This window comes from Methylobacterium sp. 10 (assembly GCF_000519085.1).
Classification (GTDB): Bacteria; Pseudomonadota; Alphaproteobacteria; order Rhizobiales; family Beijerinckiaceae; genus Methylobacterium.
In genome coordinates this window covers 7,501-121,179 of sequence record NZ_KI912577.1, presented here as the reverse complement: position 1 = coordinate 121,179, position 113,679 = coordinate 7,501, and the positions used below count along the sequence as shown (strand labels likewise).

At 68.4% G+C, this 113,679-nt stretch carries 98 protein-coding genes, 1 other RNA gene and 1 pseudogene (1 of these 100 only partly in view); 51 read left to right on the top strand and 49 right to left on the bottom strand.

Translation table 11 applies throughout. The annotated features are described in order from the left end of the window. Nucleotides 1-1,286, bottom strand: partial view of an FAD-dependent monooxygenase gene (locus K368_RS0100580; protein ID WP_027170686.1) — the 5' portion only. The gene continues 181 nt to the left of window position 1, outside the view; the window shows 1,286 of its 1,467 coding nt (coding positions 1-1,286); the start codon lies at nt 1,284-1,286; the stop codon falls past the left edge of the window. Between the two features lie 548 nt (nt 1,287-1,834). On the opposite strand from K368_RS0100580, the gene K368_RS0100575 reads away from it, so the two are divergent. Next, nucleotides 1,835-2,134 (top strand): hypothetical protein, encoded by a 300-nt coding sequence (locus tag K368_RS0100575; RefSeq protein ID WP_036265831.1) that lies wholly within the window; start codon nt 1,835-1,837, stop codon nt 2,132-2,134. 26 nt (nt 2,135-2,160) lie between these two features. On the opposite strand, the gene pdeM is transcribed toward K368_RS0100575, so the two are convergent. From pdeM to K368_RS0100560, 3 genes are read right to left on the bottom strand one after another with little or no spacing between them, the layout of a single operon-like run. Continuing rightward, nucleotides 2,161-2,874, bottom strand: a complete 714-nt coding sequence (gene pdeM, locus K368_RS0100570; RefSeq protein WP_027170684.1) for a ligase-associated DNA damage response endonuclease PdeM — start codon at nt 2,872-2,874, stop codon at nt 2,161-2,163. A 43-nt stretch (nt 2,875-2,917) separates the two neighbouring features. Next, nucleotides 2,918-5,521 (bottom strand): ligase-associated DNA damage response DEXH box helicase, encoded by a 2,604-nt coding sequence (locus tag K368_RS0100565; protein WP_027170683.1) that lies wholly within the window; start codon nt 5,519-5,521, stop codon nt 2,918-2,920. Nucleotides 5,522-5,527: 6 nt separating this feature from the next. Continuing rightward, nucleotides 5,528-6,490, bottom strand: a complete 963-nt coding sequence (locus K368_RS0100560) for an alpha/beta hydrolase (protein WP_027170682.1) — start codon at nt 6,488-6,490, stop codon at nt 5,528-5,530. Nucleotides 6,491-6,742: 252 nt separating this feature from the next. Between K368_RS0100560 and K368_RS0100555 the strand changes: the two genes are divergently transcribed. Next, nucleotides 6,743-7,090: a DUF6460 domain-containing protein gene (locus K368_RS0100555; protein WP_027170681.1), complete on the top strand. Its 348-nt coding sequence runs from the start codon at nt 6,743-6,745 to the stop codon at nt 7,088-7,090. A gap of 87 nt (nt 7,091-7,177) precedes the next feature. Here K368_RS0100555 and K368_RS0100550 read toward each other — a convergent pair whose 3' ends face one another. The 6 genes from K368_RS0100550 to K368_RS0100525 all read right to left on the bottom strand — a co-directional run bounded on the left by K368_RS0100550 (nt 7,178) and on the right by K368_RS0100525 (nt 13,439). Further along, complete coding sequence (locus tag K368_RS0100550; RefSeq protein ID WP_027170680.1) at nt 7,178-7,849, bottom strand: L,D-transpeptidase; 672 nt, start codon at nt 7,847-7,849, stop codon at nt 7,178-7,180. A 269-nt stretch (nt 7,850-8,118) separates the two neighbouring features. Next, on the bottom strand, nt 8,119-8,979 hold the full coding sequence (gene nadC, locus K368_RS0100545) for a carboxylating nicotinate-nucleotide diphosphorylase (protein ID WP_027170679.1): 861 nt from the start codon (nt 8,977-8,979) through the stop codon (nt 8,119-8,121). 55 nt (nt 8,980-9,034) lie between these two features. Then, a complete protein-coding gene (locus K368_RS0100540) occupies nt 9,035-10,576 on the bottom strand; it encodes an L-aspartate oxidase (RefSeq protein ID WP_027170678.1) in 1,542 nt (513 codons plus the stop codon). Then, nucleotides 10,573-11,583 (bottom strand): quinolinate synthase NadA, encoded by a 1,011-nt coding sequence (gene nadA / locus K368_RS0100535; protein ID WP_018042201.1) that lies wholly within the window; start codon nt 11,581-11,583, stop codon nt 10,573-10,575. The genes K368_RS0100540 and nadA overlap by 4 nt, the downstream gene beginning before the upstream one ends. Nucleotides 11,584-11,781: 198 nt before the next feature. After that, nucleotides 11,782-12,783 carry a hypothetical protein gene (locus K368_RS0100530; protein WP_051439705.1) on the bottom strand — a complete coding sequence of 334 codons (1,002 nt, stop codon included), beginning with the start codon at nt 12,781-12,783 and terminating at the stop codon, nt 11,782-11,784. 83 nt (nt 12,784-12,866) lie between these two features. Continuing rightward, nucleotides 12,867-13,439, bottom strand: coding sequence for a sugar O-acetyltransferase (locus tag K368_RS0100525; RefSeq protein ID WP_027170676.1), 573 nt, complete (start codon nt 13,437-13,439; stop codon nt 12,867-12,869). A 134-nt stretch (nt 13,440-13,573) separates the two neighbouring features. On the opposite strand from K368_RS0100525, the gene thiE reads away from it, so the two are divergent. The 3 genes from thiE to K368_RS0100510 all read left to right on the top strand — a co-directional run bounded on the left by thiE (nt 13,574) and on the right by K368_RS0100510 (nt 16,060). Continuing rightward, nucleotides 13,574-14,284 (top strand): thiamine phosphate synthase, encoded by a 711-nt coding sequence (gene thiE / locus K368_RS0100520; protein WP_027170675.1) that lies wholly within the window; start codon nt 13,574-13,576, stop codon nt 14,282-14,284. A 233-nt stretch (nt 14,285-14,517) separates the two neighbouring features. Next, on the top strand, nt 14,518-15,324 hold the full coding sequence (gene thiD, locus K368_RS0100515) for a bifunctional hydroxymethylpyrimidine kinase/phosphomethylpyrimidine kinase (protein ID WP_027170674.1): 807 nt from the start codon (nt 14,518-14,520) through the stop codon (nt 15,322-15,324). Between the two features lie 106 nt (nt 15,325-15,430). Further along, nucleotides 15,431-16,060: an XRE family transcriptional regulator gene (locus K368_RS0100510; RefSeq protein ID WP_018042207.1), complete on the top strand. Its 630-nt coding sequence runs from the start codon at nt 15,431-15,433 to the stop codon at nt 16,058-16,060. A 25-nt stretch (nt 16,061-16,085) separates the two neighbouring features. On the opposite strand, the gene K368_RS0100505 is transcribed toward K368_RS0100510, so the two are convergent. The 5 genes from K368_RS0100505 to K368_RS23645 all read right to left on the bottom strand — a co-directional run bounded on the left by K368_RS0100505 (nt 16,086) and on the right by K368_RS23645 (nt 21,560). Then, a complete protein-coding gene (locus tag K368_RS0100505) occupies nt 16,086-16,664 on the bottom strand; it encodes an ABC-type transport auxiliary lipoprotein family protein (protein WP_027170673.1) in 579 nt (192 codons plus the stop codon). 109 nt (nt 16,665-16,773) lie between these two features. Next, nucleotides 16,774-17,856, bottom strand: a complete 1,083-nt coding sequence (locus K368_RS0100500; protein ID WP_027170672.1) for an MlaD family protein — start codon at nt 17,854-17,856, stop codon at nt 16,774-16,776. Nucleotides 17,857-18,296: 440 nt separating this feature from the next. Continuing rightward, nucleotides 18,297-19,115: an ABC transporter ATP-binding protein gene (locus tag K368_RS0100495; protein WP_027170671.1), complete on the bottom strand. Its 819-nt coding sequence runs from the start codon at nt 19,113-19,115 to the stop codon at nt 18,297-18,299. A 14-nt stretch (nt 19,116-19,129) separates the two neighbouring features. Continuing rightward, a complete protein-coding gene (locus K368_RS0100490; RefSeq protein ID WP_036265828.1) occupies nt 19,130-20,299 on the bottom strand; it encodes an MlaE family lipid ABC transporter permease subunit in 1,170 nt (389 codons plus the stop codon). Between the two features lie 67 nt (nt 20,300-20,366). Next, nucleotides 20,367-21,560, bottom strand: coding sequence for an MFS transporter (locus K368_RS23645; RefSeq protein WP_036265825.1), 1,194 nt, complete (start codon nt 21,558-21,560; stop codon nt 20,367-20,369). A gap of 170 nt (nt 21,561-21,730) precedes the next feature. On the opposite strand from K368_RS23645, the gene K368_RS0100480 reads away from it, so the two are divergent. Both K368_RS0100480 and K368_RS0100475 read left to right on the top strand, forming a co-directional pair. Beyond that, on the top strand, nt 21,731-22,822 hold the full coding sequence (locus K368_RS0100480; RefSeq protein ID WP_027170669.1) for a hypothetical protein: 1,092 nt from the start codon (nt 21,731-21,733) through the stop codon (nt 22,820-22,822). A 52-nt stretch (nt 22,823-22,874) separates the two neighbouring features. After that, nucleotides 22,875-23,315, top strand: a complete 441-nt coding sequence (locus K368_RS0100475; protein ID WP_027170668.1) for a DUF1489 domain-containing protein — start codon at nt 22,875-22,877, stop codon at nt 23,313-23,315. A gap of 54 nt (nt 23,316-23,369) precedes the next feature. Here the strand turns inward: K368_RS0100475 and K368_RS0100470 are convergent, their stop codons facing one another. Then, the gene (locus K368_RS0100470) at nt 23,370-31,298 is read right to left on the bottom strand and encodes a hypothetical protein (RefSeq protein WP_027170667.1); all 7,929 of its coding nucleotides are present in this window, start codon (nt 31,296-31,298) and stop codon (nt 23,370-23,372) included. A gap of 292 nt (nt 31,299-31,590) precedes the next feature. On the opposite strand from K368_RS0100470, the gene K368_RS23640 reads away from it, so the two are divergent. Both K368_RS23640 and K368_RS0100460 read left to right on the top strand, forming a co-directional pair. Beyond that, on the top strand, nt 31,591-31,959 hold the full coding sequence (locus tag K368_RS23640) for an Hpt domain-containing protein (protein WP_051439703.1): 369 nt from the start codon (nt 31,591-31,593) through the stop codon (nt 31,957-31,959). Between the two features lie 115 nt (nt 31,960-32,074). After that, nucleotides 32,075-32,395 (top strand): 2Fe-2S iron-sulfur cluster-binding protein, encoded by a 321-nt coding sequence (locus tag K368_RS0100460; RefSeq protein ID WP_027170666.1) that lies wholly within the window; start codon nt 32,075-32,077, stop codon nt 32,393-32,395. On the opposite strand, the gene K368_RS0100455 is transcribed toward K368_RS0100460, so the two are convergent. Then, a complete protein-coding gene (locus tag K368_RS0100455) occupies nt 32,373-32,825 on the bottom strand; it encodes a VOC family protein (protein WP_081739469.1) in 453 nt (150 codons plus the stop codon). The two genes, K368_RS0100460 and K368_RS0100455, sit on opposite strands and share 23 nt — an antisense overlap. After that, nucleotides 32,822-33,997 carry a VWA domain-containing protein gene (locus tag K368_RS0100450; protein ID WP_027170664.1) on the bottom strand — a complete coding sequence of 392 codons (1,176 nt, stop codon included), beginning with the start codon at nt 33,995-33,997 and terminating at the stop codon, nt 32,822-32,824. Before K368_RS0100450 ends, K368_RS0100455 begins: the two co-directional genes overlap by 4 nt. 311 nt (nt 33,998-34,308) lie before the next feature. Here K368_RS0100450 and K368_RS0100445 point away from each other — a divergent pair, with 311 nt between their 5' ends. Further along, nucleotides 34,309-34,761: a hypothetical protein gene (locus K368_RS0100445; protein WP_027170663.1), complete on the top strand. Its 453-nt coding sequence runs from the start codon at nt 34,309-34,311 to the stop codon at nt 34,759-34,761. Between the two features lie 265 nt (nt 34,762-35,026). Here the strand turns inward: K368_RS0100445 and K368_RS23635 are convergent, their stop codons facing one another. Next, nucleotides 35,027-36,880, bottom strand: a complete 1,854-nt coding sequence (locus tag K368_RS23635; protein WP_036265823.1) for a cation:proton antiporter — start codon at nt 36,878-36,880, stop codon at nt 35,027-35,029. A 364-nt stretch (nt 36,881-37,244) separates the two neighbouring features. Between K368_RS23635 and K368_RS0100435 the strand changes: the two genes are divergently transcribed. Together K368_RS0100435 and K368_RS0100430 are read left to right on the top strand one after the other, a co-directional pair. Further along, nucleotides 37,245-38,456 (top strand): hypothetical protein, encoded by a 1,212-nt coding sequence (locus K368_RS0100435; RefSeq protein ID WP_027170662.1) that lies wholly within the window; start codon nt 37,245-37,247, stop codon nt 38,454-38,456. Then, entirely contained in the window at nt 38,453-39,097 is a 645-nt protein-coding gene (locus K368_RS0100430) for a hypothetical protein (RefSeq protein ID WP_027170661.1), read from the top strand. The genes K368_RS0100435 and K368_RS0100430 overlap by 4 nt, the downstream gene beginning before the upstream one ends. Nucleotides 39,098-39,106: 9 nt before the next feature. On the opposite strand, the gene K368_RS23630 is transcribed toward K368_RS0100430, so the two are convergent. Together K368_RS23630 and K368_RS0100415 are read right to left on the bottom strand one after the other, a co-directional pair. Continuing rightward, entirely contained in the window at nt 39,107-39,553 is a 447-nt protein-coding gene (locus K368_RS23630) for a PIN domain-containing protein (RefSeq protein ID WP_036265822.1), read from the bottom strand. Continuing rightward, nucleotides 39,550-39,852 carry a hypothetical protein gene (locus tag K368_RS0100415; protein ID WP_027170660.1) on the bottom strand — a complete coding sequence of 101 codons (303 nt, stop codon included), beginning with the start codon at nt 39,850-39,852 and terminating at the stop codon, nt 39,550-39,552. The genes K368_RS23630 and K368_RS0100415 overlap by 4 nt, the downstream gene beginning before the upstream one ends. A gap of 138 nt (nt 39,853-39,990) precedes the next feature. On the opposite strand from K368_RS0100415, the gene K368_RS0100410 reads away from it, so the two are divergent. From K368_RS0100410 to K368_RS0100385, 6 genes are all read left to right on the top strand, one after another. Continuing rightward, complete coding sequence (locus K368_RS0100410) at nt 39,991-40,842, top strand: MoxR family ATPase (protein WP_027170659.1); 852 nt, start codon at nt 39,991-39,993, stop codon at nt 40,840-40,842. A 234-nt stretch (nt 40,843-41,076) separates the two neighbouring features. Further along, a complete protein-coding gene (locus tag K368_RS0100405) occupies nt 41,077-42,057 on the top strand; it encodes an aldo/keto reductase (protein WP_027170658.1) in 981 nt (326 codons plus the stop codon). A 29-nt stretch (nt 42,058-42,086) separates the two neighbouring features. Further along, entirely contained in the window at nt 42,087-42,611 is a 525-nt protein-coding gene (locus tag K368_RS0100400; RefSeq protein WP_027170657.1) for a histidine phosphatase family protein, read from the top strand. Nucleotides 42,612-42,684: 73 nt separating this feature from the next. Continuing rightward, nucleotides 42,685-43,791: a hypothetical protein gene (locus K368_RS0100395; RefSeq protein ID WP_027170656.1), complete on the top strand. Its 1,107-nt coding sequence runs from the start codon at nt 42,685-42,687 to the stop codon at nt 43,789-43,791. A 94-nt stretch (nt 43,792-43,885) separates the two neighbouring features. Continuing rightward, entirely contained in the window at nt 43,886-45,325 is a 1,440-nt protein-coding gene (locus K368_RS0100390) for a YcjX family protein (RefSeq protein ID WP_027170655.1), read from the top strand. Between the two features lie 91 nt (nt 45,326-45,416). Continuing rightward, nucleotides 45,417-46,448 (top strand): TIGR01620 family protein, encoded by a 1,032-nt coding sequence (locus K368_RS0100385; RefSeq protein WP_027170654.1) that lies wholly within the window; start codon nt 45,417-45,419, stop codon nt 46,446-46,448. 1 nt (nt 46,449) lies between these two features. Here K368_RS0100385 and K368_RS0100380 read toward each other — a convergent pair whose 3' ends face one another. The 7 genes from K368_RS0100380 to K368_RS0100350 all read right to left on the bottom strand — a co-directional run bounded on the left by K368_RS0100380 (nt 46,450) and on the right by K368_RS0100350 (nt 51,009). Next, nucleotides 46,450-47,001 (bottom strand): alpha/beta hydrolase, encoded by a 552-nt coding sequence (locus K368_RS0100380; protein ID WP_027170653.1) that lies wholly within the window; start codon nt 46,999-47,001, stop codon nt 46,450-46,452. Between the two features lie 41 nt (nt 47,002-47,042). Continuing rightward, on the bottom strand, nt 47,043-48,068 hold the full coding sequence (locus tag K368_RS0100375) for a biotin-dependent carboxyltransferase family protein (protein ID WP_027170652.1): 1,026 nt from the start codon (nt 48,066-48,068) through the stop codon (nt 47,043-47,045). Then, nucleotides 48,065-48,793, bottom strand: a complete 729-nt coding sequence (gene pxpB / locus K368_RS0100370; RefSeq protein WP_027170651.1) for a 5-oxoprolinase subunit PxpB — start codon at nt 48,791-48,793, stop codon at nt 48,065-48,067. Before pxpB ends, K368_RS0100375 begins: the two co-directional genes overlap by 4 nt. 144 nt (nt 48,794-48,937) lie before the next feature. Beyond that, nucleotides 48,938-49,627: a hypothetical protein gene (locus K368_RS0100365; RefSeq protein ID WP_027170650.1), complete on the bottom strand. Its 690-nt coding sequence runs from the start codon at nt 49,625-49,627 to the stop codon at nt 48,938-48,940. Between the two features lie 80 nt (nt 49,628-49,707). Beyond that, nucleotides 49,708-50,097 (bottom strand): DUF3618 domain-containing protein, encoded by a 390-nt coding sequence (locus tag K368_RS0100360; protein WP_027170649.1) that lies wholly within the window; start codon nt 50,095-50,097, stop codon nt 49,708-49,710. Next, nucleotides 50,094-50,489, bottom strand: a complete 396-nt coding sequence (locus K368_RS0100355; protein ID WP_018042238.1) for a phage holin family protein — start codon at nt 50,487-50,489, stop codon at nt 50,094-50,096. Before K368_RS0100355 ends, K368_RS0100360 begins: the two co-directional genes overlap by 4 nt. Before the next feature lie 10 nt (nt 50,490-50,499). After that, the gene (locus K368_RS0100350) at nt 50,500-51,009 is read right to left on the bottom strand and encodes a hypothetical protein (protein WP_036265818.1); all 510 of its coding nucleotides are present in this window, start codon (nt 51,007-51,009) and stop codon (nt 50,500-50,502) included. Between the two features lie 406 nt (nt 51,010-51,415). Between K368_RS0100350 and K368_RS0100345 the strand changes: the two genes are divergently transcribed. Then, nucleotides 51,416-52,837 (top strand): trehalose-6-phosphate synthase, encoded by a 1,422-nt coding sequence (locus K368_RS0100345; RefSeq protein WP_026175661.1) that lies wholly within the window; start codon nt 51,416-51,418, stop codon nt 52,835-52,837. A gap of 161 nt (nt 52,838-52,998) precedes the next feature. Further along, a complete protein-coding gene (glgX, locus tag K368_RS0100340; RefSeq protein ID WP_027170647.1) occupies nt 52,999-55,098 on the top strand; it encodes a glycogen debranching protein GlgX in 2,100 nt (699 codons plus the stop codon). A gap of 28 nt (nt 55,099-55,126) precedes the next feature. Here the strand turns inward: glgX and K368_RS0100335 are convergent, their stop codons facing one another. After that, complete coding sequence (locus tag K368_RS0100335; RefSeq protein WP_027170646.1) at nt 55,127-55,408, bottom strand: hypothetical protein; 282 nt, start codon at nt 55,406-55,408, stop codon at nt 55,127-55,129. Between the two features lie 408 nt (nt 55,409-55,816). On the opposite strand from K368_RS0100335, the gene K368_RS0100330 reads away from it, so the two are divergent. Then, complete coding sequence (locus K368_RS0100330; protein ID WP_155934962.1) at nt 55,817-57,694, top strand: PAS domain-containing sensor histidine kinase; 1,878 nt, start codon at nt 55,817-55,819, stop codon at nt 57,692-57,694. A gap of 161 nt (nt 57,695-57,855) precedes the next feature. After that, nucleotides 57,856-58,605, top strand: a complete 750-nt coding sequence (locus K368_RS0100325; RefSeq protein WP_027170644.1) for a peptidoglycan-binding domain-containing protein — start codon at nt 57,856-57,858, stop codon at nt 58,603-58,605. Between the two features lie 267 nt (nt 58,606-58,872). Here the strand turns inward: K368_RS0100325 and K368_RS0100320 are convergent, their stop codons facing one another. After that, entirely contained in the window at nt 58,873-60,906 is a 2,034-nt protein-coding gene (locus K368_RS0100320; protein WP_027170643.1) for a YgiQ family radical SAM protein, read from the bottom strand. 276 nt (nt 60,907-61,182) lie between these two features. On the opposite strand from K368_RS0100320, the pseudogene K368_RS27210 reads away from it, so the two are divergent. The 3 genes and pseudogenes from K368_RS27210 to K368_RS0100300 all read left to right on the top strand — a co-directional run. Next, nucleotides 61,183-61,320 (top strand): annotated as a pseudogene (locus K368_RS27210) (IS5/IS1182 family transposase); the annotation flags it as partial. A gap of 303 nt (nt 61,321-61,623) precedes the next feature. Next, on the top strand, nt 61,624-62,763 hold the full coding sequence (locus K368_RS23625; protein ID WP_051439702.1) for a diguanylate cyclase: 1,140 nt from the start codon (nt 61,624-61,626) through the stop codon (nt 62,761-62,763). A gap of 67 nt (nt 62,764-62,830) precedes the next feature. Beyond that, nucleotides 62,831-63,172, top strand: coding sequence for a DUF1491 family protein (locus K368_RS0100300; protein WP_027170641.1), 342 nt, complete (start codon nt 62,831-62,833; stop codon nt 63,170-63,172). A 24-nt stretch (nt 63,173-63,196) separates the two neighbouring features. Here the strand turns inward: K368_RS0100300 and K368_RS0100295 are convergent, their stop codons facing one another. From K368_RS0100295 to K368_RS0100275, 4 genes are all read right to left on the bottom strand, one after another. Next, nucleotides 63,197-64,330 carry a DUF2336 domain-containing protein gene (locus K368_RS0100295; protein WP_027170640.1) on the bottom strand — a complete coding sequence of 378 codons (1,134 nt, stop codon included), beginning with the start codon at nt 64,328-64,330 and terminating at the stop codon, nt 63,197-63,199. A gap of 107 nt (nt 64,331-64,437) precedes the next feature. Next, nucleotides 64,438-66,018 carry a heme biosynthesis HemY N-terminal domain-containing protein gene (locus K368_RS0100290; protein WP_027170639.1) on the bottom strand — a complete coding sequence of 527 codons (1,581 nt, stop codon included), beginning with the start codon at nt 66,016-66,018 and terminating at the stop codon, nt 64,438-64,440. Nucleotides 66,019-66,156: 138 nt separating this feature from the next. Then, nucleotides 66,157-68,379, bottom strand: coding sequence for a hypothetical protein (locus K368_RS0100280; protein WP_051439701.1), 2,223 nt, complete (start codon nt 68,377-68,379; stop codon nt 66,157-66,159). Between the two features lie 102 nt (nt 68,380-68,481). Then, nucleotides 68,482-69,225 carry a uroporphyrinogen-III synthase gene (locus K368_RS0100275; protein ID WP_051439983.1) on the bottom strand — a complete coding sequence of 248 codons (744 nt, stop codon included), beginning with the start codon at nt 69,223-69,225 and terminating at the stop codon, nt 68,482-68,484. Between the two features lie 203 nt (nt 69,226-69,428). Between K368_RS0100275 and tsaD the strand changes: the two genes are divergently transcribed. The 5 genes from tsaD to K368_RS0100250 are packed head-to-tail and all read left to right on the top strand — an operon-like array spanning nt 69,429 to nt 73,311. Next, nucleotides 69,429-70,472 (top strand): tRNA (adenosine(37)-N6)-threonylcarbamoyltransferase complex transferase subunit TsaD, encoded by a 1,044-nt coding sequence (gene tsaD, locus K368_RS0100270; RefSeq protein WP_027170636.1) that lies wholly within the window; start codon nt 69,429-69,431, stop codon nt 70,470-70,472. A gap of 19 nt (nt 70,473-70,491) precedes the next feature. Continuing rightward, nucleotides 70,492-71,397 (top strand): GNAT family N-acetyltransferase, encoded by a 906-nt coding sequence (locus K368_RS0100265; protein ID WP_027170635.1) that lies wholly within the window; start codon nt 70,492-70,494, stop codon nt 71,395-71,397. Next, nucleotides 71,394-72,383 (top strand): NAD(P)H-dependent glycerol-3-phosphate dehydrogenase, encoded by a 990-nt coding sequence (locus tag K368_RS0100260; RefSeq protein ID WP_027170634.1) that lies wholly within the window; start codon nt 71,394-71,396, stop codon nt 72,381-72,383. The genes K368_RS0100265 and K368_RS0100260 overlap by 4 nt, the downstream gene beginning before the upstream one ends. Beyond that, nucleotides 72,380-72,844, top strand: coding sequence for an opioid growth factor receptor-related protein (locus tag K368_RS0100255; RefSeq protein ID WP_027170633.1), 465 nt, complete (start codon nt 72,380-72,382; stop codon nt 72,842-72,844). Before K368_RS0100260 ends, K368_RS0100255 begins: the two co-directional genes overlap by 4 nt. Nucleotides 72,845-72,894: 50 nt before the next feature. After that, complete coding sequence (locus K368_RS0100250; protein WP_027170632.1) at nt 72,895-73,311, top strand: EVE domain-containing protein; 417 nt, start codon at nt 72,895-72,897, stop codon at nt 73,309-73,311. A gap of 93 nt (nt 73,312-73,404) precedes the next feature. Here K368_RS0100250 and K368_RS0100245 read toward each other — a convergent pair whose 3' ends face one another. Both K368_RS0100245 and K368_RS0100240 read right to left on the bottom strand, forming a co-directional pair. Beyond that, nucleotides 73,405-74,067, bottom strand: coding sequence for a response regulator transcription factor (locus K368_RS0100245; RefSeq protein WP_027170631.1), 663 nt, complete (start codon nt 74,065-74,067; stop codon nt 73,405-73,407). Then, nucleotides 74,064-75,539 (bottom strand): ATP-binding protein, encoded by a 1,476-nt coding sequence (locus K368_RS0100240; protein ID WP_027170630.1) that lies wholly within the window; start codon nt 75,537-75,539, stop codon nt 74,064-74,066. Before K368_RS0100240 ends, K368_RS0100245 begins: the two co-directional genes overlap by 4 nt. A gap of 334 nt (nt 75,540-75,873) precedes the next feature. Between K368_RS0100240 and K368_RS0100235 the strand changes: the two genes are divergently transcribed. Continuing rightward, nucleotides 75,874-76,872, top strand: coding sequence for a hypothetical protein (locus K368_RS0100235; protein WP_027170629.1), 999 nt, complete (start codon nt 75,874-75,876; stop codon nt 76,870-76,872). Nucleotides 76,873-76,929: 57 nt separating this feature from the next. Here K368_RS0100235 and K368_RS0100230 read toward each other — a convergent pair whose 3' ends face one another. After that, on the bottom strand, nt 76,930-77,805 hold the full coding sequence (locus K368_RS0100230) for an AraC family transcriptional regulator (RefSeq protein WP_027170628.1): 876 nt from the start codon (nt 77,803-77,805) through the stop codon (nt 76,930-76,932). Between the two features lie 161 nt (nt 77,806-77,966). Between K368_RS0100230 and K368_RS0100220 the strand changes: the two genes are divergently transcribed. Then, on the top strand, nt 77,967-78,551 hold the full coding sequence (locus K368_RS0100220) for a DUF308 domain-containing protein (protein ID WP_027170627.1): 585 nt from the start codon (nt 77,967-77,969) through the stop codon (nt 78,549-78,551). Nucleotides 78,552-78,576: 25 nt separating this feature from the next. Further along, nucleotides 78,577-79,284, top strand: a complete 708-nt coding sequence (locus tag K368_RS0100215) for a hypothetical protein (protein WP_245259464.1) — start codon at nt 78,577-78,579, stop codon at nt 79,282-79,284. A 197-nt stretch (nt 79,285-79,481) separates the two neighbouring features. Here the strand turns inward: K368_RS0100215 and K368_RS0100210 are convergent, their stop codons facing one another. Both K368_RS0100210 and K368_RS25455 read right to left on the bottom strand, forming a co-directional pair. Beyond that, complete coding sequence (locus tag K368_RS0100210) at nt 79,482-81,197, bottom strand: DEAD/DEAH box helicase (RefSeq protein WP_027170625.1); 1,716 nt, start codon at nt 81,195-81,197, stop codon at nt 79,482-79,484. Nucleotides 81,198-81,545: 348 nt separating this feature from the next. Then, complete coding sequence (locus K368_RS25455) at nt 81,546-83,768, bottom strand: right-handed parallel beta-helix repeat-containing protein (RefSeq protein ID WP_051439700.1); 2,223 nt, start codon at nt 83,766-83,768, stop codon at nt 81,546-81,548. 705 nt (nt 83,769-84,473) lie between these two features. On the opposite strand from K368_RS25455, the gene K368_RS0100200 reads away from it, so the two are divergent. The 3 genes from K368_RS0100200 to K368_RS0100190 all read left to right on the top strand — a co-directional run bounded on the left by K368_RS0100200 (nt 84,474) and on the right by K368_RS0100190 (nt 87,179). Beyond that, nucleotides 84,474-85,517 carry an acyltransferase gene (locus K368_RS0100200; RefSeq protein WP_027170624.1) on the top strand — a complete coding sequence of 348 codons (1,044 nt, stop codon included), beginning with the start codon at nt 84,474-84,476 and terminating at the stop codon, nt 85,515-85,517. A gap of 219 nt (nt 85,518-85,736) precedes the next feature. Beyond that, nucleotides 85,737-86,831, top strand: a complete 1,095-nt coding sequence (locus tag K368_RS0100195; RefSeq protein ID WP_027170623.1) for an NAD(P)/FAD-dependent oxidoreductase — start codon at nt 85,737-85,739, stop codon at nt 86,829-86,831. A gap of 87 nt (nt 86,832-86,918) precedes the next feature. Next, entirely contained in the window at nt 86,919-87,179 is a 261-nt protein-coding gene (locus K368_RS0100190; RefSeq protein WP_027170622.1) for a hypothetical protein, read from the top strand. Between the two features lie 102 nt (nt 87,180-87,281). On the opposite strand, the gene K368_RS0100180 is transcribed toward K368_RS0100190, so the two are convergent. From K368_RS0100180 to K368_RS0100160, 5 genes are all read right to left on the bottom strand, one after another. Then, nucleotides 87,282-88,004, bottom strand: coding sequence for an FAD-binding oxidoreductase (locus K368_RS0100180; protein WP_027170621.1), 723 nt, complete (start codon nt 88,002-88,004; stop codon nt 87,282-87,284). Further along, entirely contained in the window at nt 87,997-88,602 is a 606-nt protein-coding gene (locus K368_RS0100175) for a sulfite oxidase-like oxidoreductase (protein ID WP_027170620.1), read from the bottom strand. The genes K368_RS0100180 and K368_RS0100175 overlap by 8 nt, the downstream gene beginning before the upstream one ends. Nucleotides 88,603-88,660: 58 nt before the next feature. Then, nucleotides 88,661-90,154: an HWE histidine kinase domain-containing protein gene (locus K368_RS0100170; RefSeq protein WP_036266632.1), complete on the bottom strand. Its 1,494-nt coding sequence runs from the start codon at nt 90,152-90,154 to the stop codon at nt 88,661-88,663. Between the two features lie 339 nt (nt 90,155-90,493). Next, nucleotides 90,494-90,793, bottom strand: coding sequence for a hypothetical protein (locus tag K368_RS23610; RefSeq protein ID WP_018042267.1), 300 nt, complete (start codon nt 90,791-90,793; stop codon nt 90,494-90,496). Between the two features lie 212 nt (nt 90,794-91,005). Beyond that, complete coding sequence (locus tag K368_RS0100160; protein WP_027170618.1) at nt 91,006-91,917, bottom strand: LysR substrate-binding domain-containing protein; 912 nt, start codon at nt 91,915-91,917, stop codon at nt 91,006-91,008. 114 nt (nt 91,918-92,031) lie between these two features. On the opposite strand from K368_RS0100160, the gene K368_RS0100155 reads away from it, so the two are divergent. The 5 genes from K368_RS0100155 (at nt 92,032) to K368_RS0100135 (ending at nt 96,818) form a co-directional block, all read left to right on the top strand. Next, nucleotides 92,032-92,418, top strand: a complete 387-nt coding sequence (locus tag K368_RS0100155; RefSeq protein ID WP_027170617.1) for a 4-oxalocrotonate tautomerase family protein — start codon at nt 92,032-92,034, stop codon at nt 92,416-92,418. Between the two features lie 209 nt (nt 92,419-92,627). Further along, a complete protein-coding gene (locus K368_RS0100150) occupies nt 92,628-93,737 on the top strand; it encodes a glycosyltransferase family 4 protein (RefSeq protein WP_027170616.1) in 1,110 nt (369 codons plus the stop codon). Next, nucleotides 93,730-94,845 (top strand): glycosyltransferase family A protein, encoded by a 1,116-nt coding sequence (locus K368_RS0100145; RefSeq protein ID WP_027170615.1) that lies wholly within the window; start codon nt 93,730-93,732, stop codon nt 94,843-94,845. Before K368_RS0100150 ends, K368_RS0100145 begins: the two co-directional genes overlap by 8 nt. Next, nucleotides 94,842-95,918, top strand: coding sequence for a glycosyl transferase (locus tag K368_RS0100140; RefSeq protein ID WP_027170614.1), 1,077 nt, complete (start codon nt 94,842-94,844; stop codon nt 95,916-95,918). Before K368_RS0100145 ends, K368_RS0100140 begins: the two co-directional genes overlap by 4 nt. A gap of 234 nt (nt 95,919-96,152) precedes the next feature. After that, complete coding sequence (locus K368_RS0100135; protein WP_027170613.1) at nt 96,153-96,818, top strand: NYN domain-containing protein; 666 nt, start codon at nt 96,153-96,155, stop codon at nt 96,816-96,818. Between the two features lie 233 nt (nt 96,819-97,051). On the opposite strand, the gene K368_RS0100130 is transcribed toward K368_RS0100135, so the two are convergent. The 3 genes from K368_RS0100130 to K368_RS0100120 all read right to left on the bottom strand — a co-directional run bounded on the left by K368_RS0100130 (nt 97,052) and on the right by K368_RS0100120 (nt 99,882). Next, nucleotides 97,052-97,900, bottom strand: coding sequence for a galactosyltransferase-related protein (locus K368_RS0100130; protein ID WP_027170612.1), 849 nt, complete (start codon nt 97,898-97,900; stop codon nt 97,052-97,054). Beyond that, nucleotides 97,897-98,643 carry a PIG-L family deacetylase gene (locus K368_RS0100125; protein ID WP_027170611.1) on the bottom strand — a complete coding sequence of 249 codons (747 nt, stop codon included), beginning with the start codon at nt 98,641-98,643 and terminating at the stop codon, nt 97,897-97,899. Before K368_RS0100125 ends, K368_RS0100130 begins: the two co-directional genes overlap by 4 nt. A gap of 336 nt (nt 98,644-98,979) precedes the next feature. Further along, nucleotides 98,980-99,882: a LysR family transcriptional regulator gene (locus tag K368_RS0100120; RefSeq protein ID WP_027170610.1), complete on the bottom strand. Its 903-nt coding sequence runs from the start codon at nt 99,880-99,882 to the stop codon at nt 98,980-98,982. Between the two features lie 347 nt (nt 99,883-100,229). Here K368_RS0100120 and K368_RS0100115 point away from each other — a divergent pair, with 347 nt between their 5' ends. From K368_RS0100115 to K368_RS0100100, 4 genes are read left to right on the top strand one after another with little or no spacing between them, the layout of a single operon-like run. Next, nucleotides 100,230-101,177: an NrtA/SsuA/CpmA family ABC transporter substrate-binding protein gene (locus K368_RS0100115; protein WP_027170609.1), complete on the top strand. Its 948-nt coding sequence runs from the start codon at nt 100,230-100,232 to the stop codon at nt 101,175-101,177. Next, nucleotides 101,174-102,034: an ABC transporter permease gene (locus K368_RS0100110; RefSeq protein WP_027170608.1), complete on the top strand. Its 861-nt coding sequence runs from the start codon at nt 101,174-101,176 to the stop codon at nt 102,032-102,034. The genes K368_RS0100115 and K368_RS0100110 overlap by 4 nt, the downstream gene beginning before the upstream one ends. After that, on the top strand, nt 102,027-102,806 hold the full coding sequence (locus K368_RS0100105; protein ID WP_027170607.1) for an ABC transporter ATP-binding protein: 780 nt from the start codon (nt 102,027-102,029) through the stop codon (nt 102,804-102,806). Before K368_RS0100110 ends, K368_RS0100105 begins: the two co-directional genes overlap by 8 nt. Then, the gene (locus K368_RS0100100) at nt 102,803-103,651 is read left to right on the top strand and encodes an alpha/beta hydrolase (RefSeq protein WP_036265814.1); all 849 of its coding nucleotides are present in this window, start codon (nt 102,803-102,805) and stop codon (nt 103,649-103,651) included. The genes K368_RS0100105 and K368_RS0100100 overlap by 4 nt, the downstream gene beginning before the upstream one ends. Here K368_RS0100100 and K368_RS0100095 read toward each other — a convergent pair. Then, the gene (locus tag K368_RS0100095) at nt 103,648-104,595 is read right to left on the bottom strand and encodes a hypothetical protein (protein WP_051439699.1); all 948 of its coding nucleotides are present in this window, start codon (nt 104,593-104,595) and stop codon (nt 103,648-103,650) included. The two genes, K368_RS0100100 and K368_RS0100095, sit on opposite strands and share 4 nt — an antisense overlap. Before the next feature lie 157 nt (nt 104,596-104,752). Between K368_RS0100095 and K368_RS0100090 the strand changes: the two genes are divergently transcribed. Together K368_RS0100090 and K368_RS0100085 are read left to right on the top strand one after the other, a co-directional pair. Beyond that, nucleotides 104,753-105,580 carry an FAD binding domain-containing protein gene (locus K368_RS0100090; protein WP_027170604.1) on the top strand — a complete coding sequence of 276 codons (828 nt, stop codon included), beginning with the start codon at nt 104,753-104,755 and terminating at the stop codon, nt 105,578-105,580. Further along, nucleotides 105,577-108,336: a molybdopterin-dependent oxidoreductase gene (locus tag K368_RS0100085; RefSeq protein WP_027170603.1), complete on the top strand. Its 2,760-nt coding sequence runs from the start codon at nt 105,577-105,579 to the stop codon at nt 108,334-108,336. The genes K368_RS0100090 and K368_RS0100085 overlap by 4 nt, the downstream gene beginning before the upstream one ends. Nucleotides 108,337-108,370: 34 nt before the next feature. On the opposite strand, the gene K368_RS0100080 is transcribed toward K368_RS0100085, so the two are convergent. After that, nucleotides 108,371-108,940 (bottom strand): peptidase S14, encoded by a 570-nt coding sequence (locus tag K368_RS0100080; protein WP_027170602.1) that lies wholly within the window; start codon nt 108,938-108,940, stop codon nt 108,371-108,373. A 138-nt stretch (nt 108,941-109,078) separates the two neighbouring features. Between K368_RS0100080 and ssrA the strand changes: the two genes are divergently transcribed. From ssrA to paoC, 4 genes are all read left to right on the top strand, one after another. Next, nucleotides 109,079-109,406, top strand: a transfer-messenger RNA (tmRNA) gene (gene ssrA / locus K368_RS25730). Nucleotides 109,407-109,777: 371 nt separating this feature from the next. Beyond that, a complete protein-coding gene (gene paoA, locus K368_RS0100075; RefSeq protein WP_027170601.1) occupies nt 109,778-110,413 on the top strand; it encodes an aldehyde dehydrogenase iron-sulfur subunit PaoA in 636 nt (211 codons plus the stop codon). Further along, nucleotides 110,410-111,360 (top strand): xanthine dehydrogenase family protein subunit M, encoded by a 951-nt coding sequence (locus K368_RS0100070; RefSeq protein WP_027170600.1) that lies wholly within the window; start codon nt 110,410-110,412, stop codon nt 111,358-111,360. The genes paoA and K368_RS0100070 overlap by 4 nt, the downstream gene beginning before the upstream one ends. A gap of 3 nt (nt 111,361-111,363) precedes the next feature. Continuing rightward, nucleotides 111,364-113,571, top strand: a complete 2,208-nt coding sequence (gene paoC / locus K368_RS0100065) for an aldehyde oxidoreductase molybdenum-binding subunit PaoC (RefSeq protein WP_027170599.1) — start codon at nt 111,364-111,366, stop codon at nt 113,569-113,571. The last annotated feature ends 108 nt before the right edge of the window (nt 113,572-113,679 follow it).

The window sequence follows — 113,679 nt, the reverse complement described above, 5'->3', positions numbered from 1 at the left end:
ACCGTATCCGCCGCGTAGAGGACGAAGAGCGGCACCGATCCTGAGCCGGGGGGCTTTCCGTCATCCTGCGCCGGTGCCCAGCGCATCCCCGCCTCGGGGCCGTCAGAGAGCGAACTCCCGGCATAGGCGATCTCGACCTCGCTCATCGTAGCCGCCATCTTGTCCTGCACGGCGTGGAAGCCGAGCATGAAGCGGATCGCGAGGTTGCGCAGTCCCTGCGCCACGGGGTTCGAGAGGGTCGCCATATCGGTGAGCCGGCCGGCATTGCGCAAAACTATGTCGCCGACGGCGTTGCGCTCGGGGCTGTAGCTGTCGAGGAGGGACGGCGCGGCCTGTCGCCTCTCCACCATCGCCAGTTTCCAGGCGAGATTGATGGCATCCTGCATGCCGGTATTCATGCCCTGGCCACCGGCCGGACTGTGGATATGCGCCGCGTCGCCGGCGAGGACGGCACGCTTCTGCGCGTAATGCGAGACCTTGCGCTCGTTGATGCGAAAATGCGTGAGCCAGACCGGATCGGCGACACGGAACCCGCCCGCCCGCCGGTCCGCCAGGGCCTGAACCTCGTCGAGGGTCGGATCCGGGCGCGGATGCGCCGGATCGGTCTTGCCGATCGCGGCGATCAGCCGTGCGCGGCCGCCGGGGATGGGGAAGACCACCAGCGGCCCGTCGCGGTGGAGATAAGTTGCGATCTCGTCGCCGGGCGGTGCGCCGTCGCCCTCCACGCGGATGTCGGCGAGGAGCCAGTCGTCCCCCTGGGCCGTGCCTTCGAAGGCGAGATCGAGCCCGTGCCGCACGGTGCTGTGCGCGCCGTCGCAGCCGATCAGCCAGGAGGCGGACACGCTCTCCTCGGCACCGTCCGCATGGCGCAGCGTCGCCTCGACGTGGCCGTCGGCTTGTCTGAAGCTCACGAGTTCCACCTCGCGCTCGACCGCGACACCGAAGGTGTCGAGATGGTCGATCAGCAGGCGCTCGGTCTCCCGCTGCGGGATCATGAGGGCGAAGTTGTAGGCGCTGTCGATCGCCTCGAACCGGGCATGGCCGAGGATGCTGCCGCCGCTGCGCAGGGTCGCCCCGTGGGCGCGCAGGCCGGTATCGAGGAAGGCCTGCTTGCAGCCCATCCGGTCCATGAGTTCGAGGGTGCGCGCCCAGACCACGAGGGCCTTCGAGGTCTGCGTCGGCCGCGGGCTCTTGTCGATCAGGCGGAGGCCGATGCCGTATCGGGCGAGTTCTGCGGCGAGGGTGAGGCCGACCGGGCCGGCTCCGACGATGAGCGCTTGAAGCATGACCGTGCCCTGTCTCCGCTGCGATTCGCATTCGCCGCGACTGTATCGGCATTCCGGGCTGGGGGCAGCGATGGAGACGACGACGACCGCGTGGTGGCTTCCGATCGCTTGCGGACTGGCTCCCCGAGCGCAGCCCCGCTGTTCTCGTTCGCCCCCGGCCGCTGCTCTCCTGACCGAAGCGCGACTTCATCCTGGGGCGCCGCGCAGTGGCCTCGAAGGAGCCCTTCCGTGCTCGCCGCGCGAGCTGGACCCCTCCTTCGAGGCCTCCGCAACGCTGCGGCGCTTCAGGATGAGGTGATGGGTGGGGACGGTCCATACTCCCCGGATCGTCGACCGATGGATCCGGTCGAGGACACCTGGAAATCAGGGCGGGCCATCCCGTACCACCGCAATCGTCGGCATTGATGGCCCGGCAGGATATGCCGCGCGGAACACCCTCGCGGTGCTGCGTTCTTCCCAAGCGCCGGATAGGGAACGAGATTCTCCGCTGCGACCGTCGGCAGCGTTCTTGCAATGCAGGCGTGTATTACTGGGAAAGGCGTGCCGCCATGTCCATCGGCCTCAACGGAGTATCCGCTCCGGGAGCGAGCTACCCCGTCCGCCCGACATCGTCCGGATCGAAGGACGCGTCGGCGAAGGACGACTTCCTGAAATATGCCAAGATGACGCCGGCCGAGAGGATCCGGGAACAGATCCTCAAGACGATGGGCCTCACGGAGGAAGCGTTGGCTGCGATGCCGCAGAAGGAACTCGAAAAGATCAACCAGGCGATCAAGGAGAAGATCGAGGAACTGGTGAAGCAAGGCCGGGAGACAATCGTCGGGGCCTTCGCCGACATCAAGGCCTGACGGGACGGCTCCCTATCGGTCGGCGCTCAATCCCGCGCCAGCATCGCCTTGCCGATGGCGAAGACCCGGCCGTCCCCCAGCAGATGCGCCGTGAAGCCGGCCGGAAACAGCGGATCGAAGGCCGGGTTGCGCACGTTGAGGCCGCCCGCATAGGCACCGAACGCCGGCATCACCAGCCGCTTCCCATCGGTGACGAAGCAGCGGCGGCGAACCGCGCGGCCGCGCATGGCGACCTTGCCGCAGGGATGCAGATGGCCGGCGATCTCCCCGTTCGGTGCATCCGGCGCCGGCTCGTGCCGCAGGGTCAGGCCGCCCAAAGCCAGCGTCTCGGCATAGCGCCCGCCGACGCCCTCCGACACGGCATGGTCGTGGTTGCCGGCGATCCAGACCCAGTCCCGGCCTTCCTGCAGGGCGGCGATCATGGCGCGGTCGCCGGGCTCCATCCGCTCGGGGCCGCGCGCATCGTGGAAAGAATCGCCGAGCGCGACGACGCAGGCCGGATCGAAGCGGGCCACCGCCTCGTGCAGGCAGGCCAGGGTCTCGCGGGTATCGTAGGGCGGCAGGAACTGGCCCGAGCGCGCGGCAAAGGCCGAGCCCTTCTCCAGATGCAGGTCGGAGACGATCAGGGTCCGGTGGGCGGCGAGCCACAATCCACCGCAGAGGTCGAGGGTGAGGGCTTCGCCGGCCAGCGTCAGGCCGGGGGTCTTGATGGTCCGTTCGAGTTTCTGGCCGAGCGCCAAGATCGCATCCTCTAATTCGGGGAAGGGGCGCGTCACCGAATTCTCACCCGAGCGCCTCTTCGAGAAGCTGCGCCTCGGCCTCCGCCAGGATTTCGTCCGCGCCCTCGCCGTAGACCTTCTCACGCCCGATTTCGAGCATGACGGAGACGGAGAGCGGCGAGACGCGATCCAGTGCCTTGTGGGTGATTCGCCCCTGGATGCGCCTCAACATCACGCCGAGGCGGGCCACGTCGAGGAGTCCGGTTGCCGCATCCTGCCGCGCGGCGCGCAGGAGGAGGTGGTCGGGCTGGTGCTTGCGCAGCACGTCGTAGACGAGGTCGGTGGACATGGTGACCTGCCGCCCGGTCTTCTTCTGGCCGGGATGGCGCCGCTCGATCAGCCCGGCGATGACCGCGCATTGGCGGAAGGTGCGCTTCATCATCGAGGATTCGTCGAGCCAGGCTTCGAGATCGTCGCCGAGCATGTCCTGGGCGAACAATTCGGCCAGGAAGCCGGGCTCGCGGGCGATGGCCTCGCTCACGTCGCGGGTCATCCAGACGGCGATACCGTAATCGTTGGCGGCAAAACCCAGCGGACGCAGGCGGGCACGTTCCATGCGCCGGGTGAGGAGCATCCCCAGGGTCTGGTGGGCGAGGCGGCCCTCGAACGGGAACGCCGTGAGGTAATGGCGGCCCCCGCGCGGAAAGGTCTCCACCAGCAAACCCTCGGGCCCGGGCAGGATCGAGCGCTGGCGCTGGAGCAGGAGATAATCCGCCACCTGTTTCGGCAGCCGGTCCCATTCGAACGGATCGGCGATGAGGGCGCGGACGCGGGCGGCGAGGAAGGTCGAGAGCGGGAACTTCGCCCCCGCATAGGAGGGAATCGCCGGGTCGGTGCCGGGGCCCGCCCGCGTCGCCAGGGCCTCATCCTCGGACAGGCCCTCGAAGCGCAGCACCTCGCCGGCAAAGAGGAAGGTGTCGCCCGGCGTCAGGGTATCGGCGAAATCCTCCTCGATCTCGCCGAGCACGCGCCCGCCCTTTGGCAGGATGGCGCCCGGCTTGCCGCGCACGCCGCGGGCGAGGCGCACCTTCACCTTGGCGGATTCGACGATGGTGCCGACATTCATGCGGTATTGCTGGGCGATCCGCGCATCGCGCACCCGCCACAGCCCGTCCGGCCCGCGCAGGATCTTGGCGAAACGCTCGTAGGCCCGCAGCGCGTAGCCCCCCGTCGCCACGTAGTCGACCACCGCCTCGAAATCCTCCCAGGACAGTGTCGCGTAGGGCGCCGCCGAGACGATCTCGTCGTAAAGCTGCAGCGGATCGAACGCATCGGCGCAGGCCATGCCGAGGACGTGCTGGGCGAGGACGTCCGGCGCGCCGAGGCGGGCATCCGGCGTGTCCTGGGCCGCCGCCTCCACCGCGTCGAGGGCCGCCTGGCATTCGAGGATCTCGAAGCGGTTGCCGGGGACGAGATAGGCTTTCGACGGCTCGTCCATGCGGTGGTTGGCGCGCCCGATCCGCTGCATGATCCGGCTCGCCCCCTTCGGCGCGCCGATGTTCACCACGAGGTCGACGTCGCCCCAGTCGATTCCGAGATCGAGGGTGGCGGTGCAGACGATGGCCCGCAATTGCCCGGCCGCCATGGCCGCCTCCACCCGCCGCCTCTGGCTGGCGTCGAGGGAGCCGTGATGGAGCGCGATGGGCAGCGACGCCTCGTTGATCCGCCAGAGTTCCTGGAAGGTGTACTCGGCCTGGAGCCGGGTGTTGACGAAGACCAGCACCGTGCGGTGCGCCTGGATCAGGTCGTAGATGGCCGGCATCGCCTGGCTCGCGGTGTGGCCGGCGAGCGGCAAGGTCAGGCCGGTATCGAGCAGGTGCAGGTCCGGGGCCGCGCCGCCTTTCACGACGACGAGATCGGCCATGGCTGGCACGGGCTCCCTCCCCCTTGTGGGAAGGGTTAGGGGTGGGGGTGGCTCCGAATATGGCGCGACCTCTTCGGCACCACCCCCACCCCCGACCCCTCCCCACAAGGGGGAGGGGGGGCGCGTCTGCGGCACCAGATACCGCCGCAGATCGTCCGGCTCGCGCACGGTGGCGGAGAGGCCGATGGCCGTGAGGTTCGGACTGAGGCGGTGCAGACGCGCCAAACCGAGCGACAGCAGGTCGCCTCGCTTCGAGGTGACGAGGGCATGCAGCTCGTCGAGGACGACGCAGGAGAGGTTTGCGAACAGGTCCGACGCCTCGCGGTGCGCGATGAGCAGGGCGAGCTGCTCCGGCGTCGTCAGCAGGATGTCGGGCGGGCGCTCGATCTGGCGCGTGCGCTTGTGCGAGGGGGTGTCGCCGGTGCGGGTCTCGACCCGGATCGGCAGGCCCATCTCGGCGATGGGCGCTTCGAGGTTGCGGGCAATGTCGACGGCGAGCGCCTTCAGGGGCGAGATGTAGAGGGTGTGGAGCCCCCTCGGCTTCCGCGAGGGCGCGCGCTCGGACAGGGCGACGAGGCTCGGCAGGAAGCCCGCCAGTGTCTTGCCGGCCCCCGTCGGCGCCACCAGCAGGGCCGAGCGCCCGTCGCCGACGATGCGAAGAAGCTCGATCTGATGCGGCCGGGGTGCCCATCCGCGCGAGGCGAACCAGGCCTCGAACCGCGCGGGGAGGGAGCCCTCAGGCAAGAGTCATCAGGCCAGAGCCATCAGGAACCGGTCGATCAGTTCGAGGGCGCGCTCGGTCATGGCGCCGGGATAACGCACGAAGACGTGGCAGCCGCCGGGATAGATCGCGGTGTGGCCGCCATTGCCGGCCGCCGCCCAGCGCGACGACATGTAAAGCGTGTCGTCCAGCAGGGGATCGTGCGTGCCCACCGAGAACAGTGCCGGGGGCAGGCCCTTCAGGTCGGCATAGAGCGGCGACACGTCGGGCCGGCGCCGGTCGATGCCGTCGCGCACGTAATCGTTGGCGAAGGTGGTGAGGTCCTGGGTGTTCACCACGAGGCGGGTCTCGCCCCAGTTGCGCACGCTGGGCGTCAGGCCGAGATCGAAGAATCCGGCGTTGAGGTTCGCGCCGCGGAAGGCGCGGGGCAGGTTGTGCCGGTCGCGCAGACGCAGGAGCGTCATTACGGCGAGATGGGCGCCCGCCGATTCCCCGCCGATGGTCAGCGCCGAGACGCCGAACTCGGCCTTGCCCGGGCCGGCGAGCCACAGGGCCGCCGCCTCGCAATCCTCCAGCGCCGCCGGATAGGGGTGCTCGGGGGCGAGGCGGTACTCGACGGAGAGACAGACGAAGCCGCAGGCATCGGCGATCCGCTCCAGCCACGGATCCTGCTCGTCGGCGGCGCCCCAGACCCAGCCGCCCCGGTGGATGTGGAGATAGGCGCCGCGCAGCTTCTTCCATTTCCGGGTGTCGGGGCGGATCAGCCTGAGGGAGAGCGGCCCGTCGGGGCCGTCGATGACCACCGTCTCGGCGCGGGCGCTGCGGGGCATCGCGGGGGAGGCCTGGGTGCCCTGGCGGCGACGCGCGCGGACTTCGGAGATGGGGATCGACCACGGATCGGCCTGCGCCGCATGGGCCGCGACGATCTCGGCGTTCAGGCGGTGGGTTTCCGGATCGATCGTCGCCGGGTCGAAGAGGGCGTGGTCGATCATGGAACGGTTCGTCTCATCCAGGGTGGGGCCGAAGCGGCATTCGGGCGGGCGCGTCGAATGTGGGCGAAGCCCGCACCGATGCCAGTCGCCGTGCCGGCACGAAACGGCCTAACGCCCCAATGGACAGACGGTTTCGTTCGGGTGTGTCGCATCGGTCACGCTTCCGCCGGGTTCGCCGGCTTCAGAGAAGCCGATGAGGCCCCATATGTCCGAGAGAGTTCAGCCGTCGGACCACGGCCAGAGGATGACAGCATGATCGTCGACAACGACCCCCGCCGACAGGGACCGTACCAGGGCCGTCCCCCCGTCGGGAGTGGCTATTCCGATGGAGAACCGCGTTCGGCCCTGCGGCGCTTCCTCGGCGGTTCGCCCATGGCGGTCCTGGTGAAGCTGCTGTTCCTGTCGGTCCTCGTCGGCGCCATCATGGCGACGTTGGGCGTCACGCCCGGCCTGCTGTTCTGGCACATCTACGATGCTGGCCGTGCGCTCATCGACCTCGGGTTCGAGACCTTCCACGATTTCGGCCGCTGGATCCTCGCCGGCGCCGTGGTGGTGGTGCCGCTCTGGCTGCTGTCGCGGTTCCTGTCGGTGTCGAAATAGGCAGGCCGGATCGTACCGTTGCAATGCGCATGAAAAAGGCCGGCGTTCCCGCCGGCCTTTTTCCAGTTCGAAGCCTGTCGACGACGATCAGCGCTGGACGATGACCTTCGCGCCGACCTTGGCGCGGGTGTAGAGGTCGGCCACGTCGTCGTTGGTCATGCGGATGCAGCCCGACGAGACGGCGGTTCCGATCGTCTCCGGCTCGTTAGAGCCGTGGATGCGGTAGATCGAGCCGCCGAGATACATGGCGCGGGCACCGAGCGGGTTCTCCATGCCGCCCTTCATGAAGCGCGGCAGGTCGGGGCGGCGGCGCAGCATCTCGGCCGGGGGACGCCAATCGGGCCATTCCCGCTTCATGGTGATCGTCTGGGTGCCGCCCCAGGTGAAGCCGGGACGACCGACGCCGACGCCGTAGCGCAGGGCCTGACCGCCGCCGAGCACGTAGTACAGCCGGCGCTCGGCCGTGGAGACGACGATGGTGCCGGGAGCGTAATTGCCGCCGAAGGCGACCTGCTCGCGCTGGATCGCCGACATCTGCGGCACGGCCGAGGCCATCGGGTCGGCCGGGTTGAGGGAGGCGTTGGCGGTGGGGACCGCCACGTCGGCAGGGGCGGGCTCCGCCTGCGGACGCACGCGCAGCACCAGCGCGTTGTCCAGGGGCTGGCGGGTGAGGGGGTCGATCTCATAGGCGGCGGCGGGCGAGGCCCAGGCACCAACCATGCAGACAAGCCCGGACAGGGCGGGGGCGATACGGCGCATCAAAGCCTCTCGAAGGCAGGCGAAACGTTGGGGAAACACGGTCGGTAACGCAACGCAGGATACCGTTTTCCGATCGCCAAGACGTAAACGCTGCCGCCCCAAAGCCAAGCTGAATTCGCGATGAAGCGATGGTTGCGGCCGGGTCGTGACTCCGTGGCCACAGTGTGGCGGCTTAGCCGTAGGAGAGGGATTAATGCCGCGCTCGGATGTCCGGCGCGGAACCTTTCACGATGGCCAGTGGCGAGGTGGCCCCGGGTGTCGCGGTAGCGCTACGCCGCGTCGAGGCCGAGATCGATGATCGGCGCGCTGTGGGTGATCCAGCCGCTGGAGATCAGGTCGACGCCGGAGGCGGCGATGGCGCCCACGGTGTCGCGGTTGATCCGGCCTGACGCCTCGGCGATGGCGCGCCCGTCGATCATCCGCACGGCCTCGCGCAGCTGGTCCGGGCTCATGTTGTCGAGGAGGACGGCATCGGCGCGGACCGACAGGGCTTCCGCCAACTGATCCAACGTATCGACCTCGATCTCGATCTTCACGAGGTGCCCGGAATAGGCCCGCGCCCGCTCGATGGCCGGAACGATCCCGCCGGCCACGACGATGTGGTTGTCCTTGATGAGCACCGCGTCGTCGAGGCCGTAGCGGTGGTTGGAGCCGCCCCCGGCCCGGACGGCATGCTTCTCCAGGGAGCGCAGGCCGGGCGTGGTCTTGCGGGTGCAGACGATCCGCGCCTTGCCGTGCGGGCGGGCCGCCTCCACGAGGCCGGCGGTGGCGGTGGCCACGCCCGACATCCGGCACAGGAGGTTCAGCGCCACCCGTTCGGCGGTGAGGATGGCGCGGGCCGGACCGTCGAGACGGATCACCACGTCACCCGGCGAGACCCGCGCCCCGTCCCCGCGTTCGACGATGACCGACACGGCCGGGTCGATCAGCCCGAACGCGATGACCGCCGCGTCGACGCCGGAGATGACTCCATCCTGTCGGGCCGCGATGACGCCGGAGAGGCGGGCATCGGCGGGCACGATCGCGTCGGTGGTGATGTCGCCGGCCCGGCCGAGGTCTTCCAGCAGCGCCGCGCGGACGATCGGCTCCACGAGGAGGCGGGGGAGGGGGACGAGACGGGCATCGCTCATGGGGGCGCTCGTAAGAGGGTCGTTGAAAAGGGGACGACTGTCCCCGTCGTCCGATCTAGACCGGCGCGGCCGCATCGGCCGAGGCGGTCTCCGCGATCCGCCAGACCTCGGTCAGAGTCACTTCGCTGTGGCGGGCGGGTGCCTGATCCGGGTGGTCGCTGCGCCAATGGGCGCCCCGGCTCTCGAGGCGGGAAAGGGCGGAGGTCGCGACCATCAACCCGGTGAGGGCCGCGTCCGAGCCCAGCTTCGCCGCCGGCGCCAGATGGCGCAGGGCGTCGGCCAGGCCATCCGCGTCGCGCACCACCCCGACCTGGGCTTCCATGACCCGGCGGATCCCGTGGAGATCGGCCTCGTCGTGCCGGCGCGGCTCGGCCATCGAGGCCGGACCGGGGGCGGGGGTGGAAGCGATACCCTCGGCGATCCAGGGGGCGAAGGCCATCGCCTCGAGGAGCGAGTTGCTGGCGAGGCGGTTCGCGCCGTGCAGGCCGGTGGAGGCGACCTCGCCGCAGGCGAAGAGGCCGGGCACGGTGCTGGCGCCGGTGCCGTCCACCTTGATGCCGCCCATGTGGTAATGCGCCGCCGGCTGCACGGGGATCGGCTGGCGCTGCGGGTCGATGCCGGAAGCGGCGCAGAGACCGGCCACGGTGGGGAACCGCGACGCCATGCGAGCGCCGAGGGCACCGCGGCAATCGAGGAACACCTCGGTGCCGCGCCGTCTCGCCTGGAAGAGTGCGCGGGCGACCACGTCGCGGGGGGCGAGATCACCCCCGGCGATGCCGGCCATCACCGGCTCGCCATCGCTGTCGATCAGTCGCGCGCCCTCGCCGCGCAGGGCTTCGGTGGCGAGCGGCATCGGGTCCAGCCCCACCGAGATGGCGGTGGGGTGGAATTGCACGAACTCCATGTCGCGCAAGGTGGCTCCCGCTCGCGCAGCGAGCGCCAGCCCCCGGCCGGTGGCGCCGCGCGGGTTGGTGGTGGAGGCGTAGAGGGAGCCGAGACCGCCGGTGGCGAGTACGACCGACCGCGCGGCGAGCCGCACCATGGCACCGTCGCGCTCGCAGACGAGTCCGGCGACGGCGCCGCTCTCGTCCTGCATCAGGCCGCGCACATTGGCCACCAGGATCTCGATGGACGGCGTCAGCGCCACGGCCTTCAGTAGCGTGTCGAGCACCATCCGCCCGGTGGAATCGCCGCCGGCCCGGACGATGCGGCGGCGCGAATGCGCCGCTTCGAGGCCGAGCGCCAGGGCGCCGGCGGCGTCCCGGTCGAACGGCGCGCCGAGGCCGACGAGCCAGTCGATCAGACCGGGGCCGGCTTGCGCCACGCGCAGGGCGACGGCCGGGTCGGTGAGCCCGGCTCCCGCAGCTTCGGTGTCCGCCGCATGAAGTGCCGCGGCATCATCCTCGGCCATGGCGGCGGCGATGCCGCCCTGCGCCCAACCGGTCGCCGTACCGCTTCCCAGGGGAGACGCGGTAACGAGGGTGACCGGGCGGGGGCTGAGCCGCAATGCCGTGGCGAGGCCGGCGACGCCGGCCCCGACGACGATCACGCGGTCCGAACCGGGAAGGGTGAAGGAGAGCGGGGAATGCGCGTTCATCGCGGCCGCACCGCCAGCATGCGCTCCACCGCCGCGCGAGCGCGCTCGGCCAGTTCCGGCTCCACCGTCACCTCATGGGTGAGGGTCTCCAGCGCATGGCGGATGTTCCGCAGCGACATCCGCTTCATATGCGGGCACAGGTTGCAGGGCTTGATGAACTCGATATCCGGATTGGCGGCGGCGATGTTGTCGCCCATGGAGCACTCGGTCACGAGCACCACCTGGCGCGGCCGCTTCTCCGTGACGAAGTTCATCATCATCGCCGTCGAACCCGAGAAGTCCGATGCCGCCACCACGTCGGGTGGGCACTCCGGATGGGCGATGACGGTGACGCCGGGATAGCTCTCGCGCACCTCGTCGATATCGGCGGGGGTGAACTGCTCGTGGACCTCGCAATGGCCGGCCCAGGTGAGGATCTCCACCTCGGGCACCAGCACCTGAACGTTCTGCGCCAGGAACTCGTCGGGAATCATCAGGACGCGCGGCGCATTGAGCGAGCGCACCACGTCCACAGCGTTGCCGGATGTGCAGCACACGTCCGATTCCGCCTTCACGGCGGCGGAGGTGTTGACGTAGGTCACGATCGGCACGCCGGGATATTTTTCGCGCAGTCCTCGCACGTCGGCGGCGGTAATCGAATCGGCGAGCGAACACCCGGCCCGCATGTCGGGGATCAGGACGGTCTTGCCCGGATTGAGGAGCTTGGCCGTCTCCGCCATGAAATGGACGCCGGCCAGCACGATCACGTCGGCATCCACGTTGATAGCTTCGCGGGCCAGCGCGAGGCTGTCGCCGACGATGTCCGACACCGTGTGGAAGATCTCCGGAGCCTGGTAGTTATGGGCGAGGATCACCGCGTTGCGGGTCTTCTTCAGCTCCAGGATCGCCGCGACATCGTCGGCCAGGGCCGGCCATTCGATGGCCGGGACGTGCCGGCTCACGCGGGCGTAGATCTCGGGCAGGGGCAGGGTCGAAACCCGGTCGATCGGAAAACTCGTGGCCGCCATGGACGCGTCCTCATATATGCTCATTCTGAGCATTGTGCCGACTAACGTAGGCGCGCGAGATACGCTTGTCTAGATATGCTGAGCCTGAGCATATTCATTTTGCAGTGCGATATCGTGCAACCGTCTCAGCCTGGCGAGCTTGGAGCTGCGGCATCCCCGGGGGGCGGTGTCGGCGCGTACCGGCGGCTGACCGGTTCCTTACGACGACCGCCGCGACGGGGTCAGCCGGAACCCCGGCGCCGGGCGCTCCAGCAGGACCTCGCGGCGGAAACGGACGAGGCGGGCGGGCCGTCCGGCGGCGCCGCTGGTGACTTCGTCGGTCTCCTCCACGAGCCCCTGCTGCGCCACGAGGCGGCGGAAATTCTGCTTGTGGAGATTGGCGCCGGACAGGGCTTCCACCGTGCGCTGCAACTGGAACAGGGTGAAGGTCGGCGGCATCAGTTCGAACACCACGGGGCGATACTTGATCTTGCCGCGCAGCCGACCGATCGCCGTGGCGAGCACCCGGCGGTGGTCGAAGGTCATGGGGCGCCCCGTTGTGGCGATATCCGTGGCGCATGCCTCGCCGGACTGCCCCTGTGCTTCAGGAATCAGCCCGGCCTCGAACAGGAGTTCGTAGCGTTCGAGCACACGCTCCTCGTTCCAGGCCCCGCCGCCGATGCCGAAGGTGAGCCCGAGCCTGTCCTCGCGCCGGCGCCTGATCTTTGCATCCACCGCCCCTGCGGCCCAGGCCAGAAGCTTGGCCTCGATGTCGTCCAGGGTCGCCGGCCGGCCCGCGCGCCAATCCTCCCAGGGCAGGAAGGCATACCAATTGTGCCACGACGCCTCGGGGAGGGCGGCCGAGCGCATCTCGCGCACGAGGGCGAGATAGGCCACGGAGAGGGAGTGGAGGCCGCCCGAATCGTCGCCCTGCCGGTCGCGGTCGCCGAAGGTGTAGAGCTGCTCCACATAGCCGAGGCGCTGCTGCGTCTGGCGTTCCACCCAGGCGCGCAGGCCGCGTTCCAGCGTCGGGTGCTCCGGCACGAGGGGGCCTGCTGGCAACCCGGTCTCGCGGCCCGTGGCCTGGCCCGGCACCCGCACCGTGAGGGCGCGTGGTTCGCCGTCCGTCGCCGCGACGATGACGGCGACGAGCCCGACCGCCGACGGATTGGGAAGCGCACCGGTCGCCTCCACCGCAAACCCGTCCTGCGCCCTCGTCACCTGTTCGACTCCCCGGTCCGCGATTGGGCCGTCATGGCAGATTGCGTGCCGGAATCAACGCGCGGCAGGATGCGCGCGTCGCCTCACGCCTTGGCGGGCACCGGCCGAGCCGGGTTGCCGACGACCGTGGCGCCCGGCGCCACGTCGCGGGTGACGACGGCGCCGGCCCCGATGATCGCATGGTCGCCCACCGTGACGCCGGGCAGGATCAGCGCGCCGCCGCCGATCCAGACGTTGCGGCCGATGGCGATGGGCCGCGCGAATTCCAGCCCGGCCTCGCGCGCCTCCGCCTCGCGGGGATGGTCCGCCGTGAGGATCTGCACGCCCGGTCCGATCTGCGTCCGGTCGCCGATCGTCACCGTCGTGCAATCGAGGATGACGCAATTGAAATTCAGGAAGACGTGGGCGCCGATGCTGATGTTGAAGCCATAATCGCAATGGAACGGCGGCCGGATCACCGCCCCGTCGCCGACCCCCGCAAAAATCTCGCGCAGCAGAATCCGGCGTTCGTCGGCGGGGCGCCCGAGCATGGCGTTGTAGCGCGCGAGCCAGACCTGGCAGGCGCGCAGGTCGGCGGCGAGTTCCGCGTCGTCGGGGTGATAGAGCTCCCCCGCGATCATCTTCTGTTTCGGCGTGCGCCCGGCCTCGGTGGTCATGCCTGTCTCCGTGCTTCGTCGATCCGGGGAGTAGGCCGACGGGCCGGTACCGGCAAGCGATGGGAGCCGATCGGCTTCCCGTGGCACCGTCGCCCGCCTAGGATGCCGCCGCTGCGGCTCATCGGAGGAACGACGTGATCGGACGTGACACCGCCCCAGGCTCGACCGTGCCGGTCGACGTGAGGCTTTACGGCATCCTCGATGTGGACGTCTGCGGCGATGACGGCGCCGACCTCGCCGAGATGGCGGCCGAAGCCGTGGCGGGCGGGTGCACCCTTCTGCAATACCGCGAAAAGTCTATCGCGAACGCGCGCGAGTCCCTGGCGCGCATCCGCGCCATCCGCGCGGCCATCACAGGCATCGGGGTGCCGCTCCTCGTCAACGACCGTTGCGATCTCGCCCTGGCGGCCGAGGCCGAGGGCGTGCATCTCGGCCAGTCGGACCTGCACCCGGCGGAGGCGCGGCGCATTCTGGGCTCGAGCGCCATCATCGGCCTGACGCTGAAATCCGCTGCACAGGCGGACGAACTCTACCGCCTGCCCGTGGATTATGCCTGCATCGGCGGCGTGTTCGCGACCACGAGCAAGGACAACCCCGACCCGCCCGTGGGGCTCGACGGCTTCTCGCGCATCGCCTTCCGGGCGCGCCTTGCCCGCGGCACCGGCTTTCCGGTGGGGGCCATCGCCGGGATCGACGGCAGCAATGCCGCCGCCGTCATCGCGGCTGGCGCAGACGGCGTCGCCCTGATCTCCGCGCTGTTTTCCACCGAGGAGGTGGAGGCGCGCGCCAGGGACCTGCGCTTCCGAGTGGATTCGGCCCTCGCGGCGAGGGTCGCGGGCAGATAGGCCTGGTGCGGAGCGGGTTACCGGTAAAATTCTCTAAGTCCCTGTTCTGAAATCATTTTCATTGGGGCCGGATTTCCTCGTTCCGGACGATGGTCTAAGCAGGTTCGCATGGGCAAGCCAACGCGTCACCTCGCTTAGGCCTTTGAAGTCTCGCGGGTTTGATGACGCAAAACCGGTGACCGCTTTTGCTGAACCCGCTTAGGGTCACCGCAACGCAAGGGACGAAACACGCCATGACACCCATCGCCGTCACCATAGCGGGCTCCGATTCCAGCGGCGGCGCCGGTATCCAGGCGGACCTGAAGACCTTCGCGGCCCTCAAGGTCTACGGCGCCAGCGTCATCACCGCGCTCACGGCTCAGAACACCCTGGGCGTCCAAGCCATCCACGACGTGCCGGCCGATTTCATCGCCGCCCAGATCGAGAGCGTGTTCTCCGATCTCGCCGTCAAGGCTGTGAAGATCGGCATGCTGTCGAAGCCCGCCGTGATCGAGGCGGTGGCCGCCGGGCTCAGCCGTCATGCCTCCGGCATCCCGATCGTCCTCGACCCCGTCATGGTGGCCACGAGCGGCGACCGTCTCATCTCGGACGAGGCGGTGGAGGCCATGCGCCGCCACCTCCTGCCCCTGGCCGATCTGGTGACGCCGAACCTCCCCGAGGCCGCCACCCTGATCGACGCCCCCGTGGCGAAGAGCGAGAACGAGGCGGTGGTGCAGGGGCGCAAGCTCCTGGCATTGGGCGCCAGGGCGGTGCTCATCAAGGGCGGCCATGCCGAGGGCAACGAGAGCGTCGATCACCTCATGAGCGCCGACGGGACCTTGCGGCGCTTCGCGGCGGCCCGCCTCGAGACCCGCAACACGCATGGCACCGGCTGCACCCTGTCCTCGGCCGTGGCGGCGGGTCTCGCACGGGGCATGTCGCTCACGGAGGCGGTTGCCCAGGCCAAGCGCTACGTCACCGCCGCCATCGCCGCATCCGGTTCCGTGAACGTGGGGCGGGGACACGGGCCGGTTCATCATTTCTACGCCCTCTGGCATTGAGATCGGGGAGAAGTTGACGCCGCTCGCCTTGCATCGGATGCCTGATTGCGTTTGAAGTATCGCACGATCGTTCGACGTACGGAACGGCGCGATAGGTTCTGATACGATGCAAGATCAGGCGACGACGCCCGAACGGGGGCGGCAGCGGGACATCCTGAACGGGGCACAGGTTCTCTCGGGCCAGCTCGGCAAGACCATCCAGCGGCTGCGCAAGGCCTACAATCTCTCGCTCTCCGAACTCGCCGAACAGTCCGGTGTCGCAAAATCGATCATCAGCCAGATCGAGCGCAACGAGACCAACCCGACCCTGGCGACGATCTGGCGTCTGAGCCAGGCCCTCGACGTCTCCATCGAGCGGGTCCTCGCCACCAGCGACGAGGAGCCCTTCATCGAGAAGACCTCTCGCGCCGACACGCCGATCCTGCTCTCGGACGACGGCAAGATCCGCCTGGCCATCGTCGGCTGGATCAAGACGGTGGAATGGCTGCAATGGTACGAGGTCACGGCCGATCCCGGGGGCGTGCTCGATTCCGATCCGCACCAGCGCGGCTCCGTGGAATCCCTCACCGTCACCGAGGGCGCCCTCGAAGTGGAAGTGGCCGGAACGTTCCAGCGGGCACGGGTGGGCGAGACGCTGCGCTACCGCTGCGACAGGCCGCACACCGTACGCTGCGTCGGCACCGAGCCGGCCAAGGCGATCATGGTGGTGATCATGAAGGCCGCCGTGATGGAGTGAGCGCGCGTCGCGCTTCTCCCCGGGTTCAGTGCCCGGAATTCACCCAGCGGACGATGTCGGCGAGCACGATGCTGAGAGCGGCATCGAGCCCGACCGCGGCACTGCCGGCTTCGATCTTGGCCACGGGCACACGCGCGGTGAAGATGCGGGCGGCGACCACCTTGCCGGTGCCGTCGGCAATGAGCTTGGCCGAGACGTCCACCACGGCTTCGCCGGAGTTCGAGGCGATGTCGAAGGCGCGGATCTCGCTGATGAGCGCGTAATCGGCCACGATCTTGTCGCCCGGCCGGCTCACTGATTTCAGGCGCCCGGAATTCTCGAGGCTCTGGATCAGCCGCGTCTGGACCAGGCGCGGCAGGCGGTCGGCCCATTGGCCGCCGCCGAGGAACGACAGGGCGCCCCCGGCCTGACGTACGATGATGCGGTCCTGCTCGAAGGGCTGGAGGCCCACCGGCTCCGCCACCGAGATCGACCGTGCCGCCACGCTCGGCCGGCCGGAGCTCGGCAGGGCGGCGAGGTCGAAGGTCATGGGCGCGCCGCCGCCGCAACCGCCGAGCAGGGCGGACAGGCAGGCGAGCGCGAGGGCATGCGAGCGAAACGTCATACGAAAGGCCTGGAAACCTGTGCGGTGCGGCAGGAAGCGCAACCATAAACTACGGCAAAGCGGTTTCCGTGCCGTGACGCCGAGCACATGTGGCCCGGCGGCGCCGGGTTCAGCGACCACCGTTGTATTCCGGCAACGATGGTTTGCCGCCGAAGATCACCTGGGAGGGGTCGCGCTCGAGGCTCTTCACCGTCCGGTTCAAAGTATTGAGGGTCCGCTGGCCATCCGACGACAGGGCTTCGACCTCGCGTCGTCCGGTCCCGCTGAGCTTGCTGAAGCTCGACGCGATGGTGGAGGTGCGCTTGTCGAGGTTCTCGGAGAGGGTGCGGAAGGCCTTGCCGGCGTCGCGCACCGAGATGGCCGCGTCGCGCACCTCGGCGAAGGTGCTGCTGCCGGTCTGGCCCGAGGCGGAGCCGAGGAAGCTTTCGGCGCCCTTCAGCACGTTGTCCACCCGATCGGCCGAGGCGTTGAGCTTGGCCGCCAGCGAGCGCGCATCCTTGACCGCGCCCTCGACATCGGGACTGGCCGTGCTGAGCGCCGCCGAGAAGCGCTCGGCATTGTCGATGACGCGGTTGAGCTTCTGCCCGTCGATGGCCTTCACCAGCGAACTCACGGCGGGGCCCGCATCGTTGAGGGTCTTGGAGAACGATTCCACGTTGGCGAGGGTGCGGGTGATGGCGCCTTCGTTGCCGGCCACCAGCTTGTCGAGGCGCTGCAGCATGTCGTCGGCGCGCTGGGCGATCTGCTTGGCCGCCGTCATCATGTCCTGGATGTCGGAACTGTCGGCGAAGATGGTCGGAGTCTGGTCGCCGGAGCCGGGCGTCAAAGCCGGGGCATCCGCGTTGCCGCCGGAGAGCGAGATCGTCGAGACGCCGGTGAGCATCGCCGAATCGAGGCGGGCGCGGGTGTCGGCGCGCAGCGGCGTCGTGCGGTCCACTTCCACCATGGCGACGACGCGGCGCGGGTCCTGCGGCAGCAGGCGCACGTCCATCACCTCACCGACCTTGATGCCGTTGAAGGCCACGGTCGAGCCCTTGGCGAGGCCGCCGACGCTGCCCGAGAAGACGATGCGCACGCCCTGCCGTTCCTGGCTGCGCGATCCGCCCTGAAGCCAGAACACGAAGCCGAAGGCGGCCACGACGACCGCGAGAGTGAAGGCGCCGACGAGGGCGTAGTTCGCACGAGTCTCCATCGGATCAGCGATACCTCGGCGTGGCGGGGCGAGTGCGGTGCGGGGACGCACGTGGTGCGCGAGCCCCGATCGATCGCTGCGCGATGTGGCGTTCGGCTCCGGTCAGGCGCCGCGCGGGTCGGATGAGAGGCATGCCGATGGATCGGCCCAAAGGCCTTTCCGAAGGCTCTGATGTATCGGCATGGAGCACAGCGAGGCTCCCTCTCCTGGAAGGAGAGGGTTGGGGTGAGGTGTGGTCCATCTCCGAAGAGATCACACACCTCACCCTGTCCCTCTCCTTCCAGGAGAGGGAACCCGCGATGCCCGCGGATCGTGTGAAGAGGGCAGCCTCGAACGAGAGGGGGGACGTGCCGTGTCCGCGACCTTCGCCGTGATGGACCCGAATTGGCAGGACGCAGAGTCCGGTCCGACCGACCGGCGCCCGCATCATCGCCACGGCATCAGGCGCTCGCATGCCGGTCTCCCTGCGGGACGATGGCCCGCGCGCGCTTGCCGTGGAAGTAGGAGCGCAGCCAGGGGTGGTCGCTTGCCAGCATGGCCTCGATGGGACCCTGCGCGATGATCTGCCCGTCGCCCAGCGCCGCGATGCGGTCGCAGGCGGTGTAGAGGCTGTCGAGGTCGTGGGTCACCATGAAGACGGTCAGGCCCAGCGTCTGCTTCAACGTGGCGACGAGTTCGTCGAACTCGCCCGCGCCGATCGGGTCGAGCCCCGAGGTCGGCTCGTCGAGGAACAGGATCTCCGGGTCGAGAGCGAGCGAGCGGGCGAGAGCCGCGCGCTTGATCATGCCGCCCGAGAGTTCCGAGGGGAGCTTGTCGGCGGCATCGGGCTTCAGGCCCACCATCTCGATCTTGAGGCGGGCGAACTCGTCGAGCAGGCGCTCGGACAGGTTCAGGTGCTCGCGCATGGGCATCTGGATGTTCTGCTTGACCGTGAGCGCCGAGAACAGGGCGCCCTGCTGGAACAGCACGCCCCAGCGCTGCTCGATCTGCCGGCGGCGGGTCATCGTCATCGCGTCGACGTCCTCGCCGAACACTTCGATCGTGCCCGAGCGCTTCGGCACCAGGCCGAGGATGGTCCGGGTGAGGACCGACTTGCCCTGCCCGGACGGACCCACGAAGCCGAGGATCTCGCCGCGATAGATGTCGAGGTTGAGCCCCTTCATCACGATCTTGTCGCCGAAGCCGACTACCAGATCGCGGACGCCGATGATGACGTCGCGGGCTGGGGCGCTATCGAACCGCGCGGGGGGCGAAGACATGTGATTCACGGGCGTCAGAAATCGATGGCCGCGAAGAACACGGCGAAAAGTCCGTCCAATACGATGACCATGAAGATAGACTTCACGACTGAGGCCGTGACGTGACGTCCGAGCGATTCCGCCGATCCTTCGACCGCGAAACCTTCGATCGTGGCGATGATCCCGATGATCAGCGCCATGAACGGCGCCTTGATCAGGCCGACCGCCACATGGTGGAAGGAGACGGCGGCCTGGAGCCGGGCCAGGAACGCGTCGATGGTCATGCCGCCGTAGAGCGAGGCGGTGAGGCCGCCCCCGGCCAGGGCCGCCAGCGAGGCGAGGAAGGCGAGGATCGGCAGGCCGATCACCAGGGCGAGGATGCGCGGGACGATGAGGATCTCGATGGGGTCGAGGCCCATCACCCGCAGGGCATCCACCTCCTCGCGCATGCGCATGGAGCCGATCTCGGCGGTGAAGGCCGAGCCCGAGCGCCCGGCCACCATGATCGAGGTGAGGAGGACGCCCAGTTCGCGCAGGATGAGCAGGCCGATCAGGTTGACGACGAAGCTCTGCGCCCCGAAGCGCTGCAACTGGAAGATGCCCTGCTGCGCGACGATGCCGCCCACCAGGAACGAGATCAGCATGATGATCGGCACGCCCCGGAAGGCGACCTGCTCGAGCTGGTTGACCAGGGCCGTGCCGCGGAAGGTGCTCGGCCGCGAAGCGACCCGGATGCAGGCGGTCACCACCTCCCCGAGGAAGGCGAGACCGCTCACCATGTCCGATTTCGCGCCGACGACCCGGATCCCGAGATCGTGCAGGAAGCCGATGAAGCGTCCGCGTTTCGCCTTGCCGGCATAGCCGTCGTCGGGCAGCTTCATCTCGCCGAGCAGGATGCGGTGTTCGGCCGAGGCGCCCGCATAGGCGAGACTCCCGCCTGACGCCTCGATCTCGCCGCGGGTCCGCTCCAGCACCCAGGCGCCGAGCGTATCGAGGCGGGCGACGTTGGAGAGATCGACGAGGATGGGAGCGCCGTTGGTGCTTTCCGCGATCTGCGCGGCGGCCTTCTCCACGGACGAGCCCTGATCCGCCGTCCAGCGGCCGCTCAGGACCACGCGCCCGCCTTCGCCGAGAATCGCGGCTTCGGCGGCGTCTGGGTTCGGCTTGGCAGCAGCGTGGCGCACGAAGCGCGACTCCCGGTTCATGCTTCAGAAAAAGCAGATCAAGGTTACGGATTGGTCAAGGTTCGCGAACCGACGGCCGAGTGCTGGCCTACAAACGAGGCCGTGTGAAGGGCGCACCGGCCGCCGTGCGTGCGGAAAGTGACACGAGGCACAGGCCGGACAGGGCCAGCGGCGCCATCAGCGCGAAGGCGAGGCTACCTCCGCCGGCCTCATAGGCGACACCGCAGAGAATCGTGGCGCTCGCCGAAGCGCAGGCATTGACCGCGCTCGACGTGCCCTGGGCCCGTCCCCGCGCCCCATCCGGCGCGAAGGCCGAGATGGCGGTCATCGCCCCGAGTTGCGTCGCGCCGAAGCTGAACGCATGCAGGGTCTGAAGGAGCAGGGCCGGGACGAGGTCGCCTCCGACCTGGGAGAGGCCGACGACGCGGATCAGGGACGCCACGGCCCCGAGCCCGATGAGGCGGAACGGCGTGCGCCAGCCCGCCGGCCAGCGGCTGACGGTGGCGAAGAAGATGATCTCGGCGGCGACGCCCGTCGCCCAGAGGACGCCGATCCATGTGGCCGAGATGCCGCTGGCCTGCCAGTGGATGCTGCCGAAGGCGTAGGTCGCCGCATGGCTCGCCTGGATCGTCGCCTGCGCGCCGATGCAGAGCCAGAGCACACGGGGCAGCTTCGGGCGTTCGCCGGGCACGATGCGCGGTTGCGGCGCATGCGCGTCCACCGGACTCGCGAAGATGGTGGCCGCGGCGACGAGGGCGAGGCCCGTGAGCAGCACCGGCACGGCGAGGCGCTCGCCCATGACGCCGAGGGCCGCCCCTCCGAGCAGGCTGGCGACGAGGAAGCCGATGGACCCGGCCATGCGGATGCGGGCGTAGTCGAGCCGCTTGCTGTGCCGGACGGCGGCGAGGGTTAGGTAGTCGATGGTCGGCACCAGCGGCGCACCGGCCGCGGCGTTCACGGCGACGAGCAATGCGAGGATCGGCCAGGCGATGGCGGCGCCGGCCGGCATCAGCGCGTAGGTCGCCGCCACCACGAGGCTGCCGACGAGGAGGAGGCGGCGCGCGGCCACGCCGCGGTCGATCAAGCCCACGAGGGGCGCCGTGGCGATGATCTTCATGGCGATGGGCAGCGCCAGGAGGGCGCCGATGATCCGCGCATCGAGGCCGAGAGCCTTCAGCCAGACCGGCATGAACGGCATGGCGATGCCGATCTCGACGAAGACGACGGCATAGAGCAGCGACAGCCGCGTCGCGTTCGGCTCCGTCGGAGAGGATTGGGACAAAGGGGGGACCGCTCGATCGAGGGGCGGAGCGGCCTGGAGGCGAAGCGTTGCCGGCCGCTGACGACGATTCGACCCGTAAAGGGGGCGTTAAAGGCATCGTGTCAATCTGTCGGAGCTGGTCCCCGCGACTTCGCGCAACGGCGCGAGGCACCATCAAGGACACGAGTTCCATGTCTGTCATGCGTTCGCTCACATCGGTCGACGAGTCGGAATACGACCGGATCGAAGCGGCGATGAGCGAGAGCGAACGCGGCCGCTGGTTTCTCGCGGAATACACGAGGCGCAACCGGAGCGCCGATACCGACATCCTCCTCGGCGCCATCGCGCGCCTGGAAAGCGCGGTCACGGCGGACCGCCCCTCCGACCGGGAGACCGAGCGGGTCGGGCGCATGCGCGGCGACCTGATGGACATGGCCCATGCCATCGCCCGCACCAAGGCCGAGATCGCGGCGATCAGCACCGTGGATCAGGACCATAGCCGGCTGGGTATCGCCTCTGTCGCCCTCGACGCCATCGTCCGGGCCACCGAGCGTGCCACATCCGATATCCTGGGTGCTGCGGAGGAGGTGCAGGAAACCGCCTGGACCATGCGCGAATCCGGCGCCGACGCCGAGATCTGCGACGTGCTCGACCGCCGGGCCACGGAAATCTACACCGCCTGCTCGTTCCAGGATCTCACGGCGCAGCGGACCGCGCGCATCATCCACACCCTGCGCTATCTCGAAGAACGCCTCGCGGCGATGATCGCGATCTGGGGCGGCGAGGTCGAGCCGATCCCACCGGCACCGGGCTCCACCGCGTCGGCCGTCGCCCAGGATCTCGACCAGAGCGACGTGGACCGGTTCATCGGCATGGATTCGGTGCGGTCGGAGGCGCAGGCGGCGTCCGAAGTGGAGGCCGAGCCGGCGATGCTGCCCCTCGCCCCTGCTGAGACCATGGAGAACGAGACCCTGTCCAGCGAGCCGTCCTCACCCGAGGCGATGGCCGAGGGCGCCTTCGACGAGTCCGGTCTCCCAGAGACCGGTCTCCAAGGGTCCGGTTTCCACGAATCCGTTCTCCCGGAGGCCGGCCTCCAAGTGTCCGATCCTCAGGCGTCCAGTGCCGAGGAGGCCGACACGACCAATTTCGATGAAACCGATTTCAATGACGTCGAACCCGCCGCGGCAAAGCCGGCGCCTGTGGCGGAGAAGACCGACATCGCCACAGCCTTCGCCGATATCGACGGCCTGAGCGAGAAAGAGAAACTCGCCTTGTTCTCCTGAGGGAGGCGAAAGCCCCGCGCGCATTCTCGCCGGCGCTGATAAGAGGGCGGGCATGGCCCTTCACCTCCTGAAGCTCTGCGTCGGACCCGCGACGATCGAGGACCTCGAACAGCGCATCGCCCGGAACCGGGACGAAGCGGTGCAGGCCGGGCGCGATCCGTCCACCTCCCACGTCACCCGCATGGTCCCGAAACGTGCCTCTGCCATCGCCGGGCAGGGCTCTATCTATTGGGTCATCAAGGGAACGCTGTGCTGCCGCCAGGCCATCACGGCGATCGAGCCGTTCACGGATACCGACGGGATCAACCGCTGCCGCCTCGTCCTCGATCCCGTCGTGGTGCCGGTCAATCCGCGCCCCTGCCGGCCCTTCCAGGGCTGGCGCTACCTCACGGCGCGGTCGGCGCCGGCCGATCTCGCCATGGGCCGTACCGACGGCCTCGCCGACATGCCCGAGTCGCTGCGCCGCGAACTGTCCGTCCTCGGCCTGATCTGACCTCGTCACGGCCCTGTGACGGAGCGGCGGATGCCGCCCCGTCGTCGAGGAATGTCACGCCCCCTCGAAGCGGCCGCTCGCATGGGCGAGCAACGTGTAGACCTTGCCCGTCTCCGAGGTGAGGTAGGCATCGGCGCGGCGCGAGTCGCGGTCGTTCTTCGAGACCTCGCCGAGCAGCCGCTCGAACTCGCCGACATACCGGTCCACCGTCCGGCGGAACTCGGCATCGGCCGCGTAGCGCCGGCGGATCTCCTCGAAGGTCTGCCGACCCTGGGCCGTGTAGAGGCGGCGGTCGAACAGGTTCGGCTCACCGCGACGGTAACGCTCCCACAGTTCCACCGCCGTCTGATGCTCGATCATCTTGGCGATATCGGTGGAGATCGTCTCCAGGGCGGTTCGGCTCCGCTCGACGGCGGCCTTGTTCGGCTCAACACCGGCCGCTCCCTTGGCCGGCTCCGCTCTCGCGGCTCCGGATTTCGCGGGCTTGGGCTCATCGGCGTTCGCGGGGGAGGCGTTCGCCGGATCGGACCCGTCCGTGTCGTCGTCGAGGGAGGCGCGGGTCAGGAGATCCGAGAGCCAGCCGCGGTTGTCGCGTCCGTCGCGGGCCGCCGGGACGGCGCCGCGCACGGCCTCACCGGGACGCAGGGCGGCCTGGTTGCCGGCCCGGCCGGCTGCCGCCGGAGCGGAGACGATGGTCATCTGCTGGGTCGGACGGGGGTCGGATCCCTTGTCCTCGCGGGCCTTCGGCTCGGAGGGCTTGTTGCCCGCCGGCGTCGCGGCCGGACTGGCCGCGGCCTGCTTCGGCTTGGACGGCGCCGCTACCGGGGCCGTCGCCTCCTGAGGTCCGGTGGCCTGGACGTCCGGCTTGCGCTGGGCGGGGGCTCCCGCCTCGGTCACATCGACGCTTCGGCGCGAGCGCGAGACGAGGGAGGACAGCTCGTTGAGCGCCTTGATCTGATCGGACACGACCCGACGCATCTCGCTGGTGGCATCCTGGGTCTCGCGGGGAATCTCCAGAACGCCGCGCTGCAGGTCAGCCCGCGTCGCCTCGAGTTCGCGACGGATCTCGGCCGCCATCTCGCGCATCCCCGCGACCGAGTCGCCGAAGCGGCCGGCGGCGCCCTCGAACACCGTCATCATCTGCTCGGAGGCGCCGGAGATCGCCGCACGAACGGCGGTGGCGGTCCGTTCGCCCTCGCTGCCGGCATCCTTGCGCAGGCCCTCGAAGGCTCCGGTCACGCTAGCCCCCGCGCTCTGCGCCGCCTCGGACAGGCTGCCGGCGATGCCGCGCGCCCGCTCCTCGGCGGAGCGAAGGGTCTCGGCCATCAGCGTGTCGAAGCGCGCGGTCTGCTCCTCCAGGGCGCCGGACCGCGCCTCGATGCGCGTCAGCACGTCCTCCACCGCCTTGTCACGGCTGGAGAGGAGATCGATCAGTCGCGTCTCGACGGTCTCGAGCGAGCCCGCCGCGCTGGTGAGCGTGCTGGAATGGGCGCGGGAGATCTCGGTGAGCGAGGTCCCGCGGGCATCGAGGGAGGCGGCGAGGTCGGCCGCATCACGCAGGGCGCCCTCGGCGACCGCCTTCAACTGATCGACCTGTTTGGCAACGCTCCGGCTGGCGCGCTCGGTCTCGCTTCCGATGGCGGAGAGCGTCGCCTGCACCTGCTCGACACGCCCCGAGAGGCCCTGCTCGATGGCGCCGAGATTCTCGCCGGCATCGGTGATGAGCTCACGCAGGGCCGAGTTCGCACCCTCGACCCGGTTCAGGACGCCGCCGAGTTCGCTGCGGAGCCGATCGTTCGCCTCGTTGAGGCTCGCCAGCGCGCGGGAGGCGCCGCCGTCGATGGCCGCGAGCAGGGCGTTCTTCGACGCGTCGGACTGTTCCGCGAGGTCGCGGACCCGCTCGCGCAGGGTTTCGGCGAGGGGCGTTCCGCTCTCGTCGAGGATGCGCGCGATCTCCTGGTTGCGCTCGCCCAGGGAGGCGACGAGCCGGGAGGCCGGGCCTTCGACGATCTCGCGAAGGCGCTCGGAATGGGTCGCCATCGCCTCGACCATTTGGTTTCCGCGACCGTCGATCGTCTCCACGACCGATCCTCCCCGCTCCTCGATGGCGCGGGTGATGGTCTCCGCGCTCTCGGCCAGGCGGCGGGCGAGCGATTGCCCGCGAGCCTCGATCAGCGAGGCCAGGGCCGTCGAGCGGCGGTCGAAGCCGGCGATCATGTCCTGGTTACGGCCGTCGATGAGGGCGGCCACCGCCTCGTTGCGCTGGTCCAGAGCCGTGGCCAGCGCGTCGGCATGGGCCTGGGCGAGGGCGGCGTGACGGTCCACGCGCTCGTCGAAGGCGGCGAGCATCGTGGCGCTGTGCTCGTCCACCAGGGCGGCATAGGCGTCCTGGCGGTCGTCGAACGCGTTGGCGAGGGCATCGCCGCGCGACGCCACGAGGGCGGCGAAGACCTTCATCCGGCTGTCGATCCGGTTCGTGAAGGCTTCGCTTCGGGCATCCACCGCCTGGGTCAGGGCGGCGCCCTGGTTGTCGATGGTCTGGGCGAACGCCGTGGTACGGCCCTCCACCAGCCGCTCCAGGGCGCGCAGGCACTCGTCGAACAAGGCGGCGATGGCCTGCGTGCGGGTATCCACCGACTGGGTCAGCGACAGACCCTGGTCGTCGACGGTGCGGGTAAATTCCGCCGTCCGGCTGTCGACGAGGGCCGCGAGGGCACGCAGGCGCTCGTCGAACACGCTGCCGATCGACTGGGCGCTGGCCTCGACGGCCTGGCCCAGCGACGCGCCGCGGTTGTCGATGGTGTTGCTGAGGTCGGCCGACCGGTTGTCCACGAGAAGGTCGAGGGCGCGCAGGCGTTCGTCGAACACGGTGCCGATCGACTGGGCGCCGGCCTCGACGGCCCGGGTCAGCGACGTGCCGTGGTCGTCGATGGTGCGAGCGAACTCGGCCGCGCGGTTGTCCACGAGGTGATCGAGGGCGCGTAGGCGCTCGTCGAAGAGCGCACCCATGGATTCCGTGCGCTCGTCGACGGACCGGTAGAGGGCGCTGCCCTGCATCTCCATGGTGCGAGCGAAGTCCGCCGTCCGGGTCTCGACGAGAGCGTTGAGCTCATGGAGGCGATCGTCGAAGAGCGCGCGGAGCGAACTGGTCCGGTCGTCGAGGGACCGGGTCAGGCTGCCGCCGCGGTCGTCCACGGTATGGGCGAACTCGGCCGTCCGGTTCTCGACGAGGGCGGCGAGCTCATGGAAGCGCTCGTCGAAGAGCGCGCGCAGGGAGACGGTGCGGTCGTCGAGGGTCCGGGTGAGGTCGCCGCCGCGCTCGTCCACCGTGTGGATGAGGTCCGCCGTCCGGCTCTCGACCAGATGGTCGAGGGCGCGCAGGCGCTCGTCGAACAGCGTGCTCATCATGGCCGTGCCCGCATCGACCGAGCGGGTCAGGACGGAGCCCTTCGTATCGAGGGTCCGGACGAAGTCCGCCGAACGGTCCGCCACGAGGGTATCGAGGGCCTGCATGCGGTCGTCGAACAGCGCGCCCATGGCCTGGGTGCGGTCGTCGACGGTCTGCGTCAGGGCGGTGCCCTTAGTGTCGATGGTGTGGACGAGTTCGGCCGCGCGATTCTCGATGAGATGGTCGATCGCCCGCAGGCGCTCGTCGAACAGGGCGCTCAAGGCATGGGTGCGTGCATCGACCCGGTCGGTGAGCGCTTCGGCGCGGCTGTCCACCAGCCCGTCGAGGGCGGTGAGGACGTCGTCGAAGAGCGTCCGCAGCCCGTGGGTGCGGGCTTCCACCGATTCCGCGATCCTGGCGCCGCGACCGTCCACGAGTTCGTCCAGGGCTCCGATGCGCTGGTCGAACAGCGCGACGAGGTCGCGGGTGCGGGCTTCCACCGCGCCGGCCGCGCCGCCGAGGCTGGCCTCGATCGTGTCGACGAAGGTCCGGCCGTGCTGGCCGAGCGAATCGTGCAGGGGCGCCAGCCGGTCGTCGAGGCTGCTGGTGAGGACCTGCGAGTGATCGTCCAGCATCGTCCGGATTTCGTTGGTCCGGTTGTCGAGGAGCTGGTGGACGGTCCGAACGCCCTCGTCGAGGAGGCTGCCGATATCGGTGGTCCGCGTCTGCAGAGTGGAGCCGAGGCGGCCCTCGCCCTCGCTGAGCAGCCGGTCCGCATCGGTGACGACGTCGCGCAGGCGGCCGATGATGGTGTCGCCGCGCTGCTCCAGAAGCTCCGCCAGGGAGGAGCCGCCCCGATCGAACAGCTGGGCCAGTTCGGTGATGCGGGTTCCGAGGGCGCCGAACACGATGCGTCCCTTCTCGTCGAGCTCCTGGCCCATGGCGGCCGTGCGCTCGTCGATGAGGGCGGCCAGGGACTCCGCGCGGTGCGAGAACGAGGAGCGGATCGCCTCCGCCTGGCCGGCCAGGGCCTCGTTGGCATGGCCCGTCCGGCTCTCGATCATCTCGACGAGCTCGCGGGTCCGGTTGGCGAGATCCTCGTCCACGGCGCGGGTGCGGCTCTCGATGAGGCGGATCGCCTCGAAGGCCTGGGAGCCGAAGGTCTCGTCGATCAGGCGGCTGCGCTCCTCCAGCGCTGCCGCGATGGCATCGAGGCGTCCGATCACGCTGGTGTCGAAGCGGCCGACGCCCTCGTCGATACGACGGGACAGGTCACCGGCCTGCTGCTCGAAGCGCGCGGCGATCTCGGTGGAACGGCTGCCGAGGGTGTCGCCCAAGGCGAGGCTGCGGGCGGCGATGTCCTGCGCCATGCCGTCGGCGCGTGCATCGAGGGTCTGCACGAGGTCGCGGCTGCCCTCGACCATGATCCGTGCCATCTCGCCGGTGCGCAGGATCAGGGCCTCGTTGAGGGCGGTGGCGCGGGAGCCGAGCTGCCCGTCGATCTGGTTCACCAGATGGGTGAAGGTCTCGCCGATCTCGGCGGAGCGCTTCACGGAACGCTCCTCCAGGGCGCCGAGCTGGCTCTCCACGGTCTCGCGGGCTTCGCGGGCGCGCTCGGCGATGGTGTCGGCCGCGGCCTTGCCCTGCACCGTGATGACCCGGTCCATCTCCTGCAGCTGGCCGGTGACGGTCTCGCTGAGGGCGGAGGTGTCGCGGGCGATGCGGTCGGCGAGGATATCGCCGCGGGCGATGGTCTCCTGCAGGGCCGCGAGACGGTCGTTGAGGACGGTGTCGATGGCCTTCGCCCGGCTTTCCGTCGTGTCGGCGAAGCTCGCGCTGCTCCGGGAGAGGGCATCGTTGACCCGCGCGCTCTGGGCGGTCACCGCCAGGACGATCTCGCGGCCGGTATTGGCGAGCTGGCCATGGGCCTCCTCGGCATGGGTGGTGATCAGGTCGGTGAGGCCACGGCTATGGGTGCCGAAGGAGGCCTCGACGTCCTTGATCCGGGCGGCGAGTTCGCCGCCGACATTCTCGGCCGCACGGGCAATGGAGACTGTCGCCTCGCTGGCGCGGTGGAGGAGGGTCTCGTCGATCTCGGCGAGGGTGCGGCGCAGGGCCTCCATCGTGTCCTGAGCGCGTCCTCCCACTTCGCCGCTGAGGCCGCTGGCGGCCTGCTGCAGGAGCTGTGCTGCTTCCTCCGTGCGGGCGGCGAGCTCGGCGGACGTGGCGGACAGGCGCTGCTCGAAGATCTGCACCGCCTCCACCGTGCGGGCTTCGAGTTCGCCGGTCGCGCTCGCCGACGAGCGCCGCAGGGCTTGGGCGGCTTCCGCCGTGCTGGCGCCGAGTGCCACGGTGGTCTCTTCCGCGCTGCGGCGGAAGATGTCGGCGGCCTCACTGGTCCGCGAGCCGATCTCGCTGCCGAGGGTGTCGAGCACCGCACGAAGGCTCTCGATCGCGCTGCCCGACTGGGAATCGAAGGTGCTGCCGAGAACGCCGAAGGCGCCGGTCAGGGTGAGGGTCGCGTCCTCGACGCGCTGGGTGACGAGACCGCCGACCTGCTCGCCGGCCTTGTTGAGGCGCCGGATGCTGGTGTTGACGACGGAGGCCGTATCCTCGGCGCTATTGCGAAGCGCGGTCGCGGCCTCGGCCGACCGGGCGTCGATCTCGCCGTTGAGACCCGCCACGGTGCCCCGGAGGTTCTCCACCGTGCCCATGGCCCGGGTCTCGAAATGGGTGCCGAGGGCGGCCAGGGCCGCATCCATGGCCCGCGCGGCTTCTTCGGCGCGCTGGGTGACGAGGTCTCCCATCCGCTCCCCGGCGGAGGCGAGGTTGCTCTCGAGCGAACCGCCCTGGACGGTGAGGGTCTCGTGCAGGCGGGTGGCCACCGTATCGATGCGCTCGGCCAGATGGCCGGCGCGCTCGTCGATGCCGCTGCCGGCGGTCTCGATCGAGCGGACGAGGTCGTCGCGCAGGGCGCCGGTCCGTGCGGCGAAGGTCTCGACGATCCCGTCGGAGGCCTGGGCCAGACCGGCCTGCGCCTCGCGGGTACGGACCTCGATCGCCTCGGACACGCCGCTGCCGGCGGCTTCGATCTCGGCTCGCAGAGCGGCGCCGCGAGCGGCGATGTCGTCGGTGAGCGTGGCGCCGGTGGCGGCGAAATGCTCGCGGAGCGCCGTGCCGGTCTCGGCGAACCGGGCGGTGATCTCGCCTCCGGTATGGGAAAAGTTCGTGGTGAGTTCGGTGCCCCGGGCGAGGAAGGTGCTCTCGAGACCGCGCGCGGACTCCTCGAAGGTCTGGCGGACTTCGCTGCCCTGGCGGTTCAGGCTCTCGATCACCTCCATGCCGGTCTGGGCGAGGGTGCGGGCGACCTGGCCGGCATTGTCCGCCAGCGTCGCGGTGAGCATGCCGCCGGTGCGTTCGAAGGCGAGGGTGACGTCCGCCGCCCGGCTCTCCAGGGATTGGGTCAGGGTGTTGCCGACTTCGGTGAGGCTGCTGCGGACGCCTTCGCTTGTGCTGGCGAGGCGCTGTACGAGGTCGTCGCCCCGGTCGGTCACGAGCCCGACCACGCGGTCCCCGGCCTCGCCCAAGGCGGCCGTGATGGCGTCGCCTCGGTTCCCGAGCGCCGAGGTGATGGCCTCGCCGCGGGCGTCGAGGGCGCCGGTCACCCGTTCGCCGGCTCCGGTGACGGCGGCGACGATGCGCTCGGCCGCCCCGTCGAGTTCCTGGGTGAGGTTCTGGTGCGATCCGGTGATCGCGCCGCGAACGCGCTCGGCATTGGCGACGATGGACTCGCGCTGGGCGACGAGTTCGTCGACGAGGGAGCGGATGCGGATCTCGTTGTCGGAATAGGCGCGTTCCAGGGTGGCGATTTCGCCGCGCACCAGGGTCTCGAGCTCGCCGGCGCGGGCCAGGGCCCGCTCGACGCCGTCGCCCACGGCCGCGACCTCGCGGCGGACCGTCTGCGACATGGTGAGGACGGCATCGGTGGAGAAGTTTTCCGGCTCGGCGAGGCGGATCGCCACTTCGCCGACGGCGCGAGCCACGAGGCGCATCTCCTGGGCGCGGACGGCAAGCATCGCCATGATGGCGAACAGGACGATGGGGCCGACGATGGCGGTGGCGCCGACGGCGGCCTGAAGCGCGGTCATCCCGGCGATGAAGCTTTTCAGCTCGCCGCCCGACTGGTTCCAGGCCAGCGCGAGGAGGGCGGCGAACCAAAGGGCGGAGACGATGGCGGCGGCGATGTAGGGCGTCCCGGACGGCCGCACGCGCAGGGTCTGCTGCAGGATGCCGATGTTCTGGCGGTCGTCGTTGGCCACCATCGAGCGGTCTGGCGGCAGCAGGCCTCCTTCGCGGCGCGGCCGGTTGCGGTCCGGCGGCGGCAGGTCGGAGGCCAGGGGCTGGTCGAGATCGAGGCGCGGGGGGGCGAGGCGGCCGCTGGGATCGCTGAGGGGATCGTTGTCGCCCACGTCCGGGAGCCGCGGCTCGACGCGCGGTTCCGTCGCCTGCGTCGAGGGGAAGTCCAGGTTGAGGGCCTGCTCGATGGCGGAAAGAGCCGCCTCGGCCGGGTCCTTGAGCTTCTTTTCCGTGGCCATACAACGCCTCGTTACGCAGGTCGTCGAAGCCGGCCGCATCCGGTGATCGACGACATTTTTACCAATTTACCAAGGAACTTTAGACCTCGGCGCGAGACCCGGATACCCGAGTGGGTCGAACCGTCCAAAAAACCTTAACGGAATGGTTACCAAGCGTGTGGCCGGTTTCATCCCGTCGGCTTTATGCATGATGCCGCAAGGCTTAAACGGAAGCGAACGATCTCGACCGCTCCTGTGGATAGACTGGTGGAGGGGCGCTCAAACGCCCGGTTCGGTTAAGGCGAGGCCACGGGTGACCAGTCTGATTGATCACGCCTACCTCGCGGAGCAGACGTTCGGCGACGTCGACCTCGCCCGCGAACTGCTCGGGCTTTTCGCCGGCCAATGCCGCCGGTTGCTGCCCGGGATCACCGATCCGGGCCTCGATGAACGCCACCGCGCCGACCTCGCCCACACGCTGAAGGGCTCCGCCCTCGGCGTCGGCGCCGCGCGGGTCGCCGAACTCAGCGCCGCCATCGAGGATGGCCTGCGTCGGGGCGGCGTCGTTCCGGCCGCGGTCTATGCCGCGTTGACCGACACGGTGCGGGCGACCCTGGCGGAAATCGACGCACCCGTCCGATCTCAGGCGAAAGGACGGAACGGGTCGGCGTCTGCAACGTAAGCGCAGGAATGTCGGGCGATGAGGCCGGTGACGCTTGCATTCACCGGGCCGCGCCTTCAAGGCAGTCGCGCCGCACAACCGGCCGCAGACGCGTTGTACGAGCCTGGAGTCTTCGATGCCCAAGATCACCTACGTCGACCATGCTGGAACGGCCAGGACCGTGGAAGCCGACGTAGGATCGACCGTGATGGAGGCGGCGATCCGCAACAACGTGCCGGGCATTGATGCCGAATGCGGCGGCGCCTGCGCCTGCGCCACCTGCCACGTCTATGTGGATTCCGAGTGGGTCGATGCCGTGGGACCGGCCGAACCGATGGAGCAGGACATGCTCGATTTCGCGTCCGACGTGCGTGCGACCTCGCGTCTGTGCTGCCAGATCCGGATCAAGCCCGAACTCGACGGCCTCAAGGTCGTCACGCCTGCCCGCCAGGGTTGAGCGGGCGTCGCCCCAGATTCTCCGCGAAGCGCAGCAGATACCCGTCGGGGTCCTGAACCAGGAATTGCCTGACGCCGACTTCCATCTCCCCGACCCGGTACCAAGCCTCGTGCGCGGGCCGGAACAGGGGCCAGGACGCGGTATCCAGGGCTGCCAGGATCGGATCGACGGCATCGATCGCGATCTGAAGGTTGATCCCGCGGCCGAGCGGCGGTTCGAGGGCCCCCGTCCGCCAGTTCCCGTTGACGACGTTGAGCATCACCTGCGCCCCGTCCCTCTCGAGATAGGCGAAGCCGTTCTCCAGTCGGGAATAGGCGACGGAGAATCCCAGCAATCCGCGCCAGAAGACGAGGCTGGCTGCTAAGTCGTGGACGTCGAGTTCCGGCACGAGGGGGCTGAACCCGCCCTCGGGCAGCCGGTCGCCCATCATCTCACCAGCGCCCGCATGGCCCCGTCGATCCCCTCGATGTTCAGGGGGAACATCCTGTCCGACACGATCCTGCGGATCATGCCGATCGACTGGGTGTAGGCCCAGTGCTCGGCGGGGACCGGGTTGAGCCAGACCGATTTCGGGAACCGTTCGAGCACCCGTTCCAGCCAGACCTGGCCCGGCTCCTCGTTCCAATGTTCCACCGAGCCGCCCTGCATGGCGATCTCGTAGGGGCTCATGGACGCGTCGCCGACGAAGACGACGCGGTAATCGGACGGATAGGTGCGCAGCACGTCGAGGAGCGGGATCGCCTCGTCGTGACGCCGGCGGTTCTCCTTCCAGACACGCTCGTAGGGGCAATTGTGGAAGTAGAAATGCTCCACATACTTGAACTCGGCGCGGGCCGCGGAGAACAGCTCCTCGGCGAGCGCAACGTGCCAGTCCATCGACCCGCCGACATCGAGGAAGAGCAAAACCTTCACGGCGTTGCGACGCTCGGGGCGCAGCTTCACGTCGAGATAGCCCTTGCTGGCGGTCTCGCGGATGGTCCCGTCGAGATCGAGTTCGTCGGCGGCGCCCATGCGCGCGAAGCGGCGCAGGCGTCGGAGGGCGACCCGCATGTTGCGGGTGCCGAGTTCGACGCCGTCGTCGAGATCCTTGAACTCGCGCTTGTCCCAGACCTTGACCGCGCGAAAGTTCCGGTTGCCGTCCTGGCCGATGCGGATGCCTTCGGGGTTGTAGCCATAGGCGCCGAACGGGGAGGTGCCGCCGGTGCCGATCCATTTGTTGCCGCCCTGGTGGCGTTCCTTCTGCTCGGCGAGCCGCTGTTTCAGCGTCTCGAAAAGCTTGTCCCATCCGAGCGCCTTCAGCTCCGCCTTCTCGGCGTCGGTGAGGTACTTCTCGGCGAGCTTGCGCAGCCATTCCTCGGGGATCGCCGTCGGCTCCGCCGCCTCGCCGATTGTCTCGATCCCCTTGAACACGGTGCCGAACACCCGGTCGAAGCGATCGAGGTGGCGCTCGTCCTTCACCAGGGCGGTACGGGCGAGGAGATAGAACTCCTCGACGCGCTTGTCCGCCAGATCGCGGTCCAGGGCTTCGAGCAGCGTGAGGTGTTCCCGCAGCGTGACGGGGATCTTGGCGTCGCGCAGGGCCGTGAAGAAGTGGAGCAGCATGGGGCAGAGAACGCGCGAACCGGGCGTCCGGGTCAAGGGCGTCCGCGCACGGGTTCGGCCCACGGGAAGCGTCGGTAAGCGACGCCGGACTTGTGAGCCGGATAACGGAAATAATCCTGAATTCAGTGAGACATGGGCGCCGCTTGCCCTCTTCGGCGCCAACGAAGCTGGGTATAAGTCCGGTTTTCTGTTGATATCACCGCCTACTGTGTTCTTGGCACCTTCAACATTGTCATTGAAATCAAACAGCTGGGAGACAGAGTGAACGCCAAGTCAGGGCCGGGGTATTTGGCAGAGTAAGGGTGGACGTTATGGCGCTCGTCTTGCGCTCCTTGAGTGATTTCAAGCGGTTTCTGGCGAAGCCGGGCGCGACGATTCAGATCGTGCGGAACACCTTCATCGAGCGCCAGCCAGCCTCGTTCCAGGAAGCCTATCGCCAGAAGGGCATGTACGAGCCGCGCACCGTCCAGGCGATCTCGAAGAAGGCGGCGGTCTTCGCCATCAAGGGCCATCCGACGACCGTCTGGCTCTATTGGGACAAGGGCACGCGGAACTGGCGCTATTCCGGCGACACCCTGGCCGTCCCGCTCAATACCGGCGTCGGGCCGCCCGACGAGATCATCTATCGTTGCAGCTTCGCGCCGGGATCGGAGCCCAAGGCCCGTGCGCCCGCCCGTGCCAAGACCGTCGATCCCGCGCCCGCATCGCCGGCGGACAAGCCGACCCCCACCATGCCCGAACGCGGTCAAGGCCGCCTGTTCTGATCCCGTCCGCCCGCCATGTGCCGCCACGCCGTCCCGCGATCGGCGGACAAGCTCCGTCCGGCCAGCATCATGTCGTCACGACCATTGCCGCTTCGAAGCAGCGCCTTCGAAGACGATCGACACCTCAAAAGTATCCCGCGCTCCGACGCCCGCAATAGCATTCGTTGGTGGATGCGCCTGAATTCAGGTGCTCTCCCGAGTTATCCACTCCTCCGACGAAGTAGCCGCGTCACTCTGTACGGAAGAAGACGCAACGGCGGATCGATCATGCACTTTTCGAGGACGACTCTTCTTTCTGCGGTGCTTCGCGGGTTTCCGTCGCCTTCCCCGCCTCGACGTTCTTGCCCACGGTGCGGCGCGCACGGAACGCCGGCCTCACCTCGGTCTCCTTGCGCTTGAGCATCGAGCGGTACTCGTCGCGCCGCTCGTGGATCGAGGCGATGACGAGGCCCATGGGGACGCCCACATCCACCAGCACGGCTTCCGAGAGCTGCAGGGAGGCCTCGATCGTCTCCGGCACGGCGTCGTCGACGCCCATCTCGTAGAGCGCCGTGGCGTGGCGGGCATCGCGGGCGCGGGCGACGATGGTGATGTCGCGGCGCTCCGCGCGCGCCGCTTCCACCACCGCCTCCACGGCGCGGGGATTGTCGAGGGTGACGACGAGGGCGCGGGCATTGGCGATGTCGCAGCGCCGCAGCAGTTCCGGGTTGGAGGAATCGCCGAAATAGACCGGATTGCCGAGGCGGCGATGCTCGGAGACGCGGGCGGCGTCGGCATCGAGGGCGAGATACGGGATCTTGTGGCGGGCGAGCATCTCGCCGACCTGGCGTCCGACGCGGCCGTAGCCGGCGATGATGACGCGATTCTGCTGCTTGTCCGGCACCGGCTCGGCGCGGGCGCGGCCGAGATTGGAGCGGGACATCCGCTTGCCCAGGCGCCGAGCCAGGCTCGCCAGTCCCGGAATCGCGATCATCGTCACCGTGGTGACGATCAGCGCCGCCTGGCCGAGGCCGTCCGGCACGAGGCCGCCGGCAAGGGCCCCGCCGATGAGGACGAAGGCGAATTCGCCGCCGGGGCCGAGGAGCAGCGCGGCTTCCAGCGCGACGCCGCGCGGGATGCGGAGGAGCCGGGCGGCCACGAGGATCACCGCACCCTTGATCAGGATCAGCCCGAGGGACAGGCCGAGGATGGTCTTCGGCGCCGCCATCAGTTGGGCCGGATCGAGGTTCATGCCCACCGACACGAAGAAGACCCCGAGCAGCAGGCCCTTGAACGGATCGATCGTGGCCTCGATCGCCCGCCGATACTCGGTCTCCGCCAGGAGCAGGCCCGCGACGAAGGCGCCGAGCGTCATCGAGAGGCCGCTCGCCGCCGCCGTCAGGGCGGTCGCGACGATGACGAGGAGGCAGGCGGCCATGAACAGTTCCGGCGAGCGGGTCCGGGCCACGAGCTGGAACAGCGGGCGCAGGGCGAGGCGGCCCGCGACGACGATAAGGACGAGGGCGATGGCCGCCTGTCCGAGCGCCAGGGCGAGGGCGCCTCCGACATTCGCCCCGTCGCTGCGGCCGAGCACGGCGATGGCGAACAGCATCGGCGCGACGGCGAGGTCCTGGAACAGCAGCACGGCGAAGCTGGCGCGGCCCGCCGGGGTGTTCAGGCGCTTCTGCTCTGCCAGGACCGGCAGGACCACGGCGGTGGAGGACAGGGCGAGGGCGAGACCCACGATGACGGAGGCGGCCAACGGTACGTCGAGGGCGAACAGGATGATGCCGATGACGAGGGAGGAGGCGAGCACCTGGGCCGATCCGAGCCCGAAGACGAGGCGGCGCAGGATGCGAAGCCTCTCCCAGGACAGCTCGACGCCGATCATGAACATCAGGAAGATCACGCCGAACTCGGCCAGATGCGCGATCTCGGACCGGTTGCCGATGGTGAAGATCGAGAGCCAGGGGATCGTGTCGGCGAGCCGCCCGAGGCCGAAGGGGCCGAGAAGCGCGCCCGCGCCGATGAAGCCCAGCACCGGACTGATCCGCAGCCGATGGAACAGCGGCACCACCACGCCCGCGGTGACGAGAAAGATGATCGCTTCCTTGTAGGATCCGGCGTGAACGTCCGTCATCGAGCTAGGCGGTCTCCCGAGAATGGTGCGTGCGAAGGCCGGCCGAGATGCAGCCGCCGAGGTTCTGCACAGGGAACTCCGGCCGCGGGACTGCAATGGGCTCGCCGGCAGCGGGAAGACCATGCAAGCCCCTATGGTGCCCGGGCAACCTGCAATTCGCCGGCCCATGCGGATTTCATCGCCGCGGCGCGCGAGCCATGCACGTCGACGGCGAAGTTTCGGGGCTCGGGTTTTGCACCGCGGTAGAGGTTGGCGCAAAAACGGCACAATGACCGCATAAGGCCGAACTTAACGATCCGTTAAGACCCGGCTTTCGTCCTGCTTCTCTTCGTTCGTCGCGTTTTTTTGAAGACACGAGTGCCTCATGCGAAAGTCGGCCCCCAACCGGGATGTTCAGCGCGAGCGCCGCGACTGGATCCGCGAATCCGAACGCTGGACCCACGAGCGTCACCTGGAGAAGGGCTACCGGATCAAGTGGGGCTATGTCGGAATCGCCTATCTCGTGGAGTTCATGGTCATCGGCGCCTCGCTCTGGGGCGCCTGGCTGTTCGCCGGGGTCTACAGCGACGGGGACGACAAGGCCTTCTACTTCATGCTGCTGGCGCCGCTGGTCTATGCGGCGGTGGAGCTCTGTCGCGTGCCGCTGGGCATCCTGGCGCGGACCCAGCGCTCCTACTTCATCCGGGCGCTGGCCATCGTCGGGATCATCTTCGCCGCCGGCGTCACGACGAAATCGGTGTCGCAGCTCGGCGAAATGATGTTCCACCCGCGCCTGATGGATGCGGCCAAGGCCAAGACCGCCCTCAAGGACGCGCAGGCCGACCGCTCGACCATCGACGGCCGCATCGCCTCCGCCGACGCGCGCGTGGCGCAATACACCGCGGAACTCGACCAGATCGAGAAGCGCGCCGCCGAGAATGCGAGCCAGCTCTCGGCCCTGCCGGCCCAGCGCTGCGAGCGCGTCTCCGGCACCAACAGCAAGGGCCAGCGCTATTCCAACCTGAAATGCGTCACCGATCCGCGCACGGCGACCCTCAACGCCAGCGTCGGCAAGGCCGGCGCCGACCGGGCGGTGGTGACCAAGTCCCTGGAGGAGGCGCGCAAGGCCCGGGCCGAACTCGACCGCGGCGCGGCCGAGCGCAAGGTGGCCGATGCCGAGCAGGCCTACCGCAACTCGGTGAACCGCTCGCAGCTCCACTCCTTCACCGCCATGGTCTACGGCGTCGACCCGATCGACGTGACCGACGCGCAGGTCCACGCCTTCCTGCGCATTTTCGTGTTCGTACCAGCCCTCTGCGCCGCCTTCGCCTCCACCATCCTGGCGCTCTGTGCCGTCTCCGTGCGCAAGACCTTCATGGACGAGGACGATCTCGGCGCGGCCGTGAATCTCGAGGCGACGCCCTACATGCTCGACTCGATCACCGAGTCCCTGCGCCAGGAGATGGGGTTGGCACCACCCAAGCCCGTGCGTGACGTGACGCCCACCGGCGAGGTGATCCCGATGGATCGCCGCACCGCGCCCAGCACCAACAATACCAACTTGCCGCCGGTGGCCAGCGCGGGAGCCGGCGCATGAGCATCCACGCATCGGGAACGCCGGAGAACGTGGTTCTCGCCCAGAGCGTCAACGGCCGGCTCCGGGCGGAGACGCGGATCACCGCCGCGCGTGCCTTCCTGTTGCGGGCGAGCGGGGCGGGAGTCTTCGCAGCACTCGCCGGCATCGGCATCGGAGCGGCGTCCTACGGCTACGCCTACATGAACCAGTTCGACTCGGCGGCCGAGAAGATCGCCGCCGCCATGCAGACCGCGCTGGCGGACGTGACCCTGAAGACCAAGGGCGAGGTGACCCTCACCGACAACGTCCTGAAGCTGGAGGGCGGCCCCGTCCGCTCCTCCCCGTCGCCCACCCAGGCCCAGCTCGGCAAGGACGCGGCGCCCGCCTCGAAGGCCACGGTGAACACAACCTTCACCGTGTTCAAGCAGGTGCCCTACATGGACGGCCAGATCGTCACCGGCTGGAACTTCCGTGCCAACGAGGAGGTGCCGTTCCAACAATATTGCTACTTCTCCCGCCGGACCAACGAGGCCAAGGGCCAGGTCGAGATGAAGATCGATCTCGCCATGGACGGCAAGGTGCTGCCGCAACCGCAGAAATCCGACGTGAACCTCGCGATCCTCGCCTCGAACTGCGTGTGGAGTGACGGGAAGTCGTTGTGAGTCGCCTGTTCAGGCCGGTCGATCCTCCGGTGCCTGCCGCGTGGGGTTGATGACCGTCAGACCGATGAAATCCCGCTCGTTCGCGGTGACCACGACGCAGTCGTTCACCTGCGCGATCGCCGCGATGATCATGTCGAGGGCGGAGCGGGGACGGCCGGCCCGCCGCCCCTCCGCCATCAGCCTCGCCCACACGAGCGCCGCGTCGCCGTCGAAGGACAGAGTTCGGCCCGCGAACAGGGCGACGGGTCCGTCCTTGCCGGAAAACCACGCTTCCAGATCGTCTCGCTTGCGGCCGCTGGGCATCTCCAGAATGCCCCTTCGGATCTCCGCCACCGTGAGGGAGGCAATGAAAAGGTTGGAATCCGGTCGATCCGCCAGCCAGGCCGTCAGCAAGGGGGAAGGCGTCGGCTTGACGATGTCGCTGATGACGTTGGTGTCGAGAAGATAGCGGGTCACAGGTCGATCCCGCGCCCCGCTCCCTTGTCGCGATTCAGCTCCAGATCCGACCCCACCAGCGGAGACCTGCGCAGGGCGGCGAGAATACCGCCCGTCTTTTCAGGCGGGCCCTGGAGCGCGTCGGTGAGGGCAGTGCGGATGCGGGCGGCGTCCGGCCCGTCCTCCGTCAGCCGACGGGCGATGGAACGGATCAGCGGGCGGTCGGTTTCCCTCGCCACCACTTCGAAGCGTGCTATGCCGCGCTGCGTCAGTCGGAGCCGATAGGCGCTGAGCGCTCGCTTCTGCGACGTGTTGTCCATGGCTCGCCTCCACCGTATAGCCGGTCATATATCCGGTCGGATCGACACCGACAAGAAACGGCTAGAACGGCGGCCGAGAACGGCGATGGTGCCGTACTGGGCCGTTGGCCCCGCAACCCCCGCACGGACGGACGCCTCATGCGCTTTACCGGCACCGCCGATTACGTCGCCACCTCGGACCTCACGACCGCCGTCAACGCGGCCATCGTGCTGGAACGGCCGCTTCTGGTGAAGGGCGAGCCCGGCACCGGCAAGACGGTGCTGGCGGAGGAGATCGCCAAGGGGCTCGGCGCGCCGCTCCTCACCTGGAACGTCAAATCCACCACCAAGGCGCAGCAGGGCCTCTACGAATACGATGCGGTCTCGCGCCTGCGCGACAGCCAGCTCGGCGATCCGCGCGTGTCGGAGATCGGCAATTACATTCGCCGCGGCAAGCTGTGGGATGCGTTCACCCATCCCGAACGCCCGGTTCTCCTGATCGACGAGATCGACAAGGCCGATATCGAGTTCCCCAACGACCTCCTGACCGAACTCGACCGGATGGAGTTCCATGTCTACGAGACCGGCGAGACGATCCGCGCCGAGCGCCGCCCCATCGTCATCATCACCTCGAACAACGAGAAGGAATTGCCGGACGCGTTCCTGCGCCGCTGCTTCTTCCACTACATCAAGTTCCCCGACGCCGAGACGCTGAAGGCCATCGTCGAGGTGCATTACCCCGGCATCAAGCACCGCCTCGTGGAGGAGGCCCTGCGGGTCTTCCTCGAGACGCGGGAGGTGCCGGGCCTGAAGAAGAAGCCCTCGACGTCGGAATTGCTGGACTGGCTCAAGCTCCTCGTCTCGGAGGACGTCTCGCCGGAGACCCTGCGCGAACGCGATGGCCGCAAGCTGATCCCGCCGCTCCACGGCGCGCTCCTGAAGAACGAGCAGGATGTCAGCCTGTTCGAGAAGCTGGCCTTCATGATGCGGCGCGAGGGAAGAGGGGGCTGAAGCGGGCGGGTATCAAGCCGCGCCGTCATCCCGGGGCGCCGGAGCCGAGCCTGGGATCCAGAGCCATGACGATGCCAGGAACGGGCCGGACCTGCGTTTCTGGATCCTGGGCTCCGCTACGCGGCCCCAGGATGACGCGAAGACGTGAAAACAGGGCGCCGCCATCGAGACCGCGCCCTGGGGGTGAGCGACGGCAGGCCCGGATAGGGCCGACACGTCATCGGAGTATTGTCCATGAAACTGAAAAAGCTCGGCCGGACCGGCCTCGACGTGTCGTCGCTCTGCCTCGGCTGCATGACCTACGGCATTCCCGAGCGCGGCCCCCATCCCTGGACCATGCCCGAGGAGGAGAGCCGCCCGCTCATCCGGCAGGCGATCGAACTCGGCATCAACTTCTTCGACACGGCGAATTACTACTCCGACGGTACCAGCGAGGAGATCGTCGGGCGCGCCCTCAAGGACTTCGCCGACCGCGACTCCATTGTGCTGGCCACCAAGTGCTATTATCCGCTCAAGGACCAGCCCAATGCCGGCGGCCTCTCCCGCAAGGCGATCTTCGCCTCCATCGATGCCAGCCTGAAGCGCCTCGGCACCGACCATGTGGATCTCTTCCAGATCCATCGCTGGGATTACGGCACGCCTATCGAGGTGACGATGGAGGCCCTCCACGACGTGGTGAAGGCCGGCAAGGCCCGCTACATCGGCGCGTCCTCCATGTACGCATGGCAATTCGCCAAGGCCCTGTTCACCGCCGATCTCCATGGCTGGACCCGGTTCTCGACGATGCAGGACCATTACAACCTTCTCCACCGCGAGGAGGAGCGCGAGATGCTGCCGCTCTGCGCCGACCAGGGCATCGGTGTCCTGCCCTGGAGTCCGCTGGCGCGCGGGCGCCTGACCCGCGACTGGGACGAGGGGAGCGCGCGCCAGGATTCCGACGAGGTCGGCAAGCGGCTCTATGCCTCTGCCGAGGAGGCGGACCGGGCCATCGTCGGCAAGGTGGCGGAGATCGCGCAAGCGCGCGGCGTTTCGCAGGCGCAGGTGGCTTTGGCCTGGGTCATCCAGAAGCCCATCGTCACCGCGCCGATCATCGGAGTGTCGAAACCCGCCCATCTGACCGATGCCGTGGCGGCTCTCGACCTGGCGCTGGATGCCGACGAAATCGCCGCCCTCGAAGCGCTCTACACTCCGCATCCCGTCGTCGGCTTCCAGTAACGTCTCCGTACCAGGAAGGTTTTCCGCCCATGCGCCGCCTGATGCTCCTGCGCCACGCCAAATCCGACCGTTCGCCGGGCGTGCGCGATATCGACCGTCCGCTCAATCCACGGGGCTTCAAGGCCGCGCCGCAGATGGGGGCCTATCTCGCGGAGCATGACCTCGTGCCGCAGAGGGTCGTGGTCTCGCCCTCGCTCAGGACGCGGTCGACCTGGGAGGGCATGTCCGCCGCCCTCGGCGACCCCGAGGCCGAGATCGTCGATGCGATCTACGAAGCGCCGGACAGCGCGCTGCTCAAGGTCATCCGCGCGACGCCCGCCGATGTCGGGACCCTGCTCATGGTCGGGCACAATCCCGGCCTCCAGGACCTCGCCCTCGATCTCGTCGGCGACGGTCCTCGGGAGGCGAGGGGTCGGCTCTCCGTGGAGTTCCCGACCGCGGCGCTTGCCGTGATCGACATCGAGGGCGAGGCCTGGACGGATTTCCGTCCCGGCAAGGGCCGGCTCGAACGGTTCGTGACGCCCAAGGGCCTCGATCGCGACGAGGCCGCCTGACCCGGCGCGGGCGGAATGAACGGATCATGGACTGGGCCGTTGCTCAGGACCATGGCCCATCACCGCTGATCCCGTGTTCGTCACCACGCTTCTCGTCCTGACATCCCTGTTGCCGCGCGCGGATATCGGCCTCGACGCCGTGAAGAGGGTCGTGGCCCGGGCGGAATCGATTCTGGAGATGGCTGCCTCTCCGTCAGAGGTTCCTCGGTTCGTTCCCGAGGACCGGGCCGTATCGACGTGGCGGGCGGAAGCCGGGACCGCCCTGCGTCCTGCTTCCCTCGCCCTGGTCGCGCGCTACGCGCCGGTGCCGCCGGCCTTCGTCGCGCGCTGCGTCAAGCTCAACAATTACTGGTGCATCAAGAGCGCCCGCTGGCGGGGCGAGATCGGCAGCGATGCGGAAGGGCATACCGGGTTTGCCACCGCCGGCGATGGCGCCGACGCGGCGGCCCTCCTGCTGCGGCGCTACTACCGCGAGTTCGGCCGCCGCAATGCCCTGTCCATCGTGCGCCGTTGGGCGCCGGCGGAATGCTCCGTTTCGAGCTCCGGGGTATCGGGCGGAAAGGTCTCCACCGGCCTCGCGCCCCTCGGGCTCGGCAAGACCCTGCGCGCCCGCTACCTCGCCCGCCATGCGCGGGGAGGGTCGCGAAAGCCCCGCATGGTGGTGCGGAGCGGACCCCTTCGGGTCCAGCCCTGGTCGCCGCTGGCGAGGATGGCGGGCGGGCCCAAACCCAGACCCATCCGCGTCGCGGGAGCCGCCGAGACGATCGGCAGGCCCGCGATCACGGCGATCATCGCGAGTCCGTCCGCGACCACGGCAACATCGCCGTCCTCCCGGCTGGCGGAAAGGTTCGCGGCGGAATCGGCCGCTTTGCCCGCCCTCGCGGCCGGAATGCCGGGCCTGCGGCTTCAGGATCTCGCCGCACCGGCTCCGCTCTGCGGCAACGACGAGGTCAGGATCCGCAATTACGCCACGCGAATCGCCGCCAGCGTCGGACTCAAGATCGAGGACGATCTCGCGCTGTTCGATGCGGAGGGCCGGCCCTCGCCCCATCTCGCCCCGGTGATGCTCGCCATGTCCGGCGTGGAACTCGGCGCCTTGCGGGCGGGGCCGGATCTGGTGGAGGCGGCTATTTCCCGACTCGTCGCCGCCCACGTCGATCCCGTCGCGATGGACCGATGACGCGTCCGGTTCTTGCGTTCGCCAGAGACGCGCGCCACCTCACCCCTGCGTCGCCCACTATCCTCCCCCTCCGGCCACACGAGACCTACGCTTCATGATCAGCTTCGCCTCGCGCGCGGGCTCCGCGATCCAGGCCTTCGCCGAGGCATCGAGCGATCTCCTGATCCAGCCGACCCTGAGGCTCGGCGTCACGGGTCTCGCGCGGTCGGGCAAGACGGTGTTCACGACGGCGCTGATCCATCATCTCGTAGAGACCCATGCGCTGCCGGCCTTCGCGCCCGCGCATGAGGGACGGCTGCGCCGGGCCCGCCTCGTGCCGCAGCCCGACGACGACGTGCCGCGCTTCCCCTACGAGGATCATTTCGCCGCCCTGACGGAGCAGCGTCTGTGGCCGCGCTCCACCGACCGGATCAGCCAGTTCCGCCTCGCCATCGAATACGAGCGCAAGGGGGGCTGGCGCTCCGGACCCGGCACACTGATGCTCGACGTGGTGGATTATCCCGGCGAATGGCTCCTCGACCTCGCCCTGATCGACCAGAGCTACGCGGACTGGTCCGCCGCCACCATCGCCGGGACGCGCCGCACGGGACGCGCCGCCATCGCGGCGCCCTGGCTGTCGGTGCTCAAGGACCTCGACCCTGCCGGTCCCCTCGACGAGGTCGTGGCCGAGCGGGCGAGCATCGCCTTCACCGCCTATCTCACCGCGTTGCGCGCCGGTCCGGAATCGGTGGCGACCACGCCACCGGGCCGTTTCCTGATGCCGGGCGACCTCGCCGGATCGCCCGCGCTGACCTTCGCTCCCCTCGACGCCCTGCCGGAGACGATCTCGTCGGACAGCCTCGCCGGGCTGATGGAGCGGCGCTTCGAGGCCTACAAGGCGAAGGTCGTGGAGCCGTTCTTCCGTAACCATTTCCAGCGGGTGGATCGCCAGATCGTCCTCGTGGACGTGCTCGCCGCCGTCGATGCCGGGCCGGCCGCCCTCGCCGAGTTGGAAGAGGCCCTCGATACCGTGCTCCTCAGCTTCCGGATCGGCCGCAATACCATCCTGTCGCGCCTGTTCGCGCCGAGGGCGGACCGCATCATGTTCGCGGCCACCAAGGCGGACCACCTCCACCAGACCAGCCACGACCGGCTGGAGGCTTTGCTGCGCCTCCTCGTCTCCCGCGCCATGCGCCGGACCGAGGCTGCCGGCGCCCGCGTCGGGACCGTGGCGCTCGCCTCCGTGCGGGCCACGCGGGAAACCACGGTGCACGATGACGGCATGACCCTGCGCGCGGTCTCGGGAACGCCCGAGGCCGGCGAGCATGTGGGCGACGAAACCTTCGACGGGCGGAGCGAGGCGGCGGTGTTCCCCGGCGAATTGCCGTCCCGGCCCGAATCCGTGCTGGAGGGGGCGGTGCCGCCCGGCTCCCTCCGCTTTCCGCGCTTTCGCCCCCCGCTGATCCGGCCCGACGCCCATGGCCGCCCCGGCCACCTGCCGCAGATCCGCCTCGACCGGGCGATGCAGTTCCTCATCGGCGACAAGCTGACGTGAGCGTCGGGCTGAGCGAGTCCGCCTCTCCCCGCGTGCGGGGAGAGGGCAGATCCACCGATCGATCCGTTGCGTCATCACCAAAGATCCGCCCATGACCTCTTCGAACCGTCCCCGCGCCTTCCGCATCCCCACCGCCGAGCCGGCCGATGGCCTGGACGGCATCGTTCCGCCGCCGGTCCCGCCGAGCGCGGTCAGGATCGTCGAGGAGCCGTTCGAGATCGTCGAGGCGGCGGACGGCACCGCCGTGCCGGTGGCGCCGAAATCGCGGGCGCCGTGGCTGTCGGTGCTGATGCTGGCGCTGGGCGGCCTCGTTTCCCTCGGGGTCGGCCTGTCGCTGGAGCGGATGATCGCCGATCTGTTCTCGGCCGCGCCCTGGCTCGGCGGCGTCGCCCTGGCCCTCCTCGTGGTGGCGGGGATCGCCTTCCTGGCCCTGGTGATGCGTGAACTCGCCGGCATCTGGCGCGAACGCCGGATCGAGACGTTGCGGGCGAAAGCGGTCGAGGCCATCGCCACGCGGGATCATACCGGCGCTCAGGCGGTGGTCGCCGAGCTCTGCACCCTCTACGCCACCCGCACCGGGCTCGCGGCCGGGCGCCAGCGCCTGAAGGCCCTGGGCGATACGATCCTCGACGTAGACGACCGGATCGGCCTCGCCGAGCACGAACTCCTCGAACCCCTCGACCGGCAGGCCCGCAACGCCATCGCCTCGGCCGCCAAGCAGGTCTCGGCGGTGACGGCGCTGAGCCCGCGCGCCATCGTCGACGTGGCCTTCGTGGTCTTCGCCGCCATGCGCCTCCTGCGCCGGATCGCGACGATCTATGGCGGGCGTCCGGGCTTTCTCGGGTTCCTGCGCCTGGCCCGCTCCGCCTTCGCGCATCTCACGGTCACCGGCGGCATGGCGGTGGGCGAGAGCATGATCCAGCAGGTCCTCGGCCTCGGCATCGCCGCGCGGGTCTCGGCCAAACTCGGCGAGGGCGTCCTCAATGGCCTGATGACCGCCCGGTTCGGCCTCGCCGCCCTGGCGGTCTGCCGTCCGCTCCCCTTCGTCAGGGAGGAGCCGCCGCGCCTGTCGGACGTGGCCGGGGAGCTCTTGAAGCCGATGGGCGGGGCCGAGAAGGCGTGAATCAGAGCCCCTTCAGAAATCCCGCCAGGCGCATCAGCCCCTCGGGCCACGGACCATGCCCGCTCGCCACGTTGATGTGGCCGGATTCGCCGGCATCGACCAGGGCGGCACCCCAGGAATAGGCGAAGTCTTCGGCCCGATCATAGGCGCAATAGGGGTCGTTGCGGCTTGCTACGAGCAACGACGGGAAGGGCAGGGGATCGCGCGGCACCGGCGCGAAATCCGTGACGCTGGAGGGTAGGTTCGGCGTCTGCTCCACATCCGGGAACGCCACGAGGAGGGCGCCCCGCACCTTGCCTTCGGGAAAGGCGGGTGCCGCCTGCACGGAGGCGACCACGCCGAGGCTGTGGGCGATGAGGATCACGGGCCGCGCCGCCGCTTCCACCGCCTCGACGATGCGTGCGCGCCATGAGCCGGCCTCCGGATGGTGCCAGTCGTCCTGCTCGACGATGCGGGCATTGGCCATGCGGGCGGCCCAGCCGGCCTGCCAATGGCCGTCTTCCGAGCCCGCATAGCCGGGGAGGATGAGGATGTCGCAATCGGCGAGCTTCATGCTGCCCGGATAGCGGCTCCCTCGCGCGGCGTCGAGACGGATCAGGGGGATTCACCGAGGGCGTCCACGGCTTGTCCGGCAAGGTTGGCACGGAAGAGCCGTTCGACATCGAGACCGGCGAGGCGACGCAGGCGGCCGGGCAGGTCGGCGATGGCACGCTGGCGTTCGAGAGCGGCCTCTCGCGCCGTTGCGAGGGTCACGGCTTCGAACCGGATCGGATCGCCCGGCCGGCTTTGGGCGAGGCGGCGCAGATCGGCCGAGATCACGGTGGCGATCTTCGGATAGCCCCCGGTGGTCTGGCGGTCCGCCATCAGCACGATGGGCAGGCCGTTGCCCGGCACCTGGATCGACCCCGCGACGGTGGCGTCGGAGACGATGTTGTAGCCGCCCTCGCCATGGGCGATGGCGGGGCCGTCGAGCTGGTATCCCATCCGGTCGGCGCGGTGCGACACGGTGAAGGGCGAGCCGAGCAGCGTGTCGATCCCGCTTTTGGTGAAGCTTTCGGCCTGGGGCCCGAGCATGACGCGGATCGACGCGTTTCGGTCGAGGGGAACGGCATCGACGGTCCGGTCGCCCGGTGCTGCGTACTCCGTCGCGGTGAAAGCGAGCCCGTCGCCGGATCGGAAGAGCCGGCCCTCGGCGCCACCGATCCCGGCGCGGAGATGGAGGGAGACGCTGCCGAGCAGGGAGTGCGCCCCGAACCCGCCGGCCACGGCGAGGTAGACGAACGTCCCTTCGCTCGGTGGGGCGACCTCCAATTCGGTGCCTTCCGCCAGGGTCATGGTCCGATGCCCCGCAATCGGCATGCCGTCGATGCGAAGGGGGCAGGGCGCACCGGCGCTGGCGAACCATCCTCGTCCCGCCTCCACGACGAAGCGGCCGCCGCCGAGCCCGAATTCGAGGACCGGCGCATCCACGGCATTCCCGACGAGGGCATTCGCCGTCGCCATGGCGAGGCGATCCATGGCGCCGGAGACCGAGAGGCCGTAGCGCTGGTAGCCCCGTCGTCCGCCATCCTGGAGGCTGAGCGCGCCGTGGCATCGCGTGATGGCGAGCCTGCCGGTCATGGCACGGTCTCGCACTCGACGATGCGCTCTCCGGCTTGCGCCGCCCGGTCGAGTTCGTCCCATTGGTCCGGGTCGATGGGGAGGAAGCGGATCGCGTCGCCGGGCTCGAACAGGAAGACCGGATCGCGGCCCGGCAGAAACGAGCGCACGGGGGTTCGCCCCAGGAGGTGCCATCCGCTCGGCGCCGCGATGCTCGCCACCAGCGCCTGTACGCCGCCGATGGAGATGGTTCCGGCCGGCGTCCCCGGCCTCGGACTTTCCCGGCGCGACAGGGCGAGGCTGGGGTCGAGACCCGAGAGATAGGCGTAGCCCGGCAGGAACCCGTTCATGGCCACACGATATTCGGGTGCCGCATGCCGGGCCACGACCTCGTCGGGGTTGAGTCCGTGATGGGCGGCGACATCGTCGAGATCGATGCCGAAGGCCCCGCCATAGACCACCGGAATACGCCAGAGCCGGCGTGGCGCCGTCCCGGCGGGGACCGTACCGACGAGGGCGAGAAGCGCGGATTCGATCTCGTCCGGCGCCACCGCGCACGGATCGACGTGAACGGTGAGCGATCGGTAGGTGGGAACGGACTCGACGACCCCCGGGATGCCGGAATCCCGCACGGCATGGTCGAGGGCTAGAACCAGGGCGTTGGCGTCGGGGTCGATCCTCTCACCGAACTCCACGGTGATCGCGGTGTCGCCGCACCAAAGCAGGCGGGGCTGAGGGGCTGACACGGGAGGCCTCGCTCGTCGGATCGTCCGAACGGCCGGGGGCACCCGCCCCTTATGGATTCGGACACGTGTCCCAGTCCCAACATAGAAGGGGCGGCGCTGTCGAGCGCCGCCCCTCTTTCATCCTGAAACTCCCTGAGGACGGTCTCAGTGCGTCCGCACCGGCGGAACGTCGGGCTTCTGGAACGGTTCGGCCCCACGCTGTGTCGCGGCGTTGATGTTCTCAGGGTCGAGGGCGCTTTCCACGAACTCGCGGCCACGGTCGGCGAAGTCACGGGCATAGCGAAGGCCCTGGTCCTTCACTTCGTCGGCCCATGGTCCCACGGCCTGATCCTCGCGGCGCGTCCGCGGCAGGAGGGCACCGAGGAGCAGACCCGCCGCGAGGCCGACGACGCCCACGAGAAGCGGGTTCTCGGTAACGAACTGCTCGACGTTGGTCTTGCCCCGGTCGAGGCGCTGGCTGCCGCGCTCGGCGAACTCGCCGATGCTGCGACGCGTGGACCGGTGGGTGTCCGACGCCCAGTCCCGTGCGTCGTCGTAGGTCTCGGACGCGCGGTCGATCAGCTTGTCCGCCTTGTCCTTCACGGTGTCCCGCGCATCGAGCGCGGCGGCCTTGGCCCGGTCGGCATAGCCCTCGGCCTTGACCTTGGCATCGTCGGCGAGGTTGCCGGCCTGATCGCGGATATCGCCCGCCGTCGCCCGCGTCTCGGTGCGGGCTCGCTCGGAGATGTCGTGGAGCGAACGACTGGTCTCGTCCCCGTGGGGGAGGCCGGCGGCGAGGGCGATGTCGTCGGGAAGGGAGCTCTTGGGCTCACCCGGTATGCTGCTGTGGCTCATGGAGGCGATTCCTGTCGGATGGGAATGGAGCGGCGAGGCCGCTGCCGGGTCAGTCAGATTTCGATCGGCCTTGTGGAGGCTCAAATCTGTGTTTCCTCCGCCAGTTCCTTCACGGGCTGACGGGTCGGCTGGTCCGGATCGTAGACTTTCGCGGCCGCCGTCTGCGTCACCGGCAACGTGGCGTCCGCGTCGACGATATTCCGCTTGGGCAGCGTCGGCTTGTCCTTGGCCGTGCGGTGCAAGAGCCAGCCGATCCCCGCCGCGATGAGAAGGACGGGCACGGGGTTGCGGCGGATCGCATCGAGTGCCCCGTCATAGGCTCCGCTCAGTGGGGTACGGCGGACATTGCCCAGCATGTCATCGACGATGCTCGGGACGGAGAGCCTGTCCTGGATGCGGTCGATGGTCTGGTCGAGGCGGGCACGGCTCGCCTCGATGTCCTTCTCGAGGTCGTTCAACGATTCACTCATCCCGATACCCTTTCGGACAATGCGCGCGCATCCTGGCGCATCTGCCGTGTCGTGCGGGTCGGCGCCAGTGTGGAGAGGGACATGGCGTTCCGTCCGATCAGGGCGAAGACGATGGCGACCACAAGAAGCACGCCGCCGACGATGAGGGCGGACAGGGCTTCCGAATGCACCACCGTGGCGAGCCACTTCACCAGGGCGTCCACCAGGACGAACAGGGCGACGACCCCGAACACGCCGGCGCCGACCATCAGCGCGAGGCCGATGAACAGCGTCCGGACGTTGCTCGTCATCTCGGTGCGGAAGAGCGCCATCTCCTTGCGCGCGAGTTCGCTCGTCTCGCGCAGGGCATCGCCGACGAGGCTTTGAATGCTGGATTGCGGGCCGTTCGACATGACGTCCGGCCTAGCTGCGGAACGCGTCGCGGGCATCGCGGTGGGGCGCGATGCTCGACGACTTGATGAAGCGCGAGACGACGAAGCCGGTCACGAAGGTCGCGACGGCAACGGCGACGGGAGCGCGGCGGGCGAAGGCTTCCGCCTCGTCGTAGAACTCGGCGAAGCTACGGTTCTCGATGGAGGTGCCGAGCTGTTCGAGACCCTCGGCGGCGCTGTCGAAGAACGCCTTGATGTTCGGCTGCTCCTCGAAGGACTTGCTGGAATCCCGCAAGCCCTGGGCGATATCGTTCACCGACTGGGCGGCGTCGCCCTTGCGGCGATCGGCATAATCGGTAGCCTGGGCCCGCGCGGCGGCGACGAAGCCCCGGCCGCGCTCGACGGCCACGTCGGCGATGCCCTCGACATCGCCCTTCAGCGCACGCCAATCGCCAGTCGGAGTAGCAGCCTCGCCGGAGCCGATCCCGGGGGCGTTCGCCGCGGATGCCGGGCCAGTTGGTTGGTTTGCGTTCACGGGCATACTCCTCGATCGCTCTTGGGCGATGTCACATGTGGCTCTTCAACAACATGGAAACAGACGCGGTTCCGCAAGGAATGCTCATCGTCGAACGATGGACGAGGGCCCGGGCGCGACATCCCCGCCGATGCGCGCCGCGCCGCGTTCCCATAAGACCGTTCGACGTCGCAAAACCGATGGTGAAGCGGCATCGTCGGGCGGGGGACGGGCCGCGTGATCCACTACGGAACCGACATTCGTCTCGCCCTGCCCTGGCCGTGGACGATGCGGTCGGTTAGGTTGGCTGACGGAATATGAACAGACGCGGCTGTATCGGACGGATCACGGTCGCGTTACGCGCGTTGAACATCGGAATGTCTTGTCCGGCGTGCCTTGGGTGCGCTGCACGCTGAGGACCGGAGCCCGCTGAGTGGCACGCCTTGTCATCGTATCGAACCGTGTGGCCATCCCCGAGGACAGCGGAAAATCCGTTGCCGCAGGGGGCTTGGCGGTCGCCGTCAAGGAGGCCTTCACGTCCTATGAAGGCTTGTGGTTCGGGTGGAGCGGCAAAGTCGTCGAGGATCCGTCCGAGGAGCCCGAGCTCATCGATCGCGGCCGTGTGCAATACGCTGTGGTCGATCTCTCACCCCAAGACCACCGCGAGTATTACAGCGGCTTTGCCAATCGCGCCCTCTGGCCGATCATGCATTACCGTCTCGGCCTCGGGGCATTCTCCCGCTCGGATTATGCCGGCTACCAGCGCGTCAACCGCATCTTCGCGCGGGCGCTCGCCAAGCTGATCGAGCCGGACGACATCATCTGGGTCCACGATTATCACCTGCTGCCCCTGGCCTCGGAGCTGCGCGGTCTGGGCATCGCCAACCCCATCGGCTATTTCCATCACATCCCCTGGCCCGCCGCGGACGTGTTCAACACGCTGCCGGCCAGCAACGACCTCCTGCGCGGCATCGCCGATTACGACCTGATCGGCCTTCAGACCGATCCGGACGTCCACAACCTCTCCCGCAACCTCATCGACGAGTTGCGGGCGATCCCCCTCGGCGGCGGCTCGCTGATGGTGGACGGCCGCCGGACCCGCATCCGCAGCTTCCCGATCGGCATCGATGTGGCCGGGTTCAAGGAGGCGGCGGAGAATGCCGGTGCGAACAAGACCGTCCGCGAGACCATGGCGGGCCTTCGCACCCGCAAGCTCCTCATCGGCGTCGACCGGCTCGATTATTCCAAGGGCGTGCCCGAGCGCATGGAGGCGGTGGACCGCTTCTTCGCCTCGAACCCCGACCAGCGCGGCAACGTCGTCTATCTGCAGATCACGCCGAAATCCCGCACCGAGGTTCCGGAATACGAGGAGCTCAGCCGCGAGGTGAACGAGACCGTCGGCGAGATTAACGGCGCGCTCGGTGAGCCCAACTGGACGCCGATCCAGTATGTGACGAAGGCCTATCCGCGCCCCGTCCTGGCGGGTCTCTATCGCGCCGCCCGCGTCGGCCTGGTGACGCCCATGCGCGACGGCATGAATCTGGTGGCGAAGGAATACATCGTCGCCCAGACGGCTGACGATCCGGGCGTTCTCGTTCTGTCGAAATTCGCAGGCGCGTCCCGGCAATTGCCCGAGGCTCTGCTGGTCAACCCCTACGACCGGTTCGAGGTGGCGGAAGCGATCCGCACGGCACTCTACATGCCGCGCGGGGAGCGGATCGAGCGCTGGAAGCCCATGGTCGATCGCATGACACGCGAAGACGTGGATTGGTGGGCGCGCAATTTCCTCACCGACCTGGAGAATTTCCGGACCATCGAGCGCGAGCCGCCCCGCGCGGCCGCCGCCGCCGAGTAGCGGCGACCTCCTCATCGGTACGACAGCGCGAGCCTTATTGTCTCCCTCGGCCGGTTGCCGGGGATAGGCGGCGGGCGGGGTACCGGGGTATCGTTCTTGCGTAACCCCGTTCCGAGACCCGGCTCGCGTTCGCCGAGCCGATGCACCTGCGAAAGACATCCATGATCGGCATCGACGATGGCGTGCCCGAGCCTCTCGGGGCGCATTTCGACGGCCGGGGTGTCAATTTCGCGCTGTTCTCGGAGAATGCCACCGGCGTGGACCTGTGCCTGTTTGAGCCGGGCGAGCGCCATGAGAGCCGTGTCGTCCCGCTGCCCTGCCGCACCGACGATGTCTGGCACGGTTACCTGCGCGGCGTGTTTCCCGGGCAGCTCTACGGCTACCGGGTCCACGGACCGTGGGAGCCCGCCAACGGGCATCGCTTCAACCCGGCCAAGCTGGTGCTCGACCCGTATGCGCGCGAGATCCAGGGCCGCATCCGCTGGCACGATTCCCTGTACGGGCACCGTCGCGGCCTCCAGCGGGAGGACCAGATCGACCGGCGCGACAGCGCGACCTTCATGCCGCGCGGGGTGGTGACGGCGCCCGACCTGCCCGAGCTCGCGCTCAATCCCATCCGCAAGCCCCTGGGCCAGACGGTGATCTACGAGGCCCACGTCAAGGCGCTGACGCAGCTTCACCCCGCCATCCCCGAAGCCGAGCGCGGCACCTACGCCGCCCTGGCCCATCCGGCGATCATCGAGCACCTGTTGAAGCTCGGCGTGACGGCGATCGAGCTCCTCCCGATCCAGGCCTTCGCCGATGACCGGTTCCTGGTGGAGAAGGGGCTCGTCAACTTCTGGGGCTACTCGCCGCTGGGCTATTTCGCGCCGGAGCCGCGCTATCTCGGAGCGGCCGGGACCGGCGGCCTCAAGGCGGCGATCCGCGAACTCGCCGCGGCCGAGATCGAGGTCATTCTCGATGTCGTCTACAACCATACCTGCGAGGCCGATCATACCGGACCGACCGTGTCGTTCCGCGGCATCGACAATGCCAGCTATTACAAGCTCAACCCGGAGAACCGGCGGCAGGAGATCGACTGCACCGGGTGCGGCAACACCCTGGACCTCGACCATCCGAGGGTCATGCAGCTTGTCCTCGATTCCCTGCGGCACTGGGTGACCGCCTACGGCGTCGCGGGGTTCCGCTTCGATCTCGCCACCAGCCTCGGCCGCACACCGCACGATTTTGCGCCCAAGGCCGCCTTCTTCCAGGCCATCGCACAGGATCCGATCCTGTCCCGCGCCAAGATGATCGCGGAACCGTGGGATATCGGCATGGGCGGCTACCAGCTCGGCGCCTATCCGCGCGGCTGGGCCGAGTGGAACGACCAGTTCCGGGACAGCGTCCGCGGCTTCTGGCGGGGCGACCACGGCGTCCTGCCGAAGCTCACGCAGGTCCTGTCGGGCTCGCGGGAGATCTTCTCCGGCTCCGGCCGCTCGCCGCTCGCCAGCATCAACTACGTGGCGAGCCACGACGGCTACACCCTGGCCGACGTCGTGGCCTACGAGGAGAAGCACAACCACGCCAACGGCGAGAACAACCGCGACGGCCACGGCCACAACCTCTCTCGCAATTACGGCGTCGAGGGCCCGACGGACGATTCCGCGATCCTGGCCGTGCGGGCACGGCAGAAACGCAACCTCCTGGCGACGACGCTGCTGGCCCAGGGCGTCCCGATGCTCCTCGCCGGGGACGAGCGGTCGCGCAGCCAGAACGGCAACAACAATGCCTATGCGCAGGACAACGCGGTCAATTGGGTCGATTGGGAGATTGATCCCGATCCCGGGCTTACGGCCTTCATCGCCAACCTGACCCGCCTGCGCCGGGAACAGCCGGCCCTGCGCCGCCTGACTTTCCTCACCGGTGCGATCATCGGCGACGGACCCCTGCGCGACGTCCATTGGCTCTCGCCCTGCGGCGCGGAAATGGACGACGAGGCTTGGAGCGACGGATACCGGCAAGCCTTCGGCATGCAGATCGGCAACGACCTGCCGAGCGCGGACCGCCTGCTGATCCTCATCAACGCCGCCGACGAGCCGATCGATTTCACCCTTGCCCCGGTCGTCGGCGGGCCATGGATGATCGTCTTCGACACCACCCGGCCGACGGGCACCGTCCAGGCCGGACAGGCGCTGTTTCCCCCCAATGCGCGCCTGCGCCTCGATCCGCGTTCTCTCTACGTCCTGCGCGCGAGACAGGCCGCGTCCTACGAGATCTGAACCCCCGTTCGTCTCACGAGGGCGGGGATCAGCGTTCGTCCACGCCGCGCCATGCCGGACGACGATCGGTCTCCGCCAGGGTATCGCGCGACGTGCCGCCGACCGACCCCGCCACCTGCCGGACCAGGGCGTCGGCACCCTGGCTCAGCGCCCTGTCGCGCGCCTCGCGGGGCAATGCTTCCCAGGCGACCGACGCGGTTTGCTCGAGGGACGGCGCCGACGGGCGCGCCGCGAGGGCCGGATCGTCGCGATGGGCGGCGAGGTAGGAGAGCACGCCGATCGCCAGGCAGGCGCGAATAAGGAACGACATGGAAGTCCCGGGTTGGTTCGGTGCCGGCCGTGAGCGGCCCATTGCGACCGAGCGTCGGCGCAGAACGTAAAGCCCTTCTCACGCGCCCTCGGATATCGAGAACCATGGTGAACGCGGCTTTGCCGCCATGCCCCTGCGAACCGGCATGTCGTGCCCGGCCCTGTGGATAGCGGGCGATGTGACCCGAAAGGAACCTTGCACCGAACAGGTCCGGTTACGGACCGGAAAGCATCCGCGAACAATCGGTCGGGTCTGCGCAACACTCGCTTAAGTCGGGTCTGCGAGGTTTGGCATCAGTCGAGTTCAAGTCGAACTCGGGTCCAAGTCCAGCAAGGGGCGACGAAGCGGCCAGTACGGCACTTCGCGCTGTGCGTGTGCGTATTGCGTATCTACAGCGGCCTGGCTTCCATGATCGATCTCCGGCTCGCCGGGCTCGTCCACGAGTCGGTGGTCGAAGACGATGCCGTGCGGTTCCGGCACGAGCGGTTCCTGGTGTCTCGCCTCGCCACCGGGATCGTGATGATGGCCGCCCTGCCGCCCTACCTGCTCTGGCGCGGCGTCCCCTCCGGCCTCGAAGTCCTCGCCATCGCCAGCCTGATGCTGCCGGTCTTCGCCGCCGTGTTCCTGTCGCGGACGGGAATCCTGTGGGTCGCCCATGCGATCTCGTCGGCGGGTCTCACCGGCCTCGTGGTCTGCCTCGCCCTGATGTCGGGCGGCGTGAACTCCGCCGCCGCGATCTGGCTGGTGGCGATCCCCCTCGAGGCCGTCGTGTCCGGCTCGCGCCGGGCGACGCTGGCCGCCGCCATCATCGCGATGATCGGCGCCCTCGTCGTTGCGTTCCTGCCGCACGGCTCCCTCTCGCTGCCTCTTCTCGACCTGTCCCGGTCCCTGGCGATGCCGGTCTTCGCCATCACCGCCATCGGTCACGTGGCCGCCCAGGCCATGGAGCATCTGCGCCACGAGGGCCGCTGGCTCGCCCGGATGCGCGACAACGAGATGCGCGACCGCATGCTGCTCTCGGCCATCGACGACCTCGTCACCTGGCACGACCGGAACGGTCGCATCATCGAAGCCAGCGCCTCCTCGGCCCGCTTCGTCGGCGTCGAGTCCGTTCGCCTGCGCGGATACGGGCTCCTCGACCGCGTCCATGTGGGAGACCGTCCCGCCCTTCTGCAGACGATCAGCGACGTGGCCGCCAGCGGTATGCCGGCGACCGTCCAGTTCCGCCTGCATCTCGACCCGGCGGCCCTGCGCGCCGAAGGCGAGCCGCGGGTGATCTTCGCCGAGATGCGGGCCCACCGCATCGCCGGCACCCTGTCCGGGGTCGAGGGGTCGAGCGTGGTCGCCGTGACCCGCGACGTCAGCGAGCATCGTCGCCACGCGGAGGAGCTGGAGCGCGCGCGCGCCGAGGCCGAACGCGCCGACGATCTGAAGAGCCGCTTCCTCGCCACGGTCAGCCATGAGCTGCGCACGCCGCTCAACGCCATCATCGGCTTCTCGGAAGTCCTCGCCGGCCAGAGCTCCATGACCCTCGGCCCCGAGCGCAGCCGCGAATATGCCGAGATCATCGGTAGCTCCGGGCGCCATCTCCTCGACGTGGTGAACGCGCTCCTCGACATGTCGCGGATCCAGAGCGGGAATTTCGATTACGTCCCCGAGACGATGAATGTCGGCTCCCTCGTGCGGACCTGCTGCGACCTGATGCAGCTGCGGGCCGATCAGGGCGGGATCACCCTCGTGCGCGGCAACGAAGCGCCGGGTATCGAGATCAATGCGGACCCGCGCGCCTGCCGCCAGGTGCTCATCAACCTCCTGTCCAACGCGGTGAAATTCACCGCGCCGGGCGGGCGGATCGAGGTCTCGTTCCGGCGGAGCGCGTCGCATCTCGACATCGTGGTGGCGGATACGGGAATCGGCATCGGCGCCGACGACCTGCCCCGGATCGGTGCGCCGTTCTTCCAGGCCGGCAGCGGATACGACCGGACGCATGAGGGAACCGGACTCGGTCTCTCGGTGGTGCAGGGGCTCGTCGGCCTCCATGGCGGCAGCATCTCCATCGAGAGCGCCGAACGCCAGGGCACCAGCGTGACCGTGACGCTGCCCATCGATTGCCGGCGCGGATCGAGCACCGCTCCCCCGGCCCTGATCCGGACCGGCATTCGTCGCTCGGCGCCCCTGCCGGTGCCGGAGGGGACGGTGGTCCCGGTGCGCCGGCCCATGGGTCTGTTCGACCCCGCGCCCGAGGCGGTGAGAGAACGCTACATTCCGATGCAGCGCGCGGGATGAGTACCTCATCCGATCACCGCACCCCGACGCGCACCTCGTCCCGGCTTCGACGGCCCGGACGCGGTGCGCGCGGCCCGTACCGGCGCGGCGTTTCGCCGGAGCCGGTCTTCCGTTGTCGGCTCGACTCGTCGGGCCGTCTTCCGCGTTCGAGAGGATAGACCATGCGCGAACCGCTGCCGAAGCGCGACCAGCGCGAGATCGTCGTTCCGACCAGGGCCGCGCCGAATGCCGCTCCGCGCCGGAAACCCGCCTCCACCCTCGCGCGCCGGCCCGCCTTCGGCTGGCTTCGCGGCGTGGCCTCGGCCATCGGCAGCTTTGGCCGGCTCTGCCTGCGCAGGCCGGGGGAGGTTCTCGGCTCGGTGGTCGCCATTGGCGCGGTGGCGGCCGTGGCCATGAATGCGCTGGGCTACCAGGGAGGCCGCCATCCGGCGCCGCTCTTCCCCACCCTCGGCAAGGGCACCGCCGCCAAGACCACGGCCGGCCCGTCACCCGAGCCGGTGAAGGTCGCGGAGGCCCCGCCGCGCAGGATCGAGGCGCCGAAGGTAGAGACCGCTCCCGAGCCCAAGGCCGCTCCCGAGCCCAAGGCCGCACCAGCGACCGAGGCGGCCAGACCGGCGGCCAAGCCCGCTTCGGCCGCCCCGTCCACCAAGCGCGACGTCATCGCCGACATCATCAAGGCCGGGGAGACCACGGCTTCGGTGACACCGAAACCCGACCAGGCCGTGGCGCAGGCGCAGCGGGCCCTGGTGAAACTCGGATACGGACCGCTCGTCGCCGACGGCGTCCTCGGCCCCGGAACACGGGCGGCCATCGAGAAGTTCGAGCGCGACCGCAAGCTGCCGGTGAAGGGCGTCGCCGCCGGCCGCACCTTGCGCGAACTCGCCTCGCGCGCCGGTTCGACCAAGGGGTAGCGCGAGGCATCCCGCGTTCGGAACCCGCTCGCGGTCTCCGCGAGGCTACTGGATTTACGCATCTGGTCGATGCTGGCTCCCCCTATCCAGAAGGGTTCGACGTGAAGCGCGACGGACTCCCTCTCCTTCCAGGAGAGGGGACCCGCGGATCCCATGAGATGTACGAATGCCGTAGCCCCGCGAAGGGTGGTGTTCCCGTTCGTCCGCCTCAGCGCGCAGAACCCCGAAAGCCTTTCAAAGCATCTGGCTATCGCACGGGCGAGCCCGTCACTTCCTCAGCGGCACGCCCTTGGTGGTGAAACGCGGCGCGCCCGGATGGCGCATGGGTCGCGGCTGGCCTCCCGCCTTGCCCGAGCCCGTTCCCGGCGGCTGCGAGAACGGAATGAGCTGGTCCGGCCTCGGCCCGATGAGATCCGCCCGGCCCATCGCCCGCAGCGCCTCGCGCAGCAGGGGCCAGTTCTCGGGGTCGTGGTAGCGCAGGAACGCCTTGTGCAGCCTTCGCTGCCGCATCCCCTTGATCGCGTCGACCGGCTCGCTGCCGCCGCGCCGCACGCCCTGCAACGGGTTGATCTCGGTGTGATACATGGTCGTGGCCGTCGCCATGGGCGAGGGCAGGAACGTCTGGACCTGATCGGCGCGATAGTCGTTCTTCTTGAGCCAGACGGCGAGGTTCATCATGTCCTCGTCGGTCGTGCCAGGATGCGCCGCGATGAAATACGGAATCAGGTAGTACTTCTTGCCGGCTTTCTTGGCGGCGGCGTCGAACATCTCCTTGAAGCGGTCGTAGGTGCCGATTCCCGGCTTCATCATCAGGTCGAGGGGGCCGCGCTCGGTGTGCTCGGGCGCGATCTTGAGACGGCCACCGACGTGATGGGTCACGAGTTCCTCGACGTATTCGGGGCTTCGGACCGCCAGATCGTAGCGCACGCCGGAGGCGACCATCACCTTCTTGACGCCCTCCACCTCGCGGACCTTGCGATAGAGCCGGATCAGGTCGTCGTGCGAGGTGTTCAGGTTCGGGCAGATGTCCGGGAAGACGCAGGACGGCAGCCGGCACGCCGCCTCGATCTTCGGGTCCTTGCAGGCCATCCGGTACATGTTCGCCGTCGGCCCGCCGACATCCGAGATCACCCCGGTGAAGCCCGGGGTCTTGTCGCGGATCAGCTCGATCTCGCGCAGGATCGAGGCCTCCGAGCGGTTCTGAATGACGCGGCCCTCGTGCTCGGTGATGGAGCAGAAGGTGCAGCCGCCAAAGCAGCCGCGCATGATCGTCACCGAGAACTTGATCATGTCCCAGGCGGGGATCTTCGCGTCGCCGTAGGACGGATGGGGGGCGCGGGCATAGGGCAGGTCGTAGACCGAATCCATCTCCTCGCTGGAGAGCGGGATCGGCGGCGGGTTCAGCCACAGGTCGCGGTCGCCGTGGCGCTGGACGAGGGGGCGGGCATTGCCGGGATTGGCCTCCCGGTGAAGCACCCGCGAGGCGCGGGCATAGGCCTCCTTGTCGTCCTTGACCTCGTCGTAGGCCGGGAGCCGGATCACGGTTTCGCCGGGGCGGCGGCTGGCGGCCTCGTCGGCCGAATCGAGATCGTCGGCGGGCAGCTCGGTGTAGTGCTCCGGCACGCGGCGGAACAGGGCCACGCCCCGGACCGAGTCGAGCTCGTGCGGCGCCGCGCCGGCCGCGAGGCGGTTCGCCACCTCGACCACGGCGCGCTCGGCATTGCCGTAGAGGAGGAGATCGGCCTTCGCGTCCGCCAGGATCGAGCGGCGCACCTTGTCGGACCAGTAATCGTAATGGGCGATGCGGCGCAGCGACGCCTCGATGCCGCCGAGGATGATCGGCACGTCCTTGTAGGCCTCGCGGCAGCGCTGCGTGTAGACGATGGTGCAGCGGTCCGGGCGGGCGCCGCCTTCCCCGCCCGCCGTGTAGGCGTCGTCGCTTCGCAGGCGACGGTCCGCCGTGTAGCGGTTCACCATCGAATCGAGATTGCCGCCGGTGACACCGAAGAACAGCCTCGGCCTGCCCAAGGCCTTGAACGGCTCCGCCGAGTGCCAGTCGGGCTGGGCGATGATGCCGACCCGGAATCCCTGCGATTCGAGCAGCCGGCCGATGATGGCCATGCCGAAGCTCGGATGATCGACATAGGCGTCGCCCGTCACCAGGACGATGTCGCAGGCATCCCACCCGAGTGCGTCCATCTCGGCGCGGCTCATGGGCAGGAACGGCGCCGCCTTCCCGTAAAGCGGCAGCTTGCAGGCGATGGGAGCCAGGGATCGACTCGCGGAAGCTTGGAGGTCCATGGGCCGTGCATAGACCGCCGAGGCTCAGAGCTCAACGAGAGCGAGGAGGCCGGGAGCCGCGACCGCATCGGAGCGGATGAGATTGGCTTTCAGTTCGCACTGGAAGCCGAAAACCGGCACGGTCCGGGATCAACCACCTCAGCCGCTGACAAGGCTTGTCACACCGATTGGCTGCGTGCTCATCTTTCGAAAATTGACACTATGAGAACGATGTTCAGCAAGCGCGATGTGAATGACGATATGAGATAAGACAAGTGCTGCCAAGGCATGTCTTGCTACCGCGAACCTCGGCGCGTCGAGGCCACCTTCTTCCGCATCAGCGACATCCGTCGGCTTGCCAGCCGGTACGACAATCTGACGGGCAACGATGCCTTCGCCCTCGCGCTCGCCGCCATCATCATCTTCTGGTGCTGATTGAATGTAGACCCGATCTACTGACGCGAACCTTGTCCTATCATTGCATATTAACCAATTTGGTGTTGACAGAGCATCGGTCACGCAGGGATCGGCATCCTCGGTATGACGCGACACGAAAAGGTGGGATCGATCGGCGGCCTTGCAAGGCCGATCCTGCCGGAACCTGAATTCTCGGAATGCTGTCGGATCGCGCGGGCGCTCTTCCATGCAGCGGCCGCCTCCGTTTGTCTTCGTGGAGAGTCCCGGACCTGGACGGATCTTGGTTCCGACGCAGGCCCCCAACTGAGGAATGCGGCTGAGATGGCCGATGGACGGCCCGATTGGGACTGGCCCGCGCTCTGGTGCGGCGACACCCGAACCGACCCGGCCTTTACCGGATGGCTGCCGGCCAGCAACGCCGACATCGGCTTTTTTGCGAGCGCCCCGTTCGGTCCAGATCAGATCGGCCGGCTGTCCGTGCTGGATACCCGTCCGCAAGCCGGCTCGGCCGAGAAAATCAGGCTCCTTACCGACCTCGCCGCCATGGCCGGGCAAATCTACGATCTGGCCCGTGCCGTGCGCGGGGCCACGGAGCGGGAGGCGGAGTTTCGTCACCTCGCGGAAATGTCCACCGATACGATCATTCGCGGCAATCTCGACGGTGTCCGCCTCTACGTCTCACCCTCCATCCGGGCGCTGCTCGGATACGAGCCGGAAGAACTCGTGGGACGCAAGGCGATCGATATTGCCCACCCGGACGATATCCCGAACTTCCGGCGGTTCATGCAGAGCGTGCGAAACGGTGACATCGAGGTCGCCGTCATCGAACTGCGTCTCCAGCACAAGAACGGCGCGTGGGTCTGGATGGAAGCATCCCTACGCTTGAGCCGCGATCCTGATACGCAGGCGCCGAACGGCTACGTCGTCTCGGTTCGCGACGTCGGGCGGCGCAAGCTGCTGGAAGAGCGGCTGGAACAGCTTGCGTCCTTCGATCCTCTGACGGGCTTGCCCAATCGGTCGCAGTTCAGCCAACGCCTTCAGGCCGCGCTCGACCGCTCGAGCCGCATCGGCGAAAGCGTTGCGCTCTTCTACATGGACCTCGACAACTTCAAGGGCATCAACGACACGATGGGGCATGCGGCCGGTGACAGCGTTCTGAAGGTTTGTGCGGCCCGTCTGCGCGCTGAGTTGAGGCAATGCGATTTCGTTGCCCGCCTCGGAGGTGACGAGTTCACGGCCATCCTGACAGCCGGTGAACCGGAACTGCCCGAGTTGGCCCAGCGCCTCGTATCCGCGGTCGGCGTGCCGATCCCTTATGGCGGCCAGGAGTTCCGCGTCGGCCTGAGCGTCGGCATCGCCCGCGCGCCGTGCGATGGCACATCTGCGGACATCCTGCTGTCTGCAGCCGACCGAGCGCTTTATCGGGCCAAAGCCGCCGGCCGGAATACCTTTCGGTTCTGAGTGCCTTCTCTGTCGGCCCTCCTTCAGGCCGGTCCCCGTGCCACGGCTTCGGTGCTATAGGCGGGCCATGCCTCGCCTGCGCTCCGATTTCTGGGTCTCGGCCCATCTCCGCCGCCTCGCCGTCGAGGGGATCGACGCCGTGCAGCGTCGGCGCGGTTCGCCCGAGGCGGGCGCGATCTTCGTGAAGGTCGATCGCCTGGACGGCCGGGCCGATCTCTATGGTCCGGCCCCGCAATCCCTCGTCGATACCGGGGATGGGGCCGATCGCAGCTTCGTCCAGGTGATGAGCGAAGCCTCGCCGCCCGATGTCGAGCTCCGCCTCGGCCGGGAACTGCGCTTCGACGACGATCTCTGGATCATCGAGATCGACGACCGTGCGGGCCGCCACCACCTCGATCTCGCCGAATAGGACGGGTCGCGACCCGGCGGATGCTCAGTTCGAAGCCGATTGCCGCACCCGGCCGGGGAGGGCAGGGCGAAGCGGGGCCCGTTCGGTAGCGGCCGGCGGCATGCGCGGGCGGGCCGCATCGGGTGCGGTGTAGGGCTGGTGGGCGCTGCCGCCGTTGAGCCGCTCGGGCAGCGGCTTGTCGAGGACCGCGCTGAGAAGGTCGCGGGCCGCGCCGCGCGGGATGGTGCGGAAGAGTTTCACCAGGTCGTAGACCCGGTCCACCGAACGCGCCACGGTCTCGTTGAGGGTGAGGAAGACATACACCGCCTCCTCCTCGTGCAGCCCGGCCGCGCGAAGGGCGAGGGTGAGGAGTTCGTAGCGCTGGCTCGGGTCCGGTGTCGCCGCGAGGAAGTTGCGCTGCAGGCCGAGCATCTCGGCGAGGGCCGCGACGAAGCCGGCGACGTCGTTTCGGCCCGAAAAGCCGGTGAGGACGGCGCCCGCCTCGCGCGGCACGGGAGGCGACGGCCGAAGGGCTGCGCGCGAGCCCGCCGCCCGGCCGATCGCCTCGCGCAGTTCTTCGTCGGCGAAGAGGAACAGCGGCGCCAGATCCCCCGGCGCGAGGTCGGGGCGGGCGAGAAGCGCCTGGGCCAGATCGGGCTTCGTCCGCGCGCGGCCGACGAGGAGGGCGACCGTGGAGCCCTGAAGGGCGAGCTGCCAGTTCTCGGCCAGGGCGAGATCGATGGCGGCCACGTCGCGCGAGGCCATTTCCTCGATGAGGCTGCGGCTCAGATCGGCCCTGCGGGCGATGGCGGCGGCGATGTCGGAGCCGTCGGAGAGGGCGGCTTCGATCACGCGGGCCGAGAGGTCCGGCGCCTGCGCGATGATGAGATCCCTGATCTCACCGCCTCGCGCGGCAAGCGCCGCGAGCACGGATTGCGGTGTCGCGGGGAAGGGCGCCAGCTTGCGTGCCACGATCTCGGCGGTCTCGTCGTCGACGGTGGGGATCAGACCGCCGGCGAGGGATTCGAACGCCTCCACCGTCTTCCGGTCCCGCACCGAGGCGGTGAGGAACAGATCGGTCTGCACCCGGAGGATGACAGGTTTCAGATCGAGGTCACCGAGACGCGACAGTTCGATCAGGCCGGAGAAGTCCGGCGCATCGTCGAGAGATGGGGACATGGCACTTCGTTTACGCAGAACTCGCTGGACACAGCTTTAGCGAGCTTGCGTGAACCGACCTTTAAAGGGCGCCGCCGCGGCGCCGCCCTTCTTGCCCCATTGCGGGATCAGCCGACGAGCCGGGCCTTGGACTCGGGCGCGGCATCGGACCCCTTCGGCGGCGGAAACACCACCGGCGTCGCAGCCCCCGTGGCCATCGGCCCGGTCACGGGAGCCGAGGGCTTCGATACCATCGTCGCCCCGTTCACGGTGACGGGTTCGGTGGGCTTTGCCGGCGCGGCTGCGGGCGTCGTCACCGGGGCCGGCATCTCCGTGCCCGGAATCGAGGTCGCGAGGGCCGGCTGGTTGCGGTCGTCCCTGTCGTCGAGGTCGCCGGTCACATCGTTGCCGGACGGGCCTTCAAGCAGCTCGGTCGGTGCCTTCCAGACGAAGGCGTCGAGATGGCCGGTGACCGGCGAGACCGGCGCCCAGCGCTCGGAGGCGACCCCGTCGGCGATCCACATCGGATCGCGCGGGGCATGGGCGGCGCGGGCCAGCCATTCGCGCGCCCGGCCGGAGCCGGCGCCGTGCTCGGCTTCCTCGACCTTCGCCATGGCGAGGCAGGCGCGCACCGTCGGGCGGTCTGCCAGGAGAGGCGCAAGGGCCTCGCGCGCCTTGCCGAATTCCTGCGCCTCCAGGGCCGCCTGCGCCAGGGCGAGACGGGCTTCGGGATGCCAGGTGGAGATCCGGGCCAGGTTTTCGGCCCTGGCCAGACGGTCGCGCACGGAATCGCCGACGCGCAGGCCGAGATAGACCTTGGCGAGATCCGGATGGGGATTGGCGCGCCAGGCCGCCTCGACGATCTTGGCGGCCTTCTTCAGGTCGCCGCGCCGAGCCAGGAGGCGCCCGGCGACGCAGGCGGCGGGGACGAGGTCCGGCGCCAGCTTGACCGCATCGAGAGCGCGCTGCGTCGCCGCCTCGGGCTCGCCCGCTTCGCGGGTCTGGGCGGCGGCGGTGAGGAGCACGGCGCGCTGGCGGCGGGCGAGCCCCTTCTCGATGAGGCCGAGGGAGGCGCGGCGCTCCACCGTCTGGACGGCACCGCTCCAATCGCCGTCTGCGCATTGCGCTTCGAGCATGGCCTCGTTGGCCCAGGTGACGCTGGGGGCGAGGCGTGCGGCCTCGGCTGCATAGGCGCGGGCCGCCACGTCGTCCTCGCGGCGGCGCGCCTCGACGAAGAGGCCACGCAGGCCCAGCACCCGCGTCTCGGGATCGTTGGCCATGCGCTGGAACGCGTCTTCGGCCGCCTCGCGGTCGCCGGAGATCTGTGCGGCCTGCGCCTTCAGCAGCAGTGCCAGGGGCTCGGCGCCGAGCAGGCGCTCGGCATCGCTGGCATGGCGCCGCGCCGCCAGGGGATCGCCCGAGCCGACCGCGACCATGCCGCGAGAGAGGGCCGAGAAGCCCTTGGCCCGTCGCCGCTCCTTGGAGCCGCGGACCAGGGTCTCGGGCAGGGTGATGATGCCCCGCACGATGGCCCAGATGAAGCCGATGACGATGGCGGCGATGAAGACGCCGATCAGGGCGATGGCGAGGCTGGTGGCGAGCTCGTAGCCGTTCCAGACGATGGTGACCGTGCCGGGGCGGTCGGCGATCCACGTCGCCCCGAAGGCGGCGATGGCGAGAAGGGCTAGGAAGGCGAGGGCGCGCCACATGGGATCACGAACTCCGGAAGGTGGCGTCGGCCCGGGAGGGGACGCGCGTATCGGGAAAGGCGGGCGCGCCGCGCCCGCAGATGATGATCGAGTTGGCCTCGTCCGGCATTCCGGACGGCGGAGCCGGAGGGGCGATCCTCATCGGGCGGTGCCGGTGGAGGGCAGCGCCTTGAACGCATCCGCCAGCAGCGCCTGCGCGGCGTCACCCGCCGCGGCGCGCGAGGCGAGCTTGGTGCCGAACTCGCCGGACTGTGCGCGTACATCCTCCGGCAGGCCGGCGAACGCCTTGGCCGCCTCGGCGATGGCGCCGCGATCCAGGGCGTCCTGTACCTTCGGTACCGCGTCCTCGGCCGCGGCCTCGCCGGGGGCGGCGGGAGCGTCGACCTTGCGGACCTGGACGATGGATTCGGCCATGCTCATCAAGCGCTGCTTGATGTCGCCGGTCTCGGCCACGGATTTAGCCTGCGCCGCCTTGCGACTCGCGGCGATCCGCTCGGCGATGGGACGGAACTCGGCCGCCAGCCCCCTCGCCGTCGGGGCACCCTTGTCGGCGAAGGCCGCGACCGCGCTGAGCCGCGCCGGATCGCCCGGCTCGGAGCTGCGCAGGGCCGCCAGCGCATCCGCATAGGGTGAGCCGGTGTTCAGCGCGCCGACGATGCGATCGGCCGCGACGACCCGCATGGCGGCCTGGACGGTGGAGGCCTCCGCGCGGGTGGCCACGGCCTTGTCGAGGCCGGCGATCTTGTCGGATTGCGCCTGGAGGAGCCGCTCCACTCCCTTCGAGGCTTCCGCCGCCTGCGTCTTGTTGGCGTCGACCGCCTGCTGGCTCGCCTGCGTGGCCGCCTGGACTGCCTCCGTCGCCGCCTTCACCCGCGCTTCGAGGGTTTGCTGCAAGCTTGCGAGCTTCTGGGTCAGGGCCTCGTCCGCCTCCGAACTCGCCTTGGTCCTTTTCTCGAGGTCACCCTTCAAAGCGGTGACCTGACTGGCCAGGGTCTCGTCCGGCGCAGGCTTGGCCGCGTTCTCCACCTTGCCCTCGACGGCCTTCAACCGGTCGTCGAGGCCGGACAGCGCCTGGGGCGAGAGGGCGGTGAGAGCGGCGTTGCCGGACTGGTCGCGGCCGGGCTCCTCCTGGAGAGCGGCCACGCGCTGGTCGAGCCCGTCGAGGCGGGCGACGAGATCCTGCGGCAGGGCTGCCGCGGGGGCGGACCCATCCGTTGACGGGCTCGCCGAGATGGCCCCCGCCTTCTGCAGGGCGTCCTTGGCGGCCGCATCTGCCGAGCGGATAGCCTCCGGCAGGGGCTTCAGAACGGCCTCGTTCGCGCCGATGCGCTTGTCGAGGGCGGCGAGGGCATCCTTTGGCGCGAGCGTCGCGATCTTCTGGTCGAGGGCCGCGATGCGCCCGTCGTCACCGATGCCCAGGGCACCGGACCGCTCGACGGCAAAGAGCAGGCCCGCGCCGATGACGCCGCCGAGGAGCCCGGCCGCAGCCACCGAGCCGAAGCCGGCGCCGCCGCGCTTGGGCTCGGTCGCGGCGACGGCCGGTCCGATCTTGGGCGTCGTCGAACCGGCGGGCTTGGTATCGAGGCCGGCGGGCTTGGCGTCGGAGCCGGCGGGCTTGGCATCCGACGGGGAGGGGGCCTTGTCAGAGCTCGTGGTGAAGGTGCCGGAGCCGGACGGCTTCGTCGCGCTCGACGCAGAGCCGGCCTTCGTGGCCTCGGTCGGATCGGGAACCCGCTTGGCCTTCAGATCGATGATCGGCCCATCGGTGAGAGCAGCCTTCGACGGCATGGACTGAGCCCCGCTGCCGGATGCACCGGTCTTCGGCGGGTCCGTCCTCATGGAAGAAGGGTTAGTCCCTGTCGGGTTCGCACTCGCAGAGCCCGAACCGGCGGCCTTGGGGGGCTCGGACTTCGACGGCTCGGTCTTGCCGGGCTCGGACTTGAGATCACCGGTCTTGCCGGCGTCGAAGGTCGATGCCGTCGGTCTGGGCGGATCGGATTTCATGGGCTCGGTCAGGGGGGTGGCCGCCTTGGCGGCATCGGGCTTCGCGTCGCCCGGTTTTCCTTCCAGGGGCTTGCCTTCGGGAGGCTTGCTTTCCGGAGGCTTGGGAGCCGTCGAAACCGGCGGAACCGCGGGCTTCGGGAGGTCGGTCTTGGCCGGCTGAGACGGCGAAGCCGAAGGCTGCGTCGACGGCTTGACCGCCCCGGTACTCGTCGCGCCGGGGGGCGTGCCACCGAGATTCGTGCTCCCGAGATTCGTGGAGCCGGGCCTGCCTGCCTCGGGCTTGCCTGCTTCAGGCTTGGGGCCGTTCGGCCCCGTCGAAGTTCCCGGACCTTTTCCGTCGCTGTTGGATGGATTCACGGGCGTCTTGCTCCCTTCCCGACTTTCGTCTGCCGCATGCCGCAATCCTGGCGCGTGTCGCGCTCCGTTTGCCGACCTGCGGTCACAGCGTATGCGTTCGTCCTAACACCGAGGCCGCGGCCTCGGCGAGACCGCTTGTCGGAAACCTGATGTCAGACCTGCGAGAAGTGACTCCTCGTTGGCCTGTTCCGCGACGAAATGAGAGGCGATCCCGGCCTGGGCCAGGGGGAAAGCCACGTCCGCCGACAAGCAGTAATGCCTGAGCGCCGCGAAAGCTCCGCCATATCCTGCCTCCCTGGCGAGTTCGCAAGCCGTCGCCGCGCTTCTTCGTGAGTAGTGCAGCACGCCTGTCAGCGTGGAAGGCGGCCCGAGCGCCGTCGCCACGACGGCGGGCAGCGAGGCCACCGGTCGCGCGCCATAGGCGATATGGGTCGTCACAGGGAAGCCCGCTCCGGTCAGGGATGCCGCCGGTTCCGCCTTACGGTCCTCACCCGCCAGATGCAGCAGCGAGGCTCCCGGCGAGACCTCCCGGCCCACGAGGCCGACGAGATCGGCGGCGTTTCCCTCCGCCGTCGTTACCGAGACGAAGCCGCATTCGCGTGCCGATGCCGCCGTCCGCGTGCCCACCGCGAAGACGGGGACGTGGTGTATCCCCCGCCAGTGCGAGGCTTGCCGAAGCGCGTTCGCGCTGGTGACGAGGATGCCGTCGAATGGGCCTGACGGCAGGGACGTGCCGGTCGCCTCGACCACGAGGACCGGCGCCACCAGAGGCTCGTGGCCCAAAGCGGCGAGCCGCCCGGCCGTGCGCGTGGCCCCCGGCTCGGGCCGCGCGATCCATATCCGCATCGCCACCATCGCCCCGGATTCGCTCCTCGACGGGCCAATGGCAAGCCTCGACGGACCAATGGCAAGCCGTTTCCGAAAGACGCCGCGTCGATGACGCGCCGTGACCGGGGCACGTCCATCGCTTCCCCCGGCCGTCGTTGCCCTCGGGCGCCATGCCCGGCTAGGGTGGGAAACCCTGTCTCCGTCAAATCCAAAGCATCGTCATGAACGTCCTCGGCATCGAAACGACCTGCGACGAGACGGCCGCCTCGATCGTCATGCCGGGCGAGGATGGGCGCGGCCGCATCCTCTCCAACGAAGTGCTGAGCCAGATCGCCGAACACGCGGCCTATGGCGGCGTCGTGCCCGAGATCGCGGCCCGCGCCCATGTGGAGGTCCTCGACCGGCTCGTGGTCCGCGCCCTCGACACCGCCGGGATGAAACTGTCGCAGGTGGACGGCATCGCGGTGGCGGCGGGGCCGGGCCTGATCGGCGGGGTGCTGATCGGCCTCGTCACCGCCAAGACCCTGTCGCTGGTGGCGCGAAAGCCCCTCATCGCGGTGAACCACCTGGAGGCGCATGCCCTGACGGCCCGGCTCACCGACGGCATCGGCTTTCCCTACCTGCTGCTCCTCGCCTCCGGCGGCCACACCCAGCTCGTGGCGGTGAAGGGCGTCGGCGATTACGTCCGCCTCGGCACCACCGTGGACGATGCCATCGGGGAGGCGTTCGACAAGGTGGCCAAGCTCCTGGGCCTCGGCTATCCGGGCGGACCCGAGGTGGAGCGCATGGCCGAGACCGGCAATCCCGAGCGCTTCGCCCTGCCGCGTCCGATGCTCGGCCGCCGTGAGCCGAACTTCTCCCTCTCCGGCCTGAAGACCGCCTTGCGGATCGAGGCCGAGCGGCTGACCCCGCTCTCCGGCGCCGACGTCGCCGATCTCTGCGCCAGTTTCCAGGCGGCGGTGGTGGATGTGGTGGTGGACCGGGTCCGCGTCGCCCTGCGTGAGTTCGGCGCCATGGCGGGCCATCCGACCGCCCTCGTCGCCGCCGGCGGGGTCGCCGCCAACGGCGCGATCCGGCGTGCGCTGACGACCCAGGCCAACGAGGCCGGGCTCGCCTTCGTGGCGCCGCCCCTGTCCCTCTGCGGCGATAACGGCGCGATGATCGCCTGGGCGGGAATCGAACGCTTGCGCCTCGGCCTCGTGGACGATCTCACCGCCCCCGCCCGCGCCCGCTGGCCCTTCGCCGAGGCGGCGGCCGTTGCCTGAGAGTCGTCTACCCGGAACCCTGCCGCTTGGGACGCTGCAACGGAACTGGCGAGACCTCGTCGACCGGCGCCTGCCCCAGGCGGCCCGTGCCCGGCCGGACTGGCCGGTGCGCCTCGATCATTGCTTCGCGCGCATCCTCCTCGACAATGCCTGCGGCGGCCCCTGGCGCGAGAGCGTGGCCCCGCCGGCCTGGGCCAACATGCCGCCCGAACGACTGGCCTTCGCCATCGACCTCGGTGAGGCGGTGCTGGCCGCCAAGGCCGATCTCGCGTTCCTCAACCGGCGCTCCCTCGCCTGGCGCGGCAAGGTCCGGCGCGCCGTGCCGATCTCCACCCCCGCCTCGCTCACCGGGCAGGGCTTCGTCCTCCGGCGCTGGCTCCGGGCCGATGACGCGCCCTTCGCCGAACTCAACGCCGATCCCGAGGTGATGCGGCATTTCCCCTCCACCAAGAACCGGGGCGAGAGCCTGATCGAGGCGCGCGCCATCGACCGGCGCTTCGAATCCGACGGGTTCGGGCCCTGGGCGGTGGAGGTGCCGGGGGAAGGCTTCGTCGGCTTCGTCGGCGCCATGCGGTTGATCCGGCCGATGCCGTTCGCGGGCGGGGAGACAGCCGGCTCGACGGTTGAGATCGGCTGGCGCCTCGCCCGCTCCGCCTGGGGGCGCGGCCTCGCCACGAAAGCCGCGCGGCTCGCCCTCGCCGACCTGTACGCGCGCTGCGGCGTGCCGGCGGTGGTGGCCTTCACGGCCGCTAGCAACATTCCGTCCAGGAAGGTCATGGAACGGCTCGGCATGGCCTTCTCCGAGGAATTCCTCCATCCCGCCCTGCCGGCGGACCACCGTCTCCAGCCGCACGTGCTCTATCGCCTGGCGGCGGACGGGTCGTTCGCCGAGGCGGGCCAGGCGCCAGAGGATCATCGATCATGACCGACCGGATTGCGGTGGTGGGCGGCGGCGCCTGGGGAACGGCGCTGGCCAACGCGGCGGCGGCCACGGGGCGGCCCGTGACCCTGTGGCTGCGCGACGGGGAGGCCGCCGCGCGGCTTCAGGCCACCCGCGAGAATGCCCGCTACCTGCCCGGCGTGACGCTGCACGACGGCATCCGCGCCACCGGCGAATCCGGGGATCTCGCCGGGGCGGGCATCGTCCTGCTGGTGACGCCGGCCCAGACCCTTCGGAGCGTTCTGGACAATCTGCGCCCGTCCCTCGATCCGGATGCGGCCATCGTGCTCTGTGCCAAGGGGATCGAGCGGGGCAGCGACGCCTTCATGAGCTCGGTCGCCGCCGAGGCGATGCCCGGCGCGCCCATCGCCGTCCTATCAGGACCGAGCTTCGCGGCGGATGTCGCCCGCAACCTGCCCACAGCCGTCACCCTGGCGGCGGAGGATGGCGCCCTCGCCGGCCGCCTCGCCGCCGCCCTGTCCGGCCCGGCCCTGCGCGTCTACCACACCGACGACGTGCGCGGCGTCGAGATCGGCGGGGCGGGCAAGAACGTCCTCGCCATCGCTTCCGGCATCGTCGCGGGACGCGGCCTCGGCGAGAGCGCCCGCGCCGCCCTCATCGCGCGGGCTTTTGCCGAGCTCATGCGCTTTGCCCGCGCCTATGGCGGGCGGCCCGAGACGCTGATGGGGTTGTCCGGCCTCGGCGACCTCGTGCTCACCGCCTCCTCGCCGCAATCGCGCAACTTCGCCTTCGGCCAGCGCCTCGGCGCCGGGGCCAGTCCGGAGGAGGCGGCCGGCGGCAAGCTCGCGGAGGGCGCCTTCACCGCCGCCGCCCTCATCGCCCTGGCGCGCCGCAACGCGGTGGAGATGCCGGTGGCCGAGGCCGTGGCCGCCATCGTCTCCGGGGAGGCCAGCGTCGACGCCGTGGTGGCGGGCCTCCTCGCCCGTCCTCTCAAGAGGGAAGCCGAATGAGCATGGGGCCGATCCACGCCTTCCTCGCCGGCACCGGCCGTGATGGCGCGCGGCGCAGCCTCGCTGACATCCTCGCCTTCGACGATGCGCGGATCGAGGGCGTGCACGACTACATCCAGTGGTGCTTTCCGCTGCCGGAGGCGAGCCGGGCGGTACCGGGCGCCCCGGTCCTCGGGCGCGGCGAGGCCGAAGCGATCCGGGCCGACGAGTCCGCGCGAGCAGGCCTGCGTTCGGCGCTTGAGCGCATGCGGCTGTTCTATACCCGCACCGACGGCTGGCTGCGCCCCTACGACCACAACCACCTGCGCATCACACGGATCCTCACCGCGATCCGCAGCCTTCTCGGTCCGGCCGAGGCGCAAGCGTTCCACGCCTTCGTGACCGCGCGCAACGCGCAAGCCGGCTCGCCCATCAACCAGGACAGCCTGCGCTACTGGGGATCGGCCCTCCGCGACGCCTGACGGCCACGCTTTCCCGCGCTAAGAAGTCGCGACGATCGAAAAGGCGACCGATGGCGTACTGGCTCTACAAATCCGAACCCAAGACCTGGTCCTGGGACCAGCAGGTCGAGGCGGGGGAGCACGGCACGCCCTGGAACGGGGTGCGCAACCACGTGGCCAAGCTCAACCTCATGGCGATGCAGGTGGGCGAGCGCGGGTTCTTCTACCATTCCAACGAGGGCAAGGCGGTGGTGGGGATCGTCGAGGTGATCCGCCCCTACTACCCGGACGACACCGACCCCACCGGCCGGTTCGGCATGGTCGATCTGCGGGCCGTCGAGCCGCTGGCGCGCCCCGTGACCCTGGAGGCGATCAAGGCCGAGCCCCGCCTGAACGCGATGGTGCTCGCCAACAATTCCCGCCTGTCGGTGCAGCCGGTGACGGAGGAGGAATGGGGGGTCGTGCGGGAGATGGGTGGGCTGGCGTAAGTCGCGCTCCGCTTCCCCGGACGGGTTCAGCGGACCGGAACCCGATCCGGGGGGCAGCATGGCCCCCCGCGCAGCGTCAGGACCGGCGGCGGTTCAGCCCTGCCGCTGCGCCTGTGTCACCGCCACGTGGATGAGTTCGGCCAGCGTCCGCACGCCGAGCTTCTGGCGCATCTGCGAGCAGGCGTTGGTGACGGTCTTGTAGCTCACCGACAGGTCGCTGGCGATCGCGCCGTAGGACTTGCCCTGGGCCAGTCGGGTGAGGATCTGCTGCTCGCGCGGGGTCAGCTGGCCTTCGGGCGTGCGGCGCGGATCGGTGCGCAGCATGGCGACCTCGGTGGCCAGACGTCGGTCGAGATAGACTTGGCCGGCGCGGACCTTCTCGAACGCCTCGAACAACTCGACCGAGGCGTGGTCCTTCAGCACGTAGCCCAGCGCCCCGGCTTCCAGGGCGCGCGAGACGATCACCGGGTCGTTGTGCATGCTGAAGACCAGGATGCGGATGCCGGGCGAGGCGCTGCGCATCCGGCGGATGAGATCGAGACCGGCGAGCCCGCTCCCCTGGAAGGTGAGGTCGCAGATTACCATCGAGGGGCGCAGGCGGAAGAACAGGCGATAGCCGGCCACCGTGCTGGTGGCCTCGGCGATCCGTTCGATTCCGGCGTCTTCGAGGACGCGGCGGCAGCCCTGGAGGACGATCGGATGATCGTCGATCACGAGGACGGGCGCGTGGGTCGATGTCGGCGTTAACGCATTCATACGGAAACGATCGGGCTCGTGTCCTCGGCCCGCTCGGGATCGAGCGGTATCGCTATCCGGACAACCGTCCCCGGCGCCGCGTTGTCAAGCCGAAATGTGCCGCTGAGGGCCTCCACGCGCTCCCGCATCCCCGATAAACCCATTCCGCCGCGAAAGCCGCCATCGAGGTTGGCGGATTGGGTGCCGTGGTCGGCGGGCAGGCCGGTGCCGTCGTCGCGGATGACGAGGCGCAGTTCGTCGGCGGCCGCGCGCTCGCTCGCCTCCACCGTCACGGCGCGTGCCGCGCCATGGCGCACGGCGTTGGTCATGCTTTCCTGGATGCAGCGGAACACCGTGAGATCGATGAGGTCGCCGTAGCCGCGGGCGAGGTCGGTGAAGGTCCCCGAGAACGTCGTCCCCGGATGGCGGCTGCGGAAGTTGCGCAGCAGCAGTTGCAGGCACTCGGCGAGCGGCACTTGCCCGAGGGCGTGCGGGCGCAGGCGGTTGAGGAGGTCGCGGTTGAGACCCTGGACTTGACCGACGATGGTGCTGATTTCGTCGGCGCGCGCGGCGAGCTTGCTCCGGTCGGGTTCGGACGAGCCCTGCGCCATCCGCGTCACCGAGGCGGCGTTCGCCTCGAGGGCGAACAGGCAGGGGCCGAACTCGTCGTGGAGTTCCAGGGCCGTGCGACGCCGTTCGTCGTCCTGGGCGGTGAGGAGTTGCCGGTTGAGGCGACCGTTCGCGGCGCGCGCCTCGGCGAGCGCCCCGGCCACGCTGTTGAAGCGCTCGGCGATGACGGCCAGTTCCCGCGAGGCCGGCGGATCGAGCCGCGCGGTGTAATCGTGCCGTTCGAGTTGGGTCAGACCGTCGGCGAGCTGGGTCAGGGGGGCGAGAACCCGGCCGAAGGCGATGTAGAGGGCGCCGAGCAGGCCGAGATTGAGGCACAGGCTCGCGAGGGAAAGGGTGACGGTATAGCCCCAGACCTCGTCGATCTCGTCGAGGGGTTCCGTGGTGATGAGGGCGGTGCCGATCCGCTGCTCCTGCGCCACGATGGGAAGGTCGTCCCGCTTCGGAATCGGCGCGATCAGGTCGGCGAACCAGCGCGGCGCCAGATGGGTCTCTTGGCGGGGGCGAGGCTTCGCGACGTCCACCTTCCGCCCCTCCGCATCGAAGACCGCGACCCGGACGTGGCGAAGCCCCTGCACCCGCAGTTCCAGCGTCTGGAGCAGGCGCGCCGGCGAGTCGGACTGGGCCAGACCGATCGTATCGGAGACGATCAATTCGATGTTGGCCAGCGCCGCCTCCATCTCCACCTCCACCGCCGAGCGGGCATTCACCACGATGAGGCTGAACGAGACGAGGGCGGCCAGAAGGTCGATGGCGAGGACGAGGACGACGAGCCGCGCGCGCGTCGGCAGGGCGGCCCAGCCCAGGCGTCGCAACGTGCCGCTGGCCGGGTCCACGGGTAGGCGGCCGGGGGGAGAGATGGTCATCGTCGATCGTACCGGGATGGATCGGGTGCGGCGTTGCCCTTGTAGCGATATCCCATCCGCTTGGAATGTGCGCATGCGGTAGGGAGCGACTTGGGCCGGTTCCGCCCCGTCTCATGGCCATCTGAACATGGCCTTTGGCCCCCAAGTCCTCGCTGGATACCGAGCGTTAAGCGGCGATGCTTTATTGGGATGCGTGTGGGCAACGACACGGGCGTGACTGGCAAGGTGTCCGAGGACATCTTTGTGCCCGAATGTCGGCATCACGTCTGCGCAACGCCGTCGCGATTCCGTGACGGTCAAACGTTTTTTCGAGCATTGTTAGAGATCTCGCCCGATGATGCAGGTTGCCATCGACCCGAGCGAAAGGCGTGACGCCGGCTCCCGCAAGCCCGCTCCGGCCAACCCTGCATTGGCGCGGCCGGCGAAGCCCGCCGCGCGCGGTCGCATGATCGTCCTCGGGGCGCTGGGCTGCGTGGCCGTGGCCGGCCTGTCCGTCGCAGCCTATTCGGCGATGGGCAGCCTCGCCGGCCCGCAGGTTGTGCGCCCGAACCTCTACCAGATGCAGAAGGCGCAAGGCCCCCAGGCCAGCGCCGCCGACTGGCCCGACCTGCGCGACGGTGTGCCGGCCCTGGCCTCGGCCGCCGGAACGCCCGCGCCGGTTCGTGATCGCGGCGTCCAGCTCGTGGAGAGGCGTGCCCTCATCGAGGAGCCGGCGCAGATCGAGCCGTCTTCGAAGGTCGAGCCGTCTTCGAAGGTCCAGATTCCGGCATCGATCAAAGCCACTGCCAAGGTTGAGGCGCCTTTGAAGGTCGAAGCGCCGGTGACGCTGGCGGCGGCGACGCCCGCTCCTCCCGTGGTCAAGGCCGAAGCGCCCCGTTCGAAGGCGCTGCCGCCGATCGAGCCGGTGAGTCTGGCCCTCCCGCCCAACGCGCTCTCGCCCATCGCGCCGAACCGCGTCGCGGCCGTGATCGCTCCGAGCGCGTCCCAGACGATCCGGGCGCGCGCGGCCGAGACCAGTTTCGCGTCTCTTCCCGCCGAGCCCGCCCGGGCTACGGCCGAGCCGGTCAAGCCCGCCGCCAGCGTCGTGGCGAAACCCGCCGCCAGCGTCGCCAAACCGAGCGTGGCTGTGGCCAAGCCCAAGCCGGTCAAGCCCGCAAAGCCCGTGCAGGAGGCCAGCGCCGAGCCCGCAGCGGCCCCCACCGCCGCGCCGGAACCCGAACAGAGCGAAATCTTCGGCCTGAAGGTGCCCTCCCTCGCCCCGGCCGGCCGCAAGATCGCCGAGAGCGTGGAAGCCCTCGGCAATGCGGTGAAGAACCTGCCCAACCAGTTCTGATCGCCGATCACGACGTATGCCGCGTGGGTTGCGGATCCGAATGGCCGATCCGAAGACCTAAATCTCGTCCCGTGGCGGATGTCCGAACAGGGCCTTGTAGGCGCGACTGAAAGCGGCCTCCGACGTATAGCCGATCCGCAGTGCGATCTCGCCGACCCGCGCTTCGCGCCTCGCGAGCATGTCCCGCGCGAGATTGAGCCGCCACTCGTTCTGGTATCGCAGGGGCGAGCGTCCCACGAGTTCGGTGAACCGCTCGGCGAAGCCCGAGCGGGACATGCCGGCCACGCCGGCCAACTCGTCGAGACGCCACGGCTGCATCGGCCTCTCGTGCATGACCTTCAGCGCGCGTGCGATGCGGGCATCGGAGAGGCCGCTCAGCCACCCGGACGAATGCCCGAGATGGACCCAGGTGCGCAGGGTGCGGATGACCAGCAGGTCGATGATGCGCGAAATCATCAGGGCCGCGCCGGGCTGCGCATCGGTCGTCTCGCGCATCATGAAAGGCACCATGCCGTCCAGCCATTCCGCCCCCTCGGCATGGCGGATGTGGATGTGGTCGGGCAGGGCCGAGATCATGCCGCGAAGGCTGTAGGGATCGAACCAGAACCGGCAGAGGATGATCGTGGTGGGCTCCGATGACCCCAGGAGCCGTGCCTCTCCGGGACCCCGGGGCAAGAGCATGAGGTCGCCCGTGTCGATCACGAGGGGTTTCTCGGCGCCACCGCCCACGTGAAGCGCGCCCGCGGCGGCGACGAGAACATGCGCCGCGTCCGTATCCAGCTCCAACGGCTCCGTATGCGTGACGGTACGGGATTGAACCCGATCGCCGGTCAGCCGGATCTGCGCCAGCACCTGTGACAGGAGATCGGCATTCGCAGCGTCTGGCGGACCCGTCTCCGGACGATCGGTCAAGTCTTTCCGCGTATCCGTCATGGCTGATGCCGGGCCCGAAATCTACACATGCCGTCAGTGACAACGCCTCGCCGTGACGCGAACCGGCGACGTTTCACGAAGACCCAAGGATCTCGCGGCTCACGTCGCAGGCGATGATTTGCCGATCCTCGAAATGGTCTACACACGAGAAGGACACCGACATGGCAAACCCTACCGCATCACGTGGGCTGATATCCTATTACTTCGTCCGCGCCGGTGTTTCCGCCGCCTGGGTCGCCGCCGCCGTGACCGTCGGACCGACCATGACGCCGGTCGCGGCGGCACTCCTCATCGCCTATCCCGCCTGGGATGCCGTGGCCAATCTCGCGGATGCGCAGCGCAGCGGTGGATGGAAAGCCAATACCAGCCAGGTCGTCAACGCCGCGATCAGCGTCGTCACGGCCCTCGCGGTCGCCGTCTCCCTCGGCATGAGCCTCCATGCGGTGCTCGCGGTGTTCGGCATCTGGGCCATCCTGTCCGGCCTGCTGCAACTCGCCACCGGAATCCGGCGCTGGAACACCGGTGCTCAGTGGGCGATGGTTCTGAGCGGAGCGCAGTCGGCGCTTGCGGGTCTCTTCTTCCTCACGAAAGCGAATGGCGCCGCCGTGCCCGGCCTCGTGGATCTCGCGCCCTATGCGGCCTTCGGCGCGTTCTATTTCCTCCTGTCGGCCGTGTGGCTGACACTGTCTCGGCACCGGCGCGGCGTTGCAGACGCGCGGGCTGCACGATCGAAGGTGGCGGCGTGATGGGCGCAGAGGAGGCGATCCGAGCATGATGCGAATCCTGCCATGGCGCCTGGCCTTCTGGGCGTGTCTCCTGGCGGCCGCCTCCGCGCTCGCCCATCCGATGGCGGGGGACGGAGCGATCATGAATCCCGACTGGCGGGCGGTGCCACATACCGGGATCGGTCGTCTCGTCTTCGGCCTCACGCCGGCGGAGGTCGCCGCTGCGGCAGACCCGGTCTACGGCGTGCCGACGCCGATCATCCGAGGCGCGGAGGCCGCCGCCGATACCGACGCCATGATCGCCGGGTATGGCGCCTCGCTGTCGGCGGCCGATATCGCGGCCATGAGGCAAGCCGCGAGGGAGCTTGCGGCCATGGACCGGCAGAACCTCGAGAAGGACCGCATTCCGATCCTTCTCGAATACCGCGACGGCCGGCTGGACGGCGTGACGGTCGAAGCGCGGCATGCCGGGACGCATTTTCGCAACGAGCGCGTCTTCTCGCGCGATGCGCGGGAGGTGCTGCGGCTGTTCGAGCGGGCGAACGGCGCCCCGGGCCGGTTCCGGTCCACCGAAGCCGCGTTCGACACCCTCGCGGTCTCGCTCTTCGCCTTCAGCCGGGTCTCACCGGACGGCAAGGTTCAGGTGGTGCGGGACGACGACCCGGATTTCGCCGAGCGCTCCGTCACCCTGCGTCGTGCGCCCTACCGGCCCGCGAACGAGATGGACCAGTTCGTCACGGCGTCGTTTGACTGACGGAACGGCCTTGCCGGCACCCATCTCCCCGGCAAGCGGCTATTGAGGCAATCACTTTGCCGGATGCGCGGCTCTCCTCCCCCTTGTGGGGAGGAGTTGGAGGTGGGGGTGGTTGGGCGACCCTCAGCCGGCGGAGGCTGGCGGAGCCACCCCCACTCCTAACCTCTCCCCACAAGGGGGAGAGGGACGCGATGCGCTTAGCGCGGCTTGCGCTGCGGCGGCTTCTTGCCGGCTTCGCGTTCGTGGCGGGCGGCGCGGGGGCTCTTGAAGCCCTTCGGGCCCTCGGCCTCGCGGTCGGGCTCGCCACCGAGAAGCGCCTCGACCTGGATTTCCGGCGAGCCGTTCTTGGCGAAGGTGGCGGCGAAGCGGGAGGCGGCGCCGCCACGGATCTCGAATTTGGTCTCCCGGTCGAAGATGCGGATGGCGCCGATTTCCTGGCGGCCGATATTGCCGCGACGGGTCAGCATCGGCAGGAGGCGGCGCGGGTCGGCATTGTCGCGCCGGCCGAGATTGAGCCGGAACCAGACCGAGGGACCTTCCGCATCGATCCGCGCCGAATCGGCGGGGTCGTAGACCTTGCGCTCCTTGCGCTCGGGGCCGGCACCGGGGTCGGTGACGTCCTCGGGCTCGGGCAGGCGGGCGCGGTAGATCTTGGCGAGGGCGGCGGCAAGTTCCTGCGGCGTGCGCTGGGCGAGCAGCGCCTCGCCCATGGCGAGGTCTTCCTCGGCCGGCGTCTCGGTGAAGAGCGGGTCCTGCCACATGCGCTCGCCGTCGAGGCGGCGGATCTCGTCCGCCGTGGGCGGTGCGGCCCATTCGGCATTGACCTTGGCGATGGCGAACATCTGCTCGGCGCGGCGGCGCTTGGAGGCCGGGATCAGCAGGACGCTGGTGCCCTTGCGGCCCGCGCGCCCCGTCCGGCCGGAGCGGTGCTGCAGCACCTCGGCATCGTGGGGCAGGTCGGCATGGATCACGAGGCTCACGGTGGGCAGATCGATGCCGCGGGCGGCGACGTCGGTGGCGACGCAGACCTTGGCGCGGCCGTCGCGCAGGGCCTGGAGCGCGGCGTTGCGCTCGCCCTGGCCGAGTTCGCCCGACAGGGCGACCGCCGAGAAGCCGCGTTCGGTGAGCACGGCCTGGAGATGGCGGACGGCGTTGCGGGTGTTGCAGAAGACGATGGCGGTGGGCGCATCGGTGTAGCGCAGGGTGTTGACCACCACATGCTCGATCTCGCGCGGCACCACGCGCACGGCGCGGTAGGTGATGTCGGTATGGCCGCGCTCCTGGCCCTTCACGGCGATGCGCAGGGCATCGTTCTGGTAGCGCTCGGCGAGACTGGCGATCGCCTTCGGCAGGGTCGCGGAGAAGAGCAGCGTGCGCCGCTCCTTAGGTGTCACCGAGAGGATGAACTCGAGGTCGTCCCGGAAACCGAGATCGAGCATCTCGTCGGCCTCGTCGAGGACGGCGACGCGCAGGTTCTGGGTGGCGAGGTTACGCCGCTCAAGATGGTCGCGCAGGCGGCCCGGCGTACCGACGACGATATGCGCGCCTTCGGCCAGGGCCCGGCTCTCGCGGCGCGGGTCCATGCCGCCGACGCAGGCGATGACGCGGGCACCGGTCTCGGCATAGAGCCATTCGAGCTCGCGCTGGACCTGAAGCGCGAGTTCGCGCGTCGGGGCGATGACCAGCGCCAGGGGCGGGCCGGCCGGCGCCAGCCGCTCGGCATCGCCGAGGAGCGTCTCGGCGAAGGCGAGGCCATAGGCCACGGTCTTGCCGGAGCCGGTCTGGGCCGAGACGAGGAGGTCGCGGCCCTGGGCCGCCGCCTCGATCACGGCACTCTGGACGGGGGTCGGGTCTTCGTAGTTGCGGGCCTCGAGCGCTCGGACGAGCGGGGCCGGCAGGGTAGGAAAGGGCACGGGGCAGAGGCCTTGCAGGCAGACAAGGCAAACCCTGCGGATTCGACTCGCCCTGAGTGGCGACGTCGCTGCATCCGGTCGTGGGTCCGGCCTCGTTCGGTTACGGAGAGGTTGCTTCTAACTGCAATGGCGCCGTGACGCCACGCCCCATGGTGCAATGCTTCCAAGCGTCGTCCGCGTGCATCTCGCGTCGAGCGCTCCGGGCAGGGGGGGCCGCCCAAGTCCGTCACGAGGCCCGACGCGGCAGGATCGGCGACGTCGGATCGCCCGACAGGCCGTCTCGCACGAAAGGGGTCCCGGCCGTTGCCGGTCGGGACCCCTCATCATGTTTCACGTTCGGCTGTCGGATCAGCTCCAGGTGAACTCGTTCGTCCAATGCGCCACGGGCGCCTGGCCGGTCACTTCGGTCACATCGATGCCGGCGCCGATATTGCCCTCGCCCCAGACGATGTTGCCCGGATTTCCCGCGTTCTGATACGAGGAATCAGTCACCACCGTACTCTCGTTGACACCCCAGAGTAGGGCGTTCGAGAGCGGATTTCCGCGCCCCTGGTCCTCCGCGATGTTGTCGAAGGAGCGCGTGAACGCGAAGGTGTTGTTCTGGCCGTAATCCGCGAAGGCGCCGTTGCCCATATGGATCGCGTCGACGTTGCGGACGGTGCCGTTGTTCGATCCCTCGAAGATGACACCCTGGCCGCTCGGCGAATTGTTGCCGTCGATGACGCCGTTCGAGACGGTGACGTTGTCGCTGTAGTAGATCGAGATGTTGTCCTCGGTCCAAGCGACGTTCGGATCGTTGTGAACGTAGAAGTTGTTCAGGGTGCTGTCCGGCGACTGGCCCATCTGCACGAGCTGCCCGCGGGGGAAGGGTCCGCGCATATCGTAGCCTTCGATACCCTCCAGTTCCGCGCCCGGCGAGTATTGCAGCAGGACGCCCGTCGACGTGTCGTGGAACGTCGCGTTCGTCACGCTCAGGTCTTCGGCCTCGAAGGCCGAAATCCCGTAATGGTCCGGGGTCCGCTCGGCGCCCGTTTCGGGTGCGCCGTCATTGAAGACCTCCACGTTCTGAATATCGACGTCGTCGGCCTCCATGACTCGGATGCCGGCGCCTTCCTCGGTGCCACCGTTTCCATTGATATGGATGCGGACGTTCTCGATCGTCACATTGTCCACGTGATCGACGTCGATGCCGGGACCGCTATCGACATAGATGTCCATGTCGCGAATGACATCGCCTTCCCGGGCGACGATCGTCCCATCATGGCGTGTGAGCGGAGCCGTGTCGTCCCCGGGCACCGGATCGGATGGCAGCGCGACGACCGGAGGTTCCTCGGGCGAGGGCGTCGGTCCGATGTCCGGAACCACCGGATCCGGTCCCTCGGAGACGGGATCCGGTGTGCCGACGTCCGGCACCGGCTCCGAGACGCCTTGGCTGAAGTCGTTGGTCCAATGCGCCATGGGCGCCTGGCCGGTCACTTCGGTCACGTCGATGCCGGCGCCGATATTGCCCTCGCCCCAGACGATGTTGCCCGGATTTCCCGCGTTCTGATACGAGGAATCGGTCACCACCGTGCTCTCGTTCACGCCCCAGAGCAGGGCGTTCGAGAGCGGATTCCCACGCCCCTGGTCCTCCGCGATGTTGTCGAAGGAGCGCGTGGAGTCGAAGGTGTTGTTCTGGCCGTAATCCGCGAACGCGCCGTTGCCCATATGGATCGCGTCGATGTTGCGGGCGGTACCGTTGTTCGACCCTTCGAAGATGACCCCCTGACCGCTCGGCGAATTGTTGCCGTCGATGACGCCGTTCGAGACGGTGACATTGTCGCTGTAGTAGATCGAGATGTTGTCCTCGGTCCAAGCGACGTTCGGATCGTTGTGGACGTAGAAGTTGTTGAGGCTGCTGTCCGGCGACTCGCCGAACTGTACGAGCTGGCCGCGGGGGAAGGGCCCGCGCATATCGTAGCCTTCGATGCCCTCGAGTGTGGTGCCCGGCGAGTATTGCACGAGGATGCCCGTCGACGTGTCGTGGAACGTCGCGTTCGTCACGCTCAGGTCATTGGCCTCGAAGGCCGAAATCCCGTAATGGTCCGGGGTCCGTTCGGCGCCCGTCTCAGGTGCGCCCTCGTTGAAGACCTCGACGTTTTGGACGGTGACGTTGTCACCCCGCATGATACGGATGCCGGCACCTTCCTCGGTCCCGCCGTTTCCATTGATATGGATGCGGACGTTCTCGATGGTCACATTTTTTACGTGGTCGACGTCGATGCCGGGCCCACTATCGACATAGATGTCGAGGTTCCGAATGACATCGCCTTCCTGGGCGACGATCGTCCCATCGTGGCGTGTGAGCGGAACCGTGCCGGCGCCGAGCAGGGATGTCGTTCGGGTGTCGGATTCCACCGGATCCGGAACGTCGGAGAGGGGCTCCCAGCTGCCCATGTCCGGAACCGGGCTCGAAACACCGTTCTCGGTGAAGCTTGAAACGAAGTCGTATGTCGGGCTCGACCAGAGACCCGTATCGGTGGTGGAACGCTCCTCGTCGTGCGACGTGACGTCATGATGCGAATGCTGCATTCGTCTTCCAGTTGTGTCTGCGATCGGTCCTGACGCCGATCCTCTCAATCCGCGCCAATTCTGGTCACGGATCCCCGTCAGCGTCGGCGTTGTCCGCCGACACTATTCCCAAGATTATTATCGCAATGATGAGCGAATAATCGGATTTGATGATTTATCGGTCAGTACTAAGAAGAACTTCCTCTGTGCTTTCCGACAAATGTACAGATAGGTACACTTCGATTATCTAGTACTTTATTGATACAACAAATCTTAGTGATCAGATCTTGTTTAAAATGTGTCAGGGATGATTTTCGATGCTGTCGAACGGCTCGCCGATTTCGCCTGGAGAGAGGGCGATATGCCGGTGTGTGCAAAGGGCCGGATCGTTTCTACCGGACGCAAACAGGGCCCTGGCACGGCGATGAAACGTCGGATCGGGGTCGGTGGAGCGGCGCGGCGGGAATGGGGAAGAGGCCGTCTTCACCCGAAGGTCTGAGGCGGCCCCGGATGCTGCCGGCCGCTTCGAGCGGGTGGGTGCAGGGGCGAATGTCCGACCTGGCGGGTCCGCCGTCGCTCAAGACGGACGTAGTCCCGATGCGCACTTCCGCGAAGAGCCCGCGGCAGCGATGGTACGGGTGGTGCGCTCGCGATCAGAACAGTCGAGCGCAACAATCTGGATAGCGTCGAACGCTCGCCCATATCATCTTATGTGGAAACAATCTGATGATATATAATATCCAGTCACTGAGAGCGATCGCAGCTTATCTCGTTGTCTGTTTTCACTGCCAGGTCTTGCTGTTCGGCCATCTGAAGTATTCAATGGGGTCCTGGGGCGTCGATATCTTCTTCGTGATCAGCGGGTTCGTCATGGCCTACACCACCGACGGCCGGATCGCGCCCCCACATCAATTCATCATCAAGCGGCTGGTTCGCGTCGTTCCGCTCTACTGGTTCATGACGATGGCCGTCTTTCTCGCAGCCCTCTCAATGCCCTTTCTCTTTCGCAGCATCGATGACGGGCTGGGGCATTTGCTCATGTCGCTGGCGTTCATCCCGTTCGAGAAATCGAACGGCCTGATACAGCCTATCCTGTTCCTCGGATGGACACTCAACTACGAGCTATTCTTCTACTGCCTCTTTTTTCTGAGCCTCTACATCTATCCGGAAGTGACCAGATATTTTTATCTGAGCCTGGCCATGATCGCCCTCGTGATTTTCGGACTATTGTTTCGGCCAGAAAATGTAGTTGGCCGATTCTATACGGACCCTATCATTCTCGAGTTCGTTGCGGGCATATGGATCTGTTACCTCGTGCGGCATGTCACGATCCCTCCGAGGCTCTTCACCTTCTCGATGACCAGCGCCCTGGGCGTCGCCAGTTTCGGTTTTCTGGTGGCGGCGGAATTCCTCTGGCCGACAACTCCCCGCTTCGTCGGACTCGGCTTGCCGGCAGCGTCGCTCGTGCTGGCTGCGGTGTTGCTGGAAACCAGAGGTATCGTCTCGAAAACCGACTTTGCCGTCGAGCAGGGCAACAGCAGCTATGCGCTGTACCTCACGCATTTCCTGTCCTACCAACTCTGCGAGAAGATCGTTTTCAAAGTCTTCGATCCGCAGAGCTTCTCCTTGAAGCTGGTCGCATTCGTCGGCGCAGTTGCGGTCGCCGGAATCCTTGCCTGGATCGTGCATCGTCAGATCGAGGTCCCATTGACCCAAAGCGTCAGAGACCTGTTGAGTGGCTTCGGGCGTCGATCTCCCGCCAGGCCATAGCATCCGGTCGGCACCTTCTCGCGTGACCGGAATGGTCGGTGATTCAAGGGGAGCCGGATCGAGCCTTTGCCGATGGGGACGACGGGAGCGGATTTCACTGGGCGAGCGACCGGAGGGCGCGGAAAAAGGAGGCGCGCGATCGATCCGCCCGTTACGATGTGGGCCAAGACGATCGAAGGCGAGACGCGCCACCTCCTCGTCCCTACCCAGGGCCCGCCGATGGACGTGCTTGTCATAGGAGCTGGAATCGTCGGGCTGGCGGTGGCGCGGACCTTGGGCGCGCGCGGGCATTCGGTCGTTGTCGCCGAAGCCGAAGGCGCGATCGGGACCGGGGTGTCCTCGCGCAGTTCGGAGGTGATCCATGGCGGGATGTACTACCCCGCCGGCTCCCTGCGCGCCCGCCACTGCACGCAAGGGCGGCGGATGCTCTACGCTTTCTGCCGCAGCCACGGCGTGCCCCATGCCCGGCCGGGCAAGCTCATCGTCGCCACGTCCGAGAACGAGCGGGCCGGCCTGGAGGGGATCGCCGAACGCGGCCAAGCCAACGGCGTCGAGGGCCTCGCTGTCCTGGAGGGCCGGGAGGCCCGCGCCCTGGAGCCGAACCTGTCCTGCGTCGCAGCGCTTCATTCCCCTGAGACCGGCATCGTCGACAGCCACGCCCTGATGCTGGCCCTGCAGGGCGACATCGAGGATGCCGGCGGGGCCATCGCCTTTCACGCTCCGGTCGGGGCGATCCGGCGCGATGAAGGGGGCTGGCGGGTCGAGGTCTGCGGGGAAGAACTCGCCTTCGATGCCGTCGTCAACGCCGCCGGCCTCGGCGCGCAGGCCGTGGCGCTGACGGTCGAGCCCTATCCAAGCGAGCGGATCCCGCGGCAGGTCCTCGCCAAGGGCAGCTATTTCGGCTGCCTCGGCCGTCCGGCCTTCTCGCGCCTGATCTATCCCGCGCCGATGGAGGGCGGGCTCGGCATCCATCTCACCCTGGACCTCGCCGGCCGTATGCGCTTCGGGCCGGACGTGGAATGGGTGGACGCGCCGGATTACGTCGTCGACGCCGGCCGCGCCGAGGTCTTCGCCCATGCCATCCGCCGCTATTGGCCGGGACTGCCCGATGATGTCCTGACGCCGGATTACGCCGGCATCCGGCCCAAGCTCACCGGACGGGGGGAGCCGGCGGCGGATTTCCTCATCGACGGGCCGGCCGAGCATGGCCTGCCGCACCTCGTCCATCTCTTCGGCATCGAGAGCCCCGGCCTCACATCGAGCCTGTCTCTGGCGGAGGAGGTGGCGGACCGGCTGGTGGGGGCCGAGGCCTGAGGGCGGGGCGGGCGCATCGGTGCGCACGCACGTGACTTCTCAAAATTCCGGTTTGCGGAATCGCGCTGGGTCGGCGAGCGAGGGCCGATGAGCGATATCGACGATTCAGGCGAGAGGCTGGTCCGCACCGAGCGGGTGAAGCTGACTGCGACCTACCTGAACACGGCGGCTGGCGGGCTGTTCACGGCCGGTGTGGTGGCGCCGACCGCTGCCGCCGTGTTCGGCGTCACCGCCTCCGGATCGCATATCGGCCCGTTGACACTCCTGCTGGGCGTCGCGATCTTCCTGGGATGCAGCGTCGGGCTTCACGCCATGGCGCGCATGGTCCTGAAAGGCCTCAAGCCATGACCGAGATCCAATTCGTCGCTTTCGTGGTGACCCCGCTTCTGGCCCTCGCCGTCGGTGGGGGCGTGGCACTGTGGGCGCGGCACTGGGCGTAGGGCGCGCCGTTCAGCCGCCGAAACGCTCGGTCCTGATACGGCCCGGTTCCAGCCCGGCATCGAGGAGGAGGTCCGCCGCATTCCCCACGAAGGCGTTGCCGCCGCAGATGTAGACGTGGCGCGGAGGCCCGAGCCGGTCCAGCGCTTCGCCGATCATCGCCCCGTCGACCCGGCGGCCACCGGCCCGCGTCAGGGTGAGCATCAGGTCGAAACACGGCTCGTCGCGCGCGCGGACGGCCAGTTCCTCCGCCGCGATGGTCTCGTCGGCGTCGCGCACCGAGTACAGCAGCAGGGCGGGCACCTCGGGTGCGGCCGCCGCGCGATGGCGCAGCATCGCGAGGAGCGGCACCACGCCGGAGCCGCCACCCACGAGGAGGAGGGGACCGCCATCCTCCGGACGCCAGACGAAGGAGCCGCCGATGGGGCCGCGCAACTCGATCGTGTCGCCGATCTCGGCCACGGAATCGAAGAAGCCGGAGACCTCGCCATCGGGCAGGCCCTCGATCATCAGCTCGATCGTGCCGTCCGCGCCCGGCGCCGAGGCGATGGAATAGCTGCGCTGGGCCTGATAGCCGTCCGGGGCCGTCAGGCGCACATCGACGTGCTGCCCGGCCAGCATCGGCCGGTCGAAATCGACCCGGAAACGGTAGCTCTTCACCCGCCGCGTGACTGGCCTGATGGCCAGGAGGGTGGCTTGTCGCCAGGGGAGGGGCCGTGCAGCCGGATCAATCACCGGTGAAGCGCTGCTCGCGCCAGGGGTCGCCGTACATGTGGTAGCCGCGCAGCTCCCAGAACCCGCCCTCGTCCTTCCTGGTGAAGCGCAGGCCCTTCACCCATTTGGCGCTCTTCCAGAAGTACAGGTGCGGCACGAGGAGCCGGGCCGGGCCGCCATGATCGGGCTCGATCGGCTTGCCCTCGTAATGTGTTGCCACCATCGCCTTGGGGCCGGCGAGATCGGCCACGGGCACGTTGGTGGTGTAGTCGTCATAGCCTTCCGCGAGCAGGAACTCGGTGGGGGCCGAGATCCCGGCGGCAGCGAGGATGTCGTCGATGCTGACCCCTTCCCAGCCCGTGTCGAACTTCGACCATTTCGTCACGCAATGGATGTCGCCGCGCCATGCGGTGCGGGGGAGGGCGGAGAATTCCTCCCAGTTCCAGCTCTTCAGGGGCCGCGAGCCTTCGCGCAGGGTGAAGCTCCAGCTCTCCATGTCGATGCGCGGGTTCGGGCCGATCTGAAGGACGGGGAAGTCCTGTTCGAGATACTGGCCCGGAGGAAGCCGTTCGCGCGTCGCTTCCGGCGGCCGTCGTCCCGTGAAACCGCGTGTCGCCATGCCCGTCTCCGTCCGCGAACCTATCTAGTGCTCTCCTTCGAGCTTCGGCCCGAGCGGGTCAAGCCGCGCCCGGACGCTCGCCCTCGTCCTGGAGACGCCCCGGCAGAATCCCCTCGGCGACGAACAGGATCCCCTCCGGCCGGTACGAAATCTTCGCCGTGCCATCGATTTCCTGGGCGAAGGCACGCTCGATCAGCCGCGAGCCGAATCCCGTCCGTGTCGGCACCGCCACCGGCGGCCCGCCCGATTCCTGCCAGGTGACGCGGAAGCGGCGCGGCGCAGTGCCGTCGACGAGGCTCCAGGACAGCCGGACCCGCCCGGTATCGTTCGACAGCGCGCCGTATTTCACCGCGTTGGTGGCGAGTTCGTGCAGGGCCATGGCCAAGGCCAGGGCACCGCGCGGCGGCAGCCTGATCTCGCCGCCGTCGAGATCGACGCGCTCCCGTTTCTTGCCCTGGAACGGGGCCAGGGCGCGGTCGGCGATATCGGCGATGGAGGCGCTGTCCCAGGCTTCCTCGGTAAGGACGTCGTTCGCCGCGGCCAGGGACACCACCCGCGCTTCGAGGGATTGGCCGGCCTCTTCGAGGGAGGGCGCGGCGCGCAGGGTTTGCCGGATGATCGACTGGACGAGCGTCAGGGTGTTCTTGACCCGATGGGTCAACTCGCCCGCGAGCAGGGTGCGATACTCCTCGGCGTGTTTGCGCTCGGTGATGTCGAGGGAGATGCCGGCCATGCTGACGGGCGTTCCATCGGCGCGGTAGAAGGTCTGGCCGCGGATATGGACCCAGCGCAGGTCGCCGGACGGCGCAATCACCCGATACTCGATATCGTAATCGACGTTCTGCTCGATGCAGCGGCGCACCTGTGCCTGCATCCGCTCGCGGTCGCCGGAATGGATCATGGCGAGCAACTCGCCGTAGCTGAGCGGCTCATCGGGATCCCGCCCGAAATTCATCCGGAAATGGTCCGAGGTCTCCAGCGTCATGTCGACGAGATCGAGGGTCCAGGAGCCGAGCCGGCCGGCGGCGAGGGCGAAACGCAGGCTGGTCTCGCTGCGGCGCAGTGCCAGGCTGCGGCGCTCGACCTCGGTCTCCAGGGCATCGCGGTCGTTCTGCAGCCGGACCATGCGATCCTTCTCCAGGGTCACGTCGAGCTGCGAGGCGAAGAAGTAGGCGACCTTGCGGTTGGAATCGAAGACCGGCGCGATCAGAAGCCGGTTCCAGAAGACGTCGCCGTTCTTGCGGTGGTTGAGAAGGTCGATCTCGATGGGGACGGCTTTGGCGATGGCCTCGCGAATGCGGACGACATCCGCCGGATCGGTCTGCGGACCCTGGAGGAACCGGCAGTTCCGGCCGAGAATTTCCTCACGCGAATAGCCGGTGGCCCGCTCGAACGCGGCATTGACGAACACGATCGGAGTGTCCGGAAGGTTGGGGTCGGCGATGACCATCGGCATCCGCGTCGCGCGCAAGGCCGCGGCGAAGGGATCGGGCCCGTCGACGGTTCGCGCGATCTCCGAGGCGATCCGCTCCTGTTCGGAAACGTGGATCACCGGACGTCGCCCGGGATGATCGAATGCCTCACGCGTCGCCTCGACATACAATCAGATCCGTTCGCCAAGCAGCGATTCGGACGTCATTCGTTGTACGCGCGCGTCAAGCCCAAGCAAGGCTTCATCCCGCCTTATCGGTCTTTGCGACCGAGATGATTTGCCGGACCGTTATTTTGCCTCAATTAATGTATGTTTACATACTTAAGATAAGGTCTTGGTCGTCACCTGTTGCGCCGCGTCAGGATCGACGCGTTCGACGAATCTCTCGTCCTCCGAAACGCGGAACGCCCGCCGCGGTGGAACCGGGCGGGCGTCCTTGAAACTGTCGGAATGCGTGGTTCAGCAGCCCTTGGCGGCATCCGCGGCGGTGGGCTTGCCGTCCTGCTGCTTGGCGACGTCCGATGCCGAGGTCGCCGTGTTGGCGCCGACATTGTTCATGGCGCCGACGGTGCCGGGCGACTCGGCTTTCGCGCCAGGGCTCACGTTACCGGTCGCGCCGGGGTCGACCTTCGAACTCTTGTCGTTCATCGCCGCCTTCCCGTCTGCCGTGGAGCCGGTGGCACAGGGAGCAGCGATGGCCATCGCCGAGCTGAGCATCACGATCGCGCCGGCGCCGACGAGCTTGGAAATCTGTCGCATCAATTCCTCCAGGAAGTAGTTATGCCCTCACAACGGGAGCGGGGCTTCATTCGTTCCCGCATCTTTCTGAATTGTCCCGCTTATGGAAAGACAAAATTGCAAGGGCCGCTAAGGGCAAGCTTACCGACGAGCTGGTATGGCGCACCGTTGTTTGCGCTTCTCATTTTGCGTTGCACAAGATCATCGGCGGCGACGATCTAAAGCTCGGATTGTCAATGCGGGGATGCCTTCTGCAGATGATCCATTCCGTCGAGGGCGAGGCTCATCACCTCCGTCAGGAGCGAGGCGAGACGCTCGACGGCCGGATCGGACTCCGCTGCATCCTTGAGCAGGCGCAGTGACAGCGACGGCAGGCGGGGCAGACCCGAATCCGCCGGGTCGAGCGCCATGAGAGAGGCGGGCAGGCCATGGGCCGTGCGGACGGTCAGGCCGAGTCCGGCCGAGACGGCGGCCCAGAGGCCCGCGAGCCCCTGACTGCTGAACGAGATCCGCCAGGGGATCGCCGCCGCGTCGAGGGCGCTCAGGGCGGCGTGCCGGAAGATGCAGGGCGAACCGAACAGGACCAGGGGAACGGGGCGGTCGGCGCCCGGCGTCACGCCGCGACGCGGTCCGATCCAGGCCATCGGCAAGGTTCCGATGACGGCGCCGCCCCGCTCACCTCCTTCCTCGTCCCAGAGAAGCGCGAGGTCGAGGTCGCCCTCGTCCAGGCGCGCGCGCAGGGTCGCATTCCGATCCACATGCGCATCGATCCTGACGCCGGGATGCAGGCGCGCGAAGCGTCCGAGGGTCTCCGGAAGCCAGGTCTCGGCGAAATCCTGCGGCAGGCCGATTCGGACCCGGCCGGACAAGGCCGGTGAACCGAGCGCGCCGAGGGCGGCATCGTTCAGTTCGAGCAGCCTGCGCGCATAGCCGAGCATCATCTCTCCCGCTTCGGTGAGAACGAGACCGCGTCCCTGTTTCTGCACCAGAATCTGTCCGACCTGATCCTCGAGCTTGCGCAATTGCAGACTGATCGCGGACGGCGAGCGGCCGAGCCGTGACGCCGCCTTGGCGAAGCTGCCGAGTTCGATCCCGGCTACGAAGGACCGCAACACGTCCATGTCGAGGTTGACCGGCTGCGGCATTGAGTTTTTCCAAACGATCGATTCAGAATTACGAGATTTTCCAAACCATCCTGTCGGGGCACACTCTTCTCGTCAATCGCGGAGCGTCCGCGGTGCGTCGAGGAGAAGAGCGCCATGCCGTTCGTGAATGTGAGAATCGCAGGTCCTGGCATCGGGGCGGATCAGGTCGGTCACCTGCAGAGCGGAGTGACGACGCTGATGGCCGACATTCTCGGCAAGAACCGAGACCTCACTTCCGTCCTCATCGAGGAGGTGCCCGCGTCCGGTTGGCAGGTGGGAGGGCGGCCGGTCGAAGTCGCGGCGCATGTCCAGGCGGCGATTACGGCCGGTACCAACGATGCGGAGGAGAAGGCCCGCTTCATCGCCGAGGCCAATGCCCTGCTGCATCGGGTGCTCGGGGACGCGTTGCCGCTCGCCACCTACGTGGTGGTCCAGGAGATCGCGGCCGATGCCTGGGGCTATGACGGCCGGACGCAGGAGCACCGGCGGCTCACGCGCTGAGGCTCGTCTGCCTGAACGGTACGGGTTCGGACAATCGCGATATCGGTGAGGTCGTTCGGTCGGCGTTCACCTGTGGTGCCCTAAATGGACACAGTAGAGGTCTGCGTCGGCCTCACTGTCGCGTCGAACGAGACCGTGGGGGCACTCCAGTGTCCGTCGGCCGCGTCACTCGCGGCGTAGGACACTCGAGAAGTGATGTCTGCAGCCCCGTGAAGATCGCCCTCCTCGCTCACCTGAAATACCCCATCGCCCAGCCCTTCTCCGGGGGGCTCGAGATGCACACGCATCTGCTCGCGAGCACCCTGCGTGCCCGCGGCCACAGCGTGACGCTCTACGCGTCCGAAGGGTCCGACGCGCGTGGTTGCCTCAAGGCGGTCTGTCCGCCCACGGGCAGTGCCGTCGACGACGAGTCCGGCCTGCGGATCGACCGCGCCGAACTCGCCGCCTACGAGACGATGGTGGCCGATGTGGCGCGCGGCGACTTCGACATCATCCACAACAACAGCCTGCATTACTTGCCGTTGCTGCGCGCCCGCGACCTCGGCGCGCCGATGGTGACGGCGCTCCATACGCCGCCGTTCGAGCCGTTCGTGCGCGGCGTCAAGGCGCGCGCGAACGACATGACCTTCGCCGCCGTGTCCGAATCCCTCGCCCGCGAATGGCTGCCCTTCCTCGACGATCCGCTGGTGATCGGCAACGGCATCGATCTCGACGCCTTCGCCTATTCCTCGGAGCCCAAGGGCGAGCCCCATGCGATCTGGATGGGGCGCATCGTCCCCGAGAAGGGCCCGCATCTCGCCATCGACGCCGCCCGCGTCGCGGGCATCCCCCTGAAATTCGCCGGCCCGCAGAGCAACCGCGCCTATTGGGACGCGGAGATCGCCCCCCGCCTCGGTCCCGACGTCACCTATCTCGGCCATCTCGGCCATGCCGAACTCGCCCGTCGCGTCGGCGAGGCGCATGTGGCCCTGTGCACGCCGCGCTGGGAGGAGCCCTTCGGCCTCGTGCTCGCCGAGTTCCTGGCCTGCGGCACGCCGGTGGCCGCCTTCGCGCGCGGCGCCATTCCCGACATTCTCGACGAGACGTCGGGCGTTCTCGCCCAGGCCGACGATCCGGTGGATCTCGGACGTGCGCTGTCCCGCGCGATCCGCCTCGAGCGGCACGATTGCCGCCGCCGGGCCGAGCACCTGTTCGACGCCGATACGATGACCGACCGCTACGAGGCGATGTACCGTGCCGAAATCCGCCGCTGGTCGACTCCCGTCTCCGTCCGTCCGGTCCCGGCCGGCGCTCGCGCACCCCTGCTCGACAATGCGTAGCGGCCCGCTCTCCCTCGGCCGGGCCGTCGTCTGCGTTCCCGCCCGCAACGAGGCCGAGGTGCTGCCGCGCCTCGTGCGCTCCCTCGACCGGCAGATCGGCTCGGGAGACGGCGCGCTGCTGCGGGTCGTGATCCTCGCCAATAATTGCACCGACGAGACGGTATCGCTGATCCGCGAGATGGAGCGCAACGGCGAGACCCGCCATCTCGATCTCCGGGTGATCGAGGCCTCGGTGCCGCGGGAGGTCGCCCATGTGGGCACCGCGCGCCGGATGGCGCTCGATGCCGGGGCCGACTGGCTGGCCGCCGACGGCGTCGAGGATGCCGTCCTTCTCAGCACCGATGCCGACGCCGTCGCCGCCCCCGGCTGGGCCCGCGCCAATCTGTCGGCCCTGGAGCATTCCGAACTCGTGGGCGGCCGCCTCGTGATCGAGACGCAGGAGAGCGAGAACCGGGACCCGGAGATCCACGCGCTCCATCGCCGGATCGAACAGTACTGGGTCGCGGTGCGGGCCCTGGAAGAGGCCATCGATCCCCCCGCCCACGATCCGGCGCCCCGCCACGGCGACCACGTGGCGGCGAGCCTCGCGCTCCGCGCCGCGCTCTATCGCGAGGTCGGAGGATTGCCCGCGATTCCCTGCGGCGAGGACAACGCCCTCGTTGCCAAGGTGCGCCTGGCGGGCGGTCGCGTGCGCCATTGCCCCCATGTCTCGATCTCGGTGTCCGATCGCGGCACCGGCCGGGTCACCGGCGGGATGGCCACCGAGATGGCCCGGCGCGCACGGGTCGTCGCGGGCGAGGAGGATTACCTCCTGCCGCCGGCGAGCCATTGGATCGCGGTGATCGAGCGCCAGCGCGCGTTCCGCCTCGCCTGGAGCGCCCAGGGCGGTCCGGAAGCCGGGTTGCGGGCGCTGGGCGTCTCTGCGGAGGACATCGCCGCCATCGATCCGGCAACGTGCGTCAATGCCATCGCCTTCGCCGAGCGTGTGGGAGAACGAGCCGGCGAGATCGGGCCCGAGCCGGCGCATGTTCCCCTCGACGAGGCCATCGCGGGGCTCGATGCGCTGCTCGCCCGGTTGATCGACCGGCCCAGGGCGCGCGTCGCGTGAGCGAGGCGGCGGCGCACCGGCGCCCCGTCGGCTACTACGTCCATCACCAGGGCGCCGGTCACTGGCAGCGCGCGAACCTCATCGCCGCTCGCCTGGACCGGCCCGTGACCCTCATCGGCACCCTGGCCGACATCGACACCTCGACCGCCAACGGCGCGATCCTCGACCTGCCCGACGACCGGCTCACCGGCTTCGACGGCCAGGACGGCGAGGCGATCCGGCCGGATTGCTTTCACTACGTCCCCGTCGGCATCGATCGTATCCGCGCCAGGATGGGGATGCTCGCCGCCTGGATGGTCGAGAACGATCCGGCCCTGCTGATCGTCGACGTATCGGTGGAGGTGGCGCTCCTCGCGCGGCTCCTGTCGGTGCCGACCCTGGTGGTGCGCCTCGCCGGTCACCGGACCGATATTCCACATCTCGAAGGCTTCCGCTCAGCCGAGCGCCTCCTCGCCTTCAACCCGCCCGAGATCGAGACGGCCGGAACGCCCGATTGGGTGAGGGCGAAGACCCTCTATGCCGGCTTCCTGGCGGATGCCCCCAAGGCAAGCGCGCCCGATGACGGCTCCATCGCGGTGATCTATGGGCGGGGTGGGACCGGCGGCTCGGCCTCCGACCTCGCGGCCGCGGCCCGCGCCGTCCCCGACCGGCACTGGCACGTGCTCGGTCCGGTGGAGCCTCTCACGACCGACGCCCCGCCGAACCTGCATCTCCACGGCTGGGTCGCCGAGACCGGCCCGTTTCTCGACCGCGCCGCCCTCGTGGTCGGCGGCGGCGGCGACGGCGTCGTCGCGGCGGTGGCGACACGGGCCAAGCGCTTCCTCTGCCTGCCGGAACCCCGCGCCTTCGACGAGCAGACGGCGAAGGCGGACGCCCTGGCGGCGCTGGGCGCGGCGATCTTCCGCCCGGCATGGCCGGATGCGTCGGACTGGCCGGCCCTGGTCCGCGCGGGCCTCGCCCTCGATCCGTCGGTGATCGGCAGATTGGTCCAGGCTGACGCCATCGGACGCACGGTTGCGATCATTGAGGATGTCATCCAAGGGATCGAGCAGCGCCGCGCGCCGCGACCCTAGTGGTAGAGATCTGATATTTCGTATCTACCTCTCGACGTCCGAGAAGGATAGAAAGCGGCTGCCGGCAGGTGCCACCTAACCACTCGTTTTGGAGAAATGTGCCGCTAGGTGCCTCTTGTAACGGAGGGCCATTGGCCCTATCATGGATCTATACCCGCTGACAGCGTGCTGTCGGCTCGAAAGCCGCCGAGAGGAAACTCGAGGCGGCTTTCGCTTTTTCTACTATGGCTTTCGATGCGAACGATTATCTATATCGATGGCTTCAACCTGTATTTCCGGATGCTGCAAAAGCGTCCTGACCTGAAATGGGTCAATCCCAAAATTCTGGCTGAGCAGGCTCTACGTCCCGAAAATCAGGTTACTCAGGTCCGTTATTATACGGCTCGTGTCTCCGCGCGTGTCGATCCGACCGCGCCGGGCCGACAGCAAGTGTATTTCAACGCTTTGGAAACGGTGCCGGAAGTGCTGATCCACCAGGGCACCTTCCTGGCCACCAAGAAATTTGCGGGGCTGGTGCATCCCCCGCAATTCCGGCCGCAACTAGCGGCCCAGCTGCCGCAACCGTGGCCGGCCGTGGTGAAGGTCCATAAGACCGAGGAGAAAGGCAGCGACGTCAACCTGGCGAGCCATCTGCTGCTTGACGCCTTCCGGGACAATTTCGACGTCGCGGCGGTGCTATCAGCGGACAGCGATCTGATTGAGCCGATCCGCATCGCCACACAGGAGTTAGGCAAGGTGGTGGGGCTACTGTCGCCCGTAGCGGTGCCTAATCCTGATCTTGCCGCGGCATCGAGTTTCGTTCGCCGTCTGAGCATCGGGCATTTGACGGCCGCACAATTCCCAAACCCTCTGATGCTGGCTGACGGGACGCAGATCCGCAAACCGGCGAGCTGGGTCTGATCCTGGTCCCAGGACCCACACGGTCTGCAATGGATCGTTAGCCTCCCCACAGATGCGGGCACCATCCGTCCAATTTAGACCACTCAAACGCCCTCCGTCGAAGCGGATGACGATTCGGCGAAACAGCGCGCGACGCAACAAAGGGCTTGAGACTCGTCCCGACCCCCGAACGGGGTCGGGCGCAGCTCCGGAACCGAGGGGCGGGACGGGGCGTCGCTCGCCACACGCCGCGTTCAGAACGGCCGGTCCAGCGGCACCCGCGCGGCTTCCATCTCGTCCGCCGTCGGCATGCGCAGGATCGTCGGCGCCTCGCGCCAGGTCGGCGACAGCAATCCCAGCCGCGCGAAGGCGTCGAGCCAGCCGTCCATGGGCCAGAGACCGTGCCGGGCGTGGAAGCGCGTCGCGTTGGCGATGATGTCGGAAAAATGCTGGAGCGGCGGGTCGAAGGCCCCGTGATACTGGTGGAAGGCATGGCCGCCCGCGCTGAACAGGATCGGGATGCCGGCGGCATCGGCCCGGAACGCGAGGTCGGTATCCTCGGCGCCGTAGCCGTCGAAGGCTTCGTCGAACCCGCCGATCCGGTCGAAGGTCGTGGCCCGGACGCCGAAGGCCAGGGACCAGAACAGGCCGGGATTGTCGGTGCGGGACAAGCCCGTCGCCGGGAAGTGTCGCACCGGGTGGGTATGCCCCACGGCGCGCAAGCCCGCCTCGGTCCAGTCGTCGTCCACGGCTCTCGCCGGCAGGTAGCTCACCTCGCAGCAGATCAACCCGTCGGCTTGGCCGAGATCCGCATCGAGACTGGCGACGAGATCGCCCGAGGGGATGCAATCCACGTCGAGGAAGATCAGCTGATCGCCCGAGGCGGCGCGGCGCCCGGCATTGCGGGCACTGGCGAGCGGCAGGCCACGGCTCGGAAGATCGATCCGGCGGATGGGAAAGCCGTGATCGGGGAGGGGGGCGGGGTCGGCCCCCATCTCCACCACGATGCATTCAGCCGGCGGCGTTCCCCGGCCGAGCCCTTCGAGGAGGCGCGCCAGATGCGCGTCGCGTCCCTTGTTCAGGGTGATGATCGTGGCGCTCATGCGGCCTCCGCCGGCATCGCGACGAAGATCTCGTAGGGGCCGAGGAAGCGGGCGATCATCTCCGGCGCGAGGCGGAACCCCGTCGGGTCGTCGGCAATGAGGTCGGTGGTCTGCGAGCGATGCGCCGCCACGGCCCGCGCCTTCGCCGCCACATGCGCGCCGACATCGACGCGGTAGCCCGCGGGAGGCGCGCCGACCTCCGTGCCCTCCGGCAGGGTCCAGCCCCAGACCGGATAGGCGAAAGCCTTCGTCGCCCCGAGTTGCGCCTGGGCGAGCCGCACGATGGCGGCCGCCGCCTGATGATCGCAATGGGGATCGTGCGCCCAGGTCACGCAGACCGCGCCGGCCCCGCTCTCCCTGGCCACAGCCACCACGGCATCCGCCGCCGCCTGTGCCTCGGGGCCGGTGCTCGGCACCCCCGCATCGGGCAGGCGCAGGAAAGTGACGTGGGCGGGCGCGAGGCCGAGCGCCGCCACCGCCTCCAGCGTCTCCTCCTCGCGCAGGGCCCGGAGGCGGAGCGGCGGATAGAGGGCGGAATGGGTGTGCGAGCCGCAGCCGTCGCTGACGATGACGAGCCGCACGTCGCGCCCCCGTGCGCAGGCTTCGGCGATGAGGCCGCCGCATCCGAGGCTCTCGTCATCCGGGTGCGGGGCGACGACGACGAGGCCGCGTCCATCGGTCAGGGCATCGAGATCCGCTACGGGCAGGGTCTCGGCGGCGGCGAGAAAGGCGTCGGCATGCATGGAAGCGATCAGTCCCTTAGATAAGGATGGCAGCGCCATCGCTGTGATTGTCCCGACCCTTTCCCTCATCTCTACGGCATTCACACATGTCGCGGGCAGCGCGGGTCCCTCTCCTTCCACGCGAGGGAGCATGTCGCGCCTCATGTCGAACCCTTTTGGATAGAGCTAATCGTCTTCGAGCAGATGTGTGAATCCGTTAGCCACAAGGGCGAGAGGGACGCGCTCTGGCGGATAGAGCAGATGGGTGAATGCCGTAGCGATGCGGGTATCGGGCGCGACGTCCGTAGCGAAGACGGGATGAGTGTATCAACCGAACCGGAATGCCGTCTGAACAAGTCATGCCGCGCCGTAGCGGTCGTTCAGGCTGGCGGCGAGGCCGTCGGCGAATTTTGCGGCGGCGACGGGGAGCATCCGCCCGCGCAGCTGGCCGAGGATCAGGGTCATGGGTGAGAGGTCGCGCTCGTCGATGGGCCGGCTGACGAGGCGCTGGTCGTCGGGGATGCCGCTCGGCACCTGCAGGCTCACCACATCCTCGCGCAGGGCGAGGTTGCGCAGGAACTCGAGGGAGCTCGATTCGACGGCGGGACGCACGGGTGTGCCCCGCCGTGCCAGCGCATCGTCGAGATGGTGGCGGATGGCCAGCGACCGGTCGGGCAGGGCGAGGGGATGGGTCAGGCATTCGCGCAGCCGCACCGGCCCCTCCTCCCGCGCCAGGGGATGCGAGGCGCGCATCACGACGCAGAGGGTCTGACGACAGGTGAACAGGGCGTGCAGGTCGGCCGAGGGCGGCGGCTGCAGCACCAGGGCGAGGTCCGATTCGAAGGAGGCCAGCGCCGCCACGGCCTGGGCATGGTCGCGCACCTGGACCGTGAACGACACCTGGGGAAAGCGCGCGCGGTAGGCCCGCACTTCGTCCGGCACCACCTGATTGACGAAGGCCTGGCTGCAGGCGAGCGCCACATGGCCGCGCCGCACACCGGAGAGATCGGCGATCTGAGAACGGACCCGCTCCAGGTCCGAGACCTGATCGCGGATATGGCGCACCAGCAACTCGCCGGCCGCGTTGAGGCGCATGCCTTGGGCAAGCCGCTCGAAGATCGGCGTGCCGAGTTCGTATTCGAGATCCTGAATCTGCCGCGTGAGCGCCGAGGGGGCGATGTTCAAGGCCTCCGCCGCCCGGCGGATCGAGCCGCGCCGGGCCACCTCGGAGACGTAGGTGAGGGTCCGCAGATGCTTCATGGAGCCTGTTTGACCGTATGTCTCAGCGGATGCTCATGCCAATTTTGATCATCCAATCAGATCGCCTCATCCTAAGGTGCCCGCGTCGGCGGGCCTCGAAGGAGGCCTCCAGATGCCGCGGCGATCCCTGGAGGGCTCCTTCGAGGCCGCTACGCGGCACCGCAGGATGAAGTGAAGCCTTGGAGAGACAACCCCAGCAGGCTCCTGGCGGGCAACCTCGATGGCACGGCTCCAACCTATGCTCGGTGTTGCGAATTTCGCAACACCATAGTCAATAAGCAACACTCGTTTGCAACGGCCTACCGACGTACCCTGTCCGGGTTCACATCATGACGGAGCCGGCACAGATGATTCGTCGTCGCACCTTCCTCGCCGGCCTCGGCGCCGGCGCCCTCGTCGGGCCATCGGCCCTGCGGGCCGAGACGCCCACCGTGATCCGGATGGGATCGCTGAAGCTGATCCATTCCATCGCACCCTATTTCTACGCCCAGTTCGCGCCGCCCGGCGTCACCGTGGAGGTGATCCCGTTCGAGAGCCCCACCGAGTGCAAGAACGCGGTGGTGACGAAGTCGGTGGATTTCGGGACGTTCGGCATCGCCGCCGGCACCCTCGGGGCAGCGGCCGGCGAGCCCATCGTCGTCATCGCCTCCACCTGCAATCGCGGCATGGCCATCATCGCCAAGACCGGTTCGGGCATCGAGAAGGTGGCCGACCTCAAGGGCAAGCGCGTGGCGATCTGGCCCGGCTCGACCCAGGAGGTTTTCGCCCTCGAGCGCATGCGCATGGAGGGGGTGAGCGTGAAGGACATCACCCCGGTCCGCATCTCCTTCAGCGAGATGCACATCGCCCTCGCGCGCGGGGACGTCGATGCCTATGTCGGCGCCGAACCCGCCCCCGGCGTCAGTCTCTCCACGGGGGTCGGCACCCTGGTCGAGTATCCCTACGGGACCGAAATGGGTTCCCTGAACATGGTGTTCGGCGCCCATCGCGACACGCTGGCCGAGCGGCCGGAAATGGTGAAGACCATGCTGGAGATCCACCGCAAGGGGTCGGATTTCGCGCAAGGCAACCGCGAGGCCACCGTGGCGATGGCGGTGCAGAAGCTCGGGCAGAAGCGGGAGGCCATCGAGCTCTCCGTGCCCAATGTCGAGTTCAAGTGGAAGCTCGGCGAGACCGAGGTCAAGCAGGCCAAGGCCTATTCCGAGCACATGCTGGCCGCCCGGCAGATCAAACGCCTGCCCGACTTCTCAACTTTCATCGATACCCGCTTCGTCGATGCGATGAGGGATTCGTGAGCGCCCCGGCCGTTTCCGCCCCGGCCGTTTCCGCGCCGGCGGTGTCGGAGGCGGCGCCGCGCCGCACGCTTCCAAATCTCTCGCGCCTGCGCCAGCCCCTCCTCGCGCTCGCCCTGCCCGTGGCGATGGGCATCGCCTGGCATCTGCTCACGGTGGGCAAGCCCTACAGCCTGATCCCGCCGCCCGCCGAAGTCTGGACGGCGATGGTGGATCTCGCCATCGGCGGACCGGAGGGCGACGCCTTCAGCGGCACGCTGCTCACGCATCTCGTCGCCTCGCTCACCCGCGTCTTCGGCGGGTTCGGTCTCGCGGCCCTGGCGGCGGTGCCCCTCGGGCTGCTGATCGGCCGGGTGCCGATCATGCGTCAGCTCCTCGACCCGACACTGCAGATCCTGCGCCCGGTGCCGGTGACCGCCTGGCTGCCCCTGGCGATGATCCTGTTCGGCCTCGGGCCGCGCTCGGCTTATTTCCTCGTCTTCCTCGGCGCGTTCTATCCGATCCTCGTCAACACCATCTTCGGGGTGCGCTCGGTGGAGCCGCGCCTGTTCGAGGCCGCCGCCATGCTCGGCTGCCGGGGTTCGGCCCAGTTCGCCCGCGTGGTCCTGCCGGCAGCCCTGCCGTCGATCTTCACGGGTCTGCGCCTCGGCCTCGGCTTCGCCTGGGTGGTGATCGTCGTCGGCGAGATGACCGGCGTTCCCACCGGCCTCGGCGCGATCATCATGGAGGCACGGCAACTCTCGCGTACCGACATCGTCATCTGCGGAATGATCGTCATCGGCGTCGCCGGCTTCGTCTGCGACCGGGCCGTGATGCTGGTCGGCCAGCGCCTTCTTGCCTGGAGCCCCTCCCATGGCTGAGCCCACCGTGCCGATCCTCGACATTCGCGGCGTCTCGAAATCCTTCGCCGTCCAGGGCCGCACGGTTCAGGCCCTGAGCGGCGCCAACCTCACCGTGGCCAAGGGCGAGTTCATCTGCCTGCTCGGCGCTTCGGGCTGCGGCAAGTCCACCTTGCTGCGCATCGTCGCCGGGTTCGAATCCGCCACAGCCGGCGAGGCGCTGATGTGGGGCAAGCCCATCGAAGGCCCCGGCCCGAGCCGGGGCATGGTGTTCCAGGATTACGGCCTGTTCCCCTGGCTCACCGTGCGGGACAATATCGGCTTCGGCCCGAAATCGCGCGGCCGGCCGGCGGCGGAAATCCGCGACACGGTGGAGCGCTACCTCGCCCTCGTCGGGCTGCAGCGTTTCGCCGACGCCCATCCCCACCAGCTCTCCGGCGGCATGAAGCAGCGGGTCGCCATCGCGCGGGTGCTGGCCAACGACGCCGAAATCGTCCTCATGGACGAGCCGTTCGGTGCGCTCGATGCCATGACCCGCGAGCGGCTTCAGGACGAGCTCCTCGACCTGTGGAGCCGCACCGGGCTCACCGTGCTGTTCGTGACCCATGCCATCGAGGAGGCGATCTTCCTCGCCGACCGGGTCGTGGTCATGTCCCCGAGCCCCGGCCGGATCGATGCGATCCACGGCATCGACTTGGCCCGCCGCCGGGACGTGTCGAGCCCGGCCTTCAACGATGTGCGGCGAATGCTGTCGGCGCAGCTCCACAGCCACCACGCCCCCGTGGCCGCATGATCGGGGCGGCGTCGCGATCCGGCGACTGGCGCCGGATGGACCGCGAGACCCTGAGCCGCGCCTACGACAATACCGGCGCCGTCGCCGACAGTGCCGCGCGGCTGTCCGGCTGGCGGGCCCGGAGCGCCGCGTTTCGCGCGCTCCACCCCCATGACCTCGACCTCCCCTATGGGCCGGCCGAGCGGAACCGGATCGACCTGTTCCGGAGTGGCGCCGAGGATGCGCCGCTCCTCGTCTTCATCCATGGCGGCTACTGGATCCGGAATACCCGCCAGGATTTCGCCTGCATGGCGGAAGGACCGTTGCATCACGGTCTCGATGTGGGTTTGGTGGGATATACCCTGGCGCCCGATGCAAGCCTCACCGAGATCGCCGCCGAGATACGGGCGGCGCTGCTCGTCCTGCGCGGCCGGGAGGAGGGGAGGGGGCGCCGTCGTCTCGTCGTCTCGGGCTGGTCGGCCGGGGGGCATCTCGCCGCCCTCGCCATGGCGTGGCCCGAGGTGGATGCCGGCCTCGCCATCAGCGGCGTGTTCGATCTGGAGCCGATCCGGCATACCGAGCTCAATGACCGGCTGCACCTGACGCACGGTGAAATCAAGGCCCTCTCGCCGATCCGGCAGGTGCCGCGTTCCGACAAGCCCCTCGCCATCGTGTGCGGATCGAACGAATTGCCCGAATTACGGCGGCATTCCGCTGATTACGACGACGCGTGGCGGTCCGCCGGGAACACCTCGACCGTCGCCGAACTGCCCGGCCACGACCATTTCTCGATCCTCGACGAACTGATCCGGCCCGACGGCGCACTGACCGCATTCGCCGTGGAACTCGCCGGGAAGGGCGCCTAGCCCTCGCCGCGCAGGCACGCTTCCTGTGCCTCGGCCGCCCGCCGCGCGCTCCTTGCGTGGCGGCCGGTGACCGCCTTCCCGCCCATCGCCGCGTACTTCGCGGCGAGCAGGTCCGGGTCGCCCCAGCGCGCCAGCAGCGCCTGAAACGCCTCGTGCCGGTCGCGCCGGAAGGGAATGCTCCCGCCGGCAATGTCCCTGCACGGGTGCGGTGGATGAATCGCGCCGCAGGGCACCCAGCCGGACGGGATCGGAGCCGTCGCGGGGTGGGTCCGGCCAAGACGCAGGATCTGCGGCAGGAGATGGGTCCTCGGGCCGAAAGGAGCCGATTCCGCCTCGATGCGGAGGGGCGAAAACACCTCGATCCGCCCGATCCGGGTGACGAAGACGCGATGCGGGCCGGCGGCGATGAGCTGCGCCGCGATGGGATCGCCGGGTCCGAACATTCCCCGCCCGGCGACGCTCCTGAGCAGCGCGATCGTCGGACCATCGTTCGTCCGGATGCAGGCATCCACCGCGAGCAGGTTCAGGCCGAGATCGAACAGGATACCGTCGCGATCCTCGGGTCTGGCGGCCTGCCGATCGGGTCCCAGTTCGGTGATGACGGAGCGTCGGTTCATGGCGCAGGCGTCACCGGGCAGGCACAGGGCGACGGCGTGACTCCAGCCGAAAGCGAAGCCGGTTTCGTAAGCCACGGGACGACAGACGGCTGCGGGATCGAGGGCGATGGCTCCCCGCGCCGTGGCCAGGCCCATACGCGTGTCCCGCAAGGGTATCGCCTCTTCCTCCGCATCCCGGAGGAAGCTCGCGAGCGCACCGAAACTGCCGAAACTCCAGGTCGTGGAGGCATCGTCGAGCGCGTTCGCCAGAAGATCCGCGACGGCATTCGTCGCACCCGCGTCCGGTGTTGGAATCCGCGAAGGTCGCGCGGCGGCATCATGCTCCATCGCCGCAGCTTAACGAGGCAGACCGGCCCGCGCGATCCGCGATTCCGGGCGGCACTGATTTTGCTCGACTGAACTTGCCCGAAGCACGGGCAACCTTGCTTTCAATCGTCGTCCCGACCGGGCAATCTCGCCGCAGGCTCGCCCCTGGATTCCCACGATGGACCTGAACTCGATCGGCGCCGTCACCATGCCGCGGAATCGCTCCGACCTCTCCGGATGGCGGGACGGCGATGCCTGGCTGGCCGGGGGGACATGGCTGTTCTCGGAGCCTCAGCCGCGCCTGCGCCGCCTCGTCGATCTCTCGAGCCTCGGCTGGAAGCCCCATGAGGCGAGCGAACGGGGCCTTTCGCTCGCCGCGACCTGCACCATCGCCGAACTGTTCCGGCTCGACCTGCCCGCATCCTGGAGCGCCGCGCCGCTCTTCGCGCAATGCTGCCGGGCGCTGCTCGGATCGTTCAAGATCTGGAACATGGCCACCGTGGGAGGCAACATCTGCCTCGCCCTGCCGGCCGCGCCGATGATCGCGCTCGCCACCGCCCTGGAGGGAACCTGCCTGGTCTGGACGCCGGATGGGGCCGAGCGTGAGGTCGCCATCACCGATCTCGTCCTTGCCTCGCAATGCACGTCGCTGGCACCCGGCGAAATTCTGCGGCGGATCGATCTTCCCCTGGCTGCGCTCAAGCGCCGGACCGCCTTCCGCCAGGTTTCCTTGAGCCCCAATGGACGCTCCGGCGCCCTGCTGATCGGTACCCTGGACCCGAGCGGCGCCTTCGCGCTCACAATCACGGCCTCCACCCGCCGCCCGCTGCGCCAAGTGTTCCCGACGCTCCCCGATGCGGCGGTCCTCGCTGACTCCATCACCGAGGCGGTTCCGGCCACGCTGTATCACGACGACGTTCACGGCACGCCGGATTGGCGCAGGCATATGACCTTCACCCTCGCCGAAGAGATCCGGCGCGAGTTCGAGAACGAGAGCCGCGCATGATCCTGCACGTCAACGGACACGAGCAGGATGCGTCCCCGCTTCCGGGCCAATGCCTGCGCACGATGCTGCGCGAGCTCGGCTGGTTCGGGGTGAAGAAGGGCTGCGATGCCGGGGATTGCGGCGCCTGCACGGTACATCTCGACGGGGAGCCGGTGCATAGCTGCCTGCTGCCCGCCTTCCGGTCCGAGGGGCGCAGCGTCACCACCATCGAAGGCCTTGGCGGCCCCTGTCGGCCGGGGGAGGGGGGAGCGCAGCCGCTCCATCCCATGCAGGCGGCCTTTCTCGGCGCCCAGGGTTACCAGTGCGGCTTCTGCACCCCCGGCATGATCATGACCGCATCGGCCCTGGACCAGGGGCAGATCGGCGATCTCGCCACCGCACTGAAGGGTAATCTGTGTCGCTGTACCGGCTACGGCGCCATCGCCGACGCCGTGGCGGGCGTGGCGCGCGTGGAACGACCGGAGGATGCGCGCGACGACCCGTGCGGGCGCAGCATCCCGGCCCTCGCCGGGCCTCGGATCGTCTCGGGCAGCGCAGCCTTCACCTTCGATCTGGCCGTACCCGACCTGCTTCATCTCAAGGTCTTGCGCTCGCCTCATGCCCATGCCCGCATCCTACGGATCGACCGGGCGGATGCCCTGGCCGTGCCGGGTGTGGTGGCGGTCTTCACTCACGACGATGTTCCCGCCGGGCGGTTCTCCACCGGGCGGCACGAGAATCCCCTCGACGACGCCCCGGATACGCGGGTGCTCGATTCGATCCTCCGCTTCGTCGGTCAGCGGGTGGCGGCGGTGGTGGCAACGAGTGAAGCCGCGGCCGAGGCCGGCTGCGCGGCGCTGACCGTGGATTACGAGATCCGCGACGCGGTGTTCGATCCGGACGAGGCCCTGCGGGCGGGCTCGCCTCTCGTCCATGACGGCGCCGACCAACCCGGCGACGATGCGCCGCCGCGCCTCTCCCATCCCAACCTCGCCGCCGAGGTGCATGGCGAGGTCGGCGACGTGGCGGCGGGTTTCGCCGAGGCGGATCTCATCCATGAGGCGGCCTACGATTCCCAGCGGGTCCAGCACGCCCATCTCGAGACCCATGGGGCCGTCGGCTGGCGCGACGAAGACGGACGCCTCGTCATCCGCTCCAGCACTCAGACACCGTTCCTCACCCGTGACGCGCTGGCGAACCTGTTCGGCCTGGAGCGGGATGCCGTGCGCGTGCTCTGCGGCCGCGTCGGGGGCGGCTTCGGCGGCAAGCAGGAGATGCTCACCGAGGATCTGGTGGCACTGGCCGTTCTCGCCACCGATCGCCCGGTGAAGTGGGAAATGACCCGCCAGGAGCAATTCACCGCCACCACCACCCGCCACCCGATGCGGGTGAGGGTGAAGATCGGCGCCCGCCAGGATGGCACGCTGACGGCGATCGCACTGCATGTGGTCTCCAACACCGGCGCCTACGGCAACCATGCCGGCGGCGTCATCCATCACGGCTGCAACGAGGTGATCGGCGTCTATCGCTGTCCCAACAAACGAGTCGACGGCTACGCGGTCTACACGCACACCCTGCCGAGCGGCGCCTTCCGGGGCTACGGTCTGAGCCAGACCATCTTCGCGGTGGAATCGGCCATGGACGAACTCGCGCGCGGCCTTGGGCTGGATCCGTTCGAGATGCGCCGCCGCAACGTCGTGCGCCCGGGCGACCCGATGGTGTCGAACAGCCTCGAACCCCACGACGTGGAATACGGAAGCTACGGACTCGACCAGTGCCTGGATCTCGTCGCATCCGCCATGGATGAACTCATGCCCGCCGAGACGCCTTCCGCCGACTGGCTCGTTGGCGAGGGGATGGCGATGGCGATGATCGACACGATCCCGCCGCGCGGGCATTTCTCCGAGGCGCGGATCGCGCTTCAGGCGGACGGGCGCTACCATCTCGATGTCGGCACCGCCGAGTTCGGCAACGGGACGACCACCGTCCTCGCGCAGATCGCGGCCTCGGCGCTCAGTACGAGTCCCGACCGCATCGCCCTGCGCCATGGCGACACCGACGGTGTCGGCCACGATACCGGGGCCTATGGATCCACCGGCATCGTGGTGGCGGGGCAGGCGACTCTGAAAGCCGCCCTCTCCCTGGCACAGGCCCTTCGCGAAGCCGCTGCCGAAAGGGGAGGGGGGGCGCCCTCTGAATGCCGCCCGCACCAAGACGGCGTCTCGACCTCCTCCGGCGAGATCGGGTTCGCGGAGATACTCTCGGGGGGAGCCATTGAGCGCGCAGGGAAGGCCGATGGCTCACCGCGTTCCGTCGCCTTCAACGTCCAGGGGTTCCGGGTCGCTGTCCATCGGTCGAGCGGGGAAGTTCGCATCCTCGACAGCGTGCACGCCGCTGATGCCGGCCGCGTTCTCAACCCGATGCAGTGCCGCGGCCAGATCGAGGGCGGTGTAGCGCAGGCGATCGGTGCGGCCCTGTACGAGGCAATTCGGGTCGACGACCGGGGCCGCGTCATTACGCAGACTTTCCGCAACTATCACATCCCCGCCTTCGCGGACGTGCCGCGCACCCATGTCCTGTTCGCGGACACCTACGATGGCATCGGTCCGCTCGGCGCAAAATCGATGAGCGAAAGCCCGTTCAATCCCGTTGCCCCGGCGCTGGCCAATGCCATCCGCGACGCGACGGGCGCACGGCTCACCTCGACCCCGTTTGCACCGGACCGTATCTATCTCGCAGTGATGGAGGCGGTGGGGCAGTGCGACGGGCCGGTGTGATCTCGGCCCGTCGCACTGAATTGCGCGCCGGTGACTACAGGACGGCCTCGATCAGCCCGAGGCTCTTGGCTTCCTCGGCCTCGATGTACCAATTGTACGGGGCTTTCTCGATGACCTCGTCCAGGGTGACCTGCGAGCCGGTGACGAGGTTGGCGAAGCCCTCGTTCTGAATCTCGATGGAGGTCTCGATCTCGTGCAACGTCGCCTTGAGGGTGGCGATGCATGTGGTGAGGGGACCGTGGATCTCCAGGGTCTTCGCCATCTTGCGCTCGTGGATCATCAGACGCGTGCCGCGCGTGAGATAGCGGTTGGGGCGCGCGAAGAAACTCATAAGCGTCGTGCCAGCCGAGTAGATCGCCGCCTTGCCGAGGAAGACGAAACGGCGATGCGGCGTGACCTCGCTGGCAAAGCGAATGTCTTCGCCCATCATCCGTGCGACTTCCGGGTCGCCGCCGAGGGTCGTGAGTTCGACCACCACGAGGTCCAGCCCGGAGGCGGCGTCCAGTTGGCGCCGGAAAGCCTTGTACATGTCGTAATCGACCGGTCCTGACAGCAGGATGGCGGGACCCTTGAAGTCCGGGGCGGAAAGCAGCGTGTTGTCCATCATTGATCCTTTGCCGGAAGGCACGTCGGGACGCATCCCCGCATGCCTCGTGCCGGATCGAGAAGCCTCACGCGCGCATGTGGTTGCCGGGGGTGAAGAAAAATCCGCCTGGCGGCATCCGGAAGCCGGAGGGCCGCCGATCTGGACTTTTCGGCCTACTGCATCTATATCGAAACTGCGTTTGATGACCGGTTCGTAATAACGTTTCAGGACCCGGAGGGCAGTACTCCGGCGCCTCCACCATAAGCGCATCGTGATGCGTTTCTGATGGGGGCGAAATAGGATCGACTGGGCGGTAAAGGGATCGCGAGAGCGTCGGTAAGGACTCGACCGGTTTGGCGCAGGCAAACCCTGTTCCAAGTATTTGGCCAAAACTCTAAATGCCAACGATAACGTTGTCATGGATGCCCGCCTCGCGGCGTAAGCATCTTGCGGTAGGGTAACCGTCGAAACAGAACCCGGGGCTTCGGCTCCGGGACCCACCTTTCTGATTGTCATTGATGTAGTTTAGTCAGCCGCGGCAATGCCGGTTTCGGCTGCTTTGTCGCGTTTCGCTCTCCTCGGCCTTGGCTGCGAGCCCGTCTCGCCCGGTTCGGCCGCATTTTACCCGTCCCTCTCGCTGCTCAATGACGACCGCACCTTGCGTGTGCACACGCACATGCGGATCTTGGAACTCTTCCAAGGCGTTGCAGCACGGTCTGCCTGCGCTACTTCGCACCAACAGGGAAAGTTCTGCGCCGTCGAGCGTTTGTCGGTGGCTGGTCGAAGCCTTGCGAGAATTTCCGCGACACGACCCAACGGAATCACATGTCTTATGGATCAGGTTCGGAGAACGCCATGTATGGCTCTGAAGACCTCGAACTCAACCGGCGCCATCTGATGGCGGGCGCTTCTGCCTGTGCCGTCGCTACGGCCTGCCCCTCCACGGCCTGGGCAGCCGCTGAGAACAAGTCCGATCCGGTCATGTCGAAAGTATCGTTCACGGTGAACGGGATGGCGCATGAGGTGGACATCGATACGCGCACCACGCTCCTCGATGCCGTGCGCGAGCATTTGCACCTCACCGGTGCCAAGAAAGGCTGCGACCACGGACAATGCGGGGCTTGCACGATGATCGTCGATGGCAGGCGCATCAATTCCTGTCTGACCCTGGCGGTCATGCACCATGGCGATGCCATCACCACCATCGAAGGTTTGGGCAAGCCCGGCGACCTGCATCCGATGCAGGCGGCCTTCGTCAAGCATGATGGCTATCAATGCGGTTTCTGTACGCCGGGACAGATCTGCTCCGGTGTGGCGGTTCTGGACGAAATCAAGGCTGGCATCCCGAGCCACGTCACCGTCGATCTCACAGCGAATGCTGTGATCACAACGGACGAGATCCGCGAGCGCATGAGCGGCAACATCTGCCGCTGTGGCGCTTATTCCAACATCATCGACGCCATGACCGAAGTCGCGGGGAGGCAGGCATGAAGTCCTTCACTTACGAGCGCGCCACGTCGCCAGCGGAGGCCGCTGCATCTGTCATGCGCGTGCCCGGTGCGAAGTTCATCGCCGGCGGCACCAATCTCCTCGACCTCATGAAGCTGCAGGTGGAAACGCCGACCCATCTCGTTGACGTCAACGGCTTGGATCTCGATACGATCGAGCCGACGGAGGACGGCGGTCTGCGGATCGGCGCCCTGGTGCGCAACACCGATCTCGCCGCCGACCTGCGGGTGCGGCGCGGTTACGGCGTGCTGAGCCGGGCACTTCTGTCCGGGGCATCCGGCCAGTTGCGCAACAAGGCAACGACGGCGGGCAACCTGCTCCAGCGCACCCGTTGCCCGTATTTCTACGACACGGCTCAGCCCTGCAACAAACGCCAGCCCGGGAGTGGCTGCTCGGCCATCGGTGGCATCAGCCGCCAACTCTCGGTGGTGGGGGCCAGCGAGGCCTGCATCGCCACGCATCCCGGCGACATGGCTGTGGCCATGCGGGTGCTCGACGCGAACGTCGAGACTGTGAACGACAAGGGTGACACGCGGAGGATCCCCATCGCCGAGTTCCATCGCCTGCCAGGAGGCACGCCGCAGATCGAAACAAGCCTGCAGCCCGGCGAACTCATCACGGCGGTGACGCTGCCAAAGCCGGTGGCGGGCATGCATGTCTACCGCAAGGTCCGGGACCGGGCGTCATATGCTTTCGCCCTGATTTCCATCGCGGGGATTGTCCAGCGAGACGGGACCGGACGCATTGCTGTCGGCGGCGTCGCCCCGAAACCATGGCGTGACGAGGCCGCCGAGGCGGAGCTGCCGAAGGGCGCCAAGATCGCGACGGAGCGCCTGTTCGCGGGAGCGAAGCCGACGCATGACAACGCGTACAAGCTCAAGCTCACCGAGCGCGCGCTCGGCGCCGTCCTGTCCGAAGCAAGGGCCTGAACCATGAAGTTCGACACTCCCGCGGGCCGCAACCCCATTGATCAACTGAAAGTGGTGGGCAGGGCCACCGACCGGATCGACGGTCCCTTCAAGACTACTGGCACCGCGAACTACGCCTATGACTGGCACGATCCACAATCGAAGGCAGTCTATGGTTTCGTTGTCGGCGCGACCATCGCCAAGGGCCGGATCGAGGCGATGGCCCTTGATGAGGCCAGGGCCGCGCGCGGCGTGCTCGCCATCGTCACGGCGGATAATGCTGGCCCCCTCGACAAGGGAAAGCTGAATGCTGCCAAGCTTCTCGGCGGCCCCGAGGTCGAGCATTATCACCAAGCGATCGCTTTGGTCGTGGCGGAAACATTCGAGCAGGCACGCTCCGCGGCGGCCCTTATCCGTGTCGATTACGCTGAAACCAAAGGCGAGTTCGACTTGGCGGCGGTAAAGGATACGGGCAAGCCCGAGAAGCTGGCGGGTGCCCCGTCCGATACCTTCATCGGCGATTTCTCCGGGGCTTTCGCTTCGGCTCCGGTTCAGCTCGACGCCACCTACACCACGCCCGATCAGGCCCATGCGATGATGGAGCCGCATGCGTCCATCGCGTCCTGGGATGGCGACGCCCTGACAGTCTGGACTTCCAACCAGATGATCGCCTGGGGCACGCGGGATCTCGCCCTGACCCTCGGCATCCCGAAGGAGAAGGTCCGCCTCGTCTCGCCCTTCGTCGGCGGCGGGTTTGGCGGAAAGCTGTTCCTGCGGGCGGAAGCGGTATTGGCCGCCCTCGGCGCTCGCGCCACAAAGCGGCCGGTGAAGGTAGCGCTGACGCGTCCGCTCAGCTTCAACAACACCGTGCATAGGCCCGCCACGATCCAGCGTATCCGCCTCGGCGCGACGCCGGACGGCACGATCACGGCCATCGGCCATGAGAGCTGGTCGGGCAACCTGCCCGGTGGCAAGCCGGAGGCGGCGGTGCAGCAGACCCGCCTGCTCTATGCCGGCGCGAACCGCATGACCCAGACCCGGCTCGCCATGCTCGACCTGCCGGAAGGCAATTCCATGCGCGCGCCCGGTGAGGCGCCGGGCCTGATGGTCCTCGAAATCGCCATGGACGAGATGGCAGAGAAGCTCGGCCTCGATCCGGTGGAGTTCCGTATTCGCAATGACACCCAGGTCGATCCAGAGAAGCCGGAGCGCCGGTTTTCTCAACGCAGCCTGATCGAATGCCTACGCAAAGGTGCGGCGCGCTTCGGATGGGACAAGCGGATCGTGAAGCCTGGTCAGGTTCGCGACGGCCGATGGCTCGTTGGAATGGGTGTCGCCGCGGCGTTCCGCAACAACATGAACGTAAAATCGGGGGCGCGTGTCCGCCTCGACGGCCAGGGCGTGGTGACGGTCGAGACCGACATGACCGATATCGGCACCGGCAGCTACACCATCATCGGCCAGACCGCCGCCGAGATGATGGGACTGAGCCTCGACAGGGTCGTGGTGCGGCTCGGCGATTCCGCCTATCCCGTCTCCTCGGGATCTGGTGGCCAGTTTGGTGCGAATTCATCGACGTCAGGGGTCTACGCGGCCTGCATCAAGCTCCGTGAGGCGGTGGCGCGAGCCCTCGGCTTCAATTCGGAAGATGCCGTGTTCGAAGATGGACGCGTCCGCTCGGGCAACCGGTCTGTGCCGCTCGCCGAGGCGGGGAAGGCTGGCGACATCGTTGCAGAGGACACGATCGAGTTCGGCGGCGACTTTTCGAAAACGTACCAACAATCGACCTTCGGAGCGCATTTCGTCGAAGTAGGCGTCGATGTGAGCACGGCCGAGATCAGGGTGAGGCGGATGCTGGCGGTCTGCGCGGCCGGACGCATCCTCAACCCAAAATCCGCTCGCAGCCAGGTCATCGGAGGCATGACCATGGGTGTCGGTGCCGCGCTGATGGAGGAGTTGGCCGTCGACACGCGGCGCGGCTTCTTCGTCAATCACGATCTCGCCGGATACGAAGTCCCGGTCCATGCCGACATTCCGCATCAGGACGTTGTCTTCCTCGACGAGACCGATCCGATCTCCTCGCCGATGAAGGCCAAGGGCGTGGGCGAACTCGGCATCTGCGGTGTTAGCGCGGCGGTGGCGAACGCGGTCTACAACGCTACCGGTATTCGGGTGCGCGATTACCCGCTTACCCTCGACAAGCTCCTGGACCGGATGCCCGACGCGGCCTGAGACGGCTGACCTCTACCGAGGGCGCGCATCGTTCGCGCCCTCGGCGGTGGTCGCGGTGACGAACGTGGCTCTACCGACTAGGAAATCGTCCGCCGCAATGGAGGCGAC

Excerpts from the sequence above, each read along its gene's own strand:
- K368_RS0100575 (WP_036265831.1), top strand. The coding sequence starts at position 1,835 with ATGTCCATCGGCCTCAACGGAGTATCCGCTCCGGGAGCGAGCTACCCC.
- K368_RS0100560 (WP_027170682.1), bottom strand. The coding sequence starts at position 6,490 with ATGATCGACCACGCCCTCTTCGACCCGGCGACGATCGATCCGGAAACC.
- K368_RS0100555 (WP_027170681.1), top strand. The coding sequence starts at position 6,743 with ATGATCGTCGACAACGACCCCCGCCGACAGGGACCGTACCAGGGCCGT.
- K368_RS0100550 (WP_027170680.1), bottom strand. The coding sequence starts at position 7,849 with ATGCGCCGTATCGCCCCCGCCCTGTCCGGGCTTGTCTGCATGGTTGGT.
- nadC (WP_027170679.1), bottom strand. The coding sequence starts at position 8,979 with ATGAGCGATGCCCGTCTCGTCCCCCTCCCCCGCCTCCTCGTGGAGCCG.
- K368_RS0100540 (WP_027170678.1), bottom strand. The coding sequence starts at position 10,576 with ATGAACGCGCATTCCCCGCTCTCCTTCACCCTTCCCGGTTCGGACCGC.
- nadA (WP_018042201.1), bottom strand. The coding sequence starts at position 11,583 with ATGGCGGCCACGAGTTTTCCGATCGACCGGGTTTCGACCCTGCCCCTG.
- K368_RS0100525 (WP_027170676.1), bottom strand. The coding sequence starts at position 13,439 with ATGACCACCGAGGCCGGGCGCACGCCGAAACAGAAGATGATCGCGGGG.
- thiD (WP_027170674.1), top strand. The coding sequence starts at position 14,518 with ATGACACCCATCGCCGTCACCATAGCGGGCTCCGATTCCAGCGGCGGC.
- K368_RS0100510 (WP_018042207.1), top strand. The coding sequence starts at position 15,431 with ATGCAAGATCAGGCGACGACGCCCGAACGGGGGCGGCAGCGGGACATC.
- K368_RS0100505 (WP_027170673.1), bottom strand. The coding sequence starts at position 16,664 with ATGACGTTTCGCTCGCATGCCCTCGCGCTCGCCTGCCTGTCCGCCCTG.
- K368_RS0100500 (WP_027170672.1), bottom strand. The coding sequence starts at position 17,856 with ATGGAGACTCGTGCGAACTACGCCCTCGTCGGCGCCTTCACTCTCGCG.
- K368_RS0100495 (WP_027170671.1), bottom strand. The coding sequence starts at position 19,115 with ATGTCTTCGCCCCCCGCGCGGTTCGATAGCGCCCCAGCCCGCGACGTC.
- K368_RS0100490 (WP_036265828.1), bottom strand. The coding sequence starts at position 20,299 with ATGAACCGGGAGTCGCGCTTCGTGCGCCACGCTGCTGCCAAGCCGAAC.
- K368_RS0100480 (WP_027170669.1), top strand. The coding sequence starts at position 21,731 with ATGTCTGTCATGCGTTCGCTCACATCGGTCGACGAGTCGGAATACGAC.
- K368_RS0100475 (WP_027170668.1), top strand. The coding sequence starts at position 22,875 with ATGGCCCTTCACCTCCTGAAGCTCTGCGTCGGACCCGCGACGATCGAG.
- K368_RS0100470 (WP_027170667.1), bottom strand. The coding sequence starts at position 31,298 with ATGGCCACGGAAAAGAAGCTCAAGGACCCGGCCGAGGCGGCTCTTTCC.
- K368_RS0100460 (WP_027170666.1), top strand. The coding sequence starts at position 32,075 with ATGCCCAAGATCACCTACGTCGACCATGCTGGAACGGCCAGGACCGTG.
- K368_RS0100455 (WP_081739469.1), bottom strand. The coding sequence starts at position 32,825 with ATGATGGGCGACCGGCTGCCCGAGGGCGGGTTCAGCCCCCTCGTGCCG.
- K368_RS0100450 (WP_027170664.1), bottom strand. The coding sequence starts at position 33,997 with ATGCTGCTCCACTTCTTCACGGCCCTGCGCGACGCCAAGATCCCCGTC.
- K368_RS0100445 (WP_027170663.1), top strand. The coding sequence starts at position 34,309 with ATGGCGCTCGTCTTGCGCTCCTTGAGTGATTTCAAGCGGTTTCTGGCG.
- K368_RS23635 (WP_036265823.1), bottom strand. The coding sequence starts at position 36,880 with ATGACGGACGTTCACGCCGGATCCTACAAGGAAGCGATCATCTTTCTC.
- K368_RS0100435 (WP_027170662.1), top strand. The coding sequence starts at position 37,245 with ATGCGAAAGTCGGCCCCCAACCGGGATGTTCAGCGCGAGCGCCGCGAC.
- K368_RS0100430 (WP_027170661.1), top strand. The coding sequence starts at position 38,453 with ATGAGCATCCACGCATCGGGAACGCCGGAGAACGTGGTTCTCGCCCAG.
- K368_RS0100415 (WP_027170660.1), bottom strand. The coding sequence starts at position 39,852 with ATGGACAACACGTCGCAGAAGCGAGCGCTCAGCGCCTATCGGCTCCGA.
- K368_RS0100410 (WP_027170659.1), top strand. The coding sequence starts at position 39,991 with ATGCGCTTTACCGGCACCGCCGATTACGTCGCCACCTCGGACCTCACG.
- K368_RS0100405 (WP_027170658.1), top strand. The coding sequence starts at position 41,077 with ATGAAACTGAAAAAGCTCGGCCGGACCGGCCTCGACGTGTCGTCGCTC.
- K368_RS0100400 (WP_027170657.1), top strand. The coding sequence starts at position 42,087 with ATGCGCCGCCTGATGCTCCTGCGCCACGCCAAATCCGACCGTTCGCCG.
- K368_RS0100390 (WP_027170655.1), top strand. The coding sequence starts at position 43,886 with ATGATCAGCTTCGCCTCGCGCGCGGGCTCCGCGATCCAGGCCTTCGCC.
- K368_RS0100385 (WP_027170654.1), top strand. The coding sequence starts at position 45,417 with ATGACCTCTTCGAACCGTCCCCGCGCCTTCCGCATCCCCACCGCCGAG.
- K368_RS0100380 (WP_027170653.1), bottom strand. The coding sequence starts at position 47,001 with ATGAAGCTCGCCGATTGCGACATCCTCATCCTCCCCGGCTATGCGGGC.
- K368_RS0100375 (WP_027170652.1), bottom strand. The coding sequence starts at position 48,068 with ATGACCGGCAGGCTCGCCATCACGCGATGCCACGGCGCGCTCAGCCTC.
- K368_RS0100365 (WP_027170650.1), bottom strand. The coding sequence starts at position 49,627 with ATGAGCCACAGCAGCATACCGGGTGAGCCCAAGAGCTCCCTTCCCGAC.
- K368_RS0100360 (WP_027170649.1), bottom strand. The coding sequence starts at position 50,097 with ATGAGTGAATCGTTGAACGACCTCGAGAAGGACATCGAGGCGAGCCGT.
- K368_RS0100355 (WP_018042238.1), bottom strand. The coding sequence starts at position 50,489 with ATGTCGAACGGCCCGCAATCCAGCATTCAAAGCCTCGTCGGCGATGCC.
- K368_RS0100350 (WP_036265818.1), bottom strand. The coding sequence starts at position 51,009 with ATGCCCGTGAACGCAAACCAACCAACTGGCCCGGCATCCGCGGCGAAC.
- glgX (WP_027170647.1), top strand. The coding sequence starts at position 52,999 with ATGATCGGCATCGACGATGGCGTGCCCGAGCCTCTCGGGGCGCATTTC.
- K368_RS0100335 (WP_027170646.1), bottom strand. The coding sequence starts at position 55,408 with ATGTCGTTCCTTATTCGCGCCTGCCTGGCGATCGGCGTGCTCTCCTAC.
- K368_RS0100330 (WP_155934962.1), top strand. The coding sequence starts at position 55,817 with ATGATCGATCTCCGGCTCGCCGGGCTCGTCCACGAGTCGGTGGTCGAA.
- K368_RS0100325 (WP_027170644.1), top strand. The coding sequence starts at position 57,856 with ATGCGCGAACCGCTGCCGAAGCGCGACCAGCGCGAGATCGTCGTTCCG.
- K368_RS0100320 (WP_027170643.1), bottom strand. The coding sequence starts at position 60,906 with ATGGACCTCCAAGCTTCCGCGAGTCGATCCCTGGCTCCCATCGCCTGC.
- K368_RS23625 (WP_051439702.1), top strand. The coding sequence starts at position 61,624 with ATGGCCGATGGACGGCCCGATTGGGACTGGCCCGCGCTCTGGTGCGGC.
- K368_RS0100300 (WP_027170641.1), top strand. The coding sequence starts at position 62,831 with ATGCCTCGCCTGCGCTCCGATTTCTGGGTCTCGGCCCATCTCCGCCGC.
- K368_RS0100295 (WP_027170640.1), bottom strand. The coding sequence starts at position 64,330 with ATGTCCCCATCTCTCGACGATGCGCCGGACTTCTCCGGCCTGATCGAA.
- K368_RS0100290 (WP_027170639.1), bottom strand. The coding sequence starts at position 66,018 with ATGTGGCGCGCCCTCGCCTTCCTAGCCCTTCTCGCCATCGCCGCCTTC.
- K368_RS0100275 (WP_051439983.1), bottom strand. The coding sequence starts at position 69,225 with ATGCGGATATGGATCGCGCGGCCCGAGCCGGGGGCCACGCGCACGGCC.
- tsaD (WP_027170636.1), top strand. The coding sequence starts at position 69,429 with ATGAACGTCCTCGGCATCGAAACGACCTGCGACGAGACGGCCGCCTCG.
- K368_RS0100260 (WP_027170634.1), top strand. The coding sequence starts at position 71,394 with ATGACCGACCGGATTGCGGTGGTGGGCGGCGGCGCCTGGGGAACGGCG.
- K368_RS0100255 (WP_027170633.1), top strand. The coding sequence starts at position 72,380 with ATGAGCATGGGGCCGATCCACGCCTTCCTCGCCGGCACCGGCCGTGAT.
- K368_RS0100250 (WP_027170632.1), top strand. The coding sequence starts at position 72,895 with ATGGCGTACTGGCTCTACAAATCCGAACCCAAGACCTGGTCCTGGGAC.
- K368_RS0100245 (WP_027170631.1), bottom strand. The coding sequence starts at position 74,067 with ATGAATGCGTTAACGCCGACATCGACCCACGCGCCCGTCCTCGTGATC.
- K368_RS0100240 (WP_027170630.1), bottom strand. The coding sequence starts at position 75,539 with ATGACCATCTCTCCCCCCGGCCGCCTACCCGTGGACCCGGCCAGCGGC.
- K368_RS0100235 (WP_027170629.1), top strand. The coding sequence starts at position 75,874 with ATGATGCAGGTTGCCATCGACCCGAGCGAAAGGCGTGACGCCGGCTCC.
- K368_RS0100230 (WP_027170628.1), bottom strand. The coding sequence starts at position 77,805 with ATGACGGATACGCGGAAAGACTTGACCGATCGTCCGGAGACGGGTCCG.
- K368_RS0100220 (WP_027170627.1), top strand. The coding sequence starts at position 77,967 with ATGGCAAACCCTACCGCATCACGTGGGCTGATATCCTATTACTTCGTC.
- K368_RS0100215 (WP_245259464.1), top strand. The coding sequence starts at position 78,577 with ATGATGCGAATCCTGCCATGGCGCCTGGCCTTCTGGGCGTGTCTCCTG.
- K368_RS25455 (WP_051439700.1), bottom strand. The coding sequence starts at position 83,768 with ATGCAGCATTCGCATCATGACGTCACGTCGCACGACGAGGAGCGTTCC.
- K368_RS0100200 (WP_027170624.1), top strand. The coding sequence starts at position 84,474 with ATGATATATAATATCCAGTCACTGAGAGCGATCGCAGCTTATCTCGTT.
- K368_RS0100195 (WP_027170623.1), top strand. The coding sequence starts at position 85,737 with ATGGACGTGCTTGTCATAGGAGCTGGAATCGTCGGGCTGGCGGTGGCG.
- K368_RS0100190 (WP_027170622.1), top strand. The coding sequence starts at position 86,919 with ATGAGCGATATCGACGATTCAGGCGAGAGGCTGGTCCGCACCGAGCGG.
- K368_RS0100175 (WP_027170620.1), bottom strand. The coding sequence starts at position 88,602 with ATGGCGACACGCGGTTTCACGGGACGACGGCCGCCGGAAGCGACGCGC.
- K368_RS23610 (WP_018042267.1), bottom strand. The coding sequence starts at position 90,793 with ATGCGACAGATTTCCAAGCTCGTCGGCGCCGGCGCGATCGTGATGCTC.
- K368_RS0100160 (WP_027170618.1), bottom strand. The coding sequence starts at position 91,917 with ATGCCGCAGCCGGTCAACCTCGACATGGACGTGTTGCGGTCCTTCGTA.
- K368_RS0100155 (WP_027170617.1), top strand. The coding sequence starts at position 92,032 with ATGCCGTTCGTGAATGTGAGAATCGCAGGTCCTGGCATCGGGGCGGAT.
- K368_RS0100145 (WP_027170615.1), top strand. The coding sequence starts at position 93,730 with ATGCGTAGCGGCCCGCTCTCCCTCGGCCGGGCCGTCGTCTGCGTTCCC.
- K368_RS0100135 (WP_027170613.1), top strand. The coding sequence starts at position 96,153 with ATGCGAACGATTATCTATATCGATGGCTTCAACCTGTATTTCCGGATG.
- K368_RS0100130 (WP_027170612.1), bottom strand. The coding sequence starts at position 97,900 with ATGAGCGCCACGATCATCACCCTGAACAAGGGACGCGACGCGCATCTG.
- K368_RS0100125 (WP_027170611.1), bottom strand. The coding sequence starts at position 98,643 with ATGCATGCCGACGCCTTTCTCGCCGCCGCCGAGACCCTGCCCGTAGCG.
- K368_RS0100120 (WP_027170610.1), bottom strand. The coding sequence starts at position 99,882 with ATGAAGCATCTGCGGACCCTCACCTACGTCTCCGAGGTGGCCCGGCGC.
- K368_RS0100115 (WP_027170609.1), top strand. The coding sequence starts at position 100,230 with ATGATTCGTCGTCGCACCTTCCTCGCCGGCCTCGGCGCCGGCGCCCTC.
- K368_RS0100105 (WP_027170607.1), top strand. The coding sequence starts at position 102,027 with ATGGCTGAGCCCACCGTGCCGATCCTCGACATTCGCGGCGTCTCGAAA.
- K368_RS0100100 (WP_036265814.1), top strand. The coding sequence starts at position 102,803 with ATGATCGGGGCGGCGTCGCGATCCGGCGACTGGCGCCGGATGGACCGC.
- K368_RS0100095 (WP_051439699.1), bottom strand. The coding sequence starts at position 104,595 with ATGGAGCATGATGCCGCCGCGCGACCTTCGCGGATTCCAACACCGGAC.
- K368_RS0100090 (WP_027170604.1), top strand. The coding sequence starts at position 104,753 with ATGGACCTGAACTCGATCGGCGCCGTCACCATGCCGCGGAATCGCTCC.
- K368_RS0100085 (WP_027170603.1), top strand. The coding sequence starts at position 105,577 with ATGATCCTGCACGTCAACGGACACGAGCAGGATGCGTCCCCGCTTCCG.
- K368_RS0100080 (WP_027170602.1), bottom strand. The coding sequence starts at position 108,940 with ATGGACAACACGCTGCTTTCCGCCCCGGACTTCAAGGGTCCCGCCATC.
- paoA (WP_027170601.1), top strand. The coding sequence starts at position 109,778 with ATGTATGGCTCTGAAGACCTCGAACTCAACCGGCGCCATCTGATGGCG.
- K368_RS0100070 (WP_027170600.1), top strand. The coding sequence starts at position 110,410 with ATGAAGTCCTTCACTTACGAGCGCGCCACGTCGCCAGCGGAGGCCGCT.
- paoC (WP_027170599.1), top strand. The coding sequence starts at position 111,364 with ATGAAGTTCGACACTCCCGCGGGCCGCAACCCCATTGATCAACTGAAA.